The following is a 111,964-nucleotide window of genomic DNA, read 5'->3' as shown; positions in this document are numbered from 1 at the left end:
ACCGTTGATCACCGTAAGTTTGCGGCCATTGACCGTGAAGTGGCCGGTAATCAGCCTGCGTTGGGAGTCCTCTCCGTCCCACGGGTAGCCTTTCTGGACGCTGTCCGGCGCCTGGCGGGAAAGAAGAGCAACGCCGTAATGAGTCTTCTGGCCATGGAAGTGAACGTGGTAGCCGAGTTCGCGAATGGCGTCCTCCGGGAACTCCTCGTCGGTCACCTTGGTTTCCTGCAGGCCGATAAAATCCGGGTTCAGGCTATCAATCACGGCCTCAAGCTGGTGCAGCCGCGTGCGGATACTGTTGACGTTGAATGAGACAAACATCATCGGCGGAAACCTTCTGTTTTGCAGTTTTGGCGATTGTCAGGGTGTGTCAGGAAACCGCAAGTCTACCACAACAGGTCGGTGTGTCCGCCTTGGCTGCAAGGACGGATTCAGCGGGTCAGTTCACAATCCGGAGCGGTGTCCACGGCATAGCGGATATGGGCGGTGTAGTTTGAGTCCTTATCCTTGCGGATATTGGTCAACCCAAGGTAGTCCGTCAGCGCGCCGTTGTCGTTATAGCCCAAGAGGATCGGGTCAACCAGAAAGCTCAGGATTGTGCTCGAGGGCTCTATCAGCACCGTATGTGTGGCGTTGATGCGGTCGTCCTTCGCAGGCTCCAGTACAAAGCCATAGGCTTTGCCCCGTGTGGGCGCCAGAAAGTTGAATTCGATGCGGTCACCGGAAGTGACCTCGGGCCAGTGGTTGCGGACCAGATTGTCGAAGCCCGCATCTGCCACCAGTTTCCGGGTGACCTCCACCGTCGAGTTTTCCGTGTCGCCTTCCGGAGTCTGCCACTCGATTTCCAGCGTCGCGTCATCCCGGTTGCGGATCTCCATGACTTCATTGAAACCCGGCTGTCGGAAGGTCATCGCTGGACGCAACGTCGATTGTTCGTAAGACAGCGTCTTTTCAGCAAATGGCTCACCGTTACTGCGAAGGTAAGTCACCTTGTGGGAGGCGGGTCGGAAAAGGCCATCGGTGCACTTGCCTGTGACCACGTGCTGCTCTTCATAGATCAGGTTGTCGCCGTTCAACGGCATCGCCTGGCCGGTAAAGCGCATCTCGGCGGCCGCGGCCGACAGGGGCAGGGCGCAGGCGAGCAAAAGGGCGCTGGACCTCATCGTATCAGCTCCGGATAGAGGGCCTTGCGGAGATAGAGAAGGCTCGGGAATACAACCAGCCAGCCCAATGCCAGCGCAGCCAAAGAAAGTGTGAGATTCGGAAGTTGCACGGCGCCCAGCGCGCTGGCGGACCAGTAGGCAAAAGGCCCGGCGATGGGGGCACACACAAAGGGCAGCCAGGGTTTGCTGCCAATCCATGACAGGGAATGGCTCAGGGTGGTCATGAATATGGCCCAGATGCCGACCAGCCAGACCGGTGTGATCTGTACGCTGCCAGTGCCATCATCAAGGATGCCGGTCTGGAACCAGATGCCGTCCAGTACACCGCCCAGAACCGTGCCGGCGCCGATAAACTGCAGTTCGATGGAGCGGTGCTGGCTGACAAACAGCATGTGGAAAACCAATAGCAGGACCACGAATCCGGCAGCCATCAGGCCCGGATAGAGCACGCATACGAACCAGCCAGCCTGGAACAGGGCGAAGTTCACGACATTGCGCAGGGTATCATTGTGGATCATACGCTCAGGATGCTCTCACGCTTGTTACCTGGCTTGGCGAACAGGATCTGGGAAACTCCAATGGCTCGTTCACTGAAGCCGGCCTCGCAATAGGCGAAGTAGAAATGCCACAGGCGGCGGAAGGCCTTGTCGTAGCCAAGGCTGTCGAGCGTATCCCGGTTCGCCATGAAGCGATCGCACCAGTCCCGCAGCGTGCGGGCGTAATGGAAGCCGATATCTTCAGCGTGGGTCATTACCAGGTCCGAACCGGTGCGGACGGAGTCCAGCATCGCGCCAAAAGAGGGAATGAAACTGCCCGGAAAAATAAATCGTTGAATGAAATCGACGTTCTTCAGGGCGCGCTTGTAGCGCTGCTCGGGCATATTGATGGCCTGCACCAGGGCCAGGCCGTCCGGTTTCAGCAAGCGGCTGATTTGAGAAAAGTAGCTGTCCAGAAATTGCGGGCCCACGGCCTCAATCATTTCGATGGAAACCAGCTTGTCGAATTGGCCTTCCAGGTCGCGGTAGTCGTCAAACAGCAGGGTGACCTGCGCTTCCAGGCCCTCGTCGCTGACCTTTTTTCTCGCCAGTTCCAGCTGCTCGGCGGAAATCGTCGTGGTCGTCACATGACAGCCATAATGTTTGGCCGCATGCACGGCGAATCCACCCCAGCCGGTGCCGATTTCGATCACCCGGTCGCCCGGTTGCAGGTCCAGTTTTCGGCAGATGGTATCCAGTTTGTGAACCGCCGCTTGCTCCAGCGTCGCCTCTGGGCCTGGATAGATGGCGGAGGAATACATCATCGTGGGGTCAAGGAAGGTCTCGAACAGGTCGTTACCCAGGTCGTAGTGGGCGCTGATGTTCTTGCGGGAACCTTCCTTCGTATTGCGATTCAGCCAGTGCAGGCCCTTCAAGGCCGGTTTGGTGACCCAACTGAATCGGTCCTCGAAGGCGTTCATTCGATCAACGTTTCGGGTAAAGAACCGCAACAGGGCCACCAGGTCCGGCGTTGACCAGTCACCTGCGACATAGGCTTCAGCGGCACCCACGCTGCCGCCCGTTAGCAGATCCTTCCAGGTGCTGTGGTCGTGGATGACCAGCTCCGCCGGCGCGAATCGGCTGTCATTGTCTCCAAAGGTCAGAGTTTCCGCCCCGGCTTCACGAATCGTCAGTGTTCCCGCTTCAAGAAGCGAAAGCTGCTGGCACACAAGGGCTTTCGCCCACCGGCTGGTGAGCGGCGCCTGGCCAGTGCCAGTGGATTCAAGCGAGGTGTTCAGGTTCTCCATGAGCTTACCTTTCCGGTTGTCTTGTTCTGGGCTGTGGGTTCGGTGACATCCTGGCCTGAGTCTTCTGCGCCGCGCCGGTGCTCCGGGTCGTTTTCAGGCAGCTTGTTTGGATGGGTAAAGAACGGCACCCCTTTGAGCTTGAGCTTCAGGGCGTGCCAGTAAATACCGCCCACCACCTTCAGCGCTTCCAGTGGAAACTGCCTAAGGCTCCTGTGTAGTTCTTTACGATCCAGGGGGGTGCGTCGGACCACCAATGTGGCATCAAAATGCTTGCGTTCGTCCTGTTTCACACCCATGTGGATCCGAAGTTCAGGGCCGCGGAAACTGAACGTCCACTGGTAATGCTGATCCATGGGATTGAAGGGCGATACGTGAAAGCGTTTGCTGAAATCGAAGCGCTCAGTGCGCCAGCCGGCACTGGTTGGTTCCGCGCCTGTGGTTTCGAGGCAGTACACATGGCGATCTTTCCAGGGTGTATTGGTGATCTGAGCCATGATGACCCGGGGCACGGCTCCATGATCCGGGCGGTCGCCGGCGTGGTAGCAGAAGTAGAAACTGACCGGATTGAACACATACCCGAAATAACGGGGATGAGTAATGAGTTGCACCGCGCCGTCCGGGCGCCATCCCGTCGCCTGTTGTACCTGATCGCTCACGGCCTGCAGGAGGTTGGCGGTCTCGGGCCGGAAATAGTCACGGCGGTACAGGGACAACCAGTTGAAGCGTTCCAGGGAAAACAGGCGGCTGATATGGGTTATGGATGGCCACTCGCGCAGGTCCAGGGCCAGCATGCCGGTGCTGTAGCTGAATTCGTGGCGTACCGGTGTCTTGCGACGATGCCGAATCGTGCCCTCCAGCCATTGGCTGTGAAGCTGATTGGCGACCATGTTTTGCGGTAGGGCAGCGTTCATGGCTACAGCTCCACTCCCAAAGCCTGAGTAACGCGGAGCGCACTGCTCACACCGTCCTCATGAAAGCCATTGAACCAGTAGGCGCCACAGAAGTGGCTGCGGTTGTGGCCGCCGATTTCGTCATAGCGTTTCTGGGCCGCCACGGCCTCCAGGGTGAACACGGGGTGTGCGTAGTCGAAGCGTTTTATGATGCGCTCCGGATCAATGTCCTGGCTGCGGTTGAGGGTGACACAGAAGGTTTCCGGTGCCTCATCGAAATTCTGCAGTACGTTCATGTTATAGGTCACAGACACAGGCTCGGTGCTGTGTTGCGGTATGAAATAGTTCCACGCCGCCCACGCCCTGCGATTTGATGGCAGTACCGAACTGTCGGTGTGCAACACCACATCATTGCGTTGATAGGTAATGGCACCAAGAATATCCAGTTCTTCGGCGGAAGGATCGGCAATCATGCCGAGGGCCTGGTCGCTGTGGCAGGCAAACACCACCTGGTCAAAGTGGTGGTGCTCGTTATTGACGGTGACCACCACATGGTCCGGCTCACGGACGACGGAACTGACCGGGCTGTTCAAATGTATGCGTTCGCCCAGGCGTTCCATCATCGCATCGACATAGCGCGCGGAGCCGCCGGAAATGACCCGCCAGGTCGGACGATCGTCTACCGACAACATGCCGTGATTATTGAAAAACTGGAGAAAGAATCGGATCGGGAACTGCTCCAGGACAATCTCCGGCGCCGACCAGATCGCAGCCCCCATGGGGACGATGTAGTATTGGCGGAAGTAGCGCGAGTAGCCGTTGCGGTTCAGGTATTCGCCCAGGGTTTCGGTGTCTGCGATGTTGCCAGCGGCTAGGTCTGCCCGGGATTCCTTATTGAAGCGCAGGATCTCCTGGATCATACGAAGAAACGGTAGATTCAGCAGGTTTCTGCGTTGGGCGAACAGGGTGTTCAGGCTGGTGCCGTTGTACTGTAGCCCGGAGGAATGACAGTCAACACTGAAACTCATGTCGCTGACTTCCGACGCAACACCCAAGCGGTCCATCAGCTTCATGAAATTGGGGTACGTCCAGTCATTGAAGACGATAAAACCGGTGTTGACCGGCCACTCCCGACCACCGGCGGTAACCATCTCTGTGTTGGTGTGGCCTCCGGCATAGTCGCCGGCTTCAAACAGCTCCACATCGTACTTTTCGGATAAGAGCCAGGCTGTGGTAAGGCCGGAGACCCCAGCGCCAATGACTGCAATACGTTGACGTTCGTTACTCATCCACTGGTTTCCTGTTCATTCCTGCTTTTGCGGCTCATGCTGGCGGCCATGCGATCAATCAACCCCTGGGGCAGGGCGCCCAGGGCCTTCAGTGTCCAGGTGAATCGCTTCGGAAAAGCGATTTCGTTACGGCCTTTACGCAGTCCTTTGACGATACGGCCCGCGGCGTCTTCCGCTGAGACCAGGAACGGCATCGGAAAATCGTTTCTGTCGGTCAGCGGCGTTTTCACAAACCCCGGCGAAACCACCACCACGTCGATGCCTTCGGGCGCCAGATCCGCTCGTAGCGCGTGGGCAAAGTAGGTGAGCGCGGCTTTGGAGGACCCGTACCCCTCGGCACGGCCGAAGGGAAACCACCACGCCGATGAGCTGACAATCACCAGCGTCGCCGGATGGCCCTTCGCGACAGTGCGCCGCAGAGCCGGCAAGGCAATATCCAGACAGCGTGCGGTGCCCACCACGTTGGTGTTGATGTTGTTTTCAATCACAGCGCTGTCGTAGTCGGCGATTTCCAGGTATTCACAGGTGCCGGCGTTGAGGATGGCCATGTTGAGGTCGCCGTGGGTTTCCAGGGTGGAGGAAATACCCTGTAGGTCGTCCCGGCTCGTGGTGTCCGCCCGTGCTGCTACAACTCGCTCTGGCGCCAATGCGCTCAAGCCGTCCAATGCCTCCTGTCGTCGGCCGGTGATCACCAAACGGTGCCCCTGGTCTACCAGCGCGTGGGTAACGGCTTCGCCGATCCCTGAGCTGGCCCCGGTAATCCAGATGTTGGATGCTGTTCCAAGCCGTTTACTCATCCCGCCTGATTCCTTATCCAACGGATCACGCCACCCAGTAACGGAAGGTTTTCGTAGAGCAACTGGCCGATGTCGAAATAATCCCGATGGGAGAGAACGCGCCCCTCACGAATAACCAACTGACTAATGCCTTCCACCGCAACCGGGTTGCCCTTCCGAATACGCTTGTGCCTGAGCTGCATCACCCAGGGAATGCACACATCCTCGCCGTTGACCACGGGCTCGCCGAAGTCGAAACCGCAGGAAATCACGTTGGCATACGCGCTGGAGAAGTACTCCGTCAGTTCATCGATGCCATGCACGCTTGTAAACGGATCGGTAAACGTCACGTTTTCGCTGTACACGCTGGACAGCTCCGCCATGTTGCCGGCGCAGAGGTTGTTGAAGAGTTGCGTGAAGCGCCCAAGAGTTTCCTGGACGGATGAATTATGGTTGCCCATTCCGATGACAGAGGCGGTACTCATGAGTGTTTCCTCCTCATGGAATCCAGTTGGCGGGTTTCTTCCTGAATGTGTTCTGGAATAGGGTTCATGTCCCAGATGATGCCAAGACGCGCGAGTAGCCACAGTCCGTACCAGGTCATATCCACCTCGTACCACCGGAATCCCTGGCGCACGGATTGCGGCCAGCGATGGTGGTTATTGTGCCAGCCTTCGCCCATGGTGATGAGCGCTAGCCAGACGTTATTCCTGCTGTCGTCGGAAGTCTCGAAACGGCGTTTTCCCCAGACGTGGGACAGGGAATTGATGGACACCGTGGCATGGAACAGCAACACCGTCGATATAAAGAAGCCCCAGGTCAGCAGCTGCAAACCATTGGTGCCCAGGCCGGGCGCCCACGCCGCCAGAGCTTCACCCAAGGCATAAATACCGACCGCGGCTGCCGCCGGTACCAATGAGTCAAAGCGGTTGAGAAAGCGGAGTTCGGGAAATTTCATCCAGTCCTTCACCCGGCGCTCATCCATGGCAAAGCCCGCGTCACAGGTAAACCAGCCAACGTGGGACCACCAGAACCCGCCTTGGTGTGGTGAGTGCAGGTCCTTCTCGTCGTCCGAATGTTGATGGTGGTGCCGATGATGAGCGGCCCACCACAGCGGCCCACGTTGGGCTGCGCTGGCGCCCAGGACACCGAAGAAAAACTGTGCAACACGGCTGGTCTTGAAGGTTTTGTGGGCAAAGTAGCGATGGTAGAAGCCGGTGATGGCAAACATGCGCACGGCGAAAAAGCCGATTGCAAAGATGACAGCAAAGGTACTGGTGCCCGTGACGATGACCAGCAAACAGGCCAGATGAAGTGCTATAAAGGGAACCACCCTGAGAAAATTGAAAGCCCGCGAGCTTGTGTCGAGGTGATCCGAACCCGCAGCGGAGTCGAACCATCTCAGAATGTTTGTCAGCCAGTGTTGCACTCGGGTCATACCCTGATTGCCCTTTCGTTCGTGGTTTAACCTGTAAAGCCTGGGCGTTGAAGAATCTCAACCAGACGCTTGACGGGTTCTACGTTCCAACAACCGAATTTGGATGCACGTTATACGATGTTTAACCAAACCGATCAGATGCCTGTTATACGCCGGATTGCCATTGTTGGTTCAGGCATGGCCGGCCTGAGTGCAGCACTTCTGCTTCAGGAGCAGAACCATGAAGTGACGATCTTCGAGAAAAGCCGCGGCCCGGGCGGTCGCATGGCCGCAAAGCGTGTTGCGGGTGGCTCCGTGGACATCGGGGCGCAATACTTTACGATCAGGAATCCTGCGTTCTCCGCCTTCCTGAACCGTTATGCCGAAGGCAGTTTCAGGCCGTGGCCCGGGCGGTTTGGTTACCAGACCACCTCCGGGCAATGGGAGCCGTTCCCGCAAGAGACCCGCTACGTCGGCGCTCCCCGGATGACCGCCATCACCCGCGGGCTTTCCACCGCTGCAGACGTCCAGGCGCAAACGCGCATTGATAGCCTGGTTCGCCAGGGTCAACAGTGGTTGCTGAACGATACAGACGGCGAGTCTTATGGTCCCTTTGACGCGGTTATCGTCACGGCACCTCCGGCTCAGACCCGGGATCTGTTCAACAACAGTGCACTCACAGCGCTCTCGGACCAGATGCAGGGCCACGTTAGCCATATCCAGCCGTGCTGGGCAACCGCTGTCTATTTTCGGCAGGCGCTGGAACAGCCCTATGACGGGATGCGGTGCCAGAACCCGATACTCGACTGGATTGCGAATAACTCGAGCAAACCGGGCAGGGACGATTCCGGCCAGTGGTGGGTTCTCCATGCAACGCCTCAATGGTCTCGGGAGCACGAAAATACCTCGGCGGACAAGGTGTCGGCTGCCATGATTGAGGCGTTTAAGAAGGTAACCGGTGTTACTGTCTGCCCTGACGACTGGATTTCGCACCGGTGGCTTTATGCGAAATCCTCGCCCACGGAGCAACCCGGTTTTCGCTGGTATGGCGACCAGCGCATCGGGCTGGCCGGGGACTGGCTGAGCGGCGGCCGCGTGGAGGGCGCGTTCAACAGTGCCAGTGGCCTGGTCGCGCATATGCTGGCGGACTAAACCCAACTTACTTGCCGGTCAGTACGGTTGGCCGAACGTAGAAGTGGGTGATGGTACCGTCGCTGAACTTGCTGAAGAAGGCGCTGATATCGGTAATCTTGCGCAGGGAACGGGCACGGTTGATCGGATCACGCACCAGTACCTTGATGCCGTTGAAATTGTCCTGGATGTTCGAGAACCGTGCCCGCATGGAGCAGGTCACAACCTCGCCCGGGTCCAGGTCCAGCTCCCGGGCCAGCCAACGGCTGTGATCCTCGATGCCGGCGACAGTGAGATCTTCTCGGGTGTCCAGGTGGTTCAGTTTGGCCCGGTCCACAATGCAGCGTGAATAACTGCCAGACTTTTTCCGCGCCACTTTGCGAAAAGCCTCCCAGAAGAAGCTGTCTGTCAGTTCTGCGAAGTAACGCATGTCGCTCAGGCAGGTATCCACCCAATCAAATATTTCCGGGTCTTCAAGCACTTCGTTGATCGCTTCCCGCAACAGCCAGTCGAAACCCAGGGCCGTCTTGTGGGCGTAGACCTTGCGGTACATCTGGTGGCGGCTGTAGACGAAGTCCTCCAAGGCGCCAAGACCCTTCTGGGTAATGGCCAGGCCGAGCCAGGGCTCGCGCACGTCCCAGCCGAAGCGCAGGTTGCTCAGCAGGTGGTCAAGGTTGAAACCACCGATGGTGACTGAGGAGTGAAAGCCGTCCCGAAGCATGTAGTCGGCCCGGTCGGCGTCGATTTCACCGGAGACAATGGACGACATCAGGTCCATCACCAGCCGGGGGGTGTCGGCTTCACTCAGAATACCGGAGTCCGCGTCGTTACCGGCGATGAAATTCCAGAAGGTGCGTGCGTGGCGGCAGAACGCATCGCTGGGCCGCACATCCGTGGTCTCCATGATGCCGATCACGTCTCTTGGATCGAGGCCGGCGGTCTCAAGGTCAATGGACGACAGCACTTCGTGGGCAACCCTCACGGAATAGTGCTCGTGCTCCAGTTCTTCCGGGCGTTCACTGTGATACACGGAATAGTCGACACCGCTCCAAAGGTCATCAAACCGGTCGGGCCGCGACATAAGGTCGTGGATGCGCCGCGCCTGGGTGAACTGGTGGGAGAAGCTGGAATGTCCGCTGTCGTGCAGCAGGCAGCCCAGGCGGATGGTCTTGGCCAGGTAGTCAATGGCATCAAGCTGGCTGAGGCTAAGGTCTGTCTGGTCGCTGAGCTGGCGTTCCCGCAGGTAGGCGTCGATCATCGAGCGGAACATCCGCGTGCCCACGTGCATCACGCCAATACTGTGAAGGAAGCGTGAGTGGGTCGCCCCAGGGAAAACCAGGCTGAGGATGTCGTTCTGGCAAATGTTGCGCAGGCGCTGGAACAGGGGATGGTCGATAACCTTGATTTCATGCCGGTAAAGCGGAATTCCGCCATGGACCGGGTCCATGATCAGCTTGTCATAAGCCCCGAGCAGGTCATTGACGGCACTTCTCATAGATTACAACCTCCCAAAAACATCAAACATGTCTTGTTATATCACAGGGGCGTGCCAGAATAGGTATCAGAAACCCAATTTCCTGTTTACCGATGGTAGTTTAGGGCAATCGCCATGACATCGCGCACCGAGCGCATTCTTATTATCGATTCGGATGAACGTGCCCGCTCGGAACTGGGTCGATACCTTGAGGCCAGGGGATTCTACGTTACCGGTTATTCGGACCTGGCTTCCGCCCGTTCCCTGTTCGACGATAATATTCCGGACATCATTTTTGCCGACCTGTCGCCGGACGCCATTGGTGAGCTTGCCGGTCGACTGGAAGACGCGGAAACCTTCACCCCCATCGTTGCCTGCTATTCCACCGCAGATGCCTCCGAAATCGTCAATGCGCTGAGAGCGGGCGCGGCCGATATCGTACTTAAACCCTGTTCCGATGATCGTGGCGCCCTCGATGACGTTATTGGCAAGCTGTTTGATCGGGTGCGTGTGAACCGGCTCAACCAGCTTTACCGCCAGGAACTGGAAGAAGCGAACCGGGACTTGCGGGATGGCATTGCGGAATTACGCGCCGACCAGCGCGCCGGCCGTAAGGTCCAGCTCAGAATGTTGCCAGACCGGGAACAGGTGCTTTCCGGCTTTTCCGTCAATCACCTCATCAAGCCCTCGCTGTTTCTCAGCGGGGATTTCCTGGACTATTTCCGAATAACCGAAGACAAGGTGCTGGTGTATATCGCCGACGTGTCTGGCCACGGTGCCAGCTCGGCGTTCGTAACGGTGTTGCTGAAAAACCTGACCAACCGCCTCCAGCGCAATCTCAGGCGTGGCTCCAGTGATGACATCCTGTTTCCCGATCGTTTCCTTGAGCGGATTAATTCCGAACTGCTCGATACCGGGTTGGGCAAGCATGTAACGGTGTTCGTAGGCATCATATCAACGTCTGACAGGAGCCTTCGCTATTCGGTGGGCGCCCATTTCCCGATGCCGATCCTTTCCCTGGAGGGCGGCAGGACAGAGTTCCTCGAAGGCAGTGGCTTGCCGGTAGGGCTGTTCGAGACGCCGGAATGGGAGGTTTACGAAGTTCCACTGGACAAGCCGTTCCACCTGATTCTTTTCTCAGACGGTATACTGGAGGTCATCAAGGCCAAAAGCCTGGATGAAAAGGAAAAGACACTACTTGAACTCGTCTCGGGAGGTAGTCACACTATTGCTTCCCTGGGCGACGCTCTGAATCTCGACGAGATCACAGAGTTACCTGACGATATTGCTATCGTATCAGTAACGGATACCGATCCTGATACCAATGGCCCGACGTCGACATAGTGGCAGTGGATTCAATGGCTGGTTACAAGATCCTGCAAGCTGAAAAACAGGGCATCTATGTCCTTAAGTTTATTGGAGAAATCCGGCTGAACCTGTGTTCGACGCTGGACAATCTGGTTGAGTCCATTACCCAGGATCCTGACTTCAAGACGGTGGTTATTGATCTTACCGAAACCGAGATCATCGACAGCACCACCCTTGGGCTGCTGGCCAAGATTGCTATGGCTGCCCAGAAACGCAGTAATTTCCTGCCCACGATGATATCCACCAACCCTGATATAACCCGAATCATCACCTCCATGGGTTTCGACAAGATTTTCATCATTGTTCGCGAGCCTGCGTCCCGCATCGAAGAACTGGAAGAAATCCCCGTATTGCGCGCGAGCGAGCAGCAGGTCAGGGATAAGGTGTTGGAAGCCCACCGTGTGCTGATGGGCCTGAACAGCCGTAACCGGGAAGAATTCAAGAACCTGGTGCGTGCCCTGGAATGCGAGGAGTCCGGCTGAGCCCGGGGTCATCACTGCGTTCTCCATTCCTGCCGGCCGTTTACCGGGCTGAACCATAAAACATAACGGAACGACTATGCCTGAGAAAAATAACCGTGGGCCCACCGACGTTTCCCAGACCGGCCATGATGTAGCGGTTCTCGGTGGTGGCAGTTTCGGTTCTGCCATGGCCAAAGTGCTGGGGGAGAATGGCCATACCGTCCATTTCTGGATGAGGGACGAAGCCCAGGCGGATGAAATCCGCAACACCGGTATCAACAGCCGCTATATGCCGGATGTCACCCTAACTGGTGATATTCAACCGACTACCAGCCTGCCGGAAGCCGTCGGTAAGGCTGAAATTGTCTTTGTGGCCATTCCCAGCAAAGCCTTCCGCTCCGTCATTCGTGAAAACAGCTCTGAGTTCCGGGAAGGGCAGATCGTTGTCAGCCTGACCAAGGGCATCGAAGAGCATGGCTTCAAGCTGATGAGCGAAATCCTTCAGGAAGAAATTCCGCGTTCCCGCATTGGTGTGCTCAGCGGTCCCAATCTGGCTGGTGAAATCGTCAGTCAGGACCTCACGGCAACCGTTATCGCAGCCAAGGACCCTGACGTGCGCCGCACGGTTCAGGAACTGCTTGGCTGCGAATATCTGCGGGTCTACGCCAATGTGGATGTGTATGGCGTCGAGCTGGCCGGTGCACTGAAGAATATCTACGCCATCGTTGCCGGGCTGGCGTCAGCGCGGAATCTGGGAGAAAACGCCAAAGCGATGCTGATTACCCGCGGGCTGGCGGAAATGAGCCGGTTTGCGGTCAGCCTGGGGGCCAACCCCATGACGTTTATGGGCCTTGCGGGGGTAGGGGATCTTATCGTGACCTGTACGTCTCCGAAAAGCAGGAACTACCGTGTTGGTTACGCCGTAGGTAACGGCCAGGCGCTGGATGAGGCGGTCGCGGAGTTGGGCCAGGTGGCCGAGGGCATCTATACCCTGAAACTGGTCAAGGAGAAATCCGAGGCGATTGGTATCTACATGCCTTTGGTTCGAGGGCTCTATGAGATTCTTTACGATGGCGCCTCCATCAGTGCAGTGATCAACAGTCTGATGATGTCGGTCCAGAATTCAGATGTGGAATTCATTCTTCCACGAACCATCAGTCAGTAAGGTTCGGGTTAGCCGGAGGGAAAGCCAGTGCACTTGATCGTCATGCGCCATGGTGAGGCCGGTTGGCACACTCTCGACAGGGAGCGTGAGCTGACGGAGTTTGGTCGCCACGGGGTGGCGGACGTAGCCGCTCAGATTGCGGAGTCGCCCTGGCGCCCTGAGTTTATTTGGTGCAGCCCATTGGTCAGGGCCCGGCAAACCGCTGCGATTGCGTCTGAGATTCTGAATTGCCCGGTCACGGAAAAGGATTATATTACGCCGGATGATGATCCCGGCCGTTGTCTGGATGAGTTGATCGAATCCGCTCCCTCTCCGTTATTGCTGATTTCTCATATGCCCTTTGTTGGCAGCCTTTCGACACTCCTGGTGGATGGTCATCGTAAGGGCATCCCCTTTATGACCGCTCAGGCCGTGGTTCTCGAAATGCCTGTAGCAGGCCCAGGCTGCGCAGACTTGCGGGCACAATTCCTACCCTGAAATCTCTCATAAGACCTTTAAAATCGGTGCCCCAGCGCCCATAGTTTCTGTGAAACCACACAGGAATAACCTTTATGAGCCAGAAGCCCGAGACAATTGCGCAACAAGTGGAAAGTGCACAGGCTCCCGGAAAAGGCCTGCCACCGCTCGAAACATGGAACCCGGAGCTGTCCGGAGACATTGATATCGTGATTGCCCGTGACGGGCAGTGGCTGTATCAGGGCAAGCCCATCGGCCGGGACGCCATTGTTAAGCTGTTCTCGACGATTCTGCGGCAGGAAAGTGACGGGCACCATTATCTGGTGACGCCGGTTGAGAAGTGGCGGATCACTGTCGAAGATACGGCCATTCTTGCTCATTCTCTTGAAGTCTCTGGCAGTGGAAAGGATCAGGTTCTGTCAGTAACTACCAACACAGGAGAGACACTGTTAGTTGGGGACGAGCACCCTCTGCACATTGGGGTTTATGAAGGAACCAACGAGCCACGCCCGGTCATCGGTTTACGCCACGGTGTGGAGGCAAGGCTGGTAACGGCCGCTTATTACGATCTGGCCGACCGGGTGACTGAAGAAAGTTCCGGAGAAGATACCGTTATAGGTGTCTGGAGTAGCGGAAATTTCTATAAAATTGCCGATAACGGTTGAATTACCAGCCGCCGTCCCAACTAACTCACGGTAGAAAACGCAGTCTGACACTTGTTAAACTGTATTTTCGAACTTGTTACCGAGCCTGGCTCTCTAACGAGGCCCGGTGGTCGTAAGTCCCTCTGTGCAGTCTGGCTGTTCAAGATCACTTTCGATTGCCCAAATTTACATCAAACAGTCATTGCGACACGCAAGGAGATCACATGGCCCAACCTCGTGTTGTCACCATCCACTACACGCTCACCAACGACCAGGGAGAAGAGCTGGACTCCTCCCGTGTAGAAGGTCGCGAGCCTCTGTCCTATCTGGAAGGTGCTCAGAACATTATCGGCGGACTGGAAAATGCGCTGAACGAAAAGAACGCTGGCGATCAGGTTAAAGTATCTGTTGAGCCGGGTGAAGGTTACGGCGAAGTCAACGAAGAACTGGTCCAGCCGGTCCCACGTTCTGCGTTTGAAGGTGTCGACACCATCGAGCCGGGCATGCAGTTCCAGGCACAGACTCCGGGTGGCCCCCAGGTCGTTCGTGTCGTGGAAGTGGGCGACGAAACCGTCACCATCGATGCCAACCACCCGCTGGCAGGCCAGACCCTGCACTTCGACGTGGAAGTGGTTGAAGCGCGCGAAGCAACTGACGAAGAGCAAGAGCACGGTCACGCTCACTGATCTCGTCATAGTTGTTCATAAAAAAACGGCCCCTGTTGGGGCCGTTTTTTTTGCTATCCAGAACTATTTACATGTTCGGATAGTTCGGACCACCGCCACCTTCCGGCGTCACCCAGGTGATGTTCTGGGCCGGGTCCTTGATGTCGCAGGTTTTACAGTGAACGCAGTTCTGCGCGTTGATCTGGAACTTCTTGCCACTGCCGTCATCCGCTTCAACCACTTCGTACACGCCGGCCGGGCAGTAGCGCTGCGCAGGCTCGTTGTACTTCGGCAGGTTATCCTTAATTGGGATGTCCGGGTTGGACAGCTTCAGGTGAACCGGCTGATCTTCCTCATGGTTGGTGTTGGAGATAAACACCGAGGACAGCTTGTCGAAGGTCAGTTTGTTATCCGGCTTCGGATAATCGATCTTCTTGGCCTGGTCCGCAGGCTTTAGCGTGGCATAGTCGGGAGTCGTGTCGTGGAACGTAAACGGCAGACTGCTCCGAAGAATGTTCTGCTCGAAGTAGGCAATCGCGCCGCCCACGAAGTTACCGAACTTGTGCATGCCCGGGCTGAAGTTGCGCTCGGCATACAGCTCTTTATAGAGCCAGCTATCCTTGAAGCGCTCTTCGAAACTGGTGATTTCCTCACCGCTCTTGCCGTCCTTCAACGCTTCAAACACTGCCTCTGCGCCCAGCAGGCCGGATTTCATGGCGGTGTGGGAGCCCTTGATCTTGGAGCTGTTCAGGGTGCCGGCGTCACAGCCCAGCAGCAGGCCGCCCGGGAAGCTCATCTTCGGCAGGGAGTTGAAGCCACCTTTGGTGATGGCGCGGGCGCCATAGGCCACTCGCTTGCCGCCTTCCAGGTGTTTCTTGATCTCCGGATGCAGCTTCAGGCGCTGGAACTCGTCGAACGGGCTCATGTGCGGGTTGCTGTAGGACAGATCGCTGATCAGGCCAACGTATACCTGGCCGTTTTCCAGATGGTAAAGGAAGGAGCCACCGGTGGAGCCGGATTCGTTCAACGGCCAGCCAGTTGTGTGGATAACCAGGCCTGGCTCATGCTTGGCCGGATCGATGTCCCACAATTCCTTGATACCAATACCGTAGTGCTGAGGGTCTTTGCCTTCGTCAAGCTTGAAATCGTTGATCAGGCGCTTGCCCAGGTGACCACGGCAGCCTTCGGTAAACAGGGTGTACTTGGCACGTAGTTCCATGCCCGGCATGAAGCCGTCTTTTTCGGAGCCGTCACGGGCCACACCCATATCGCCGGTGATAATGCCCTTGACCTGGCCATCTTCTACGATGGTTTCGGAAGCGGCAAAACCGGGATACACCTCAACGCCCAGGCCTTCGGCCTGCTCGGCCAGCCAGCGGCACAGGTTGCCCAGGCTGATGATGTAGTTGCCGTGGTTGTGCATGTTCTTGGGCACAAAGGCGTTTGGAATCTTGGTGGCGCCTTCCTGGTTCTTCAGCAGGAAAATGTCATCACGGGTGACCGGCGTGTTCAGCGGTGCGCCTTTCTCTTTCCAGTCCGGGAACAGCTCGTTGAGGGCCGTGGGCTCAAACACTGTGCCAGCCATGATGTGGGCGCCGATCTCGGACCCCTTCTCAACGACGCAGACGGTCAGTTCCTGCTCGGCTTCCTGGGCCATCTGCATGACACGACAGGCTGCCGAGAGGCCAGCCGGCCCACCGCCGACGATCAGAACATCAAATTCCATCGATTCGCGTTCCACGTTGGTCTCCTCATCTGTTTTATAGTGATGCCAACAGGCAAATTCTTAGGGGCGTCATCATACCGGTAAAAGCTCGTATAGACGACTCCCTCAAAGCGAAAGCACCTGCCTTAATAGAGTAAAAGGATACCGCAATTGAATAATCAAACAAACGTTTGTTTGAAATTTGGGTCTACCTTTGGCATTGTTTGGTGGCACTGGGCCAAAACGTGTTTTTTGAATCGTTTTTTAGTATCGTCTCACGCTCAGGTGGAGTCAACAGGTGTTCATTGGCCATTGACGCGGCGGTGCAGCGTCTTTAGGGACTATTGACCCCGGTAGCCTTTGCCTGCAGTATTATGACGCCCTGACAGACAGCAGGTCCTGCAAGTATGTGCTGTTCTCAATTGTAAACTCATCGTAGAAGAACGAGGAATCTATGAAGGTTCTGGTCGCTGTAAAACGAGTAATCGACTACAACGTGAAGGTGCGCGTCAAGCCGGACAACACCGGCGTTGATCTCGCCAACGTCAAGATGGCAATGAACCCATTCTGCGAAATCGCTGTTGAAGAGGCGGTTCGTTTGAAGGAAAAGGGCGTTGCCAGTGAAATCGTGGTGGTATCCATCGGCCCGAAGGCCTGCCAGGAGCAAATCCGTACCGCTCTGGCACTGGGTGCTGACCGGGGTATCCACATCGAAACTGACGAAGAGGTTCAGTCTCTCGAAGCGGCCAAGCTGCTCAAGAGTGTGGTTGAGAAGGAAGAGCCCAAGCTCGTCATTCTTGGCAAACAGTCCATCGATTCCGACAACAACCAGACAGGCCAGATGCTGGCCGCGCTGACCGGTATGGGTCAGGGCACATTCGCGTCTGAAGTGGTTGTCGAAGGCGAGAAGGTCAACGTGACCCGCGAAGTCGACGGCGGCCTGATGACCGTGGCCCTGAACCTGCCGGCGGTTGTGACTACCGATCTTCGCTTGAACGAGCCGCGCTACGCGTCCCTGCCGAACATCATGAAGGCCAAGAAAAAGCCGCTGGATGCCATGAGCCCGGCCGATCTGGGTGTTGAGCTTGCTCCGCGTCTGTCCACCCTGAAGGTTGAGGCCCCGGCTTCCCGTCAGGCGGGTGTGAAGGTCGCTGACGTAGCTGAGCTGGTCGACAAACTGAAGAACGAAGCGAAGGTGATCTAAATGAGCATCCTTGTAATTGCTGAACATGATAACAGCAGCCTGAAGCAGGCTACCCTGAACGTAGTCGCAGCTGCCAAGGCTATTGGCGGCGACATCGACGTGCTGGTTGCCGGTGAGAACTGCGGCGCTGTAGGCGAAGCGGCTGCGAAGGCCGAAGGCGTTAACAAGGTACTGGTTGCCGACAACGCTGCGTACGGTCATTTCCTGGGCGAGAACCTGGGTGAGCTGGTTGCCGAAGTGGGCAAGGGCTACAGCCATATCCTGGCCGCTGCCGGCACCACGGGTAAAGACTTCATGCCGCGCGTTGCTGCGCTGCTGGACGTTGCCCAGGTATCTGACATCATGCGTGTGGAGTCCGAAGACACCTTCGTTCGCCCGATTTACGCTGGTAACGCCATTGCCACGGTGAAATCCGCTGACAGCATCAAGGTTATCACCGTACGCCCGACCGCCTTTGATCCGGTGGCTGGTGAAGGTGGCTCCGCCGCCGTTGAGCAGCTGGACGTGGTTAAAGACGCTGGCCTGTCCACCTTTGTCGGCGAAGAGCTGGCCAAGTCTGACCGTCCGGACCTGGGAAGCGCGGGTATCGTGGTTTCCGGTGGCCGTGGCATGCAGAACGGCGACAACTTCAAGATGCTGGAGCAGGTTGCCGATCTGATGGGCGCCGCTGTTGGTGCGTCCCGTGCGGCTGTTGACGCAGGCTTCGTGCCCAACGACATGCAGGTCGGCCAGACCGGTAAGATCGTTGCACCGCAGCTGTACATCGCGGTTGGTATCTCCGGTGCCATCCAGCACCTGGCCGGTATGTCTGACTCCAAGGTGATCGTTGCGATCAACAAGGACGAAGAAGCGCCGATCTTCCAGGTGGCGGATTACGGCCTGGTCGCGGATCTGTTTGAAGCGGTTCCGCAGCTTGAGGAAGAGTTGAAGAAAGTCCTGTAACTTTCTGACTCTACTAAAAAAGGCACCCTAGGGTGCCTTTTTTATTGCTCGTCTTTCGGCTTTTTTCGTGCCGTCAGCTGTTTTTCCTTCTTACCGAAAAACAGGGTGTCCGCCAGTATATGCAACGCCTTGTTGGTGGTGTGCACCGAGCGATAGATCTGGTCACTGGTCTGGTCGTGGGTTTCCCGCGCCCGATGGGCGTTTTCGCGGAACTCCTCATTGCTTGAAAAGCGGTCAATCAGGCTGAACGTTGTGGTGGTAATGGCCTTGTGAACCTTCTCTACCGCGCTGGTGCCATTCTTGACGGTTTCCTCCAGCAAGCGGGCCCGGTTTCGGGTTTCCATCAGATCCATCCGGGTTTTCTGGATATGGCTGTTGGCCGAAATCCGTTGGGAGTGAAGGATACGGAGAGTTCGGGTGTTGCGGCTGTGTTGCTGGAACGCAACCGCCATAAGCCCCGTTGAGATCACGATGGCGCTTAAACTGAGCAGTGATACGATGTCCATGGCGCCTCCTATCGGTATTCGAGCTTCATTTCCACGTCGATTTCCCGTTCGGCCAGTTCCAGTTCGAGCTCTTTCATGACTTCCTGATACACCAGCCGTTTCACCATCACCGGAAGACGGTCTGCCAACATGCGGGCTGACTTCGATTCGCGTTTTGCCAGGGCAATCGGATCTTTTACTCGCAGCGTAAGTATCAGCTCCGGTTCCCGTGTATTATCAGGGCCATAGCTCTCAGCCATCGCCTTGCCAATGGATCTTTGCTGGAGACGTACCTGCCAGAACAGCCAGGCGCTGAGAGTGGCAAGTATGAGGCTCAGTACCAGAAGCAGGGTGTTCAATGGGTTAACCTCCGGGATTCGGGTTCATTGAGTCTGACAGAGTGTGCAGTATCGGTACGATGATTCGATTGGCCGATGCGACGTTTTGTTGCAACCTCCAGGGAAATAAACGAAAGGATAGTGACATGATCTGGTTAAAAGCATTTGTCAGTGGCCTTCTTGCCACCCTGATCTTTCATCAGGGGCTGTTTGCCGTGTTTTATTTCGTGGGAATGGTGCCATCCGCACCCTTTAACATGGCTGCGGTTCCGCCGCTGGGTATTCCCGCTGTTTTCTCGCTGGCTTTCTTTGGCGGACTTTGGGGGATCGTGCTCTGGGCGATCCTTGGCCGCTTTGGCGGCTTTAAGTTCTGGTTGGGTAATGTAATAGTAGGCGCCATCGGGCCGACAGCCGTCGCCATGCTGGTGGTCTTCCCGCTGAAGGGCATCGCTGTCACCGCCCAGACCTGGGTTGGCGGGCTGATACTGAACGGCTTCTGGGGCCTGGGTGTAGCACTGTTCCTGGTATTGATGGGTGCAAAAGCGTCGCGGTCGACCGCCACCAATTCATAATTGATCCAAATGGATTAAGGACAACGAATGAGCACAAAGACTGACACCACCTACGACATCGTGGTATTCGGTGCCACCAGCTTCGTGGGGCAGATCCTTACCGGTTACCTGTTGGAGTCCTATGGTATCGGCAAAGACGTTCGCTGGGCCATCGCCGGACGCTCAGAAAGCAAGCTGGCCACCCTCAAACAAGGCCTGGGCCCGTCGGCGTCTGAGCTGCCCGTCATTGTGGCAGACGCCGCCGATGAAAGCGCCCTGAAAGCCATGTGTGACCAGACACGCGTGGTGATCTCAACCGTTGGTCCCTATGCCCTGTATGGCGAACCGCTGGTCAAAATCTGCGCTGAAACCGGTACGGACTATTGCGACCTTACCGGTGAAGTGCAGTGGATCCGCAAGATGGTGGACACCTACGAGGACAAAGCCAAGGCCTCCGGGGCCCGCATCGTCCATTGTTGTGGCTTTGACTCCATCCCATCAGACATGGGGGTATGGTTCCTGCAGGAAAAAGCTGCGGAAACCCTCGGCGCTCCGTGCCAGGACGTGCGGATGCGGGTCAAAATTGCCAAGGGCGAGTTCTCCGGCGGCACCGTGGCCAGCATGATGAACATCGCCAAGGAAGCGGCCGCCGACCCGAAACTGCGTAAGGAGCTGGCCAACCCGTTCTCGATCTGCCCGCCGGAGCACCGCTCCAAAACCCGTCAACCGAGCCTGAAAGGCGCAGAGTTCGATAACGACTTCGGTGTCTGGCTGGCGCCGTTCGTCATGGGGGCCATCAACACCCGGATCGTCCATCGCTCCAACGCTTTGCAGAACGCTCGTTATGGCAAGGAGTTCACCTACGATGAGGCCATGATGACTGGTCGTGGTGTGAAAGGTCGTCTCGCGGCTTACGGAATTACCGGCGCGCTTGGAGGTTTCTTCACCGCGTCTGCGTTCAAGCCAACTCGTTGGGTGGTGGAAAAGTTCGTGCCCAAGCCGGGCGAGGGCCCAAGCCCGGAAGCCCAGAAAAATGGCTTTTACGATCTGCGCTTTGTGGGCAAGACGACCGACGGCAAGATCATCAAGACCAAAGTCACGGGTGACCGCGACCCCGGTTACGGTTCAACCGGCAAGATGCTGGGCGAGGCAGGCATGAGCCTGGCGTTTGATGTACCGGCCGAAAAACAGGGCGGTTTCTGGACACCATCGTCGCTTCTTGATGGCAAGCTCTATGAGCGCCTGAGCAGCAAGGCTGGCCTGACCTTCGAAGTACTGGAAACCAGCTGAGGCCGCTAGGCCAGCCGGATGGTACGGTCGGAGGCGGGTAAGGCCTCCGGCGCGTGCCCCAGTGACACCACCGTTTTTCCTGCCAACCACTGCCTCATACCCATCGCAATGTTGTTCCGGGTTTCGGCGTCCACTCCGGTGAACGGTTCGTCCAGAATCAATAACGGCGCTTTGTTGAATAGCACCCGTGCCAGTGCAATACGCCGGGCTTCACCGCCAGATAACTGGCTACCCATGGAGCCCAGCCAAGTGTTCAGCTGTGCCGGTTCGTGGACAAACCGGTCTGCCATCGCCACCAGCTCCAAAACCCGCCAGAGCTCGGCATCCGTGGCGTCTGGGCGGCCGATCAGCAGATTGGCTTTCAGGGTGTCATCGAACAGTACGGTTTTCTGTGTCAGATAGGCCAGCGGTAACGCGTGAATACGCCCGACTGCCGGCGTCTCAAGGCCTGCGATGATATCCGCCAGTGAGGATTTTCCCGCGCCGGAGTGGCCAATGAGTCCCACCCATTCGCCCTTAGCGACCGCCATATCGAAATGACTGAGCACCGGCGCATGGTCGCTGAAACGGATCGTCACACGCTCGAGTTCCAGGGCACAGTCACTGCCATGTGGCTGTTGTTCGTGCGCACCTTGGGAGGGTTCTGGAGCGCAGTCCCGGTTGAGCGCCGCAGCAGATGCGAGCGTGCCCCCCAGGCGCGCGAATGCATCCGGAAGCATCGAATAGATTTCCTGTAAACCGAGGAGGGCGATTGGCAGCAGCACAACCATCGGGCCTGTCACGGCCCCCGCCTGGAACAGCTCTAGCCCCATCCACAGCGCGAGCACCACCGACAGGTTCACCATGACCTGGGATAGCCCCAGGTTCCAGCCGGTGCGTGTGTCAGTGCGGGCTTCGTTGCGGGTGATCTGGCCCGCCTGGCGCAGGCACAGGGCGGCATGTTTGCCAATGCGTCCTGCGGCGGTGAGTTCCCCGAAGCCCTCGATGTGCTCGATGACGTCTGTTCTTACCCGTTCGCGGGCCGCCGTCTGCTGGTAGACCAGATGCCGGGTTCGCAGGTAAACCAGCAGCGTTGCTACCAAAAATGCCGGTACCAGCACCAGAGCAAGGCCGACGGCCAGTTCCCCGCGATACATCAACCATGCGGCGATCAGCAGTATCGCCGTTACCAAGGCTGCGAGTGCCGTAGGTGCGATCAGGCGCAGGTACAGCGTGTCCAGGGCATCCACGTCATTGGTCAGGCGGGATAGCCATTGCGGGCCGCGTAAACGGGTTCTCCGGTCCCGGCCGGCGGTGGATAAACGCTCGAACAGGGCCACTCGGATATCCGTCAGCAGGCGCAGCACGGTATCGTGGTTGTACACCCGCTCGGCATACCGCGCGACCGTTCGCGCCACGGCAAAGAAGCGAATGCCACCACCAGGGACATACAGATTGATGGACGCCTGCACACCGGTTGCCAGCAGGATGCCGGAGAGCGCCGTGGCGGTAATAAACCAGCCCGACAATGCCAGCAGCCCCATACCCGCAAGCAGGGTGGCCAGTATGAGAATGCCGCCGGTCACCAGGCGACCGGGGCGACGGAAAATCAATGCCAACCAGGGGCCAAGCTCACGCATCTGCAACGCCTCCTTCCGTCACCAGCAAAGTACGGTTGGCCAGTGTCAGCAGTGCCTGGTGGTGAGTGGCGAAAACCAGGGTCTTACCGGCCAGCGCCAGCTTGTGCAGCGCTTCCAGCACGTATATTTCGCTGTCACTGTCCAGCCCCGCCGTGGGCTCATCCAGCAGTATCAGGTCGTAACTGGCCACAAATACCCGCGCCAGGCTCAAGCGGCGTGCCTGCCCGCCAGAGAGCCCCTGGCCGTCTTCGGTAATGGCGCTGTAGATTCCCCGTTCCCGACCCTTTATCAGGCTTTCCAGGCCAACGTGATGCAAGGCGGTTTCTATGGCGATGTCGGTCGCGTCCGGCGTGGTCAGGCGCAGGTTGTCGGCCCAGGTGCCATGCACCAGGAAGGGGGACTGACCCAGCCAGCCAAAGGCCTCGTCGCCGGCACGTTCTCCAAACACTGAAATACGCCCCCGGTCTGGTCGCATAAAACCGGCCAGCAGATGCAAGAGCGAGGTTTTACCGCCACCAGAAGGCCCGGTGAGGGCGATGACATCGCCTTTGTTGATCACCAGAGACACGCCGTCCAACACCGGTCTGGCGGCATCGTAGGCAAGAGCGACGTCACGAATGGCCACAATATCGGGAGATTCCGGCTGGTGACGGGGCTCTTCCTGCGGTTGTGGTTTCTCAACACCCTGCAACCGATTGACGATTTCAGAACTGGCACCCATCGCCGCAGCGCGATCATGATAATGCTGGGACAACAATCGCAGAGGCTGGAAGAACTCCGGGGCAAGCAGCAGGATCAACAACCCGGAGAACAGTGTCAGGTCGCTGGACGGTCCAAAGGTGATGTACCCCAGCAACCCGAAGCCGATGTAAATGGCCACGACGGCAATGGCCACGGAGGAGAAGAACTCCAAAACCGCTGAGGACAGGAACGCAATCTTCAGGGTTTTCATGGTGATGCGGCGGTATTCGTCAGATCGCTTGCGCAGGCTTTCTGCGGCAGGAGCGGTCTGGCCGAACAACTGCAGGGTGGTCAATCCCCGAACCTTATCCAGAAACTGGCCGGACAAACGACCGATGGTCTGGAAATGCTGCTGGTTGAGCTTTTCGGCACCCATCCCGACCAGTGCCATGAACAATGGTATCAATGGGGCGGACAGCAGGAGGAAGATCCCCGCGAGCCAGTCCAGTGAAAATACCACCACCAGGATCATCAGCGGCACCACCACCACGAGCATCATCTGGGGCAGGAAACGGGCGAAATATCCATGCAGGGCATCGGTGTGGTCAAGCCATTCCCGCGCCAGGGTGCCGGCGGAGGTCTGGCTCATCGAAACCGGCCCGCTGGCCTGCCAGCACCGGTTGATACTATGGCGAACCTCGCTACGCACCTCACGGCTGCAGCGGGCTGCGTAGCGGGCCTGTAACCCCTGAGCCACACCGCGGATCAATATCGCGATAATGGCACCGGTGAACAGCAGCGACAGTTCGGCCACCGGTATCTCATCGACAATACCCTGGTGAACAATGCCCGCCAGGAACGCCATTTGCGCGATGGTGGCAAGGGCCACCACAACGCCAGCCGATACCGTCGCCAGGATCAGCCGCCGGCTGTGGGCGGCAAGTGCCCCCAGCCAACGCTTTGACTCGGCTTGTTCAGCCACCTAGTGGTATCCCTCGCCAGCCCGTACCTTGCCCCGGAACACCCAATAGGTCCAGGCGGTGTAGACCAGCACAATGGGAATCACGAACAGCAGCCCCAGCAGCAGGAACAACTGTGAGCCGTACGCGGAGGAGGCGTCCCAGAGCGTGTATTCCGGCGGCACCACATAGGGCCAGCGGCTGACGATCAAGCCCAGGTAGGTAAAGATGAACAGCCCCACCGTGGCGACAAACGGCATGCCTTCAAACCGGTTCCGAACTGACCGGAAGATCTGAAAGGCACAGAGCAGGGCGAGCACGGGTAATATCCAGATAATGCTCAGATTGGAGAACCAGCGGTTTTTCACCGCTTCATCCACAAACGGCGTCCAGACGCTGATCATCGCGAACACGACCAACACACCGATCAGCAGCGGAATGGTGATCCGATACGCCCAGTCCTGCAGGCGGCCCTCGGTTTTCATGATCAGCCAGGTGGAGCCCAGCAACGCATAGCCGGCCATCAGACCGAAACCGGTCAGCACCGTGAAAGGGGTCAGCCAATCCAGCGCACCGCCGGTATAGACCCGGTTGGTAATCTCAAAGCCCTGGATATAGGCACCCACCACGGCGCCCTGGGCAAACGAAGCCACCGTGGAGCCACCGGCGAAGGCCCAGTTCCAGAGATAGCGCGAGGTTCTGGCCTTGAAGCGGAACTCAAACGCCACCCCGCGAAAGATCAGGCCGGCCAGCAGCAGGAATACACCAATGTACAGCGCCGGCAGAATGGTGGAGTAAACTAGTGGAAACGCCGCCAACAGGCCCGCCCCGCCAAGCACCAGCCAGGTTTCGTTGCCATCCCAGACCGGTGCCACCGTGTTCATCATGGTGTCCCGGTCTTCTTCTTTCGGCGCGAAGGGGAAGAGAATGCCAATGCCCAGGTCAAACCCGTCCATCAGCACATACATAATAATGCCGAAACCGATAATAAACGCCCAGATCAGGGCCAGATCGAACAGCTCCATAATCAGTGGCCTCCCTGGTTCAGTGGCTTTTGACGACCGTTATCATCAATCTCAAACGGCACATGGGTGGCCGAGAAGGGACGTTTCGGCCGTTCGGCTTCATGGCCTTCCTCTGCGTCTTCGTCTTCCATGCCCACGTACAGCACCCGCATCAGGTAATAGACACCGGAACTGAACACCAAAGCATAGACCACGATGTAGCCAATCAGTGAGAACAGCGCCATACCGCCGGTTAATGACGGCGTAACCGACTCGCTCTGGTTCATCAGCCCATACACCAGCCAGGGCGCGCGGCCAATTTCCGTGACAAACCAGCCGGCCAGTACCGCCACAAAGGGTGTCAGGCTCATAAAACGCAACCCTTGCAGGAACCAGGGGGTTTGCCAGTATCGGCCACCGGCCCGCAATACCAGGCCGGCCAGGCCAAAGAGGATCATCAGCATGCCCAGGCCAACCATCACCCGGAATGACCAGAACACGATTGCGACCGGCGGCTGCTCGTCCACCGTGACTTCGTTCAGCCCGGGCACTTCGCCGTCCCACTCATGGGTGAGGATCAGGCTGGCCAGGCTGGGAATGGCTACCTCGTACCGGTTGGTCTGGTTTTCCTGATCGGGAATCGCGAACAACAGCAGCGGCACATTACGCGAGGTTTCCCAGTTGCCTTCCATGGCGGCGACCTTCATGGGCTGGTGTTCCAGCGTGTTCAGGCCATGGAAATCCCCGATAACCGCCTGGGTGGGGGCAAGAACCAGAATCAGCCACAGGCTCATGGACAACGCGCGTCGGTTCGCCTCAACCTCACGTTTGCGAAGCAGATACCAGGCACTGACACCCGCTACCACGAACGAGCCAGTCAGGAACGAGGCCACCACCATGTGGGAAAAGCGATAAGGAAAGGATGGATTGAATATCGCCTCGCTCCAGGAGCTGACAAAGAACACCCCATCCCTGAATTCCGTACCGGCGGGGGTATGCATCCAGCTATTGGCTGACAGGATCCAGAACGATGATATAAAGGTGCCCGTGGCCACCATCACAGCCGCAAAAAGATGAACCCCGGCAGGTACCTTGTCGCGCCCGAACAGCAGCACACCCAGGAACGCCGCTTCGAGGAAAAAGGCGGTAACCACTTCATAACTCAGCATCGGCCCCAGGAAGTTGGCGGACGCTTGGGCAAAGTTGCTCCAGTTGGTGCCGAACTGGAAGGACATCACAATGCCCGACACCACGCCCATGCCAAACACCACCGCGAACACCTTGGTCCAAAAGGCAGAGAGTTTTGCCCAGGAAGGGTTGTTGGTTTTAAATGCCTGGCCCTCGAGCACTGCAATGTAGGACGCAAGCCCGATGGTAAACACCGGAAAGATAGCGTGGAAGGACACCACGAACGCAAACTGGATTCGCGACAGAAGGACGGGATCAAGTTCCATGCGGAACCTCCGGACACTACAGTGAACAGAATAAACGAGCTTGGCGCCCGCTTGGCCGCTGCCTTGGCTGGATTGTAGTGTTGTTTTACCGGCAGATAGTAGCCATGCTACCCGTAGCACAGGGAAAACCAAGGGACAGAATGTCGCACCCCTTGATTTAAAACAAGTATAGGAAGGCTCCATGGGTTTCTACGACGAGCGAGTACTGCCACACCTAATCGATTACTCCTGCTCAGTAGGGCAGGTAATGAAGCTGCGCAGCCAAGTGGTGCCGAAGGCAAACGGCACTGTGCTGGAAGTGGGTATGGGCTCGGGCATTAATCTGGAGTTCTACAACCCGGATACCGTTAGCCTCGTCTACGGCCTGGAGCCGTCCGAAGGCATGCGGCGAAAGGCACAGGCCAACCTGGCCAAATCCAGCGTTGCCGTGGAATGGCTGGACCTACCGGGCGAGCAAATTCCGCTACCAGACAACAGCGTCGACACGGTACTGCTTACGTTCACCCTATGCACCATCCCCGATTGGCGAGCCGCGCTGGATCAAATGAAGCGGGTACTCAAGCCCGACGGCGAATTGCTATTCCTGGAACACGGAGAATCGCCGGACGAGGGCGTGTGCAAATGGCAACACCGCATCACCCCAGGCTGGAAGAAAATCGCCGGAGGCTGCCACCTTAACCGACCGATTGCGGAACTGATCCGGGAAGCGGGGTTTGAGATCACCGAACTGGAAAACCTATACGTGCCCAAGGCCCCGAAATTCGCTGGCTATATCTACAAGGGCAGGGCGCGGAAGCCTCAGCAACCTAGCTAAAAACACCCCCACCGCAATCCCAATTGCGTTACCGGGCGCGGCCTTATACAATCCTGCCCCTCAAAAGCTCCTCACAACCCCCTCCGAATGCCCGGATGGTGGAATAGGTAGACACAAGAGACTTAAAATCTCTCGACCGTTAGGTCGTGCCGGTTCGATTCCGGCTCCGGGCACCAATTCAAAAGCAAGAAGCCGAATTGGCTTTATGCCGATCTGTTTATTGGGTGGAAAAGCGCCTTGCGAGCCACCAGCCGGCCACCATCGCCACCAGCATGGCAGCCAGGGGAGTGGTTAAACCCGCCATGGAGGCGAAGGCTGGCCCCGGACAATATCCTGATAATCCCCAGCCGATACCGAACAGCGCTGCACCGCCCATCAGTCGCCCGTCCAGATCACGGCGTGTGGGCAATTGAAATTTCTCCGTGAATAACGGATTCGATCGTTTAAAAGCCAGCTGATAACCAATAAAGGTGGTAACCACCGCACCGCCCAGGACGAATAGTAAGGTTGGATCCCAGGCGCCGGAAACATCGAGAAAATTCAGTACCCGAGCGGGGTCGGTCATGCCTCCAATCGCCAAACCAAGACCGAACAGTAGTCCGGCAAGGTAGCCTATGAGTACTTTCATACACCACCTCCTATCTGGTGACGAACCAAGTAAACCGTGGCCATGGCGACCAGAAGAAAGGTCAGGGTTGCGATCAGTGACCGGTGGGACAAGCGCGCCAAGCCGCAGACACCGTGGCCACTGGTGCAGCCACCACCGATTCCTGTGCCAATTCCGACCAGTAGCCCCGCCAGGAGCATCAACCCTACATCACCCGCAGGCGCACCAATTATCGCGTCGGGCTCGGCCGCGACATTGCCCAGATCAAGTTTCAGGATTACCAGGGCGAGCGGCCCGCTGACCAGGCCGAGCAAAAAGGCCAATCGCCAGGCGGAATCACCAGTAGGACGCTCCAACAATAAGCCAGAAACAATACCGCTTATCCCGGCGATGCGCCCGATGGTTGCCATCAGCAAAACGGCCGACAGACCGATTAATACACCGCCAGCCAATCCGGAGAGATTTGCCATCGTGTTCACATTTTGTCTCCTTTAAGGACTTCTTAGAAGCCAGTACATCACTGTTGAAAACGTCGCGCCCTTAGTGGGGTAGCCAATGCGTTATGGGGAGCAACGTTTAAGCAGCTTCATTACGTGGGCAGTTAGAACACTTGGGTACTCTGATGTTCATAAAATCTCCTGACGAGTGGTTCAGAAGCGATTAATGGGTATCTTTAGATAGGCTTGATCTTCATTCTCGGTGAAGAGCATCTGGCCAGCATTCATGTTCACCTGGATTGACGGAAGGAGCAGACGCGGCATTGCGAGTGTGGCGTCACGTTCGGTGCGCATCTTTACAAACTCATCCTCACTTATCCCTTCATGGACGTGGATGTTGTTAGCGGCCTGTTCTGCAACTGTGGTTTCGTGCTGATAGTATTCGCGGTCTGGTGCCTTGTAGTCGTGACACAGAAACAGGCGTGTCTTCGGCGGCAGAGCCAAGACTCTCTGAATCGAGCGATAAAGGGCACGTGCATTACCTCCCGGGAAGTCACACCGTGCGGTACCGTAATCCGGCATGAACAACGTATCGCCAACGAAGGCGGCATCGCCGATTACATAGGTTAGACATGCCGGGGTGTGTCCGGGGGTGTGCAGTACCCTTGCTTCAAGGCTGCCGATAGCAAAGGTATCGCCATCCTCGAACAACTGGTCGAACTGACTGCCGTCGCGAGCAAATTCAGTACCGGCGTTGAATACCTTCCCGAAAATGTGCTGCACCTTTTTGATGTTCGTGCCAATGCCGATGCGGCCCCCGAATTTTTCGTTGAGGTATGGTGCGGCGGACAAGTGATCGGCGTGAACGTGGGTTTCCAGAATCCACTCTACTGTTAGTTCTTCGTGCTGGACGAAATCTGCGATAGCGTTGGCCGAGTGCACACTTGTATGTCCTGCGGCATAGTCGAAGTCCTTGACTGAATCGATGATGGCGCAGGCTGTGCTTTCCGGATCCCTCACAACGTAACTGAACGTTTTGCTCGCCTCCTCAAAAAAGGCAGTAACCATCGGTCGACGCATCGGAATGCCTCCTGATTTTCTGGTGAGAAGTCATGCCGATATCGTAACTCACAAAAAGTTATAACAATATATCAATAATGAATTAGCGGGTGTCGGTCAATGATTTGTAAGAACAATAAAGCCAGCTTCATCTTGGTTGTCTTCAGCGATGAAAGGTCACTTCAAGTAATTTCACGAATGCAGGGGCGGTTTGTGGGGAGAGTTCACGGCGACCTGTAGCTGATCCACTGAGGCTGCAGGATTACTTTTCTGGGGTGAGCCATTGCCCGAAGGCTTCCATGCCTTCGGGGGTTCAAGCCTGTGAATATTATTCGGCTTATCTCAAACCGGCCTTCACGGCGCGGGCAGCATGCAACTTCTTATAGCTATCAACCAACCGCTGATGCTTCTCCAGACCTTCCAGCTGCATGCTTGTGGGTGTCAGGCCATGGAAGCGTACTTCGCCGCTGACTGAGCCAACCACGGCGGCCATGGTGTCTTCGCCGAACATGCGCTGCAGATTGGGCAGGTAGTCGGGCAGTTCCAGTTCGTCACTCAGGGTGATTTCCAGAACGGTGTTAACGGCACGGTAGAACAGGTTGCGCTCCACGGTGTTGTCGTTGAACTGCAGGAACATGTCGACAAATTCCTGGGCTTCTTCGTGCCATTGCAGGGCCAGGCAGATCAGCAGTTTCAGTTCCAGAATGGTGAGTTGGCCCCAAATTGTGTTCTCGTCGAACTCGATGCCAATCAGGCTGATGATGGTCATGTAGTTGTCGAGCTGGCTGGCTTCCAGGCGCTCGGCCAGGTCGGCCAGTTGATCATTGCTGAGGGCGTGGAGGTTGAGGATATCCTCGCGGTAGTCCAGCGCCATGTTGGTGTTGTCCCACACCAGATCTTCCACCGGGTAGACCTCGGAATAGCCGGGCACCAGGATGCGGCATACCGGCGCGCCCAGGTCTTCATGGGTGGCCACGTACACTTCTTTGCCAAGGTCTTCCAGAATGCCGAACAGGGTGCGGGCTTCTTCTTCGTTGGTGCCGGAGAAGTTCCACTCGCAGAATTCCAGGTCGGATTTGGCGTTGAAGAACCGCCAGGAAACGACGCCCGTGGAATCGATAAAGTGCTCGACAAAGTTGTTGGGTTCCGTCACCGCCTGGGTGCTAAAGGTGGGCGCCGGTACGTCGTTGAGGTTTTCAAAGCTGCGGCCCTGCAGCAGTTCGGTCAGGCTGCGTTCCAGCGCCACCTCGAAACTCGGATGCGCGCCGAAAGAGGCAAACACACCGCCGTTTCGCGGGTTCATCAGTGTCACGCACATAACCGGGAATTGGCCGCCCAGGGAGGCATCTTTCACCAGGATCGGGAAGCCCTGTGCTTCCAGAGCATTGATGCCCTCAACAATGTGCGGGTATTTATCCAGCACACTCTGCGGCACGTCCGGCAGCGCCATTTCCTCTTCAATGATCTGCTTCTTGACGGCGCGCTCGAAGATTTCAGACAGGCACTGTACCTGGGCTTCTGGCAGGGTGTTGCCCGCGCTCATGCCGTTGCTGAGGAACAGGTTCTCGATCAGGTTGGAGGGGAAATACACCGTTTCGCCGTCGGACTGGCGTGCGAACGGTAACGACACGATGCCCCGTTCGGTCTTGCCAGAATTGGTGTCTATCAGGTTGGACCCGCAGAGTTCGTCTTCCGGGTTGTAGATGGCCAGACAGTGGTCATCTAGGATGCCGTCGGGCAGCTCGTCGTCCGGCCCTGGCTTGAACCATTTTTCGTTGGGGTAGTGGACGAAATCGCTGTTGGCGATGTCTTCGCCGAAGAACTGGTCGTTGTAGAAGAAATTGCAGCTCAGGCGTTCGATGAATTCACCCAATGCCGAGCATAGAGCGCTTTCCTTGGTAGCACCCTTGCCGTTGGTGAAGCACATCGGGGAGGCGGCATCGCGAATGTGCAGCGACCACACGTGGGGCACGATGTTGCGCCAGGAGGCGATTTCGATCTTCATGCCCAAGTCCGCCAGTATGCCGCTCATGTTGGCGATGGTCTGTTCCAGCGGGAGGTCCTTGCCCTCGATGTAGGTGCTGGTGTCACCTTCCGGGGCCATCAGCAGGGCCTGGGCGTCTTCGTCGAGGTTTTCGACGGTTTCAATCTGGAACTCGGGGCCGGTCTGTACCACTTTTTTCACGGTGCAGCGGTCAATCGAGCGCAGGATGCCCTGGCGGTCCTTGTCGGAAATGTTTTCCGGCAGTTCCACCTCGATTCTGAAAATCTGGTTGTAGCGGTTTTCCGGGTCGACGATGTTGTTCTGCGACAGACGGATGTTTTCGGTGGGAATGTCCCGCGCCTTGCAGTAAACCCGCACAAAGTACGCCGCACAGAGCGCCGATGACGCCAGGAAATAATCGAACGGGCTGGGCGCCGAGCCGTCGCCTTTGTAGCGAATGGGCTGGTCCGTAACCACGGTGAAATCGTCAAACTTGGCCTCAAGCCTGAGGTTTTCGAGAAAATTAACTTTGATTTCCATGAACAGCGTACCGGGTTTGCAGAATTGAGCGGGCTTTCGAAAGCCGGAGGGCCATTATCCAGTTTTTGCCGCCCTGCGTCTTGGGTGGCTTACAAATCGGCGGGGAATGTCCGTACATCAACGGATGCGTCAGGCCGAACGGGTTTGCCGATACCGTTGTACCTCGATCCAGCCATGGATCATCAGTGCGGAGAAGACAATGGCGCCGCCGATCAGGCTCAGGGTGGTGGGAACCTCGCCGAGGAACAGCCACACCAGGAAAGAGCCCAGTATGGTTTCCAGTAACAGCATCAGGCTGACTTCTGCGGCCGGAATGTAACGCGGGCCAATCTGGATGAGCACGCAGGCCGCCGGCAGGAAGAACAGGCAGAGCAGGGCGATGAATACGGCATCCCTGGGTGAGAGCATCACTGCGCCGCCCGCCAGGGCTGCGACGCCGGCAACGAGCAGCGCGCCGAACATCAGTACAAGGCTCATATCGCTGTCCGGCTTTGAGCGTGCCACGTTGAGATTCAGCGCCAGAGCGGTCGCCGCAACGCCCGCCATGATCAGCCCTAACGGGTCACCACGGCCCCATTCGCCCAGGGCCATCAGGGTGGCGCCCGCCACGCAGACGAGGATGACCACCCAGGTTCGCCACGGCAGGGCTTCTTTCCAGACCAGCCAGGCGATGAGTGCGGCAATGACCGGTGAGGTGTTGAGGATGACCAGTACGTTGCCAGCGGCGGTGTTCTTCATGCCCATCACAAAACCCAGCTGGCTCAACCCGAAGGCGACCGCGCAGAACACCCCTTTCCAGCCGCATCGACGGATCTCAGCCCCCAGGCGGGCGCGATAGCGGACGGAGCTGATCACCAGAAAGCTGAGCGCCAGCAGCAGCCCGCGCCAGAACAGAAACACCACCGGCTCCACGGAGGTGATTTTCACCAGCAGGGCGTCCGGCACGATGAACAGCACACCCAGTGCGGCAATGGTCAGGCCTTTGAGTCGCGTCGTCTGCAAGCCGCTACTCCGCTGCGTTGTCGTTGGCGGCGCAGGCTTTCTCAAGCCGGGTGATGCAGTCGCTGAAGGTACGGCTGATGCGTGTCTGATCTCGAATCATGGCCATTCTCGGCCAGGTAGCCTGTTCTCCAAGCCGGATGAACATTTCCAGGTCTTCCTTGTTGGGGTTGGACAATATCTTGCGATACAGCAGCGGTTTGAACGGGAACTGTATGTTGATGTCCCCCAAATAGGTCTGCGTGGCCATGGCATGAGCCTGCTCCAGTAAAGGCCGCAGTACCGTTGATGACCAGTTGTTGCGGGTGAGCTGAAGCGTTGTCGCTACCTGGGCGTGCATCAGCGATGCGGCAGCCTGTTTGGCAGAGGCGCCCGGGCCGCGCTGGTGGTGATGGCTGATAAAGGGCAACACGTGGGGATTCGCCTGGCTGACAATGGTGCGATTAACGTTGTGCAGCCGCGCCATGCGCATCAGCGGGAGGTCGCCATGAACGCTGCCGTCGATCCAGCGCTCCGTGGGCATATAGGGCTTGCCCCCGTTGTCACCCCTATCCTTGTCCCTGGCCTGGAGCGTTACCGGCGGATAGATGCCAGGCACAGCACAGGATGCCAGGATGGCGGAATCCACCAGCACCTCCGGTGAAGCCAGATTGTTCAGCAGGCGGGGTTTCTGGCGAGTGCGGGTCGGCGATACGGAGATATTCAGGGTGCGGCCACTTCGTTCAGCCGCTTCCTGAAAGCTGGTACGGCCGATGTTGGTGCGAATGTGGTGGAGCAGCTGGAACTGGTCCATGGCATGATGCTTTCGCCAGATGCGTTTGGGTTCGAGCCAGCGAAAGGCATCCAGGTGGATCTCCCCGGGTTCGTTGAAAAAGCGTTCGAGCTCGCGATTGTTGCGGGTACAGATGGCGCCGGCGACAATCGCCCCCATGCTGGAGCCGGCAATCACGTCGGGAAGCAGGCCTTCCTGCCAAAGTGCGCGGGTGACACCAATATGATAGATACCGAAGGCGGCGCCACCACTCAACATAAGCGCCGGGCGGCCATACACTCGCTCGGCATCCCGGAACAGGCGCAGCTTTTGCTGGTCGGATACGCCCGGCATGGGGTTGTCGCAGAGGAAGTTCATGGAACGTTCCACTTCATCAAGGAACTCACTGACCAGAACTTTGGTACCGCTCCAGGCGATGGCGTAGAGGTCAGGGTTGCCAATCTCACCCAGGTGGCGATAAAGGCTTTCCTGCAGTACCCGCGTCAGCGCTCGGGTATCGCCTTTGTCGCGGCAGCGTTTCATGGCCGTGATGTGGTCGCGAATCAGGGCTTCGTGGAGCAGTTCGCAGCCATCCTCTTCCCGCCACGCCAGTGTTCCCTCCAGTTCATCCAGGTTTGTGGCGGTGGCGAGCCAGTGCTTGTAGGAGGAGGCTTCGGTGAGTTGCTTTTCCAGTTCCCGGCGTTGTTTCTTTGTATCTCTCATGGGATAAAGGATACATCAGGAAAACGAAGTAGGGGGCATGATGACCGAGCAAACCGAGGTGTTGGTAAAGAAATACTCCGAAAACGGAATCACCACACTGACGCTGAACCAGCCGGAGCGCCGAAACAGCCTGTCCATGGCCATGCTGGAAGCGCTTTCCGCCGAACTGGAATCTGTTGCGGATGACGTGGACACGCGGGTGGTGGTCATCGCGGCTGCAGGGCAGGTGTTCTGCGCCGGGCACGACCTGCGGGAAATCCGCGACCAGCTCGACAGCCATGAGTTCCAGCTGAAACTGTTCAGCCAGTGCAGCAAGGTGATGCAGCAGATTGTGAACCTGCCAAAACCGGTGATTGCCCGTGTGGCTGGCGTGGCGACCGCTGCCGGTTGCCAGCTGGTGGCCAGTTGCGATCTGGCGGTGGCAGCGGATACCGCGCGTTTTGCCACGCCGGGCGTGAACATTGGCCTGTTTTGCTCCACGCCCATGGTGGCGTTGTCCCGCAACGTATCCCGCAAGCAGGCCATGGAAATGCTGTTGACCGGCGAGATGGTCGGTGCACTGAAGGCTGAGCAGATCGGTCTGGTGAACCGTGTGGTGGATGAGCAGGTTCTTGACGAAACCGTCTACCGCCTGGCCGCGACCATTGCCGGCAAATCCGGCCATACCCTGAAGATTGGCAAGGAGGCGTTCTATCAACAACTGGAGATGGGGCTGGCCGAGGCCTACGACTTTACGTCGGAAGTGATGGCAAAGAACCTGCAGGCTGCAGATGCCCACGAAGGCATCTGTGCGTTTCTGGACAAGCGCAAACCGGAATGGAAAGACGAGTAGGGCGGCTAACGGCAGTCTGATGCATTCAGGGAGAGCCGATCTCCCACGCCAATCCCCTGGCTTTCGAAATAGCCCAGGTTCATTTCCAGGGCCCGATAAAACGGGACGCCGGCCTCATAGGTTGGACAGTCCCGGCCCTGGTCCGATGGGCAGGGCACCATAGGGCGAATGGCACCGATGGTGCCGTCACGGTCCAGATAGGCAATATCCAGTGGAATCAGCGTTCGGTACATCCAGAAGCCGTGGTCGGCACGGCGCTGGTTGTTATAGACGAACAGCATGCCGGCGTTTGGGGCCAGTCTCTCCCTGTCCATCAGCCCGCGGCTGCGTTCGGCCGGCGTGCGTGCCACTTCAACGGTAATGGGCACCGCCTGCCCGGCGGAGATCAGGCATGCCTTCTCCACCGGCAGGTCGTCATTGTCCGGGAGTGCTGCCAGGCAACCGGAGAACAGCAGCGCCAGGCAAACCAGCAGGGCTCTCACGAACGCAGCCGGTAGCCGGTCTTGAAGATCCACCACACCGCGACCATGCACGCCGTCAGGAACAGCAGTGTCATACCCACACTGATGCCCACATGCACGTCAGACACGCCGTAGAACGCCCAGCGGAAGCCGCTGATCAGGTACACCACAGGGTTGAAGAGGCTGATGGTCTGCCAGATCTCCGGCAGCATTTCGATGGAGTAGAACGTGCCCCCGAGAAACACCAGTGGTGTCACGATCATCAGCGGAACAATCTGCAGTTTTTCAAACCCGTCCGCCCAGATGCCGATGATGAAACCGAACAGGCTGAAGGTGATGGAGGTAAGCACCAGGAAGGCGAACATCCAGAAGGGGTGCAGCACGTCGTAGTCCACAAACAGTTTGGCGGTAAGCAATATGATGACGCCAAGTATGACCGACTTGGTGGCGGCGGCACCGACGTAGCCGAGAACGACCTCCAGATAGGAGACCGGTGCCGACAGGAGCTCGTAAATCGTGCCGGAGAACTTCGGCATGTAGATACCAAACGAGGCATTGGAAATGCTTTGCATCAGCAGCGACAGCATTACCAGGCCCGGAATGATGTAGGCACCGTAGCTGATGTTGTCGATGTCGCCCATGCGGCTGCCAATGGCGGAGCCAAACACCACGAAGTACAGAGAGGTGGAGATTACCGGCGAGGCGACACTCTGCATCAGGGTGCGGCGCATGCGGGCCATTTCAAAGTTGTAGATTGCTCGGACACCGTAAAGGTTCATTGCGTTACTCCCGCATACCGGTTGGTTTTATTCATGCACCAGGCCAACAAAAATCTCTTCCAGGGAGCTTTCCCTGGTCTGAAGATCCCGGTATTCGATGCCCAGGTCGCCCAGGGTTCGCAGCAGGCGCGCTACGCCAGCCTGCTCCTGTTGTGAGTCGAAGGTGTAGATCAGCTCGTAGCCATCATCGGAAAGGTCCACCGGTTCCAGCGTGAGTTCACCGGGGATTTTCTCCAGCGGGTTCTGCAGGTGCAGGCGAAGCTCTTTCTTGCCCAGTTTGCTCATCAGCCGGGACTTGTCTTCAACCAGGATGATCTCACCTTGGCGGATAACGCCGATGCGGTCGGCCATCTCCTCGGCTTCTTCGATGTAGTGGGTGGTGAGGATGATGGTGACGCCATTTTCCCGCAGCTTGCGCACCATTTCCCACATGTCCCGGCGCAGCTCCACGTCTACACCGGCGGTGGGCTCATCAAGGAAGAGGATGCGGGGTTCGTGGGACAACGCCTTGGCGATCATCACGCGACGCTTCATGCCGCCAGACAGGGACATGATGCGATTATTGCGTTTGTCCCACAGCGACAGATCTTTCAGGACTTTCTCAATATGGTCCGGTGCAGGCGCCTTGCCGAACAGGCCCCGGCTGAAGGAGACAGCGTCCCAAACGGTCTCGAAGGCGTCGGTGTTGAGCTCCTGGGGAACCAGGCCGATGCTCTCCCGGGCTTTGCGATAATCCTTCACGATGTCGTAGCCGGCGGCGTTCACTTCGCCATCGGAGAGGTTCACAATGCCACAGATAATGCTGATCAGTGTGGTCTTGCCGGCGCCGTTCGGGCCGAGCAGGGCGAAGATCTCTCCCCGTTCGATGTCGAGGTTGATGTCGTTGAGGGCCCTGAAACCATCCGCATAGACTTTGTTGAGGTGCTTGACGGAGATGTCCGGTTGCACTGGCTTGTCCTGTTGGTGGTGAATCAAAGCGCGGTATTTTCTCATGACCGGTGATGATTTAGAAAGCTTTGCCTTGTTAGCGATTATCCCCATAATGCCCGCTTAACCGTGGAGGAGTGGATGTGTTGAAAGCGCTTGTTGCTGTGCTTGCCATTGCTGGCGTCGTTGCGCTGGGCATTTTTGGCCCGCGTTGGTTGATGTCTGAAGATGTCGCCGAGGCCGATCAGGGCGCGGTTGAGTGCGATCTCCTCAATACTACGTGCCACTGGGCACAAAAGGGCAAGAGCTGGCATGCGCGGTTGCAAAAAAGCGGTGTTCAGGCCCAGGGCACGGAATACCATTTAACGGTAAAGACCAACGGGAATCAGCCCCGGATGCTGGCTGTGCTGCGGGGCGAGTCCATGTACCTGGGGGAGTATCCGGTTCCCATGACCAAGGCGGGGATGTCGCCCGATGGTGAGGGCCAGCTCTGGGAAGCGCGGTTTACCGCACCTTTCTGCACCACCGACCCTAGCATGACCTGGCGGATCGACCTTCAGGCCGGGATGGATCACGCCTTCGTGATGCCCGTAAAACTGACGTTTGTTGCCAGGGGCCGCGTCTGACGATGGGATGACAGTGTGTCAGGATTGTGTAAAATCAGCAGACCACCACACATCGCCCAGGGAAGAGTATATGGATTACGGTGATAGCGTACAGAAAGTTCTGCTAAGAAAGATCCAGAAAGCGGAACAGGATCTGCTTCAGCTCAAACTGGATTATTGCCGTTTCATCTTTGGGCTCAGCCATCGCACCAGGGTCATCAGCAATGGCATAAGCTACGTAGTACGTTCCGTGGATGTGGAGTCGATGGAGCGTCTGGACGACGGGTGCTTTTCCCGGCCAGAGGTGGCTGGCAGCCCGGCCGATAACCCGGATACCACAGACACCGTGAACCTCGGCGTTGACTGGACGCTGGAAGAGTCTGCTACCCGCCCCAAAGCCCGCGGTTAAGCGGGTCCTCCTGTAAACGTCAGATAAAGGCGTTCGACGTAACCGTTGAGTAGAGGCTGTGTTCCTGCGGAACATAGCGATGCCCGTTCCAGTGCTCTGCACCGCTTACACCACCTCTGAAAAAGGCCAACAAGGTCGAACTGCCGGTCATCGTTGATAGCGCCTGGACGGCTTCGGGTTGCCGTATGCCGATTTTTCGGCTGGCCAGCTTGCTGACCAGATCAAGTAGCGCATCTGAATGCCGTTGCGGTTTTTCACACAGGGCGCAGGCAGCGCCATACAACCAGACGACGGCGTATTCCCGAACCGCATGGGGCGCGGTTTCCAGAACCAGCCCATGTTCCCGGCAATCCCGTTCCTGGAGACTCAGCAGGATATGCATCTGGGTGATCAATCCACAGGTGTCTGAGGGAGCTGAGCGGGTTGGTTGCGGAGCGGCAACGGAGCGTTTCTGTTGAGCCTCTGGTAGTGGAGGCTGGGCCGAATGTTGGTGTCCAGCCACCATTGTCACCACGGACGCCGGCACGAACGGATCGTTCCGGACCAGCGTAAGCATTCGAAAGACCAGTAAAAGCAGCAGCGCGATCAGCCCGACTTCGAACAGCATAATAAAGCTGCTAATCATAGGTGTTCCCTCTTGCTCAAACCCTGTTCAAATCCTGGATGAGCGGTGTTCTGGTGGAGATTGTTACATCCGTTATCTGAAGTGTAACCAAATGTATTCTGAGCACGAAGGGAAGCCGGGCCAAAAGCGGCAGGAATCCATGGAACTGTGACGCGGTAGGCAGCTAGCAGGTAGGCATGGTCTGCAAGGCGAGTTTCCTGCGGATAAAGCGGCCTAATATATCGACACCAATGTTCAGGGATGCAGTGATCAGGATCAGCACCATCGCGCGATCAAACTGGATGTTCTGGATGGCGCTGTCGACGTAGAAACCCAGGGTGTAGATGCCCAGTATGCCGAGGATCGCAGTCTCCCGCATGATGATTTCCCAGCGGTAGAACAGGAACGCCAGGAATGAACGATAGACCCTGGGCACCAGTTCGTAGGTATACCGATTAAGACCAGTCGGCGCATCCGGGCGTAACCGGATGGTGCTGGATTGCCGGCCAATCAGATGGCCGATGATGCCCCCGTTATGCAATGCCAGCGCAACAACGGCGGGCAGCATGGACGGGCCCCATAGCTGCAAAAGGATATACGCCAGGATGTACTCCGGCGTGGAACGCATGATCACCAGGAAGACATGCCCCGAGGTACGGCGAACAGGCCCGCCGAAGTGAGTCGATATCAACGGGAAGGCCAGTAGTGCAATGATCCCGGTTGCAACCAGGGCCACCTGGGTGAGGATTACCGTGTTCCAGATGCCCGGCATGGCCTGATTGACAAACATGTCCCCCAGCCACGCGCCCATGCCGGCCCAGCCTTCTTCTCCGCGCAGTGGTGACGGCACGATGTCCTGGGTGAAAAACCGGCCGACGTTACTCCAGACAATCGGGAGACCTTCGCCAAGAAAAAACGGTGCGCCAACGATATAAACGGGCAACAGCTTCGGCTTTACCCAGAGCGGCATGGTGGCTATCAGCACGTAGAAAAGGATCAGCATGGCGCCGGCGTCGGAATAGTGGCCTTGAGAAAAGGCCGATTCCAGGTAGAAGCCGAGGGTTGGCAAGCCAACAAAGCCAAGGATGGCACTGGAGCGCAAGCCGCATTCCAGCCGGTACGCGGTGTAGGTTCGCAGCTGCACCCAGCAATCCGGTATTTTGGTGTACAGGAAGGCCGAAACAACGCCCGTACGGGGCGGTAACAGGCGACCGGGTTCCGGGTCGGCTTCTTCCAGGATCTCCGAATAGACCTTGGCGAAGATACCGGCGTAGGGGATAGCGATGGCTAGAACGCCTGTCAGCGGATGGAAGCCGAAAAATTGCAGGAAAATAAGCGCCCAGAACAGCTCATGTATCGCCCGCACAAACGCGCACAGAATCCGAACCGGCATCCAGCGATAAACAAGCGCCAGAAGAAAGCCGCTGATACTGCCGAGAGCGACGCCAACGAAGGCAAAGGCAACCGTCCGAAGCAGGGCGGTTGCCAGCCCTTCGGTACTGAAAAAATCCGGTGTTATCACGCCCAGGAAGAACCGGCCAAGATCTTTCCAGGGATTGGCTGCCGTGATAGCGATATCGGCAAACACCAGGCCTACCAGGGCGATGGCGATAAAGATCAGGCTGGTTTTGACGGTTGGCGAAGACAGCATAGGAGTGGAATCTGGGCCGGTTGAGTCAGTAGAGTGGCGCAATGTCGGCCGGTGTGAGCTTTTCGCTCGACTCGTCCAGCGCGATCTGCCCGTCCTGGATACCCACGATACGGGTGCAGTATTCCAGTGCGAGCTCGACATCATGGAGTGCGATAACGCTGGTCTTGAAGCGCTCTCTCAATAACGTCATAACCTGGTGGGCAAGCGGCCCATCCAGGGCAGAGACAGGCTCGTCCGCCAACAAAAGTCCTGACTGCCGGTAAAGGGCACGGGCGATGGCCACGCGCTGGCGCTGTCCGCCGGACAGCGATGCGGTGGGCATCCAGGCTTTCTCGGTCATCCCCAATTCCGACAATAGGCTTTTGACGTCACGGCTGTCCCGGGTGAAAGGCCGAACCAGGGTAACCATGTTGTACCAGTTGCCGTGGGCATCGAGGCGGCCCATGTACACGTTGTGGAATACCGGTAACGCGTTGACCAGTCCCAGGTCCTGGGGTACCAATGCTGCCAGGCGCTCCACCTGCTCATAGACAAGCCGGATCAGAGTGGATTTTCCGGCGCCGCTGCGGCCCACCAGGCCAACGCGCTCTCCTTCCCTGACACTGAGGGAGAGCGGGCCAATCACCCGCTCTCCACCAAAAGACGCCGTCAGGCCGGATAGATCGAATCCCGACATTAATCGATGATTCCGATCTGCTTTCCAACTACCCGGATCGGCTCGTAAGCGTCATTGGAGACTGGGATGAAACCACTACGGGGAAAGCTTTCAAGCAATTCAGGGTCGTCCATCGCAAGCAGGGCTTCCTGAAGCCGTTTCTGGAAACCTTCACCGAACTGTTCGTTGACGTCGCCGCGAACACTCCACTGATAGTTCGGGTACGACGGCGTTGTCCAGATGACCTTCACCGCGTCGGTATCAATGTTGCCGTTTTCCATTTCCTTGTCCCACACTGAGAAGTTGATCGCGCCAACATCGTAGGTGCCCGCCTCTACGAGACGAAGGGTGCGGGTGTGATTGCCACTGAAGCCTACACGGCTGAAGACGTTGTCGGGGCTGTCCTCAAAGGATTCGCGAATATAGTACTCCGGAATCAGGCGACCGGAGGTTGACCCCTTGGAACCGAAGGTAAAGGTCTTCCCCTGGAGTTCGTCGGACAGGGTTTCCATCTCGTCAAGTCCGGTACTTTTGTGGGCAATGAAATGAGTGTAGAACGCTTTGTCTTCCACGCCCTGGGCAATCGCTTCAGAGCCGGGAACCAATTCGCGGGCCTGCACGCCGGAAAGCCCGCCGAACCAGGCTAGCTGGACCTGGTTGTTGCGGAAGGCTGAAACCGCGGCGGCGTAGGATTTGACAGGGATATAGCGAACATCTACGTCCAACTCTCCTGCCAGGTAGTCGGCGATACCCGTGAAGCGTTCCACCAGTTTGGTTTCGTCTTCATCGGGAATGGCGGTGAAGACGAGTGTCTGGGCTGAAACGGTTGCTGAAGAGAGCAAGGTCAGTAAGCTGGCGACAGCGAATTTCCGTATCAATTTCAAAGCCATTTGAATTTCCTTGTGTCTGGAGCTGAATTTAGCGGGGTCACATGTCCGGACCGGAAGCCCGAAGCTATCCAGAATACCGTGATTTACTGCAACTCTGAACAGCTATACGATTCTATGAGCCAATCAGGTTAGGGGTATCCGGCAAAAAATGAAAATCTTGATGGAAACCGACACTCATGAAAATCATCCTGAATACCCCGGCGCTACCGGGCTCCAGGGCTGGTAATCGGGCCACGGCGGACCGATGGTGCCGGTTGCTTGAGCAGGCCGGACACCGGGTTTTCGTTGTGACCGAATACAACAACGAGCCCTGCGACCTGTACGTTGCCCTGCACGCCTGGAGGAGCCATGAGGCCGTTCTTCGCTTCCGTGACCGTAACCCGGAAACGCCGATAATCGTTGTGCTTACGGGTACGGACATATACGACCACCAGTACCGCTACCCGGAGCAAACCCTCCATTCCATGGCCCTCGCGGATTGCCTTGTGGGGCTCCACCATCGTGTTGGCCGGGATATTCCCGAGCGTTTCGTGCCAAAGCTGGTGACGGTGCTGCAGTCCGCCGATCGGCCCGGGGGTAATGCAGGCGTCGATACCAGGTATTTCGATGTCTGTGTTATCGGACACCTGCGCGAGGAGAAGGACCCTCTGAGGGCCGCAATCGCGGCGAGGACATTGCCGCCAGGTTCGACCATCCGGGTGCTGAATGCAGGCAAGGCTCACAGCCATGACTGGGCTCGGCGAGCCATAGCCGAACAGGAGGCCAATCCGAGTTTTCAGTGGCTCGGCGAAATTGACAGACCGTCCACCCATCAGCTTATGAACCGTTGCCGTGCCATGGTTATCAGCTCGGTGATGGAAGGAGGCGCTAATGTCGTATCCGAAGCCTGTCGTGCAGGGCTGCCGGTTATCGCGTCGGACATCTCCGGCAATATTGGCCTACTGGGTGAAGATTACCCGGGGTACTTCCGTGTAGGCGACGAGGCTGATCTTGCGAAGGTGTTACTGTGGGCGGAACAATCCCCCGAATATCTCGGGGAACTGACCGATCGCGTCACCGAACTCGCCTCTTGCTTTGTTCCTGAAGCTGAGCAAGCGGCCCTGCTCACTGCGATTGAGAAGGCCAGGGCCAAAGGCGACCGTCTCAATCCCTGAGTGTGATGGGCTCGATGGGGCCGCTCTCATCCTGCGGCAACACCCGCCCTATAATGGCAGTGTGGGGATAGCCCATTGCTTTCAGCTCACTGATACAGGCATCCGCCTGGTCAGCGGGCACGCTGGCCAGCAGTCCGCCGGCGGTCTGCGGGTCGAAGATCAATGGGTAGCGAGGATGGTTGACCCACTTTTCCTGGTCTCGAATACCACGCCGGAGACGAATGTTGGCCGGCTGCAAGGAGCTGAGGATACCTGCTGCTGCAGTTTCCTCAGCGCCAGGCAAAATCGGTATTGCCGTGAGATCGAGCTCCGCATCAACGCCAGAGGGGCGAGTCATCTCAACCAGATGGCCAAGCAAACCAAAACCCGTTACGTCGGTGCAGGCTCGTGAACCATATCGGCGCAGGCACTGGGCCGCGTCTTTGTTGGACTGCATCATTGAGGCCAGGGCAGAATCAATCCAGCGGCCTTTCGCGGCAAGTTTGGCGTGGGCAGCGAAGAGCGTCCCGGTACCGATAGGCTTGGTCAGCAGCAGAACGTCTCCGGCCCGCAGGCCGCCCTTGCTCATGACGTCATCCGGATCAATCAACCCGTTGACGGCAAAGCCCAGTGCCAGCTCACGGCCTTCACCCGTATGGCCGCCTACCAACGCGCAGCCAGCTTCATTCAGCACTTCCACGGCGCCGGACATCATCTGGTAAACCACGTCTTCCACCTTGGACTCTATGCCGTAGGGCACGGTCGCTACGGCGGTGGCACTCTGAGCTTCGGCGCCCATGGCAAACACGTCGCCCAGGGCGTGATTGGCGGCAACCCGGCCGAACACATAGGGGTCGTCAATAAAGGCGCGAAAGAAATCGACGGTGTGAACCACCGCCTTTCCGGGTGGGACGGTCAGTACGGCGGCGTCGTCTGGGGCGTGTAGACCAATCAGGATGTCATCCCGCTCTATTGGTCGCAGCTCGCCGAGGGCCCGTGACAGCACGGTACTGCCCACCTTGGCACCGCAGCCACCGCAACGCATGGCCACCGCGGAGATGGCCTGGGACGCTTCCTCGGGGTTTTGTGCGGCGCCGGTGTCGGGCAGGGCGGCGTTTTCTTCCATGGCGGGAAGATCATTGAATTTCGCCATGAAGCGTCTATCAATGCTGTTTTTCCAGCGCCAGACCCAAGAACCGGCCAACGACAGGTCACCCCGGGAGGCCACTGCGAATTTGTCGCCGGTACTGATCAGCGCCAGCCATTTTTTCTGCGGCCGGAATGGCTTCGCCGGCTTTCCGAGGGCATGGCGGCGGAGGTTGTCCGCCAGTGGCCGGCCCTGACGAACGGCAAATACGCCGGCTTTTTCCCGGGGGTGATTTACAACGTTGGCAATGTCACCCGCCGCGAAGATATCGTTGTCGGTTTCTGTCTGCAGGGTGTCCGTCACCCGGATAAAGCCACCGTCGTCCAGGGCCAGGCCGGTATCCCGCAGCCACTCGGGGCCGCCGGCACGGGTGACCCAGAGCACTTCGTCAACCGACAGGGTGTCGCCGGACTCCGTGGTCAAACGATTGGCCTCGACCTCTGAGACTGCGGATCCCAGGTGGACCTTCACCCCACGGCTTGCGAGTGTGTCAGCGAATACCGCACGCACCCTGGCGTTGTGGGTAGGCAGGATCTGCTGGTCTGCATCAAACAGATGAAAGTGCAACTGGTCCGGGTCGTGGCCACGCTTTTCGAGCTCATTTCGTAGCCGGAACTGCATGGCCAGTGTGAGTTCAACGCCACCTGCACCTGCGCCGACCACAGCAACGGTCATCGGGCCGTCATGGTTTTCCAGCCGCGACAATAATGACAGCCAGCGATTGTTGAATCCGTTGATAGGCTTGACGGGCACTGCATGTTCAGTTGCGCCGCTGACGTCCCCGACCTTGGGAGCGGACCCGATATTCACCGACAGAATGTCGTAAGGCACGTCCGGTCGGGAGCGGCAGACCACACGTTTTCGATGGCGGTCGATGCCAACAACTTCATCGCGGTAGAAGCGCGCGCCCGCGAACTCGGCGAGTTTGCTGAGGTCTATATGGACGTCGTCGTAGGAATAATGCCCAGCCACGTACCCGGGAAGCATTCCGGAGTAGGGTGTATGGGTATCCCTGCAGATGAGGGTAAGGCGGACACCAGGCACTGGGTTCATGGCAAAGCGCTTGAGAACGCCTACGTGGCTGTGTCCGCCGCCAATCAGGACAATGTCCCGTAAAACAGGCTGTTCGGATTGTTGCATTAAATAACTTTCTTGGCTTCGTCGCTGAAGGTGTTAAAGCCTTTCACGCTTGAAAATGCCTGAAGCTTTTCTTTGTCCGCGTCAGACGGATTGGCGATCTGATCAACCGAGGTGATACCGGCTTCCTTCATTTTGCGGGCGGTGGCCGGCCCAATACCTTTAACCTGGGTCAGGTCGCTCTTGTCCTTCGGCTTTGGAGCGCGTGTTGCTGCAGCCGGCTTTGCCGCTGGCTTCCGCGCGGCCGTGGCGGCTTTCTTGGGAGCGGCTTTAGTGGCTGCGGCCGGACTTTTGGCGGCGGTGCTCGCCTTGGGTTTGGCGGCTTTCTTTGCAGTTGCCGCTTTTGGTGTGGCGGGCTTCTTGGCGGCCGGTTTTTTGGCCGCTGTCTTACTGGCGGTGGATTTTTTCGGAGCTGACTTGCCTTTGGCAGCAGGGCCGGCCTTCTTGGCGGCCTGGCCTGCGACCTTCTTCGCCTCTTCGCTGGCTTCCTTGCTGGCAATACCAAGGCGGTCCAGGATATTGTTCTGCAAATCGTGGAATTCACCCAAGCGACGTTCAAATTCTTCGTTGAAACGTTTCATTTCACGATCACGAAGCTCATCCACTTCCTTCAACAGTTTGCGGACGGGTTCCTGAATCTGGTTCTGCAGGCTGTCGAACTGCTTGAGGGCGTCGTTGATCAACTTTTCGATCTGTGATGACGTTTTATCGAACTCTTTGTTCACTTTCTTGACGACTTTATCAACGCTTTGCTTGTTGGCTTTCTTCGCCATGAGGACTTTCTCCTTGAAGTGCAAGTTGATGTGGGGCGTTGGTGAGTTCAGGCCAGTTGCCGAATGCTGGAGGCGGGCCCTGAGGAACGTCTGGATTTTAGCGTCTGCTTCTTGAGCACCACCTCACGAATGCGCTTGAGTTTTTCGCTCAGGGCAGACGAGGAGTTGTCATTGAGTTCTACGAAATCAACGGAATAGAAGAAATTGCTACAGTGTTTCCTGCGTTCCGTTACCAGGCCGGTAATTCCATCCGCCCTGATGTCGTCAAACGGCATTTCCATCACGAGATCCAGAATAACCGTATCACCGGGGTTAAATATCTTGTCCGTCTTCATCACACATCCGAAGTGATCCAGCTCGAACAGCGCGGCCTGTACACGCTCCCGGCGAAAGAGGCCACGCTTGATGTGAAAATGTGCGACAAGATCCGGTAGTGCTTCGTTCATCTAAAAGTGATCTCTTTTGCACCCCGAGGGGGTCCGGACGACACCCCGAGGGCGTGTTCCTGAAAGTATATGGTTAAACAATAGCCACACTCTGTTGGTTTGGCAACGTGTTCAGTGTCATACGATAGAGCTCTCAGGCGGTTCATCAACTGTTTTTATCATTTTGGCCCGTTTGTAGCGTGTTGAGCTCGTAAATATCCGTGCGCCGGTCTTTCAGGTTGGTCACCGAGCCTTCATTGCGCACCAGCTTCAGCTTTTCCAGATCCATGTCTGAAAACATGATCATTTCCGTATTCGGTGTGGTTTCCGCCATCACCGCATCGTGGGGGAACGCAAAGTCCGACGGCGAGAATACGGAAGACTGGGCGTACTGCACGTCCAGGTTCTCAACCTTGGGAAGGTTACCCACACTACCGGTGATCACGACATAGCATTCGTTTTCAATCGCCCGTGCCTGCGCACAGTGCCGCACCCGAAGGTATCCGTTCTTGGTGTCCGTCCAGAAGGGCACCATAATAATATCCACCTCTTCGATGGCCGCCAGGCGCCCCAGTTCCGGGAACTCGATGTCGTAACAGATCATGATGGCCACGCGGCCGGCGTCGGTGTCGAACACCTGGAACTTCTCACCGCCTTCGATGACCCAGTCACGGCGTTCGTGGGGCGTGATATGGATCTTGCGCTGCTCGTCGACGCGGCCGTCGCGGTGGCACAGATACGACACGTTGTAGACCCGATCATTTTCGAGCAGGGGCATCGAGCCGGTAATGATGTTGATGTTGTAACTGACCGCCATTTCCGACATCTGATTGCGGAATTGCTCGGTAAAGCCTGCCAGAAAGCGAATGGCCCGTGTCTGGTCCACCTGGTCCGTCAGGCCCATCAGCGGTGCGTTGAAAAATTCTGGAAACAGGGCGAAATCGCTCTTGTAATCCGAGAGCGCATCCACGAAGTACTCCACCTGTTCCAGAACTTCCTCCACAGAGGTAAATTCACGCATCTGCCACTGAACGGCACCCAGGCGTACTTGAGTCTTCTTGACGTTAAGCACCGGCGACGGCGGTGTATAGAGGATGTTCCGCCATTCCAGCAGAGTGGCGTAGCCCAGGGATTTCTCGTCTTCCGGCAGGTACTTGTGCATCAGCCGGGTAACCTGGAAGTCGTTGGACAGCTGAAAGCTGAGGATCGGGTCGTAGATGTCCTTGCGATCCACACGCTGGATGTATTCTTCCGGAGAGTGCTGGTCTGAATACTTGTGATATCCGGGGATGCGGCCACCCGCCAGGATGGCGCGCAGGTTCATGGATCGGCAGAGTTCTTTGCGAGCTTCATAAAGCCGCCGGCCAAGGCGGTAGCCGCGATAATCCGGGTGGATAAACACATCGAGGCCGTAAAGCGAGTCGCCTTTGGCGTTGTGCCAGATCTTTTCATTGCGCAGGATCAGGTCGTCGTAGGTGTGCGGATTGCTGAATCGCTCATACTTGACGCACACCGTGAGGGCTACGGCCACCAGGTCACCGGACTCTTCGATACAGATCTGACCATCCGGAAACTGTTGCACCAGAGCTTCGATCGTGTCCTCTGGCCAGGCACCGCCAATATCGTCGTAGACCCTGTCCATCAGTCGCTGGAGCTGTGGGTAATCATCACTGGTCAGGTTACGAAGGTTGAGGTGCAGTTCTTCGTGGGCCATATACGGCAGCTCCCGTTGGGTGTGGAAATGACGGCAAGAATTGTCGATTGCTTCAGTATTTTATCAGAGAGCGCTAAAGACTTCTTATCACCTAAAGCTAAAGACTTCTTATCACATAAAGTTAAAGACTTTGCAGCACACGCCGAAAACCAGTTTATGAATGATAGACAGCCGATAGGCTGTTTGACTGACCCCCCGAATAGACTGTCTCGAAAAGGACCCGGAAAATGAACCTGAGTTTCGGCCAGAAGTTGCTCGTCGCCTTTGGTATTTTGCTTTTACTTGTTATGGGGGCGTTTACGCTCAGCGGCAACCTCCGGTTACAGGACACTACGGATACCTATGTTGATGCACTGATTGAAGACACCGTGGCCCAGAGTACGTCCAGCATTGCGGATTGGCTCAACACCCGTCTTGCCATGACCGAAGCAACGGCAAAAGCGTTGGAGTCGGTGGAAACCGATGCCGAGGCGAGGGTTATCCTGGCCGCTGCGACAACCGGTGGCGGGTTCATTGACGTCTATGTTGGCCGCGATGATGGCTATATGCTGATGAAGGACGATGCCTCAGAAGCCACGCTGCCTGCGGATTTCGACCCACGCACGCGGCCCTGGTTCAAACAGGCGAAACAAAAGGGCTCAGCGTCGTTCACCGAACCCTACGTGGACGCGGGCACTGGAGGCACCATCATTTCCACGCTGGCACCGGTCAAACGTGGGGCCTACCAGGGTGTTGTCGGTGGAGATATTGCCCTGAAGACCATAGAACAGACGCTCTCCACGATTACGCTGGCCAACACTGGCTATGCGGCCCTGATCAGCGACGACGGCACCGTGTTGTTTCACCCGGACCAGAAACTGGTTGGCAAGAAGATCAGCAGTCTTTTGGGAGAATCCCCTCGGCTCAGCGGTGAAATTCACGAATATGACACCGGAGATGCCAGTTGGACTGCCGGTTTCCATCGCATCAAAGGTGCCCGTGGTGTTGAGTGGTATCTCGGCACTTTTATCAACGAAGACAAAATCAATGCGCCGGTCCACGCCGCTCGCGTAACCGGGCTGATCATCGCAGTAATTGGCTTGTTGGTGTCCCTGGTGATCCTGCGTTTTGGTATCCGCGTGCTGATGGCTCCCGTTCGCAAGCTTAATGCCGCCATGGCATCAATCGCCAGTGGCGAGGCGGACCTCACCAAGCGCCTGGACGATAGCGCCAACGACGAGTTCGGCAAGCTCGCGGCGGAGTTCAACAGCTTTGTTGAGAATATCCAGAATGTGGTCCGGGACGTCCAGCAAGGCACCGCCGAGCTTGGCGAAAACGTGTCCTCCCTGCGGGATACCGCCAGCACCAGCCGAGACAGCGTTGAAAAACAGCAGGCCGAGATTGATATGGTGGCCACGGCCATCAATGAGATGTCTGCCGCTGCCGGGGAAATTGCACAGAATGCCCAACAGACCGCGGATGCCTCCAACACCGCCGATGCAGACAGCCGTGCTTCCCTTGAAACCGTTGCAGCTTCCCGGGATGCAGTACAGAAATTGTCAAAAGAGATTAACGCCGCTGCGGAAGTCATCGATAAACTCGGCAAGGACGTTACCGACATTACCTCGGTTCTCGAGGTAATTCAGGGGATTGCTGAACAGACCAACCTGCTGGCACTGAACGCGGCGATCGAGGCCGCAAGGGCAGGGGACGCGGGCCGTGGCTTTGCGGTTGTTGCTGACGAAGTGCGCAATCTGGCTCGCCGCACCCAGGACAGCACGGAGGAGATCAACAACATGATTGAGCGCCTGCAAAGCGGTGCAAACCAGGCGGTTGACGTCATGAAGGCATCAACAGCGGTCTCGAATGTGAGCATGGAGAAAGCTCAGGATGCCATGGAGTCCCTCAACCGTATTGCTGATGCGATAACGTCGATCAGCCAGATGACCTCCCAGATCGCAACGGCTTCTGAAGAGCAAACCTCGGTGACAGAGGAGCTGAACTCCTCCATCACCCGGATTGCCGACCAGGGCCAGGAAGCCGCCAAGGCTGCCAGCGAGAACGACGTCTACAGCGGTCAGATTGAATCGGTCGGCCACACGCTTAGTAAGAACGTGTCACGATTCAGGGTTTGAGTAAGACGTTTTCTGGGGCGCGGATAGTATCTGGATTCGCCGTCGGAGTTCGAGGAGGGTTCTGGTGCCGATGGCCCGGGACTCGTCCGTTAGATAGGGATTTTCCAGAACAAGGACGTTCCGGCTGTGCAGGTTTAGCTCGTCGATGGACTGGCCGTAGTATTGGTTGAGGTACGCGCCAAAGCTGCCATCGAAAATGGCCCTTTCCATGCCCAATTGAAGCCGATGTGCCGTTTCGTGGTCGTGCCGGTTGACGAAGAAGTAAGAGGGCATCGGATAGGCCAGCAGCAGGTCTGGCTCGATGGCGAAGTCTTTGTTGTTTTCAAGCTCCAGATCGAAAAGAACCTCGTTGACTCCCCGGGCGAAGCATTCAAAACGATGATTCTCCAGCATGCGGAAAAGAATTTCGTACCGCGAGTGAGTCACCACGCTGACTCCGCTGGCCTGCAGAATCGACGAATCCGGCCAGTGTGCGCCCTGGCCGATGCGGATACCGACTTCCTCAAGATTGCCAAGGCTTCGGATGCCTTTGAACCTGGGCAATGATTCTTTAAGCACCACGCACACCCGAAGCCCCAAAAGTCCGCCATCGATAGGTATGGGGATGGCCTGCAGGCTTTCTTCCCTCTGTTTTGATGTCGCGACATTCGCGAGATCGACCAATTTTGATTGCTGGCGCTCAAGTTCGCGGACAACCCGGCCTTGGGCCATCTCCGGGGTGCGACTGATTCGATACGAACCGTATTCCGGTGTCTTGTCGAAGGCGAGGGCAACCAGGGCACGTATGGGTGGGCTGTCGTAATTGCGGTACCACAGGCGATATTCCCTTGCCTGTGTTTCTCCAGACAGATATTCCGAAGACACACCGGTTCCCGGGCAAGCCAGAAACAATGCCAGGGCCGTCAGCCAGCCACGCGCACGCCTCACTTTCATTGAAGACTTACTCCCGCGTCCATTCGAGTTTCTTGTTATCGCCCGTTTTGATATCCAAGCAGTTTAGGTGAATTTTTCTTTCCGGAAAGGGATAACCGTAAAAAATCCCGAAAACAGTTGCGATACCTTTTAAACGGCTGCAATCATGGGCGTTAAATCACCAACAGGTAAGAAAACATGGCGTTCATCGACAATCTGATAGGTGCAACCGGCCATTGGGTGTCTGAATCGAATCCTGGGGCGCGAATCACGCAACCGCTGGCCTGGCTCCGTAAAACCAGTGGTTATGCGGCCGTCAACCGAATTATTGGCCTATCGATCCCGTTCGCACCACGAAATCGATTCAGTGTTGAGGAGATTCGCCCAGGGTTCGTTAAGGCAAGAATACGCCTGAAAGGCAATAAGAACCACTTTGGCAGCCTCTACGCCGGTGCCTATTTCCTGGTGGCGGAGATCCCCGGTGGTGTGTTGACGCTGTTTGATCTCGGCCCGGCTTACACGCCGATTCTCAAGGAAATGACGCTTCAGTTCCTGCAGCCGGCGAATTCCGATGTGTTTGTGGAGTTTTCACTGGACGCCGCCACGGTTGAAGCCATCAAGGCCGAGGCCGATGCTACGGGCAGGGCCGCGTTTGAGTTGGAAGGCGCACTGTACGACAGTGACGGCCATCATGTGGCCACTTCGATGGCCCACTATCGTGTTCGCAAGAAAGGCTTCCAGGCGCAGTGAACTGAGGTTGATTCAAGCGCCGTCCAACTCCCGTAGGGCGGCGAGGAAAGTTTCCCCGTATTTTTCGAGCTTTGCCGCACCCACGCCGTTTATCTCAGCCATTTCGGCAAGGCTGTTCGGTTTCTTGTCCAGGATTTCAAACAGCGTGGCATCGTGGAAAATCACGTAGGGCGGCACGCCCTTCTCATCCGCCAGCGATTTTCGGCAGGCCCGCAGCGCTTCCCAGCCGGGTTTGTCAGTGATCTGGTCTGCAATACTGCGGCGGCCGGACCCTGATGACCCACGGCCACTGGAGGGCTTCACCACGGGATCCTTGCGTAATTGGATAGCTACCTCGCCCTTAAGTAGTGGGCGGCATTGCTCCGTAAGCTGCAACGCTCCGTAGCCTTCCGGGTCAGCCCTGAGGTAACCGTTGGCCACCAGTTGACGGAACACGGACTTCCAGTCATTAGCCGATAACTCGGTACCAATGCCGTAGGTGGAAACCGTTTGATGGCCGGACTGCAGGATACGTTCGTTCTCAGAGCCGCGTAACACATCAATTAAATATGTGACCCCGAAACGTTGCCCGGTCCTGAACACGCAGGAGAGCGCCTTCTGAACGGCAACCTTGCCGTCCCAGGTTTCCGGTGGGGTCAGGCAGGTATCACAGTTCCCGCAGGGCTGTTCAAGGGTGTCGCCGAAATACCGCAGCAACACCTGTCGCCGACAGCTTGTCACTTCGCACAGGCCTAGCATGGCATCCAGTTTCTGGCGCTCAACCCGTTTGAAGTGGTCATTGCCCATGGAGCCTTCGAGCATCTGTCGCAGTTTGATCACGTCCTGCAGGCCGTAAACCATCCAGGCGGTCGAAGGCTTTCCATCACGACCGGCTCGGCCGGTTTCCTGATAGTAGGCTTCCAGGCTTTTTGGAAGGTCCAGGTGGGCGACAAATCGAACATCGGGTTTATCGATGCCCATGCCAAAAGCAATGGTGGCCACGATGATGACGCCGTCCTCGCGTAGGAAGCGCTCCTGATTCCGCGCGCGATCACCGGCATTGAGGCCCGCATGGTAGGGCAGAGCGGTGTAGCCTTTGTCACTGAGCAGCTTCGCGGTGCTGTCGACTTTGTTGCGGGACAGGCAATAAACGATGCCGCAGTCGCCATCATGTTCAGCTTTAATAAAATCCAGTAGTTGTTTGTTTGCATTGGTTTTCGGAGCAATTCTGTACTGAATATTCGGGCGATCAAAACCACTGATAAAGTGTCGGGCTTCGGTCAGGGACAGCCGTTCAGCGATCTCCTTGCGGGTGCGCTCGTCCGCGGTGGCGGTGAGGGCTATGCGGGGTACGCCCGGGAATTCATGGGCCAGCCGGCTTAGCTCCAGGTAGTCGGAGCGGAAATCGTGCCCCCACTGGGACACACAGTGGGCTTCGTCGATGGCAAACAGGGAAATAGAAGCATCATGTAACAGGTCCAGTGTGCGAGGCTGGATCAGCCGTTCCGGCGCGCAGTAGAGCAGATCCAGTTCGCCGGTCATAAGCGCGTTTTCAGTGTCCCGGGCCTGTTCGAAATCCATGGTGGAGTTCAGGAACGCGGCCTTGACGCCCAGTTCTTTCAGCGCTGCCACCTGGTCCTGCATCAGTGCAATCAGAGGTGATATGACGACAGCTGTTCCGGCGCGAACCAGGGCTGGCACCTGATAGCAGAGGGATTTACCACCACCGGTGGGCATCAGTACCAACGCATCGCCACCGTTAACCAGCTCGCGGATAATGTCGCCCTGCAAGGGCCGGAAGGTCTCGTAACCGAAAACACGATGAAGGACTTCTTCCGGGTCCTGGTCGGTAACACGGGGGCGCTCTGTGCTGAGTTGTGCAAAATCCATGACTTGGCCAGCGGTGTTGGTTGAGGGTAAAGGGTGCCGTTCTGGCAGGCAGGCCATGATACCAGAAAGCGGTCACGGAATCGGCGGAGACAAACAAACCTTATAAACGCTACAATGCGCCTTTTTTCTGCACCCAACAAACAGGAACTCCATGCAGGAATTTGACGCCATCCGACCTTACTCGGACGAGGAAACCGGAACCGCCATCAACAATCTGGTACGGGATCCGGAATTTCTGGATATGATTGGCCGCTTCAAATCGCCCACACTGGCCAAATGGGCGCCGGGAATGCTCCGGGTATGGGTCAAGCGCTGGCTGGCCAGGAACTTTGGCGGACTTACCCGTATCGACGACCTCCAGGCGCGATTGTCTGGCTACGTTGGTGAACTGGTTGATCACACAACGACCCGGGTTACCCACAGCGGGCTGGAAAATCTGGACAAGCAGAGCGCTCACCTGTTCATCTCCAACCACCGCGACATCGTGTTCGACCCGATGGTGGTCAATTACCTGCTGTTCGCGAACGGCTTCAATACCACACGTATTGCCATTGGCGACAACCTGCTGGCGAACCGCGTATTTGCTGAAATGATGCGGCTGAACAAGAGCTTTGTGGTGCGTCGCAGTATGACCAGCCCACGTGAAATGCGGGACGCCTACATCATGCTTTCGGCGTTTATCAATCATAGTATCGACAACAACGAGAGCATCTGGATTGCGCAGCGTGAAGGGCGCGCCAAAGACGGGCTGGATTTCACCGATCCCGCCATTATTAAAATGTTCTACATGAGCCAGAAGAAAAGTGGGTTGGATTTCGGCGAAGCCATGAACCGGCTGCACATCGTGCCGGTGTCCATTGCCTACGAGTATGATCCCTGCGATATGGACAAGGCCCGAGAGCTCGAAACCCGCTCCCGCACGGGCAAGTACATTAAGGCCGAAGGCGAGGATACTAACCAGATAATGCGCGGGCTCACGGGGTTCAAGGGCCACGTGCACGTGCATTTTGGGGCACCCATCGCGGATGCCGAAAACACGCCTAAGGAACTGGCTGCCCGGATCGATCGGGAGATGCATGCCAATTATCACTTGCACACGTCCAACCTGGTGGCCTACCAGCAAAGAGGCATTCATCCTGATTCACACGCCAGCAGAGACTCTGTAAGCGATGCGGTGGTGACGGCAGAGGCCTGGTCAGCGGCGGAAATAGAAGCCGCCGAGGCGGAGATGGAGCGTCGACTCGATGCCTGCGACCCGGCGATTCGGCCCTACCTGCTGGATATGTACGCCAACCCGGTGGTCACGGCGCTTGAAGCTCACAATGGCAACGGCTCGACGGATACACCAACGGAACACCCCTGATACCCGAGGTATTTTGTGCAAGAACTTCAATATATCGAATTGGAAACCAACCCCAATCCTACTGCCGCCGTTATCTGGCTGCATGGCCTTGGAGCCAGTGGCCATGATTTCGAGCCAGTAGTGCCGGAGTTGGGGTTGCCCGACAATGCAGCTGTTCGGTTCATTTTTCCTCACGCCCCCAACATGCCGGTCACCATTAACGGCGGAATGACGATGCCAGCCTGGTACGACATCAAGGCAATGGATATTGATCGAGTGGTGGACACCGATCAGTTGATGGCCTCGTCAGACGCGGTTGCAAAACTGGTGGACCGGGAAATTGAGCGTGGCGTGAAGAGCGAGAACATTGTGATTGCCGGATTTTCCCAGGGGGGCGCCGTGGCCTACGAGCTTGGGTTGAGCTATCCGAAGCGCCTGGCGGGCATTATTGCCCTGTCAACATACTTTGCCACTGCGAAGACTGTGAAGTGCTCAGAGGCGAATCGTGATATCCCGATTCGGATCTATCATGGCACCTTTGACCCCATGGTACCGGAGGCCCTGGGCCGGCAAAGCGTGGAAAAGCTGCAGGACATGGGGTTTGAACCCACGTATGAGACCTATCCGATGGAACACAGCGTGTGCATGGAAGAGATCGTGGATATCGGCAAGTTCCTTCGCGATAACGTACTGTAAAGCTCGCCTGACGTTCGATTGGCGAAGCCTAAGCAGGGCAGGTTGCCTCGCTTAGCTTCGCCAGAACGCTGGTGAAAGCACAATTACCACGCTCAGTATTTCCAGACGCCCCATCAGCATACCCACCGATAGAATCCATTTGGCAAGCTCCGGGAGCGGTGCAAAGGTGCCCGCTGGCCCAATTGTGTCGCCGAGCGCCGGGCCAACGTTGGTCAGCACGGTGAGTGCTCCGGACAGGCTGGTGATAAAGTCCAACTGCAGAGCTGCCAGCGCGACCGTTATGATCAGCAGGCACAACAGAAAGATAAAGGTGTAGGCAATCATCGAAGCGATAATTTCGTCGCTGACCGCGCGGCCATTGTAGTTGCGTGTGAATACGGCCCTGGGATGCAGCAGCCGCATCAGCTGCTCCCTCAGTACGATCAATGAGAGCTGGAAGCGGAACACTTTCATGCCCCCGGCTGTTGAGCCGGAGCACCCGCCGATAAACATCAGAAAGAAAAACAGCACAAACGCAAGTGGGCCCCACGCAGAGTAATCTTCCGAGGCATAGCCGGTTGTCGTGACCACAGACGTGACATTGAAGAGCGTCGACACGTAGCCGTTAACGAGGTCGAACTCCACTGGTGAGACGTACCAGCGGTAAAGAGTCAGTAAGGCAGGTACCACCAGCAGGATGGTCACGAACAGCCGCACCTGCTGATCCCTGAACAGCACGCCGTGCTGGCCATGCATTTCCCGGACAAAAAGAAAGAACGGCATGCTGCCGATCATCATGAACAGGGTGGCTTCCAACAGAATCAGGTTGGAGTCGAACTTGCCCATGGACAAGTCGGATGTAGAGAAGCCACCGGTCGCAATACTCGTCAGGCCATGGTTGAACGCGTCAAACAGGCTCATACCGGACAACCAATAGGTCGTTACCGCAAGCACCGAAAACGCCACGTAAACCAACAGCAAGCCACGACTGAGGGTTTTCATTCGCGGCAGGGCCTTGTCAGTCCATTCTGAAGATTCCGTTGCAAAAAGCCGCATGCCGCCCACGCGGAGGAAGGGCAATACGGCAACGAACATGCCGATGATCCCGATGCCGCCAATCCATTGCAGTACAGAGCGCCAGAGCAGTAGGTCCTGATCCATGGTGTCCAGGCCGGTAAGCACCGTGGCTCCGGTGGTGGTGATGCCGGATGTGCCTTCGAAAAAGGCCTCGCCGAGGGTAAGCCCCAGATCACTGAGATAGAACGGGAGCGAGGAGAGCAGGGCGATAATAAACCAGCTGGAGACGGTCAGCACGAACATGTAGCGGGGCTTCAGGTCTCGTGCCTGGCGGTAGGTCGCGAGAATGCCCAGCAGCCCCGTGCCAAAACAGATAGCCGCAGACTCCGCAAACGCCATGGCATTCGGCGATTCAGAATTTACGAGAAGAAGCACAGGTAAGGTCATGAAAATACTAAGAAGTATAAACATGACGCTCATGATAAAGATTACGGGGTTCAGGTTTCTCAAAGGACGCTCTAGCCGGCTGAACAGAGAGACGGCGTCAGAATACATGCGGCTTGGGGCTTTCGCAAGGTGGAACCCGCAGTGTGTCAGGGTCTTACAGGTACATTAAATCACTGTAAATTCCGCGTAAATAAGGATCCGAACGCTGGTGTTTGTCGTCAGCCTGATGCAACTTCGAATTGTGAGTTCGGTTTGAAACCGGAAGGAGAATTCAAATGAAAAAGTCGATTGCATTGATGCTTGGTCTTTCTGCAGCGCCGCTGATGGCGGTCTCCCAAAGCGCCTTCGCTGATGTCTACAAGTCAGGTGGTGGTAGCCTTTATGCGGGCCTGAACTACAGCTTTATCAATATCGAAAACGGCAGTGACGACGTTGACGTTGGTACGCTGTCCGCGAAGGTGGGTGGCCTGGTGTCGCCTTTCTTTGGGCTCGAAGCCCGTGCTGGGTTTGGCGTGGACGATGATCGCATTGGCGGCGTCGATTATTCGCTGGACAATTTCTTCGGCGGCTACGCCACGCTGAATCTGGCGAACGAATCACCCGCAACGCCTTACGTTATTTTCGGTGTAACCCGGGTTGAAGTGGAAGCGAAGTCGTTCCTGGGGACCACCACCGAGGATGAGTCGGACTTTTCCTACGGCGCTGGTGTGAATGTTGAGCTGGCACCGGAAGTGTCTGGCAACGTGGAATACATGCGTTACTATGACAAGGATGGCTCCACCGTTGACGGTCTGGGCCTGGGCGTCACCTTCAACTTCTGATCGGAGCGCTCTGCACAAAGAAACCTTGGCGGCGGAGGCCTGTTCGCCGCCGTTATTGGGAGCCAGTTTGAATCACCTTGCCCATCTTTTTCTCGCACCAGATTCCCCCAAGGTTCGTGTGGGCAGCCTGCTGGGGGACTTTGCGAGAGGCATTGTGCCGGACGAACTGCCCCGGGAAGTGAGGGTGGGGCTGCAGCATCACAGGGTGGTGGATGCGTTTACCGACCAGCATCCGCAAGTCATTGCCAGCAAGCGGTTGTTCTCCCCTCAGCGCCGACGTTTCTCGGGTGTGGCGCTGGATATCCTCTACGATCACTACCTGTTAAGAAACTGGCAACGCTTTAGTCATGTGAATTCCGATACCTTTATCGATCAGGTCTATCGGGAACTCGATGAAAACGCGTCGTTGATGCCTGAGAAAATGCAAAAGGTGACTCAGCAGATCGTTCTCCACGACTGGTTCCGCTCATACCAGGACATTGACAACATTGGGTATGCTCTGGACCGGGTCGCCAATCGCATACGGTTCAGGAATGCGTTCAGCGGAATCATCGAGGAGATCAAAGCCCACGACCAGGAACTCGAACACAGGTTCCTCAGCTTTTTCCCTGAACTCAACCACTTTGCCACAAAGGATTTTGAATGTTGACGGACTCCAAGAGATACGTTGTCGCGGCGCTTTTCGCGTTCCTGATCCCCTCCATCGCCATGGCTGAGAGCAGCAGTAATGAAAACGCTGTGCCCGAGCGACTTGGCTTTGTTGAATGGCTTGTGCTCGAGGGCACGGGCCTACGCATGAAGGCCCGGCTGGACACCGGGGCCAAAACCTCTTCACTGCATGCCGTCAATGTTGAGCCGTTCACGAAAGGTGATGAAGAATGGGTCAGTTTCCAGTTGCCGCTGGCTGACCACCAGGATGAGGACGACGCCGACGGCAAGAATCTGGAAGAGGTGATTCTGGAGTTCAGCCTGCCTGTTGAGCGTACGGTTAAGATCAAACGCAAGGGCGCACCCTCGCAGCGCCGGTTTGTGGTGGTTATGGACTTCTGCATTGCCGGTACCAGTCACAAGACTGAGTTCTCGCTCACCGACCGTGGGAAGTTTTCCTATCCGGCGTTGTTGGGTCGACGGTTCATGCGCGATGACAATATCCTGATTGATTCGGCGGACGCCTTCATCGCGAAGCAGGACTGCGAGTACAAAAATCTGGCCGATGTTGCTGAAGAGCACGCTGGGTGAGTTGTTTGTAAAGTCTTCTTATAGACAAAATGTAACTATAAGTCTACAATGATACCAAGTGTTAAGTGGGCGAAAGCCTGAAAAACAGTGGTGTCCGCTATGAGTAACGCGCAGAAACTCGCAACCGTCCAAAAGAACAACGTCTCCGGCGTTGGCCTTAAAACCGTGTTTAATATTCTGGACCGTTGGGGCTGTACTCCCGAGCAGGTACAGAAAATCCTTCAGATCTCCCGCCCGGCGTACTACAAGTATCGTAAAGCGCCGGAGCAGGCGAGCCTGACCCATGACCAGATTGAACGTCTCAGTTATCTGGTCAACATCCATGGCTGCCTGCGGATGATTTTCGAGAACCCGAAGAACGTTTACGGCTTTATGGCCCTGAAAAACGACAATCCGTACTTCAACGGCAAAAGTCCCCTTGAGATTATCAGTACGGGCCAGTTTGCTGCTTTGTATGAAACGTTCAGGCGTATCGATGTATTGCGCGGGGGGCTCTGGTGAGTCAGGAACAGCCGCCAACGATCACACCCGAGAGCATTACCGGGTTTCGCCTGATCAACTCGAGGTTTCCGCCCATCAGCCTGTTTGATGATGTGGCGGACGAAGATGAGTTTGATGCGCTCTACGAACTTCAAGCGCTCACCAACCCCCGTCTTCAGACCGAGTTGGGTAATCTCAACCTGATCCGCAAAGCGGAGATCCCGTTCGGAATCCCTGGCTGCTCCTACGCCACCGGCCCGTTTACCCATGTAAACCCCGAAGGCAGCCGCTTCAGCGATGGCCAGTACGGTGTTCTGTATATGGGGGAGAGCATCGATACAGCAATAGCGGAGGTGGCCTATCACCAGTCACGCTACTGGCAGGGCATTCACGGTTTGGACTACGACCGGCTGGTGTTCCGCGGGCTTAAGTGCAAGGTGGGGACGATGACCCTGCACGACGCCACGACCCTCTCCTTTGGGGACGCCATCTACGATGCTGACAGCTACGCGGTTTCACGGAGTTATGGTCGCAGGCTCTACAGGGCAGGCTCGGAAGGGCTTCGGTATCACTCTGTTCGAAAACCCGGCGATACCTGCTGGGGATTGTTCACTCCCAGGCACGTCCGCAGTGTTATCCAGACGGCGCATTTCGAGTTTATCTGGAACGGTGAGCAAATCAGCTCGGTTAACAAGTTCACCAAGGCGTGAGCATACCGTTACGGTTTCCATTCACTGACGATCAAATCGAACAGTGCCCGCAATTCTGAACGTTCATAGTTTCGCACGCCGCATATCAGATTGAGGTTGGTGATCATCTCCGGATCATCAAAAATACGCACCCCTCCGCGGCTCTGTGATTGTTCCGCGAACTCCCGCTCCACAAGCCCAAACCCCATGCCGGATTTGACCATAACCACCGTGGAATACTCGTCGTCGGAACTGGTGGCCGCGTCGGAGAGGCTTGCCTGAGGGCCAAGCAGGTCCTTCATGAAATCAAAAAACGGGCAGTCCCGGTTGGGCCAGACCCAGGGCAGGCGCCGACGTGACTCGAAGTCGGCTGGTAGGGTGTCGAGCTCCGTATCCGCAGGGCCAACAACGGAAATACGCACTGGCGTGAGTGGCACCACCTTCAACCTCGGGTCCTCGCAGTTGCCATAGACATACCCCAGATCCAGCTCTTCTGAAAGCACTTGCTCGACAATCTGGGTTGACGCCCGGGTTTTCATTTCCAGGTTGAGGTGAGGGAGAGCGTCCGTCTTCCGGCGAAGCACTTCGTCTACACGAAGGTATTCAGGCGGAGAGTTCAGTCCAAGGCGGAGTGTTGCGTGGGGCACCGAACGCAAGGAAAGCGCAGTGTTACGTACATCTTCCACGGCGGTAAACACCTGGCGAACGGGCATGAGCAAGCGCTCGCCAGCCGCGGTCAGGGACATTCCCTGTTTACTGCGCTCGAACAGCAGAACCTCGAACTCTTCCTCAAGCTGGCGAAGGTGCTCGCTCACCGCAGACGGTGTCGAATGACGACGAGCGGCCGCGCGAGTCAGATTGGCCTCTTCAGCCACCAGAAGAAAAGACTTGAGCCTGTCCAGCTTTATGTTCATATTTTTCGAACACCGGGTTCAAATAATGTCGATGGACGACCTGGTACGGCGGGTCGAGAATGGTTTCATTGTAGTCATCGTTCATATTTAAAGGAAGATGAAAATGAAAGCCATCCTCGTCAATCAAACACTCAGACAAGCACCATCGATTGCATGTGTTCCCTCAAAGAACGCTTTCATGAGGCGAGCCATCGCTGCTATCAAGCGCTATGCGGGACGTTGGAGTCGCCGGTACCAATTGCGGCAGTCGCTGTATGAAATGGACACCAGACTGGTCGAAAAAGACATAGGGTTGCCTCACGGCAGTCTGGTAGAGGAAGCGCACAAGCCATTCTGGCGGGAGTAGTCGTCACGCTGATCCCTTTCCCCAGGGCTCAGCGATGCGTCTTCCAGAACGGGCTGTGTGCCTCTCGTAGCAGCTGAGCTCTGGTTGTTCCGATGTCCCATGCCAAACGATCCAGCTCTCTCATCGGCATTCCCCGCAGGCGTCTTCTTAGGCGTGTGCGGGTTTTTTGGTTCTCAATATAGTGTTTGAGTGTGCGAAACAGGACTTTGTCGATGTTCATATTCCACCTCCGGTGCTTGTTAAAATTCTATTGGACCGGTGTTGGCGGAACAGACACAGAAGGGTGCTATTGGGGGAGTACAGTTTTAAGATACAGTTGACGCCAGCGAAACGGGTGCTAACCTTCCGTAGGTGCCGGGCTCCCATATAATTCATTTTTCAACATGACTACTTGTTTCGTGGCCGACTCGTGAGGGATCACCTGAAATATTCTATTCCCCTAGTTCTCAGCCTGTGTCTCAGCCTGGCGTCGGCGCATGCTTCCATACGCTCGGAATATGAAGTCAAAGCGGCGTTCCTCTACAACTTCACACGTTTTATTACCTGGTCAAATGGAGCAACCGCTTCCGATCCTCTTGATGTGTGCATCTACGGCGATGATCCCTTCGGCAACCTGCTTGACCCCATGCAAGGTCGTAAATCCCAGGGCAGGGCGCTTCAGCTTCGATACCCCAACGTTCCGGCCGATATCGCGGGATGCGACGTACTTTATATAGGGCAATCCCAGTCCAGAAATGTCGACGAACTGCTCGAAATGGCCGAGAGCCACGAAGGCATACTGACAGTGAGTGATTTGCCAGACTTCATTCGCAAGGGCGGGATTGTCGGTTACGTGAAGCAGGGTAATGTTATTCGCTTCGAAATCAGCCTGAAAGCCGCAATGGAAGCGGGCCTGACCATTAACTCCAGGCTTCTGGAACTGGCGGTGAGGGTCCTGAGATGATGGGGCGGTGGCGATACTGGCGACTGAAAACCAAACTGCTATTCCTTACGTTGTTCACCAGCGCACTTGGCATCACCCTGGTCTGCGCGAGCCTCATCTTTGTTGAGAACCAGAATTACCGGAAACAGCTTGAATCCGAGCTTCATGTCATCGCTGGCATCCTGGCGGAGCAGTCCGCTGCCGCCCTGGTGTTCGAGGACAACGAGCAGCTGAGCAGTATTATCACCAGCCTCAAGCGTATCGACACTATTCGGCAGGCCTGTGTCTACAACCAGCAAGGGGACGTGATGACGTCTCTTTCAGGCCGGCCACAGGGGCAATGCCCATCGGTTGGTTCGTCGTTGGAAGTAGGGTTCGTCGGAGACGTCTACCAGTTACTGATGCCGGTCACACTGGACAACGAAGTGGTCGGGCAGCTTTTCCTCTCATCACACCTTGAAGTTTTGCGGGGCCATATCCGGACCTTTGTATCCGTAGCCTCCGGTATCGGGGCGGTGATCCTCATCGCGCTGGTATTCCTGGCGCTCAGGTTACAGAGAATCGTATCCGAACCCATTCTCAAGCTTTCGGAGACGGCCGAGCGCATCGCCCAGGATCACGACTATTCCATTCGTGCGCCGGTTTCCGGCACCGACGAACTCGGGCGCCTGGGTAACACCTTCAACGAGATGATCAGCACCATCCAGCAACAGAACCGCCGCATCCTGGAAAGCCGTGACAGCCTGGAGCGCATCGTCGAGGCCAGGACCTCCGAGCTGAGCATGGCCAACCGTGAACTGGAGGCGTTCAGTTACTCGGTCTCCCATGACCTCAGGCAGCCCCTGAGAGCCGTTGAAGGGTTTGGGCAAGCCCTGGAAGAGGATTGTGGCGATCAGTTGAATGAGATCGGTAAGGATTACCTGAAGCGAATCCGCGCGGCCAGTGTACGGATGGCAGGGCTGATCGATGGGTTGCTTGTTCTGTCCCGCGTCAGCCGACAGTCTATGGAAAATCAGACAATAGACTTGAGCCAGATGTTGGAAGAAATTGCGGAAGAACTGCAAGACATCAGCGATGATGTGCCAACGGAAATTCTCATACAGCCGGGTATGTGGGTTGTAGGCGACAGCCGAATGCTGCGTGTTGCCTTCCAGAACCTGATGGCGAACGCTTGGAAATACAGCGCCAAAGAAGAAAAACGAATTGTCGAAGTGTTGTCTCGAAGAGAAGGGCGCTGGGTTGCTATTGAGGTTCGTGATAACGGTGTCGGCTTCGATATGAGGTATATCGACAAACTGTTTGTGGCATTCAATCGACTTCATACGCCGTCGGAGTTCGGCGGCACAGGTATTGGCCTGGCGACTGTATACCGCGTTGTTCGCCGGCACCATGGCGATATTTCCGCTACGTCGCAATTGGGCGAGGGGGCAAGTTTTGTTGTGAAGTTGCCTGTTTCGGGAGATCAGGACTAGACTGTAGTCAGATTCAACCTATTAATGCAATTCATTGAAAGGGCAAATAAAATCATGGATGGCCATTCAATCCTTGTGGTTGAAGACAACCCGGATGATCAGGTTCTGGCAGTGCGAGCCCTCAAGAGTGCGAGCGAAAACAGCCCTGTCATCGTAAAAGAAGACGGGCAGGAAGCCCTGGACTTCCTGTTTGGCAACGATGCCAGGCAGCCGTGTAAAGATCTGGATTCGCTCGGTCTTGTTTTGCTTGATGTGAAGCTTCCCAAGGTCAGTGGCCTGGAGGTCCTGAAAGGTATTCGGTCCTCGCCACTGACCAACTGGCTGCCAGTCGTTATGGTTACATCCTCTGATGAGCCGGCAGACCTGTTGAATGCATACCGTTTGGGTGCCAACAGCTTTATCACCAAGTCGATCAATTATCGGGAGTTTACGGAACAAATGAAGTTGCTTGCCCGCTATTGGCTTTTTGTCAATAAAGTGCCGAAGGCAGGTGCGGTTCGCTCGTTTTAAAAAGGTAAGGCCATTGACAGACACAGCCAGCCCTCTACGGATGTTGATCGTCGAAGATTCAGAAGACGATGCGCTGCTTCTACTGCGAGAGATGCGCAAAGGAGGCATAGCCCCCTATCATGAGTTGGTAGACAGCGAAGACCGTCTGTCCTATGCCCTTCGCCGGGGTAAGTGGGATATCGTCATTACCGACCACAACATGCCCGGCTTCTCTTCGTTCAGGGTATTGGAGCTGACCAAGAAGTACTGCAAGGACCTGCCAGTAATCATCGTATCCGGAACGATCGGCGAGGGCGTTGCCGTTACCGCCATGAAAGCCGGTGCGCAGGATTACATCATGAAGGACAACCTGTCCCGGTTGATTCCTGCCATTGATCGGGAAGTACGTGAAGGATTCATGCGCCAGGCCAAGCGTGTTGCCGAGAATGCCCTGGAGCATATGGCTTATCATGACAGCCTGACTGATCTTGTGAACCGCCGGGAATTCGAGCGGCGGCTGGTGCAGGCGCTCGAAGACACCCATAAAACCGGCCGTCATCATGTACTGCTCTATCTTGACCTTGACCAGTTCAAGATCATAAACGACACCTGTGGTCATGTGGCTGGGGATTACTTGCTTAAGCAGGTCGCCGCATTGCTGTCACTTCAAATTCGCTCTGATGATACCCTGGCTCGCCTCGGCGGCGACGAATTTGGAGTACTGCTGCGCGGTTGCGACGCGGTTCATGCACACAAGGTCGCAGAAAAGCTGTGTGAAGTGGTCCATGAGTTCCGCTTTGTTTGGCAGAACAAGCCGTTCTCGGTGTCGCTCAGCATCGGTATGGTTTTGATCAACGAAAACTACAATAGTGCCGGTGAGCTTCTGAGCCACGCCGACCTGGCCTGCTACGCCGCCAAGGATCGGGGACGCAATAACGTCCAGCTTTACGAAACCGATGACAGTGATATGCAGCAACGTCAGCGGGATATGAACTGGACCAGCCGAATTCAGCAGGCTCTGCAAAATAACAGTTTCTGCCTATGGCAGCAGGAAATGGTTGCCCTTCAGCCAGAAGCCAACGACGGTTATCGCACCGAATTTCTGGTCCGCCTGAACGAAGGGGATGACATCGTACCTCCAGGAGCCTTCATTCCTGCGGCGGAACGCTTCAACTTGATGACACGAGTTGATCGCAAGGTCATCGACCTGGCATTTGACTACCTTGATCGCACTGGGCTCGGGCGTGAGAGCACAGGAACGTTCTTTATTAATCTGTCTGGAAGCTCGTTTAACGAACCAGAACTGTTTCTGTACATCAGCCAGTTAGCGGAGCGGTACAAGCTGATTCCCGAGCGTATCTGCTTTGAAATTACTGAAACTTCCGCCATTGCCAATCTGAACGCGACTCAGAGGTTCATCAATTCCGCCAAAAGAAGAGGGTTCAAATTCGCGCTTGATGATTTCGGCGCGGGCATGAGTTCGTTCTCCTATCTGAAAGCCCTGCCAGTGGACTACCTGAAAATTGATGGTGGTTTCGTCCGCAACCTGCTGGACGACCCAATCGATTTGTCTATAGTCGATGCGTGCAACCGGATTGGCCACTCCGCAGGACTCAAGACGGTTGCCGAGTTCGTGGAGAACGACGAGGTGAGAGCCCGTCTGGTTGAACTGGGGCTCGACTTCGCCCAGGGATATGGAATTTCCATGCCTCGACCGCTGGAATAGATACCTCTCCGCCTTTGTTCACACTTCAATAATGGACGTAACCTCCAAAAGGATTATCAATGCTCGAAAATGGTGACTTGATATTACGCTACCTGGAGCGTTTGGGTGTCGAGTATGTGTTTGGCGTTCCTGGCGGGAGCATTGAACCATTTTATGATGCGTTGGCAAGAAGTGAACGCCGGGGAGGCATTCGGACCATTACTGCTCGTCATGAATCCGGAGCGGCCTTCATGGCAGAAGGGTATGCCCGCGAAACTGGAAAAATAGGCGTCTGTTGTTCAACTGCGGGTCCTGGTGCCACGAACCTGTTAACCGGTGTCGCATCAGCCTATGCGGACGGCATTCCCATTCTCGTCATAACGGCGCAAACAGGGCTGGACAAGTTTGGCCAGGGTTCATTGCAGGAAACATCTTGCACAGGAATTCATACAGTAGAGATGTTTGCCAAATGTACACGTTACAACACTCTGGTATCGCATCCTGCCCAACTCGAAACCAAACTGCTTCAGGCTGTAAGCCATGCTGTGAGTAATCAACCCGGGCCGGCACACCTTGCGATCCCCCTGGATGTAATGCGCCATCGGATTCCGGATAACGTAAAGGATCAGGCGCTAAATGCTTTTCTCAACCACGAAGTTGCTCCCAACCAGGCGTCCCTCCAGGCGCTGCTGGACGATTTAGAGTGCACCGATAAGGTCACGCTGGTGTTGGGTGAGGGCGCTACGGGGGCAAATGATATATTGGTAGCGTTGGCGGAATCACGTAATTGGCTACTCGTTACCACGCCGCGAGGAAAAGGGCTCGTAGATAGCTTTCATCCACTCTACAGGGGCGTATTCGGTTTCGCCGGCCACAATAGCGCGACCGACGCGTTAAAAGTGGAGAATGCGGATCGTGTCGTAGCCATCGGCACAGCCCTCGATGAAGTATCCACGTGTGGATGGGACCCGACCACCATACTGTCGGACCGCCTGATTCATATTTCCAGCAACCCTTCACATCTCAGCCGTTCAACAATGGCGAGGTTGGTAGTTCTGGGCTCCCCGAAACTCGTATTTGGAGCGATCGCGGATAAATTGATTGGTGACGCTACTGGAGAGTCCAGACAGCCAGTTACCAGCGATGCTCCCTTGCCGGAAAATACCCGTTTTGATGAACCTGAGGTTTGTCTTGAAAGATCGGGGCGCATTAAAGCCCAGGCACTGATGAATTTCATGAGTACGATATGCCCCCGGGATTCCCGAGTCCTTATGGATACCGGAAACAGCTTCCTGTGGGGGATTCATTACTGGAATGTTCGGCGCCCGAAAGGCATGCCAGCTGAAAGGAATCTGTTCAATATCGGGTTGGGGTTTGCTGCAATGGGCTGGGCGATCGGCAGTTCTATCGGGATGGCCACAGCCAACCGGGACAAGCCGGTTGTTTGTTTTACGGGAGACGGCAGCTATCTGATGTCAGGTCAGGAATTGACGATTGCGCTCCAGGAAAACCTGAATGTATTGATGCTCGTTCTGAACGATGCTTCATTAGGCATGGTCAATCATGGACAGAAATTGAGCGGAGGGGAACGGGTCGCCACGCAACTACCAAGTGTGGATTTTGCCATGATGGCCAAAGCATTGGGTGTTGAGTCTCACACAGTACAGACCATGGAGCAGTTGATAGACCTGGACATACCCGAAATTCTGTCACGTCCCGGCCCTTGCCTTCTGGATATCATCGTCGATGGTGATCAGGTACCTCCATTAGGATCGAGAATGAAGGTGTTAACCGGCTCGATACCCAACGACAATTAACTTAGGGGAAATCGCGTGCCCTCAGATTACGTCTATCACTCTGATTTCTGGTTTGAAGAGCCGGAAGAGTCCAACCCGTTTGCCGCTAAGGCCAGCTACTGTCATGGCTATGATGTGTATGGCCAGGTGATCGCCAAGGCTGGTTGGTTCGAGTATTTACTATTGATGTTCAAGGGTGAACGGCCCCGGCCGGATGAAGCTGTGCTACTTGAGAAGCTTGCCCTGGTTCTTGCCAACCAGGGCCCCAAGGAAGCAAGCATTCGTGCGGCTATGAACGGCGGCGTGGCTGCCACTAACCATAGCTCCGCACTTATGTCAGCACTTGCTGTTGGGTCCGGTCTGTATGGCGGTTCCCAGGAATTGGAGATCTGTATCCGCTTATGGGAAGAATGTGGTCAGGACGTGGATCGCTGGAAATCAAGGCTGCAGGCCCCAGAGGAAGATGAAAGAGCCGACATATGGCCCGCGATAGAACATCCTCCAGGGTTTGATCCTAACGGTGATCAGATTCCAACCACGCTCCTGCAGTCGCTGGAACTTTTGGTGCAGTTCGCGCCGAAAGACGGAGCGTTGCACTGGCTGCAAAACCAACGCGGGGCCTTGGAGGAGTTCTTCGGATGCCCGATATCCATAACATCTGTTGCGGCGGCGGCGTTCGTTGATCTTGGTCTGGATCGCGACCAGGGTAGCATGCTTTATCTCATGCTTAGGCTGCCCGGTGCAGCGGTCCATGCGTTGGAACAACGTAAAATGGGATGGAAGAAATTCCCATTTTATAGCTCCGCCATTGAACTGGAAGATGATCCAGGGCCGTTTAAACAGCGAGACGAGGAGGGCGGACGATGAACCATGAGCAGCTACTTGAAACAGAAAGTCACTGGCTGACCCGTATCGGAAAAGCCTTTCTGACAGAACGTGTGGTTATGCATGGTAAGGATCTCCACCATGAACTGGATCATCTGGAATGGCTGCATCTATACCTGTACTGCATTCTTGGGAAAGACCCAGGAGAAAATGTCGCTAAGATGCTCAACTCCTATTGGGTTGGCACCAGCTATCCGGATCCATCTATCTGGCCCAATCACGTTGCGGCTTTGGCAGGCTCCGTTCGAACAACACCGTCTTTGGGTCTCATGGCGGGATTAAGTATTTCGGAAGCCTCTATATACGGCCGTCGGCCAGAGGTTAGAGCCCTTGATTTCTTCTACAGAGCAGGTAGATGGTGCGATGAGGGAGGAATGTTAGAGGAATTCGTTGACCACGAAAAATCCTTAGGGCGAATTCTTTATGGTTATGGGCGTCCGCTCGCGACAACAGATGAACGCATTGCGTTCACATTGGATAAAGCAAAAGAGTACGGCTTCTCTGAGGGACGCTACCTCAAGATGGCGTTTTCGGTCTACGAACACTTGAACACGACGTACGGATACTCGATGAATGTGGCAGCTGTGCACGCGGCGTTAGCTGCTGACATGGGGTTTAGTTGCGAGGAGTACCAACTTATCCTAACCCCTTGCTTCGTAGCAGGAATGGCTCCGTGTTTCCGGGATACCAAAAGTCGCCGCGAAGGTAGCTTCTTCCCGATCCGCTGTGAAAGTATCGTTTACCATGGCAGGGAAAAAAGGCACTGGGAAGGTTAGGCAGTCAGTGCCCGGCTAAAAGCTATAGGAGAGTTCACCGACTACAGTGCGCCCCGGCATGGGGAAGTCATTTGGAATGGGTGGGGCAGGGTCAGCAAACGGGCTGGGGTCTCTCACGTCCTCGTCGAAAACGTTACGAACGGATAGTGAAAGATCCAGCCCTTGCCATAGCCCCCGGGTACGAAGGGTCATATCGACGGTGGTGTAGTCCGATACGGGCTCTCTTTGGTCGCCAGCGGCCCTTTTTTGCTTGCCCACCCAGTTTACCTGTGAGCTCAGCAACCATTGTGGTGATACCGTCCAGTCAACTCGGGTGTAAATCTGATGATTAGGGGCTTCGCCAACCGATTGCCCGGTGCCTTCGTCTTTTGCCGTTTGATAAGCGTAGTTCGCTTGCAATGACAGGTCTTCGTACACCTGATACGTCAACTCGAGTTCGCCACCGTGCCCGGTACGTTGGCCCGCATTTCTATATTGCGTGGCAATGAGCCCTGACATTGGGACCGCGTTAATAAGATCATCAATTTCATAGTAGAACAGGTTAACCCCGTAGAGCAGTTGGGCTGTAATCTGATGAGAAACGCCTATCTCGAACGTGTCGATGGTTTCTGCGTCAAGCTCGTCGTTACCCATGAACACCGGGTTATTGGCGACATATAGCTCGTTCAGTGATGGGGCCCGAAATGCCCGGCCATAGAGCAGCTTGGTCGTGATGTTATCGGTAGTTGCCCATATCAGGGCAGCTCTTGGGTTTAACGTGTTGCCGAAGTCAGAATAGTCGTCAAAACGAATGCCGCTGACCAATTGCCAGTTTTGTGCAAACTGCCATTCATCTTGAATGAACGCATAGTAGTTCGTGCGGTCTTCCTCAGGCATCCAGACTTCCGTTGGGTCATCAGACACATCCACTACACTGCCTTTGGGGCTGAAATCCGGGTTGAAGTTCTTGCGTTCAGTAACTTCATAAAGATCCGCCCACAAAGTACCAATCCCGGTGTGTATGCGGTGGTTTTCGAGGCCCCGATAAATAGCGTTCAGATCAAACCTAAACTGATTCTCTTTATAGCCGGGACTTCCAATCAGGCCCTCAGGGAAGTTTCCGTTAAACGCACCTGGTGGATAGAGAACGATGTCGTTCTCCGGATCCTGCGTTATATTGAAGTAAGAGACCCGTGCCTCGACATCAAGGCCTTCGGCCAGATCAGACCACCGATAACTGTAATCGGCATTCACACGTCGAGACGAGAACTGTCCTTCAGGATCCAACGCCTGCGCAACGCCTGGGCCGGTGCCGAGATTTCCTCTGTCCTGCAGGCCTGCCCGAAAAGTCCATTGCTGTCCGCTCAATTCGAATCGAGCATCTACTTGGTCGACACCTGTATTGACTGGGCCGGGGGCCAACGACGCTGACGTACCAAACGTTTCGTCGAAGTTGGTCTGCGCATCACGTTCTATGGATTCATCCCAACCATCCGTCGTTTGATATTCCAGTACTAGGCTGAGCCCCATATCGCCGATTTGGTGGCCCGACTCCAACCAGGCTCCCTGTGTATCAAAGCTGCCAACTCTGCCACCGACGGTTTGGTCGTTGATCGATTGATGGTTCTTTGTAGTGATATTAATGACACCGGAGTAGGCATCGGCCCCATAAAGAGCCGAGCCTGGGCCCCGAATGACTTCAATTCTCTCAATGGCCTTCACGGGCATACCGCCCCAGGCGTTGCCACGGTTCCCATACATCATGGTGGTTGTAGGAATGCCGTTGATAAGAAGAAGCGCTTGGGCGTTATTGCTGGAAGTAATGCCCCGAAACACGTATTTGGGCGAGAACGCCTGATCAGAGTGATTCACATGGAGCCCAGGCACTGTTTCAAGTACCTGGTCCAAGTCCGTGGCGCCCATGGCTGCAATATCGTCCGCATTAATGACCGAAGTGATTGCAGCGGCCTTATCGAGAGGTGTTTCGGTTCCAGAGGCGATTGAGACAACACGAATTTGACCAAGCTCTTCCAAGGGAATGTCCCAAAGGGAATCATCCGCGGCAACAACGATGGAAGAGGTTGAATAGCAAAGAACGGCGGCTACCACCCTCGAAACCACCTTGGGGCGTAAAGCTCTGCTTAGGGGCGATAGACGTTCCTGCATGCGCAATCTCAGCACTTTGCTCTTAGCATTATTTGAAACGATTCAGTCAACGATTGCACTCCGAGACCTGCTACTGACAAACCTGGCGGTCACACTGCCAAGGATGGCACATTTCTTAGCCAAACAGCGATGAAAAATGCAAGCTGAATAGGAGTTTAGCTGCATTCATCGTATAAGCAAGTCTTAAACGGCATGGAACCTAACGATACGATCAAACTCGCATTACTCGGCAGGAGGAGGGGAGCAGGGCGCCGCCGTGGCGTCCCAGTTGACCAGTTTATCTTCCAGTATCTGCGCAGTTACTGGTGTGCTGTTCTCGGCGACCGCTTTTTCAATAATGGCTTGGTACCTCCCGTTGTTGCGCAACGTCGCTAATCCATCATTGAACGCCTGCCTGAGGCCGGCTGACTCCGCGTTAAACAGCACGTGGTAAAACGCCTCCCGGAGTGGTTTGGGATGAAACGTCAGTTGATAAGCCTCGGAAGCAAACTGGTTTCTTATCATCGCTTCACCCACAACGGGGTCCATGGGAAACAAATCAATGCGACCAAGGAGCAGCTTCTTGAAATTAGCCGCGTCAGAAGTGGTGACGTCAGCGTCGACGAGACCACTCTCAATAACATCACTGAGTGTTTCGCCGTAACTGTAATCCTGTGTCAGACCAACTTTCTTTCCTTTCAACTCTACAAGGGCTTCCCAGTCAAAAGCCTCGGCAGCGCGGTGATAGAAAACGTATTGATAGGGCAGTAAAGGAGAAGAGAACAGGAAGTCACGGCTTCTTGATTCGGTGCAAGACCAGATCGCCGAGGCCTGATATTTTCCCGATTTGGTCATTGCCAGCGCCCGCGACCAGGGAAGAAATGCAAACTCTACGTCGACACCTTCGCTTTCAAAGGATTCACGAATAATCTGGGAGACAAAACCGCCACCAGGTAGATCTTCGCTCAGGTACGGCGGCCAGTGCCCGGTGCTGATTTTGATGGTGTTCGCTCCAAGCAACGTCGGACTAAACGACACAAATATCAGAATCATTAGGTGCTGTAGGTACTGAAAGTACCGGCATCTCTTTTGGCCTTTCATTTGTCCAAAATCCCGAAATTCCTGCGTTGGAGGATCCACATTTTATACCGTCATCAAACCTCGCAAACATGACAAAGCCATGTTTCTCGCAACATTATGTAAACGACAACCTGCGAAGAACCGTCACCAAGTGTTATAGAAACGTTATGTTTGGGGAGGAACCAAAGCCGGCACCTCTTGCTCTGATCCATTAATACAGATGGCTAATCCGATGAGAGGTTCCCATGACAAAATGGTTTATTGCGTTGCTTTTCTTACTGCCGTCGTTTGCCAGCGCCGCAGAGTGGACTAGTGGAACGAGTAAAACCGACGTTGTTGAGCTGTTTACCTCAGAGGGATGCAGCAGCTGTCCTCCCGCTGATCGTTGGCTGAGCTCCTTGAAGAGCAGCCCTGAGCTGTTCAAAGAATTCGTTCCAATGGCGTTCCACGTTGACTACTGGGATTACATCGGCTGGAAAGACCCGTTCGCAAAAGCTGCTTACAGCGAACGCCAGCGGAATTATGTGCGTGAAGGGCACGTTAGCCAGTCTTATACTCCGGGAATCGTTATCAACAACAAAGAATGGCGCCAATGGTTTCGAGGGCAACGAACCTGGACAGACGACACCAAACAGGTTGGGGTACTCAGGGCTAGCGTTAATGACAAACGCCGCTTTAAGGCGGAATTTGATGGCGAGAAGGCTGGCCAGTTGCATATAGCCATACTCGGTATGGGGTTAACAACATCCGTGAAAGCTGGAGAAAACCGCGGCCGGGAACTCACACACGATTTCGTGGTGTTGAAGTTAATAACAGTACCTGGAGAGAAAAACTGGACCGTTACACTTCCAGAGTTCCCCGAAAAAGGGCAGAAACGAAATGCCATCGCGGCCTGGGTAACACCCAACAATTCACAGACGATTCTGCAGGCAGTGGGTGGTTACGTCGATTAACGGCTAGCCGTAGTCGGTGTTTTATCTTTCAGCCTTGATGGCTCTCTTTATATAGCACACGAGCGAGATCTTCTGGCAAAGGCATCGGCGCAAACGGACTGACGTTCGCACGCCCGGTATTTCCAAGGGGAACCCATATGCGAGAAAACAACAATGCGGCGAACGTTCGAGTAAGCTGCCCAACGACTTCCCGCATGTCACGCGTACGCCAGCCGAGTTTGAGCATGCGAATGTGGGTCCTTGTGTGCGCCCAAGCATACTTCTGGCTCAGAATATGAGCTCGCTCAAGGTGGGCGAACGCCTTTGAAAAGTTACGCGACTCTTCAGCTTCGCACGCCGCGGTGAGTTCCACGTTATAAGCCTGTTTCAGTTCAGTTTTCATTTCAGAAATGCTCCCATTAAATCTGCGCCGTCAGTGGGTATCAAAAACCCTGTAGTAGATGCAGAGTCAATGGTTTGAAGAGGGTGGCTTATGGGAAGAGAGGGGAATTTGCCCGGGGCTGCTGTTCCTGCCTTTAAAGAGCTACGTACACCATTTAACATAATATACATTATGCGCAGTACTGTGCTTCAACCTTGGTAGAGATTTGACCACCGATGTTGTACTAAATCCGGCGCATGCCCGCCTCAGCAACGGAACTACCTCCTTGTCCAGATGATTAGGCTGGCATGTATCACGCCATTTTCACTACTGGATCCGGTACAGGAATCGTTCCTGGATCGAAAAGAGAAAGCCCGGAGACGTCATTGGCACTTTCGGAGCTTATGGCTTGTCGTACTCTGACGCAGAACTCCTTGAAGACTTTCGTGCGGTCGGTGCAGCGATCCTTGCAAACAAGCACTTTAGGGGTGCTTCGCGCAGATTCCGAGCCCTTCCTGAATCTCTGTCGCGCCCGCCCATTTCAGCCAATACCTGCCAGTTTTTCAACGATTCGTGGATTTATCCGTTATCGAGCGCGCTCTCATGTCTGAACCATTGCCTCTAGCGCCAGACTGATAACCACCCCCTGCCCGCCTCTGAAAAAACCTTTGCGATGACTTGTCATGAGGCTATGACGCTGAACACTGCGCTGGCTCTCGCTATGCGCTTTGAACCGACATGGAAATAGCAGTTGGCGAACGCGGTATTGCGCCCGACTTTTTGAACGTCCGTATGAACCTCAATCCAATCTCCTTTTTCTGCTTTGCCCACATAATCCACGGTCTGGCTCGTGGTAACGATTGGCGTCGGCGGCTCTGTAGAGAACGCTGCACTATACCCCATAGCAATATCAGCGAGAGTACCCAAAAGACCCCCGTGGACGATGCCCCGAGCGTTGCAATGTTTCTCCTCTGCGACCAGCCCAATAACCAGGCCAGCTGCGTCCACTTTCTGGTAAATAGGGCCGAGCAATTCAGTGAACGGGCTCGTGCGTGACAGCGGTTCAAATCCTTCTCGTACTGCATTCATGCTCGATTCCTTTTCTTTACTCTTAACGCAAAGCCTTGCGGCAATCTTGGAGCCGCGAAGCTTTGGAAAGTTGTCCGGCAATAGCGCCTTTTACGGCTTTTCTGTTTCTCAGACTACCTTGGACTGGCCGCTCAACGGAACGACTAGGCGGCCGAACCAGCCTGCTCATCTGACAGAATCTCTTGCGTAACGTTGTCGACGACGACAGGAGTTTCGAAGTACGTCACCAAAGGATCTGTGCCGTACTTCTCGCGCACAAAAGCGCGCCAACTTTCGGTATACATTGCCTCAGCTTCTTCCTGCGAGTTCCAGAGGTAGACACCACCGGCCGTGCCGCCATCTTGCGACAAGACGTAGCATTTACGATAAAGGCCAGCTACGTCCTGATACTTCGGAGCCGTGCTCAGAAAAATAATTCGTGCCTCTTCCTGCGTAATTGGCGTTGACAAACGAAACGTAGTAATAACGGTGATCATTGGAGTTGCTTCCTATATGGTAAATACCGTGAGTGACGCCCAAGTGCATGCAGTCAGCGTACGCTACCGCACAGATATTCTCGCTAGCCTATCTAGCACCCAAGTCCTCAGAAATGGTTTATCTGAATCACTTCGTCGCTAAGAAGTTTCGAGAGAATGGAGTTTCATCTTAAAATCTAATTGTTGAAAGGCTGGATTAGCTGGTTGATATTCTTTCCCACAATAAAAAATGAAGTAAATAATTGTTAGTTCTGTTAGAGAGTTGATTGTCGTATCAAGGTTTCCAAAAAGGCTTATAGGCTTCATTTACCAAAGTCCCTGGAGCGAGGCCGACATCTTTCTCAATCAGGGATATGTCCATGTTTCGAACTTTATTCCTTAACTGATGCCTGGTTCTGAATCTCGATCCCCACAACCTAACGGTAAGCCATATGAAATTCCCTTTTGAAGATATATAAGTAGTTAAAGCAGAGGCACTACTAAGTTGCAGATCGGAACCTTCAGCGTCAGATCTTTCCACGACTTTGTCCTTTTGTTTTTTATCTTATTTCCAAAATAAATGCATAGATCCGGCGGGTCCATCAATTGATTTTTCACGCATATTCAGTTTTTGTTGACGGGATTTCACTGGTTGTTTCTTTCGAGCTCGGTTATGGTAACGGTAAAGAAGCGGGTCTATGACTTAAGAGGCCGGCGGCTACTCGTCATCACCACCACACACTTTTGCCTCCGTGGTGTAGGTGCACTTTAGTCGTTGGGATCAGGTAGTACTAAGGCGTTAGTTTAGCTAGCCCTTTTCCCGACGTTCGCACTTTGCCAGAGAGGGGAATGTGATGAATATTCAGGTCGACAAACTTAGATCTTTTGTTCTGATCGCTGAAGAACGTAACCTGACGAAGGCTGCGGAACGCCGGTTTTCGACGCCAGCAGCGGTCAGCGCTCAGATTCGTCAACTCGAAGACGTCACCGGGTTAAGACTTTTTGAACGTACCTCGCAGGGCATGTTGCTAACGGAAGCTGGTCAAAGAATGCTGCCGCTGGCCTATCGAGTTATTGGTGACCTCGAAGAGTTTAAGTCCACGGCTAAGGCGGTGGCATCCAGCACAAGGAAGCGGCTGCTGCTAGGTCTGAATGCATTACCCGAATTGCTGAAAATGGACTCGATTTTGAAGGCTGTTTCAGCTTCGTTGCCTGATGTGTCTCCAGTCATCAAGACCAGTAATTCATTGGCTATTCAGGAAGATGTGTTCCGAAGACAATTGGACGCCGGATTTGTATACGGTGGCCGGGACCATCCCGAACTGTACCGGGAAGAACTCGGCCATATTGACGTAACCGTTATTGCGCCGGCCTCCAGCGACATCGAACAGCTTCCCGATCGGTTGGGAGAGCTGGCGAGCTTGCCCTGGGTGTTTCCGGCGGAACATTGCCCTTACCATCAAATGTTGAAGAAAATGCTCGGCGATGATAATGATCAAATACATGTTGTTGCCACTTCCGACGACGAATATTCTACATTGGCTATGGTTAGATCCGGTATGGGATTAGGCGTACTTGAACGCCAGCTTGCCACTGCGTCCGCCGCGCGCGGCGATATCCAGATTGTCGCCAGGGACAGAATGAAATTGCCAATTTACCTGGTGGCGAGAAAAGACCGTTACGAAAGTATTGAAGAGTTGGCGCTTTTTTTTAACCTGGTTCGTGAGCACTGGTCAATCAGAGGCTGCAACACTTGCCTCTCCCAGGAGAAGTTGGATGGTGTGCTGATTTAGTTAGCAGTGTCCGGAATCATTGAACCACTGCACAGCCAGTGGTATATCGGTTGCGGGCAGGAATTTTACCTCCGATCAATTCAGGGTAAGTCTATCCCCAATCTCTTCCAACAGAATTTTGATTCGCGTCACTCGCCTCAGATCTCGGTGCGTAAGCATCCACAATCGTGTTCTCGAAAGATAAGATCGGTTGAACCACCAGAACAAACGTAACGAACCCACCAATCAGCTGCATCAAACATTTGTTAATAGCAGTCGTATATTAATAGATGGATTCCGTACTGCTCCGATTCATATATTTGAAGTTCAAGCTTTCAAGGAGCAAATTATGAAGATCCTCGCCATGCTAGTGGTTGCATTAGGTATCGGAATCGCAGGCTGCGACCAATCGATTGAAATCAATACCGCTGGAACCGATCGCTCGGATACGAACTGGTACATTGCTGATGGAGAAATAGCAACACAACTCAACGGCTCAACTGAGTATGTTGATTTTACACTAATACAGAAACGTTCGAGTGGCTCTGTTGTTTCCGGTTTCGTTCTATACGATGTGCATCATCGCGGATACAACATGCTGATACATCGAAGAACAAAAACTGAGGCAGGTCTGATAGAAAGCTGGAGCTTCCACGAAATTCAAAATGGAAAATCAGAGGTTAGCTGTATGGAGTCACTCAACGACTACTTTACCCTTCCTGCCACCCTTAGAATGGTTGCCTGGACTCATGCCCCTTTCGACAACATTGTAGCTCCCAACGCCCACCCTACGATAAGCACTTGGACAAAAGGGGAAATACCCGTAGTAAACTCCAGTCTATTCAAACTAGAGCAGAAAATAGACCGGATAACCCGGATGCCGGAGAACTTCAGGCTGTGGTCATCAACCGGAAAAGTCGTTCAAATGGGAAAAGTTACGCAAATGGCCCTGATTGATCAGCTATACATGCCTGTGAGCATTAAGATCGTAACAAATGAACAGGAGGTCAGTGTCATGCTTCGAAATGGTGCCGTATTAAGTAACACAGAGAGCGCTAACGGTATCGAGGCTTATCGTCGATATATAGAATCACCAACCGCAACCTGTGTCTCCCCACATTTTTCAAATGACCAGTTGAAACAGCTCTAGATGAGTTATGCTGCTGGGCAAGCATCTAGTCACGATTCTCTGCGGTAAAGCGTCCTGAATAATAACCATCATAAAAAAACCCGGCCAAAGGCCGGGTCCCCTAACAAGGACACGCTATGACTCTTGAGATCTGGATAACCTTTGTATCTGTGGTCTTCATCTTTGCCATCATCCCCGGGCCAACTGTGATCTTGGTGCTTGGTCAGTCTATCAGTCACGGGAAAAAATCTGTTATTCCACTGGTTTCTGGCGTTTTAATTGGTGACTTGGTGGCAATGACGTTGTCCTTGATTGGTCTAGGTGCTGTTTTAGCGACTTCAGCGACGCTTTTCCTGATCCTAAAATGGTTTGGGGTTGGGTATCTGGTTTACCTTGGTATAAAAGTCTGGCGCGAAGTGCCTCAGCGTGATTTGCCGTCGTTATCAGCTCCAGGGATGTTATCAGCGAACCTGTTCAAGTCCTCTTTTCTCGTTACAGCACTGAACCCAAAGGATATTGTCTTTTTCGTTGCTTTTTTTCCTCAGTTTGTTAATCCCGAAGTACCGGCTGTTCCACAGCTACTCATATTAGTGGTGACGTTTTTGAGCGTCGTCTCGATATCCATTACATCATTTGCGCTCTTCGCCGGGGCAGTTCGCCATAAGATTCAAGGCCTCTCGGCCCGAAGACGGCTCAATAGACTGGGAGGCATGGCAATGTTTGGCGCTGCTGCGTTTACATCAACGATGCAGCGAAGTTAAGAAATTTCCGGCTGCGCGGAAACCCGTCACGACGAGCAGCTGTAATGCGAACAACCGCCAACCTCAAAGAGCTCCAGCGGCTTCAGCCTGTAGTATTTTTTCTCTATTGCCTCTGATTGCTCAGCGTACGGCTGCGTCATCACGTCCTGCAGTTCTCGCAGCAAAGCGTAATTACCCTCTGCCGCTTGCTGATAGGCGGGCACAACGAACCACTCTCTCAAGCTGTACTTCGGGTTAACGAGCTTCATCTGACTGGAAAGCTCCTCAGGCGTGCCAGGCTGAATCAGCGATTGCCAATTTGTGAGCCACGCTGACCAACGCTTGTCTAGCCCTTCGGGATCTGCAGCATAGGTCGAGCCTTTGTAGAAGCTTTTCTTAAGCGGCTCAATGTCATCTGGCAACGATGAGAGTTCCCGGAAGAACATGGTGTAATCAACAGGCGTCTGCATCATCAGTGTTGCCAGCTCGCGGAATAAAGCCGCGTCAAACGCGTCGAGTCCGAGTTTGGCCGCCCACATCGTCTCCATTTGCGCCTGCATCACCTTTGGGAAATCACTTTTAATGTCCTCCAGCTGCTGTAGACACTCTGGATGCCCTGCCAACAAAGGCCGAACCGCCGAACAGAACGAGTAGAAATTGCGTTCGGCTGCTACTGGTTGGTTGAGGAACGCGAAGTGATTTCCCCCGCCCGTCCATGGCTGGTACTGCGGATCAAACACATCGCAGAACCCGAAGGGTCCATAGTCGAGCGTGAAGCCGCCCGCGGCACAGTTGTCGCTGTTGAAGTTACCCTGGCAGTAGCCAACACGGATCCAGTTGGCGACAAGCGAGGTCAGTCGTCTGCGGAACTCATGTGCGAGCGACACCACTTTTTCAGCTGTGGTCCGCGACCGATCGATAACGTCATCGTACTCGCGATCAATCAGGTGCAATACGATCCTCTCGAGCTCCTCCATCGCCTGCGGGTGTTCCTGCTTGCGGGCACGACGACTAAAGAGCTCCAGCTGCCCTACCCGAATGAACGAAGGTGCAACACGTGTCGAGATGGCCACTGGCTCGGATACGAGAATATCGGGATCTACCGAGCGTGAACCCTCCGAATACCAGGGGCGCCTGACTTTCTCGGTTGTCGACACGTACAGACTCAGAGACCGTGACGTGGGCACGCCCAGCGCGTGCATATGCTCTTGGGCCAGGAACTCCCGCACACTGGAACGCAGAACTGCCCGGCCGTCTGCGCCGCGGCAGTAGGGCGTGCGTCCTGCCCCTTTTAACTGCATTTCCCAGCGCTGCTTGTTGATGACAGCCTCGAGCACGGAAATCGCGCGGCCGTCGCCGTAGCCATTGCCAGTCTGGAACGGGCATTGTTGGTAGAATTCGGTGCCGTAGATGGAAAGTGCGTAGCCACACGCCCACCCCACGTTGCGCAGAGGCTCCGGAACATGCGACAAGTCGCCGGAGAACATACGGATGAAGTCGCTGGACTGCGCCATGCTGTCGGCGAAACCCAGTTCGTGAAACAGGTTTTTCCCATGGGCGACGTATTCGGGGTTTTCGATGGGCGTGGGGCTAACCGGAACATAGTGGCCCGAGAAGACTTGTCTTGGCGCGTGATCAGCTCCGTTTGCTTTCCCCTCAGGGTCGCAGTTGAGCGTGTCCATGAGTGAATAGTCTGCCAGCGGTGCGAGATCGTCGAGGGTCGCGACCGTTGTAGGCATTTCCAAATGATGTCGCGTTAACATAATAGGGACTCCTCTTTATCTATCATACACTTCTAACTCACGGATACAGATTCAGGGACGACATTGAACCATGGGTAAACAGCGCTTTCGTTACTCTGCCAGCATTCTCAAACCCAGCCACCTGTTTGCAACAATCGGAGCCTTGCTGACGATTTTGCTTGGAAGTCTGCTGCTATTGGCACTGCCCAACCTCGGTGAACTGGACTTCAGCCAACTATACCTGGACGAACACGGTAACGTGCCTTTCGAACTGCACCTAATTGCGTTGTGTCTGCTGCTGGGTTGCGTCGTGGCGTTTGTTAATCGCCGGGTCTGGCTGGAACTGGACAGCGAGAATCTGACGATTCACATCCCGCGGTTGACCGGCCTCGGGCTAATGGGATTCACCACCGGAGACCACCGCATTCCGTTAAATACTATTCGGAAAGTTGAGCTGACCGCCGTTACGGGATTTCGGAATATGGCTCAGGCACTTCAGCAGTCAAAACTCAGTCTCGTTACCGACAGGCGGACCTATCGTCTGCAACCCTACCATTTTTTGAGAGAGGGCCACCCGGATCACCGTATCGGCATGGGCAGCGCCTTTGGAAAGCCCAAGGCGAGATTGGAATCCATCATTACCGAGGCCCCTCTTGTCAAAGCTCTGTCCGGAATCACCGGCAACGTGGAGTTTACGTCGACCCAAACTGATCGAACCGGGCCATTGGCTAACCATTTCAACTTATTGAAACACAAAGGCATGGTGCTACAGCTAATTCTGCTGGCTGTGCTCGGCACCTATGCTCTCGTTGACTACGTACTGCTCACCAACTATCTCGTGATTGGTGACTTGCCACTTTGGCCATTCATTTCAACCGGGCTGCTGCTCGGTGTTTTGGGGGTTCAACTGGGTAAAGGTGCTCCCCGAGCAGAGCGCTTCGGCCTTGCTGCCCTGCTCTGTGTCATCGCCCTCGCCGCCACCTATCCCGGTCTTCAGCGGTACGCGTTGGTGGTATCCCCCGAACCACTGACTGTTGCCTACGACAACACTGAAACCGGCTACTTTGAACATTCGCATTACCCTGCGATTGACCAACGGGAAAGCAGTATCCCTGAATATTGGCAGAGCCTTCCCTCAGAAGTGACTTACACCTTCTTCCTGCATGAATCGGAGCTGGGCTTTGTCCTGATTGATATGGCGGCCGTTTACGAGAAAAGCCGTGCTTTCTATCGGGAGGATGGCCGCTAACGACCTTGAAATCGAGTCTCAAACCATCACAGTCAAATAATGAGGTAGCCATTTCCTTAACGAAGGAGACACGCTATGAAGAGTATTAGCCGTGACGACCTCAAACAGATGAACGAAACCGAGCACGAAGATTTTGTGCTCATCAATGTCCTGCCGAGGGATGCCTTCAACCGAGAACATATCCGCACATCCATCAGTGTTCCTGTGGAGGAACCGTCCTTTTTGGAACAGGTCGAGGCAGTTACCGGCAGCAAAGATCGGAAAATTGTTGTCTACTGCGCGAACTTCGAATGTGATGCTTCTCCTAAGGCTGCCAAGAAGCTGGAAGATGCCGGCTTTACGGAAGTCTACGACTATGAAGGCGGCACCGAGGACTGGTTTAGCCGGAAACGTGCCGCTTGACTGGTTGCAGTAGTGAGGGATGAATCTCAAGGGCTGCTCAACAGGGGCAGCCTTTTTTATGACATACGCACATGCTTCGGCCTAATCCGACGGTGAGATTCGGATGTTGTCATACAGAAAATCCAGGAAAACCCGAACCCGGCCCGGCATCAAACGGCCCTGCCCCAGAAAAACCGCGTGGACTTCTTCTCGGTCTCCGGGGTTGTGCTCCTCCATAACCGGAACAAGTCTTCCCTGGCGGATGTCTTCATCAACCAGGAAACGGGTCAAACGTGCGAGGCCGACACCCTCCATGGCCATTTTGCGCATGGTTTCACCATCGCTGACTAGCAAACTCCCCTGTGGAGCGAGATCAGTTTGCTCTCCATCGAAAGTCAGGGGCCAGGTTGCTGTATGCCTGGAAAAATTGAAACCCAGACGATTGTGGGTCCGCAATTCTTCCAGAGTGACCGGAACACCACGCCGTTCAAGGTATTCCGGTGCTCCCACTATCACCATTCGGGTTTCACCCAGCTTACGGGCTACCAAGTTGGAATTACCGAGAGGACCATTTCGGATAGCCACATCAGTATGCTCAGCCAGCAGGTTGACCACCTGATCCGTCAACGATAGCTCCAGTGTAATACCGGGGTACCGTGCCAGAAACTTCGTCACTATCGGGATCAAGAAACCGTGGCCGACAGGGAAACTGGCGGTAATCCTCAAGTGCCCGGTAGGCTCTACCGAACTGCTTGCTCCCTGTTCCGCCTCCTCCAGGTCACTAAGAATGTGGCGGCAACGTTCGTAGAACCATCGGCCCTCCGCCGTCAACTGCATTTGCCGAGTGGAGCGATGAATCAGCTTGGTTCCCAGCCTTTTCTCCAGGCGCGTGATTGCTTTGCTGGCGGCCGAGGGAGTCAGTCGGCAGACCCGTGCGGCCTTCGAAAAACTGCCCTGTTCTACCACAGTGCTGAAGATTTCCATTGCGGCCAGGCGATTTGTGGAGGATTGAGGCATGGTGAATTCAATTCACAAATATTATGAAGATAGGATGTCTATATCATAAATATAAGTGCCTGTATCGTCGAGTTACTGATGAGATGAGAGGAGGATTTTATGGAATATCGGCAACTGGGCGCTTCTGGCTTGAAAGTGCCCGCATTGAGCTTTGGAGCAGGTACGTTTGGTGGACGGGGCCCTCTGTTTAGCGCCTGGGGCAAGATCGAGAGTAATGAGGCACGCCGCATGGTGGATATCTGCCTCGATGCTGGCGTCACCCTATTTGATACTGCGGATGTCTACTCAGACGGCGCCTCCGAAGAGGTGCTCGGGAAAGCTATACAGGGAAAACGACAGCAACTGATGATCTCCACCAAGACGACCTTACCCATGGGAGATGGGCCCCATGATGGCGGCTCGTCAAGAGAGCGTTTGATCCGTTCATGTGAAGCGTCGCTACGGCGTCTGAACACGGACCATATCGACCTGTATTATTTGCATGCATTCGACGCCCGTACCCCGGTGGAGGAAGTATTGAGCACGCTCGATATGCTGGTTAGGCAAGGGAAGATCCGCTATGTGGGCGTCTCCAATTTCTCCGGCTGGCAGGTTATGAAATCTTTGTCAGTGGCTGATCGATATGGTTACCCCCGTTACATTACGAACCAAACCTATTATTCCCTTGTAGGCCGGGATTACGAATGGGAACTCATGCCCCTGGGGCAGGATCAGGGGCTGGGCGCTGCTGTCTGGAGCCCATTGGCCTGGGGACGCCTGACCGGAAAGATCCGCAGGGGGCAGCCGTGGCCGGCGAACAGCCGCTTGCATGAGACGGCACAGTTTGCGCCCCCGGTAGATGATGAACACCTGTACCGGGTTGTCGAAGTGATGGAGGACATCGCGGCGGAAACCCAAAAGACTGTGCCACAGATCGCCATAAATTGGCTGTTGCAAAGACCCACCGTGGCCACTGTGGTCATGGGTGCACGCAATGAGTCTCAGCTTCGCCAGAATCTGGGAGCCGTTGGATGGAATCTGAGTCAGGAGCAGATGGCCCGGCTTGACCAAGTCAGTTCGGTGACGCCGCCTTATCCCTATTACCCTTATCGAACGCAGGAGGGGTTTGCCCGTGTGAATCCACCTTTGGTGTAGCCTCTGAATAGCCTGCTGCGAATGCGATAACCACGAAACCTTGATCGTTGGCTTACTGCACCTGTTTTCTCACGAAGCGGGGAATTCACCCCAGTAGGTGCATTTAACGACCCCGGAATACTTATTCGCACCTCGTCGGCCGACCAGGGCCCTACTGGCTTTGGTGGCTCTGAACCCATCATCGGGTGTGATGTTCTGTATATCGCGAGGCAATTTTTTCTGCAGCCAGGAAACGGAGAGAATTCCAATCAAGCCAATGAGGCGACGTTGTCTAATCTAATTCTCTTAGAAGGTGCAATATCACATGAACGCAATCAACAAGTTCTTTCTCGTTTTTTCTGTACTCGCTTTCTCTGCATTCGCGCAAGCCGAAGGTGTTAGCCAGGGCGATATCGAGCGCGGCAATAATCCTGCAGTTGAAACTGTCGAACTGGGCACTGGCAACTAAGCCGTCCAAAACGACAATGGGCGGTCCAGGTGGGGCCGCCCGTGCATTTTTGATACAAAGCCCTCCTTCTTCGATACAATTTCCGCATTTCCCGGCCCAGCCCTTGCAGTCAACCCTCTAGCGCTGTTATAGCCTTGATTACCCATTGACTCAATAAAGGCGTCCACCTCCGACTGCGTGCGTGTGGGCCATGTTGGGCTCCTGAGGTTTTCATGAATCTGTTTCCCCATTTACTACCAGTAACTATTTAGGCTCTAGTGTTACGTCTTGTCGTCACTATTCAATACTGAATAGAGGCCGCCTTTAGAGTTTTTGATTTCCTCAGCCTCGGAGCCTCTTGGGTTTTCATTCATGCCTGCAGTTAAAGAACCAACCACGATCAGAATGCTGGCTCCTACCACTGCAACAGTCGCCTCGCCGAACCCGGCCGCGATTAGCAGTACCACCGAAATCAAAGGCGCACTGTAGGCCAGGGTTCCGAGCAGTTGGATGTTTCCGTGTTTTACCCCGTAATCCCAGGTAAAGAACGCGATGCCCACCGGGCCAAGCCCCAGCCCTATCACGCCTACCCACTGGCTCCCGTTACTTGGCCAGACTGTGGGCTCCCACATCAGGTGGCAAACCCACGCCAACACCGCAGTCACCCCGCAGAACCAGCCAACGGCATCTGTGGGCACGGATTTAACCAGCCGACTCAGTACCGAATAGGAAGACCACATCAGCGCGCAGGCAAATGCGACCAGGTATCCGTCCAGGTTCTCCGCGCTGAAACCGCTGATGTTTCGGCCGATCAGCAACCAACACCCGACCAGGGCCATAACCGCGCCCGCAATGTGCTGTGGGCGCAGGGATTCGCCGGGTAACAGTGCAGAAAACAGCACTATGAACAGGGGCCAAAGATAGGCCAAAAGGCTCACTTCGACAGCCGGTGCCAGCGTCATCGCTTTAAAATAGGCAAAGTGATACCCGAATAGGCCAATCACGCCAATGCACCAGGCAAACGCCGACTGGCGTGCGAATCGGATTCCCGTGTGCCCTGCTCGCAACCAGCGCGCCAACATCAGGAGAAACGCGATGGTGAACGTCATTGCCATGAGCTGGAACTCCGGAATGTGGCCGCCAGTCAGTTTGGTCAGTAAAGCCAGCGTGCCCCACAGAAGTACCGATATTGAGCCAATCCAGGTGGCTGTTGCGGTTGTCATTGTTTCCTCTCCCAATCACGAATGAGTGAACTCAAAGAGAAGAAGCATAAGGGGCAGTACCCGGTGCCGACTTTCGGAATTCGGATGGGTTATTTCGAGAATCTGCGGAAATAACTGGGCGAGTGCCCAAAGTGCTGAGAAAAACGATCACTAAAGGCTGACAGCGAACTGTAGCCGACGGCATCGGCAATACTCTGGATGGACAGCTCACCCTGTTCGAGCAGTTGCCAGGATGACTGCATGCGGAGTTCCGTGAGGTAATGGTGAGGAGTGAGACCGACCTGCTCCCGGAACAGCTCGTTTAGCTGCCGCGGGCTAAGGTGTGAAATAGAGGCCAACTGGCTGACGGTGATTTTCCGGCCGTAGTTTTCATCAATAAACCGCTTGGCGGTTTCTACCCGCCGGTCCAGTCTCAGTTTGTCGCCAAAACGTTCCTGCAGCAACTGAATCAGCAACAACAGCATCTGGTGCTGGGTTCGAGAGGAATCCCCGCCCTGTTTCAACTGGGAATGCAAAAACGTAACGTACTGCTCGAGGCCAGCGTCCAAGTGCACAAAACAGGGCAATTTTTCCAACATCGGCGCCAGCGCCGCCGGGATATCCGCAACCACGAAGCGGTTGGCATCCGCAGCCGCAAAATCGTGATCGTGGCCGGCGGCGATGATCGCGGCTTTGCCACTGCTCACCTCCCCGGCTTTGCTGTCGACAGACAGCGATAGCGTCCCAACGAGCGGCAACACCAGTTGATGGTGATCATGGGCATGTTTCTGCCCATGGTCACTATAGCTCTTCAGCTTGAGGTTTGGTCTGGCGTTCGACATGTTATTCACGACCCACTCCCTAGAGCAGGCCATTATAACCAAAATACCGGTTACTCGAACCCTTCCAGCACTATCTTGCCCACGGCCGTACCGGACTCCAACTCCGAATGCGCCGCACGCAGGTTGTCAGCGTTGATTACCCCGAGATTTTTGCCTGCGGTGGTACGAATGTGGCCCTGATCCACAAGACTCGCTACAGTCTCAAGAAGTTCGTGCTGCACCTGCATGTCATCGGCGTTGTGCATGGACCGGGCGAACATGAATTCGATGTGTAGGGACAGGCTTTTCGGTTTGATTTTCATCACGTCCAGAGACGCGGGGTCGTCAATCATGGCAATCCTGCCGAACGGCCTCAGCGCTGCCACATAATCATCGAAGTACTGGTCGGTGGCGTTCAGGCTGGCCACGTGAGTGATCGGGGCAATTTTGCCATCGGACACCAGTTGTTCGATTTGCGGCAGCAGTGGCTCGCGGTGATTCACGACGAAATCCGCACCTAGCGATTCGACCCATTGCCGGGACTCGGGCCGGGATGCGGTGGCCACCACGGTGGCACCGGTCAGCGTTTTTGCCAACTGAATCAGGATCGAGCCGACACCGCCGGCTGCACCAACCACCAGTATCACGTCGTCGGTTGGACTGATTTCCTCTGGGGGCTGCTGTTCAAGACCCAGGTGGTCGAAGAGCATTTCCCAGGCGGTTATAGTGGTCAGAGGCAGTGCTGCCGCCTCTGCGTCGTTCAGGCTGGCGGGTTTGCGGCCCACAATGCGCTCGTCCACGATCTGATACTCGGCATTGCTACCCTGCCGTGTAACATCGCCAGCGTAGTAAACCTGGTCGCCTGGCTCGAACAATGATGCGGCCTCTCCCGTTGCAACGACTTCCCCTACGGCATCCCAGCCCAGTACCTTGGTCTCACCAGGCTCCGCTGCAGCCCGTTGACGTACTTTGAAATCAACAGGATTGACGCCGATGGCCCTGACACGGACCAAGAGGTCCCTTCCCTCGGCCGCCGGCTGAGGTAGTTCCACGTCTTGAAGGGATTTAGGGTCATCAATGGGTAAAGATTCAGTGTATCCAACCGCTTTCATGTTTCTCTCCAGTGTGAGTTGGTAGTGGCTAACAGTGTGATCCCTCTTTACACTAAGAAAAACAGCCTAATCCCATAAACATAATCAAATAATTTTTGAAAATGAACTTTGACGATCTGACCGTTGTGCTTAAAGTGGCCGAGTTCCGCAACATCACCGCGGCTGCCACCAGCCTGGATATGCGCGCTGCGACGGCGAGCGCCGCCGTAAAACGTGTGGAGCATGAGTTAGGGGTAGAGCTGTTTGTACGCTCTACCCGTCAGTTGCGGCTCTCGGCCGCCGGGGAGAAATACCTGCCCCAATGCCGGCAGGCGCTGACACTGATGGATGAGGCCAGACAGAATATTCGCTTTGGCACAGAAACAGTGGCGGGAGAAATTCGGCTATCGGTGTCATCCGATCTGGGTAGAAATCGCGTCGTGCCCTGGATCGACCAATTGATGACATCTCACCCCGGGCTGAGTTTGCGGGTACAGATCACCGACAGCAATGTGGACTTTTTTCGGGATTCGGTTGATATGGCCCTACGGTATGGCTCACCCAGTGACGCCAACCTGTATGGGTTCAAAATCTGTGATGTCCCCCGACTGCTCTGCGCAACACCCGATTACCTGAACCAACAGGGTACCCCCATTCATCCACACGACTTGGCGGGTCACAACGGGCTTTTCTATCAGTTGCAGGACATTCCCTACGACTTGTGGACCTTCAAACGGGATGGTGAGGAATACCGGGTGAAAATGAGAGGCAATCGGGCGTCCAACGACGGCGATCTCGTTCGGCGCTGGTGCATCGCCGGGCAAGGTATGGCGGTTAAATCCTGCCTCGATATATCCGATGATCTGCTGTCCGGCCGGGTGATGAACGTCATGCCCGACTACACGCCACCGGTATCAGAGCTGTGGCTGATTTGCCCGACTCGACAATCCATCACACCTGCCATGCGCCTGCTGCGGGACCACCTGAAACAGCAGTGTCAAAGCCTTATAAACGCCATGACTAAACGCGGCATACTGCCAAGCCACGATTAGACCGCCTTCAGGTGCCGGCCACAGGGCGAATTGGTCATGATGTCGTGCCAGCGAGCCTGGAGCAGTCTTTCGATATGATTCCTGATCCAGATAATCCCCGGTTCTCTATCATGGCGTGCGTGCCAGATGAGGTAGAGGCTGGTTGGGTCCACATCGAAAGGTAGCTCCCCCATCCATAACCCATCGACGAATCCGCAATCCTGGCTGATCAACTCAGGAACGGCCGCGATGAGATTGGACTCCCTTAACACTTGAGGAACGGACGCAAAATGGTTCATTGTTGCGGCGATACGCCTGCTCTGCCCTTTTTGATCAAGATAACTGTCAACAGAACCGTGTGCGTCGCCCGACATGGTAACCAACAGATGCCGGGCTTCCAGAAACTCTTCCATGGTGATTTGCCGGCCTGCCAGCGGGTGGTCTGCCCGCATTGCGAGAACAAATCCGCTATCAAGAAGCCAGGTACTCCGCAAACTGTAATCGTGCTGGTTAAGCACGCCAATCGCGAGGTCAACGTGAGCTGATCTCAGGTCGTCGTAGCTCCCTTCAGGTGTATAGGGAACGGCGTGTACGTCCACGCCCGGCGCCTCACGCTCAAGCAAGTCAATAAGCTGACGCCAGATCATCTCGACGATGACGTCGGTTACTGCAATGCGAAACGTCCGCCGGGCGGAGGCCGGGTCAAACTGCGTAGCGCTGACGGCGTTTGTCAGCGCGAACATAGGGTCACCCACCTGATCCCATAGACTGAGCGCATAGGAGGTGGGTTCGATGTTGCGGCCCTTTCGCACAAAGAGCGGATCATTCCAGATCTGGCGCATCCTGGAAATCGCATTTGATACCGCAGGCTGCGTCATGGCCAGGCGATCCGCCGCACGAGTCACTGAACGCTCCGTCATAATGGCATCGAAGATGTACAGCAACTGGAGCTCTTGAGTTTTCATAGTAAGTTCTCGGCGTAACTATAAGTGCCCTTTAACGAACGTTCTCAACTGGCTGAGGCTCCCTGCCCCGGCATGTTGGGCAATCACATCGCCATCCTGAAACAGGGCCAATGTCGGAATGCCACGGATACGCATTTTTGCAGTAATCTCCGGGCTATCATCCACGTTGACCTTGGCAACGGTCAGTTGCTCACTGAACTCATCGGCGATGTCCTCAAGCAGCGGGGCTACCGTCTTGCAAGGGCCACACCAGGGTGCCCAGAAGTCAACCAGAACTGTCCGGTCGCTCTGAACAACCGCTTCTTCAAAATTCGCATCGGTTACATGAACAATGGTCGTCATAATATCTGCTCCTGAATGGAATTGCTCACTTTCAATACTGGGTCCTTTAAGCTGATAGCACTAATTTCAGTGCCATATAGATCCCATTTCTCACAATGATGGGTTGGCATAGAGCGCCGTTAAAGGCGCTTACTGAATACCAGCCCACCCCACGCAAGCGTGCGGTTTCCGGTCCCGCTCTTAATTTCGGAGCTCTGGACCCGGAGCACGTAACTCAACTCGGTGCCAGCGACGAAACTGTGGGTATAGCCCGCCCAGATTTCCGCCAGGAGCACGTTAAGGTCGTTGGCACCCAGTTCGTGGTCGGAGTGCCTGAATTGGCCTTGAAGGAACGCATTGTAGGCCCGAGCTTTAACAGACACGCCGCCCCAGAAATAGTGCTCCCGGCCGCCAGGGGCCGCGACTCCCGGCGCTCGTTCGCCGTAGGCCATAAGCTCAGGGTTGAAACGATTGTCCGGGGAGGAAATGAGCCCATCCCGAAAAACAAGCGCGGCACCAAACTCAGTCAAATAACCCACCGACCCGAAGTACGTGACTTTGAATTGCTGGTCCGGCCGGCTTTTATCCAGATACTGATGATAGGCAGCGGAGTATCGGAATGTTGGTTCCCCGCCATTGGAGACCTGATGGTCCCAGCCGTTGGCACGGTCACTTCCTACCACCTTGTGAACCGCATTCTGACCCGATTTAAAAACATCCAGGCCCAGCACTCCGACGGTCATCGAGGTGGTCCACCCGGAATCGTCACTCAGGGTCCTGTAACTATGGCTTGACGATAAATAAACGAGGCTGCTGTAGGGACGATCATCCCGATCGATATCCCTCGCCTTGATTTCCTCAGGGGTGAATCCGTAGATGCCAAATTCCAGGGCTGCACTTTCGGGCTCGTTAATATCTGCGCCAATACCCGACAACACGAACCTGTCCAGGTTTTGGCTGATTCCGGAAACCGGATTTTCCAGGAAGTCCTCCGAGTTTGAGGAATAGGTTATGGCCACACCTGCGGTGTAATCCCGATCGGTTTGGGTGGGTGCAAAAAGATCATTGTCCGTAGAAAGCGCAATGACAGAATCAGAGTTCTCAGCATGAGCCATCGGAGACAAAACCAGAACAGTGAGAAAAAGTACAAGCAGACGATGAGACATGGCCAACTCCGAAAGACGATAGGTCGGAAACAAGTTGGCTGCTATTTTTCAACTGAACGCCTTGCGCGACTAATCAGGGCTCAATATTGAAAACATCATGTATTTTGATGAATAGGTGTTTGTACTGCGATGTTTACATCGTTGTCGGCGGGGCACGTTCTATAAAATGATTTAAGTTAGTCGTTTAACATATTGTATTTAATTTATTTCCATGCATTTCGATAAAATCAGTCAAGATAGGAGACATCGAAGTAAGTCGCCGAAAAGCTCTATTTATCAGTTTTGGTGATGTGACTCATGTGGCCTCCTGATTATTCGTGACCTCTCTTCAAGCTCATACTCCACTCCATCTGATCTCGCGCCGATTGGCGAAACGGAGATCAGCCTTCGCTTATCAAAACTGGAGAACATGTTATGCGTACAACTGTACTGGTTGCCCTTACATCACTCTTGGCCGCTGCTGCGCTGCCTGCACACGCGACCCTGGCTGATCGGAAGTCCGACGAGACTCATTTTGAAAACGCTCAACCGGCCCCGTACAGCGGCCAGCTCGTCATACGTGGTGAGATACAGGACCGTGATGCAGCAGGCCGTTCAGCAGAACCCGCCCCCTACAGCGGTCACATCGTTATCCGAGGTGAAGTGCGGCCTGAAAGCCACGGTTGAGCGAGAAGTCTTTCTTTGCGTCTTGGCACCAGGGACGGTGCGTTTTTTGTCAATCCGCTTCGGATGGCGTTACCGCCTCTCCCTCCAACCACGGTGGACGGTTACCAATCCGCTCCAACAGGAAATCAATAAAGACCCGTATCTTCGCCGTTAAAACATTAGATTTGGGATAAACCAGCCAGAGCGCCGGCTCTGCGTCCATCCGGAAGTCTCCAAGAACCTGTACCAGTGTGCCCTCCGAAAGTTCACGATGAACACTCCATAAAGCATGCATGGCAATGCCAGCGCCTGCCATGGTGGCGATCTTATAACTTAGCCCGTCATCAATGATCAGGCGGTTACCAGGCGCACGCGGGTTGAATTTACCCTGTTCACCATCTGGGCCAATCAGGTTGATGGTCGCCTGGGATTTAAACGCAATCAGTTGGTGGGAACAAAGGTCGTCGGGATGCTTCGGTGTGCCCCACTTCGCCAGGTACTCCGGGGAAGCGCACAACAATCGCCTGTCGTCTGCCAGTTTACGAGCCTTTAAATTACTGTCTGGAAGCACCGAGTCCCGCAATGCCAGGTCAAAACTTCCCTGGATAAGATCAAGCTCCATATCCGACAGTCGCAAATCCAGATTGATGCCTGGGTAAAGCTCCAGAAACTCCGGCATCAGCGGTAACACATACTGCTGGGCAAACGTGCTGGATGCAGTCAATCTCAATGTCCCAGCCACATGTTCATTGCCGGACCCCATCGCCGCCAGGGCTGCATTCTCCTGCGCCAGTATTTCTCTGGCGAAGGGTAAATGAGGTAACGGACCAACCCGGTAACGTCCCCGGCTAATGCGGCCTGCAATGGCGCCAAATCATTCGTCGCCCGGTAGCCTGAAATCCACTTCCTCAAGTGAGTCTGCCAGGAAGTCCAAAAATGCTCTTACCGCAGGAAGCAGCCCGCGGCGCGACGGGAAAACAGCGTGGAAAATCCCTCCGCGTGGTCGCCAGTCCGGTAAAATACTGACGAGATTGCCGTCAATCAGGTCCTGCCCACCGACGATGAGCGGCATTTTTACCACACCTAAACCACCCACAGCAGCTTTGAGCAACGTAAAGACATCATCGGTGACCAGGCGTGGCTGGTGATGGATTTTAACAGACGCACCAGCGGGCCCATCCAGGCACCAGACATGCTGTCCATCCCATTGCTCAAAATCGATACTGGGAAGTTTTGATAAATCATCGGGAGTTATTGGTTTCGGATACTGCGCAACCACCTCTGGCGCGGCCATCAAGCACTGAGGGCTTTTAGACAGCACTTTCATCGTTAAGTCACTGTCTTCGAGCGGCGGGTATCTCACTCGCAAGGCAACATCGAACCCCTCCCTGACAACGTCGATCCGTCGGCTCGTAGCCTCCATTTCGATTTTTACTTTCGGGTACTGCTGCATAAACCGGACAATCAACGGGGCCACCAGAAAGTAGATGATTCCCGGCGGGCAGCTCACCCGTATCGAACCCACTGGCTCGGAGCGGGAATGATCGATGACTTCCTGTGCCGCATCGGCCTCCACCAGCATTGCCACGCAGTGGCGATAATACTCTTTCCCCAACTCCGTAACAGTGAAGACACGCGGTGAGCGATTAATCAGTCGGGTATCAAGCCGACTCTCGAGCTCTGCCACGCGCCGGCTCAACTTGGATTTGGGTAATCCAAGTGCCCTGCCCGCTGGCGCAAATCCGCCGTGATCTACCACCTTCACGAAGTAAAAAAGATCGTTCAGATCCTGCATATACGATCGTCCTATATATAGAACTCTGAGTATAAGAATTAGTGCCTACTCAGGCCACCCTGGCTGAACTATCGTTAAATTTATTCCCTTTTCCAGTGCCAAAGGAGAGGGGGCCAACGACGACGGTGCACTGCGCCGTCTAAGCCCAGAAAGGAGAACGTCATGAGCAAACCCTATGTTCGACTCGATAAAAACGATGCTGCGGTACTGATGGTAGATCATCAGACTGGCCTGCTCTCCTTGGTCCGCGATATTGACCCGGACAAGTTCAAGAACAACGTATTGGCGATGGGTGACCTGGCTCAATACTTTGGGCTTCCGACCATTCTGACAACCAGTTTTGAGACTGGCCCTAACGGCCCATTGGTTCCGGAGCTGAAAGAACAGTTTCCCTCTGCCCCTTACATCGCCCGCCCAGGGCAGATTAACGCTTGGGACAATGAGGATTTTGTTAAGGCCGTTAAGGATACGGGAAAGAAACAACTGATCATCGCCGGCGTCGTGACAGAAGTGTGTGTTGCTTTTCCGGCGCTCTCTGCGCTGGCCGAAGGCTACGACGTATTCGTGGTGACGGACGCCTCCGGCACGTTCAACGAGCTGACCCGGCATTCGGCCTGGGACCGGATGTCGCAGGCCGGTGCCCAATTGATGACCTGGTTTGGGCTGGCGTGTGAGCTGCACCGTGACTGGCGCAACGATATTGAAGGCCTGGGAGCCCTGTTCTCAAACCACATTCCTGACTACCGAAACTTGATTACCAGTTACAACACTCTGCCTGAGAAGCAGTAGCGTAATGACGGGGTATTCGTGTCCTTCCAGCGAATACCTCCCCCAACCCATAGTATCTTTATACAGGGAATATCATCATGACTTCTCCCGCAAATTTTAATGGTCAGCGCCCGGTTATTGATCCAGACGACGCCGTATTGCTTCTGATTGATCACCAAAGCGGTCTGTTTCAGACCATCGGTGACATGCCCATGACCGAACTTCGAGCTCGTGCCACTGCACTGGCTAAGATTGCCACACTATCCAAGCTTCCCGTGATCACCACGGCATCTGTCCCCCAGGGCCCTAACGGCCCACTGATACCGGAGATACACGAAAATGCGCCCCATGCGCAATACGTGGCACGAAAAGGTGAAATAAATGCCTGGGATAACCCGGATTTCGTTGCGGCGGTAGAAGCAACCGGTCGCAAAACGCTAATCATTGCAGGGACAATCACTAGCGTGTGCATGGCCTTCCCTGCTATTAGCGCCGTAGCTGACGGCTATAAGGTATTCACGGTCGTCGATGCATCCGGCACCTACAGCAAAATGGCTCAAGAGATCACGATGGCTCGAGTTGTCCAGGCCGGTGTGGTTCCGATGGACACCGCTGCGGTCGCCTCAGAGCTGCAAAAAACCTGGCATCGTGATGATGCGCAGGCATGGGCGGAAGCCTATACCTATATCTTCCCTGCCTACCAATTGCTCATCGAAAGCTACGCCAGAGCGCAAGAGGTAGTCCAGAACAATGAGGCGCTGGACTCAATCCGATAATGATTGACTGATTCAGTCAAACGGCGTCGTCCGGTCAGGTTCTGTCGGGCGGCGAGCGTTCTAGGTATAGAACACTGAGTGCGAATATTGCTATCTATTCAGGGCCCGTACGCTGTTTTATCGTCACATTGATGCAGTAAAAACGTTGGGTCGATGGACCCGTTAGGAGGTCAAAGTGAAAAAGATTCTGACAACGTATGGTCCCCCTCGCGGTCATTGGGTGGGTGATGGCTTTCCGGTTCGTTCGCTCTTCTCCTACGATCGCATGGGCGCATCGAATATCTCGCCGTTTCTGCTACTGGATTACGCCGGGCCATCGGAATTTCCTCCGGCTCAACGTCCCCGGGGGGTTGGTCAACATCCACACCGAGGCTTTGAAACCGTGACAGTGGTCTACAGCGGTGAGCTGGAACACCGGGATACCTCGGGTGCAGGTGGGCTCATTGGCGAGGGAGACGTCCAATGGATGACCGCTGGCGCGGGAATCGTGCACGAGGAGTTCCATTCACAGCAATTCACTGAACAAGGTGGTTTGCTGAAAATGGTGCAGCTCTGGGTCAACTTACCAGCATCGGCAAAGGACACGCCGGCGGCTTACCAGACGTTGCTCAATAAGGATATCCCTCGTGTGTCCCTGGAAGATGATGGTGGAACGCTCCGAGTCATCGCCGGTGAGTATCTTGAGCATAAAGGACCTGCCAGAACGTTTACGCCAATCAATGTGTGGGATCTTAAGCTGGAGCCTGGTGCCCGTGTGAATTTGCCGGTGCCCAAAGGCCACACCACCTTGGTGGCAGTGCTGAACGGTTCAGTTCAGATCAATGACACTGATGTGTTGCGTGAGGCAGAGCTTGCGAACCTGGACAGAGAAGGTCAAGAGATTGTGCTGGAGTCCAATAATGACGCTCGGCTGCTTGTGTTGAGTGGAGAACCCATTGATGAGCCGGTCGTGGGCTATGGACCCTTTGTGATGAATACAGAGGGAGAAATCAAACAGGCCATGCTCGACTTTCAATCAGGAAAATTCGGCGCTCTCTAGCAAGGGTAAAGAGCATGAACTGCTTTTGAGGGGCTGACAGGACGTCGCCCCCAATCAATCAAAGATTGGGAAGCACGCTATGAACGAACAAGAGGCAGACGCCGCCCCAAGCATCCACTATGACTCTGGTCGATCCATCATAATCCGGCACACCGTGAAACCCGGACACCGTGACCACTATGAAACCTGGCTCAGGCAGATTATTGCCGCCGCAGCCCAGTTTTCCGGGCACCAAGGCGTTCATGTGGTACGACCGTCCGAAGGGCATGACACCTTTGAAATCGCGGTGCGCTTTTCCCATCCCGAAGAAGCCGACACTTGGCTGAACTCTGACGTTCGGCGGGAATTGGTATCCGACATCGTCCCGGCGCTGGCCTCTGAAGAACAGGTAGAGATTCAGACCGGCATCGATTACTGGTTCACCCCACCCACGTCGAAAGCCAAACAGCCTACTCGCTGGAAACAATGGCTCATTACAACAGCGGTTATTTGGCCACTCACGTTGATCGTACCAATGGTCTTTCAGCCCATATTCAATCAACTTCCAGTGCTTGCGTTATGGGGTGTGCGTCATGGCTTGGTCGCAGCCACTGTTGTCGCACTAGTGGTTTATTTGATCATGCCCCGAGTGGTTCGACTCGTTGCAAACTGGCTGTTTCGTTAGTCGACAGTGCTAGGGGCAGAGGTACAGATCGATTTTCTATGGCAGTTTTGCCGTACGACCGGCGGGAAGATATGGTAAAGACCTGCGGCCTTTCGCACTTGTTTGGACACTAGGGAACACAACACTGAGGGAAATTGCTATGACGCTGAAACTTCAAACAATCATCTGCAGCACGCGCCCTGGAAGGGTTGGCCCATCGATCGCTAAATGGTTCAACGAATTCGCCAATGCCGACGGACGATTTGAGTCGGAGCTTGTCGACTTGGCAGATTTTGAACTACCGGTCTACAACGAACCAAACCATCCGCGTTTACAGAAATACGAGCATGATCATACCAAGGCGTGGTCAAAAAGCGTCGATGCAGCTGACGCGTACGTTTACGTTATCCCCGAGTATAACTATTGCCCTCCCCCCTCCTTCACAAACGCGCTGGATTACGTGTACACCGAGTGGAACTACAAGCCGTGCGGGTTTGTGAGCTACGGTGGCGTATCCGGTGGTCTGCGCTCGGCGCAACTCGCGAAACAGCTGGTAACGACATTGAAAATGATGCCAATGATGGAGGGCGTGATGGTTCAGATGCCCTGGAACCTCCTCGATGAGAATAAGGTGTTCCAGGCGAGCGAGCATCACGAAGGTTCCGGGAAAGCGATGCTGGAGGAGTTGGAGAAATGGGCCAGTGCCTTGCAATCGATCCGTAAGGGATGAGAGCAGACGCTGAATCTGCACCTCCATGCGCCTATCACGGCATTCAGATTGCGGACGCTAATCAATAGGTGTGTGTTGGTGCTGAGGGCGGCCCAGGTTATCCAAACGCCCGCTTAACCCAGTCCATACGGTCCTGGCCGAAGAACATTTCGTCGTTGACGAAGAAGGTGGGGGCTCCGAACACGCCCCTCTTGGCAGCGGCATCCGTCGCCTCGATCAACGCTGTTTTTATCTGCGGCTGAGCCATTGCGTCCGCTACCTGTTCCGGATCAAAACCAGCGTTGGTTAGGATCGCCCTCAATGCCTCCGGGGATGAAAGGTCCTCCCCCTGGGCCCATGCGGCTGAAAACATTGCCTGGTTGTAGGATTCGATCTGTCCGTTCGATAGCGCCCAGAGCGCGCCTCTCATTGCATTGACGGTGCTGAAAATAAAGTGAGGATTTAACTGGAACGGAATGCCATAGTGATCGGCATGGCGTTGAAAGTCGGTTTTGATCCATTCCCATTTGGCTGGGACGGTCACCGGAGACGTATTGCCTGTGGCCTTGAGGATGCCCCCGAGAAGAATCGGCTTGTAATTGATATTGGCGCCCGTCCCCTCAGTGAGTTCCTTCAACCGCATCCATGCGAAATAGGACGCGGGGCTTATGAAATCATAGTAAAAGTCGATATTCGTACTCATCATCGTTACCTCTAGTTGGAAAGGGTTTACCAAGGCTCAGAAAATGGCCGCGCATCCTGCTCGAATGTCCAGGCTGACCGGGGCTGTGTATGGAGATGCCAGTAAATGTCGGCAAGATCATCGGGCTCGATGATGCCACCCTCCCCCTTACTGGCATAAAGATCAGGCAGAAACTCAGCGGTCGCCTCGTTTCGGATCAGTCCATCAACAATAACGTGACCTACGTGGATTCCTTTTGGTCCAAGCTCCCGCGCCATGCTTTGAGCCAGGGCCCGTAACGCGTGCTTGCCACCCGCAAAGGCTGAAAAACCGGCCCCACCTCTCAGGCTTGCCGATGCACCGGTGAACAGGATGGTACCCTCGTTACGGGTCAGCATCTTCGCCGCCACCTCCCGGCCCACCAGAAAGCCCGCCAGCGCACACATCTCCCAGACTTTCTGGTACACCCGGGCGGTTGTTTCGCAGAGATCGAATCGAACGTTTCCACCCACGTTGAAGATAGCAACCCGTATAGGGCCCAGCTCTGATTCCACCCGATTGATCAGCTCCGTTACTTGCGTCTCATCACGGGCGTCGGAATGAATTGCCGTTGCCGTGGACCCTATGTCGCTGATTTCACGACCGAGCTTTTCCAGATCTCCCCGGCGACGGGTTACCACGAGATGGAATCCTTCCCTGGCAAATCGGCGTGCGATCGCCGACCCTAAATGATCACCAGCCCCAACCACCAGCGCGATGGGTTTGTCGGTCGTGCCCATGTTCCTTCCCCTTATTCCGTTGTGATGCTGGTAAAAGCGTATCCCACCCAATAACATAATTAAAATCGATTATATGAATGCCAACCACAACCAATGGTTATGTTATGGAGTTGCAGCAATTACGCCTGTTTCTGGCGGCCGCAGAATCAGAGAGTTTCACTCGCGGGGCACGAAGAGCGTTCGTTTCACAACCCGCTCTATCGGCATCCATTGCGAAGCTGGAAGATGAACTTGGGGTTAAACTATTTACCCGGAACAAGCGCAACGTTGTATTGACGCCAGCGGGAAGGACCCTAATGAAGCGCGCAACTCGAATTGTTGAAGAATGCAATAAGGCTCGTGACGAGCTGAAACATCACGATCAACAACGCATGATCAGGCTTGGTGTTATAAACACCTTATCCATTGCGCACGTTGCCCGCTTGATCGAGCCTTACCGGCGAGAAAATCGCAGATTAAGATTGCAGGTGTTTGACGCGAACAAGGAAGAAATGGAGAAACTGGCAGAAAGCGGCCGAATCGATATGGCTTTAACTCTGCTCACGGAACGTCCTGGCAACGGTCGTCGTTTTACTCACTCGAAACCGCTCTTTTCAGAGTCCTATAGCGTCGCAATGGCCACTCACCATCATCTCAGCAAGTCACCGTTACTCACGCTTGCGGACCTGGAGAATGAACCGTTTGTCTCGCGGTCTCATTGTGAGTATCGACAAATGCTGCAACACCTGTTGAAGTCAACTGGCACGCGCCTGAACGTAGCGTACGTAACCAATCAGGATGACCGTGCACTGTCCCTGGTGGAACAAGGTGTTGGAATTGCGATCGTTCCGGAACACTACGATTCACCCAATATCGTCAAACGTCCACTTACTGAACTCTCAGCAAAACGGTCGATTGGTTTTGAGTGGGGAATTAGCGAGAATCAGGACGAAGTTGATCGGTTTGTTGACTTTGCCTTGACGGCCCGATGGCCTGACTAAGGAGTCCCATCATAATGAAACTTGTCTGGCTTCACGGCCCGCCGGCTGCAGGGAAACTGACGGTTGCCAAAGCGCTTGAGAAAGAACATGGCTTCAAGCTTTTTCATAACCACCTGGCCGTGGACCTCAGCCTGTCCATCTATGATGAATTCGGGGAGAAGGACTTCCACGATTTCACCAACTCGATCCGACGACAAGCGCTATCCAAGGCGAATGAACTGGGAGTGCAACGGATTGCGATGACCTTCATGACATGCGCAGAAGAGGACAGGGATGAAATAAAACGGTATCTCGATTTTTTTGAGTCGGAAAATATTCAGGTGTTCCCTGTCCACCTTTTGCCAAGGCATGACGTGCTAATCAACCGTTCCAGCAGTACTGAGCGCCAAAAGACCCACAAAATTTCATGCGAGAAACACCTTTCAGAGCTGCTGTCGCAGTGGAGGTTCCTCCCTATTCATCATATCAATACGCTGGAAATTGATAACTCGGAGAAACCCGCCAAAGACGTTGCACGCCAGATCATGCATCATCTGGAAACAAACTGAAGCGCCATCGGACGAACTCGCGTTTTTTGTCACCGATCTCTTAATTGTTGCTTCAGATATTCCATGGCATAGCGAGCGCGCGCAGACAGGGGCCATTCCGCCCGGGAAATCATCCAGAGCGAATCCACCACGTCCCTTTCAAGCGTCATAACCTTGATTTCGCTGTGTCGGGCAAAGGCCTGCCTCGCGTATTGCGGTAGTACGGTAAAGCCCATGCCCCTGGCTACGGGTTCGAGAATTAAGCCTACCTGATTAACAAAACCGCGCACCGGAATATTGCGGATTCCAGGCTCCCCCGGAAAGCAGCGGCTCAACAGGCGCGTTGCCATGGCCCGGCCATCAGGGTGGTCGATATAGCCTAATCGCTCCAAATCCGCCCAGCTCGATACCGATTGCCCTGCCGGCACAATCAGTTCCAGTGGCTCTCCGGCGAAGTGGGAGGACGTCAAGTGGGGATCGTCAGGCTTTGCCGTAACCAAGCCGATCTCATAGCGTTTACCCAAGACCGCATCCAATATTTCCGTATCCGGTGCAAATCGATGACGGACCACCAAATCAGGATGCTGCTCCTGCAGATCGAGCAACAGTGGGTATAGCAGCAAGCCGCAGCTCCCCGGCGTGATAAGACTGAGCTCACCTTTTGTTTTATCGCCTTCCGACATTCGCAGGCGTAAGCGCATATCGGCCTGTTCCATCTCATCACAATACGCCAGGAGTGCGTGGCCGGCCGGTGTTAACTCCATCCGTCGAGGTTGCCGTATCACCAGGGTCCCCAGCTGTTCTTCAAGATGTCTTACATGCTGACTGACGGCTGCCTGGGTCAGGCCGAGCTGGTCGGCTGTCCGGGTAAAACTGCCGACGTCTGCAAGTACAACGAACGAACGTAACCATTGGGGATTAAGCATAAGAAACTCTTATTAATTTGATAAACAATGACCTGTTTATATTATAGCAATTGCCGCTTACTCTGGTTCTACACTTTCCAGAGGAGAAGAACCATGAGCACCACTTACCCACGCAGTTTTTCCCATATCGGGATTTCGGTGACCGACCTTGATGCCGCTGTGAAGTTCTATACAGAAGTAATGGGCTGGTATCTGATCATGCCGCAAACCACTATCACGGAAGATGACAGCCCTATTGGGGTCATGTGTACCGATGTGTTTGGTGCAGGCTGGGGCTCTTTCCGGATTGCTCACCTTTCCACCGGCGACCGGATTGGTGTGGAAATCTTTGAATTCAACAACGCAGAAAAGCCGGAAGACAACTTCGAGTACTGGAAAACCGGCGTGTTTCACTTTTGTGTCCAGGACCCGGACGTGGAAGGCCTTGCAGAGAAAATCGTTGCGGCAGGCGGTAAACAGCGCATGCCAGTTCGTGAATACTTCCCCGGCGAAAAGCCCTACCGCATGGTTTACATGGAAGATCCGTTCGGAAACATTCTCGAGATCTACAGCCACAGTTACGAGCTGACCTACTCCGCAGGCGCTTACGAGTAATCCGGTATTCGGTGGGCAATGACCCACCGACCTTTCGTTAACCTAGGTGTGAGCAAGGGCGCTCACAATTCGACACGCGAACGCCCTCGCCTGACACGCACCATGTCCGCAACGATGGCCAGTGCAATTTCAGAAGGGGTTTTACTGCCGAGGTTGAGTCCGATGGGCATGTGGATCCGCTCAACGTCTTCCTTTGACAGGCCACCAGTCCGACGAAGTCGTTCGGATCGGGCCTGGGAAGTACGAACAGAGCCCATCACACCAATGTAGCTTGCCGAGGTTTTGACAGCAGCCATCATGGCCAGATCATCAATGCGGGGGTCATGGGTTGCGGCGACTATCGCTGTGGAGGGCGTGCAAGCACCAGGCGAAGCGATATACAGCGACGGCAGTTGGGGCACAAACTCAACACCCGGCGGCAGGCTCATGCCATTGGTGACTTCCTCCCGTGGGTCACACAGCACCACCTCATAACCAAGGCTTAAGGCGAACTGTGCACAGGCCTCTGATACCGTTGAATAGCCGGCAAGAATTAGCTTGGCGACGGGGCCAATACGAACCGTCACCGTCTCTTCGGTTTCATTTTGCAACACCCGCGGCCCCGTGGGTTCAGCATCGGACAGCCACCACACTGCATCCGTTAATCTGATATGTCGTGCGATTTCATTTTGGCCGGACAGGGCCTGCTGAATCCGCTCAAGGTGATCCCGGGTCTTTGCGGTGGCAACCATACGTTCCACCAGGACGTCGAGAATGCCCCCGCACGGCAAGCGAATACGGGGGCTCTCCGGGCTGTTGCTGCCCGGGTCGCCATAACGAACAATAACAGCAGGTTGTTCGTACTCTCCGGCGGCAACGCGCTCGAGGAAGTCTTCCTCGACGCAACCACCCGAGAGCGAGCCCACATGATGTCCATCCGAGGTGGCAACCATCAGTGAGCCCGGCTCCCTGGGCGATGATCCGAAGGTAGACAACACCGTGCACAACCAGATCGTCCGGCCACTCCCCAACCATTCGATCGCCTGCTCCACTACCCGAGCATCCAGACTTTGCATGGTCATGCACTCAACTGATCACCAACAGGAAGACGCCGGATGCGTTTCCCCGTGGCTGCATAGATGGCGTTGCACAGTGCCGGCGCGACCGGTGGCAACCCCGGCTCGCCCACACCGCCCATGGCGTCATCGGGATTATCAATCAGGTGCACCCGGACCACTTTCGGCGCGTTTGGCATTCGCGGCAACAGATATCTGTCGAAGTTACTTTGTTGAGCGACACCATCCTGGAACGTCACCTCATTTTGAAGGGCAATGCCGATTCCCATCACGCAGGAACCCTCCATCTGTGACCGGATTCGCTCCGGGTTGGCCTGCGGCCCGCAATCAAAGGCAATGTCGGCGCGGTGAATGGTCACTTGCCCGCCGTCATCCACTTCCACGTCAAAGACGACGGCGGTGTAGGAAACAAAGCTGTGGTGGAAGGCAAGCCCAAGGCCACGCCCCTTTGCTCTTTCCTTTCCCCAGCCCGCTTCTTCGGTGGCACGCTCAATAACCCGGCGCATACGGCCCACATCGATCGGGTACATCTCAGGATCTTCACCGTAGTTCCAGCCATCGCCCACCGTGAGATTGTGAACCTCACGCCCTGGCCCCAGCAGGTCCAGTACGTAATCGCGATGGTCCTTGCCGGCGGCTACCGCCATCTCGTGGGCAAAGCTCTGGATGGCCCACGCATGCGGCAGGTTGTACACCGAGCGGAACCACCCGATGCGGACATGAGCCGGTGCCGGCGGGTTCTCCAAACGGATAGCAGGGATGCTGAATGGCATGGTGTTAAACCCCATTCCCAGCTCAAAGCCCGCCTTGTGTTTGGGATCCGGCGCGAACAGCGATGCAATGCTGGGAGACAGAGTACGGTGGCGCCAACTGGTCGCTTTGCCATTACCGTCGAGCCCCGCTTCCAGGTGATCCACAGAAACCGCATGGAAGTAGGCATGCTGAATGTCGTCCTCACGGGACCACTGCAGTTTGATGGGCTGCCCTTCAAAGGCCTTGGCCACTTGAGCGGCCTCAATCACGAAGTCTGGCTTCGATTTACGGCCAAAACCGCCACCCAGCAGGGTTTGATGAACGGTCACGTTTTCCAGGTCGATCTCCAGAAGCCCGGCGATGCCTTCTCGCGTCGCCCTGGGGTTCTGCACTGGCGCCCAGGCCTCGGCTTTGCCCCCGCTTACGCGAACCACGGCGACGGGGGGCTCCATGGGAGCCTGAGCCATATGGGGCATGTAGTAGGTGGCTGACACCCGCTTATTGGCTTCTTTCAAAGCGGCCTCAACATCACCGGACTGGCGTATAACCTTGCCCGGCGATTGCGCCGCTTTTTCCAGAGATTCACGGTAAGTATCCGATGTGTAATCGGAGTTGTTACCGGCCGGAGTATTGTCCCACTCTATCTTCAAAGCTCTGCGGCCTTCCATGGCAGCCCAGGTGTTGGCGGCTACTACTGCAACACCCCCGAGCGGATTAAATGCCGCAGGCTGGCCCGTGCCATCAATGCGTACAGTTTTCTTAACACCTCTGATCTTCAGGGCCTCACTGTCATCGACGCTCTTCACCGTCGCACCATAAACCGGTGGTCTGGCCACCACTGCATAGAGGGTGTTTTCCAGATCCACATCGGCGCCAAAAATCGCCTTGCCGGTGACAATGTCTTCACCATCGATTGCTTTGGGGTGCGTGGACTTCAGCTCGCCATTGATCAGGCCGGATTCCTTGCCAATGAAACGCAGCTCACTATCAGATTTCAGAACCAACCCGTCCCGGCCAGGAACGTCCAGCTCCCGTGCGGCTTCTGCAAGCTGGCCAAAGCCGAGTTCACGTCCAGTGGCAGGATGAACAACCTTATGAATATCCGCCCTTACTTGGTCGACCGATACACCCCATTGATTGGCCGCGGCCTGCTCAAGCATCAGCCTGGCAGCAGCGGCCGCACGGCGCATGGGGTCGTACCAGTGACGCATGCTGCGGGAACCATCGGTATTCTGGTTGCCAAACTTATCCTGATCGCCGTCTGCCTGTTCCGCGCGAACCCGGTCCCAGTCTGCGCCCAGTTCATCCGCGGCCACCATAACCAGGCTGGTGCGAATACCCTGTCCCATTTCGGCACGGTTGTTGACGATGGTGACAAGGCCGTTGGCGTCGATATGGATAAACACATTCGGGTTGTCTACCCAGCCCCCCGGCATGGCCCCGGCCCCGAACTGAGCCTGTTCATTGGCCAGCCCAATATCCCATCGGGCTGCGAGCAGGAGCGCAGAGGCTCCGGCCAACCCTTTGAGAAGACCGCGGCGGCTGACATTCGCAAGCAGCAGTGTGTCGTCGGATTGGCTCATGAGCTCACCTCCTTGTCCGCAGCCCGCTCAATGGCCGCCAGAATGCGATTGTAGGTGCCACACCGGCAGAGGTTGCCCGCCATGGCATCGATGATTTCCTGGGTTTCCGGTTCCGGTGTTTTCTTCAGCAGAGCTGTGGCATTCATGATCTGGCCACCCTGGCAGTAGCCACACTGGGCCACACCCAGGTCCAGCCACGCCTGCTGGACTTTGCTGCCAACCGGGTCGTCGGCCATGGCCTCTATGGTCGTAATCTCTCCCTGCACTGCGGAGACCGGCGTTATGCATGATCGGGTGGCGACCCCATCGAGATGAACCGTACAAGCACCGCATTGGGCGATACCGCACCCGAACTTGGTGCCTTTCATGCCGACAACGTCCCGAATGGCCCAAAGTAATGGCATATTGTCGGGGACGTCCAGCTCATGCAGCTGTCCGTTTATGGTCAGGTTAATCATTGGTCTCTCCCTTCACTGTGTTCCACGCACTGTGTTGCACGATTTACGTTGCTGGGGAAGCTTGAGCTCACTGACCGGAGAAAAACGACTCGGCATAACCGGTATATTTCTTAAACAGCTCGTCTCTGAAAGCCTGCCCCCTTGATGCAAGGACTCGATCAATGTCATCGCGCAGACCGGCAAGTTCATTGCGATAACCGGCCACACTGACCGAAGAACCAAGCGCTGGTTCCAGAACGCGAAGCGCCAGATCGTGATCCTGGATCAGATTGGCGCTCCAGAAGTTGTCTTCAATGAATGCATCGGCCCGCCCGAATTCGAGCATGCGGAAAGGCACCATTCCCTCGCCATCAGCTGAATAGGTGATCTCGACAATATCCTGATGGGTCTCTGCCCAGCGCGTGATATTGTCCGGGTAAACATACCCGCTGATGATCAGCACGCTAAGGTCATCCAGCTTCTCAAGCGTCACCGGCCCCTCAATGGATAGGCTCTCAGGTACGATCGCAGCCAATGTCCAGTGAGCAAATATCGTTCGCGAGTGCAGAAGCTTGTCCCGCCCCTCTGTTATTGGTACGGCGATGTCTGAGGCGCCTGACTGAACCTCTGAAATACAGCGTTTAAACGGCAATTCCTCGTAGGCAGCGATCAGCCCCAGATCATTGAGCGCGGCATTCATCAATTCCACGGCAATGCCGCGCATCTCTCCCTGATGATCCTTAAAGATGTATGGGTCCCAGGGTTCATAACAGATCTTTATCGTCGAGGATGGTGCGGCTGCATGGCTGAGGGTTCCATAAAGCACCAGCAACACCGCGATAACCCCGTAATGTATGACAACTGATACTGCACGCTGCATGAGAGGCGCCCCACTGCGCTTTGGGTTCGAGAACGGCGGGCGTCACCGTTTCTATAGTCTGATAAGTATAGACAATTGTGACAGACACCGACCGAAAGGTAACGCTCGCTACCACGATGGATGCATGGCACCTGTCGGAGGGGATCTGTAGGAGAGTGTGCGCAGGTGGGTAGAGCTGGCTAGGGCTACGTCGGGCAGGCCCCTATCCGGGTAGGTAAGCCGAAACTTCCTCCAGGCCTGGCAAAGAGGTGAAGGCGCCTGCATGAGTCACCGCATGCGCACCACAGGCACTGGCAAAGGTCAGTATGTCTTCAAGTTGCTCGGGGTCTTCGCCCAACGCCTTAAGACTGGCAGCGGTTATATCCAGGTCCGACAACCGATAGAGCAACCCACCAACGAACGCATCGCCAGCGGCGGTGCTATCAACCATCTGCACGTTTCGTGGCTCGATGCAGCCGTAATGAGATGGGGTGAAGTAACGCAATGGCTTTCCGCCGTCTGTAACCAACACCAAAGAAGCGCCTGCCTTCAAGATTTTCTGCAACACCTCGGTTTCGTTCTGGTGTCTGCACAAGAAGGCCAGTTCTTCTGCGGATAGCTTCACAAGATCCGCTTGCTCCACACAGGCCCACACCGGAGCATATGGATCTGTGTCTTTGGGCCAGAGATTATTTCTGAGGTTCATATCAAAGCTCACCAGCCATCCGGCTGATCTGGCCTTTTCCAGTCCCGCCTGGGTTGCTTCCAGAATGTCCGGTTCAGTCAGTGTGTTGGAGCAGAAATGGAAAATGCCGCGGTCATCGAACCATTCTGGCTGGAATTCGTGTGGGGCGAATAACAGGTCAGCCGATGGTCCCCGGTAGAACTCGAAACTTCGCTCTCCGGTCTTATCCAGTGACACAAAGGCCAAGGCAGTTTTCGCTTCACTGGTTTGCAGCAGATAGTCTGTTCGCACATGCATGGCTTCCAGCGACTTGACGAGAAAATCACCGAACATGTCAGCGCCCACTTTGCCGGCGAAATAACTGTCTCCGCCGAGTTTACCGATCGCAGCGGCTACGTTGGCAGGTGCACCGCCTGGAAACTTCGTGAAGCGCTCGTTGACCGAATCAGAGTTTTCAGCCTGGTCTTCGCTCACCCTGCTTGAGAGCATGTCCACCAGGGCTTCACCGAATGAAATAACCTTGATCATCGACTGCTCCCCTCTTCCATCTTTTCCATCGCTGGGTCCGAATTGGCTGTACCCGTGTTCAGGTGCTGTTTGACGATGTCCATCAATCCCTGGGTTGACGGATCGTACTTGTCGCTCTGTTGTTCAATATCACGGCTGATATCGTTGGCCAGCCGCTTGCCCAACTGCACGCCCCACTGGTCAAAGGAGTTGATGTTCCAGATAGCACCCTGCACAAAGACCTTGTGTTCATACAGAGCAATCAAGGCGCCCAGATTTCGGGGCGTCAATTCGTCCATCAGCAGCACGTTGCTTGGGCGATTGCCTGGGCAACTGGCGTATTGGTCGTTCTGGGTGTCGCCATTCATAAAGGCGTTGGCCTGAGCCAGCATGTTAGTCAGCAAGGCAAAATGGTGGTCTTTGGTGTCGTCCTCGGGTTTCAGCGTCGCAATAAAGTCGATGGGTACGAAGCGTGAGCCCTGATGCAGCAACTGAAAGAACGCATGTTGACCGTTCGAGCCGGTTTGCCCCCACACAATGGGGCCGGTGGCGTGGCTGACCGGGTTGCCATCGATGTCCACTGACTTGCCGTTACTTTCCATATCCAGTTGCTGGAGGAACGCCGGTAATTGGTGCAGCGCCTGATCGTAAGGAATAATCGCCTGGGTTTCGGCGCCCAGAAAATTGATGTTCCAGATGCCGATAAGAGCCAGCACGACCGGCATATTGGCCTCAAAAGGTGCCTCCCGGAAGTGCTGGTCCATTATGAAAGCGCCCTCAAGCAACTCGATAAACGCATCGAACCCGATACTCAAGGCAATGGGCAAGCCAATGCTGGACCAGAGCGAATAGCGGCCACCTACCCAATCCCAGAATTCAAAGATGCTGTCCTCGCGGATGCCAAATTCCGTTGCTGCGTTGATGTTGGTGGACACCGCGACAAAGTGCTGGCCCATATCGGCTGTGGTGCTTTGCGTCTGCGCCTGGAACCAGCGCTTGGCACTGTTCGCATTCAACAGGGTTTCCTGGGTAGAGAAGGTCTTGGTCGACACAACGAACAACGTGGTTTCCGGATCCAGCCCTTTCAGCACTTTCTTGAGGTGACGGCCGTCGACGTTGGAAATGAAGTGGACGTTCATTTCCTGATGCTGGTAATCAAGCAAGGCGCGACACACCATGCTGGGCCCAAGGTCTGAACCGCCGATGCCGATATTTACAACGTCGCGAATTCGCTTGCCGGTATAGCCCAGCCATTGTCCGTTCCTGACCTGCTCGGTGAAGGCCCTGAGTTTTTCCAGGCTGGCCCGAACCTCTGGCATGACGTCCTGGCCATTCACGACAATCGGTGCATCACCCAGGTTGCGCAAGGCGGTATGCAGAACCGGACGCTGTTCGGTGACGTTAATGGTTTCCCCAGAGAACATCTGTTCCCGGCGCGACGCCAACGGCGACTGTTTGGCCATCTCGAACAGCGCATCCATCACCTGCGGCGATACCTTGTTCTTGGAATAGTCCAGAAACAGCTCGCCTAACCGGAGGCTCATCTTATCGAAACGGTCCGGATCCGCTTTGAAATAATCCGCGATCCGATCGTTCCGAGTCTCGTTGGCAAGTTGTTCCAGCATGCTCCAGGACTCGGATTTGCCCAGTGCATTCATATCTGTGCTCCCTAATGTTCGTCAGGTCAGCTCTCGCTGAGGGCTGCAAAAACCCCTTTTGTTTCCAGCTTGTCGAGTGCCCTATCGAAGGCCTCTTCAAAGTCGCTGGAGCTGGCGAGGGTGGTCCCGAAAAGGTCTGCCATCCCCAGAAACTCCGGGGTAAGGTTGGCTCTGTCTTCAACGGCCGCCTGCAGCCGGGGGGCCATGGGATCATTGATTTCGTGCGGTTGTCCCTTCTCATCTTTGCCACGGAGGTAGAGCGCCCAGCTGGCAATGATCATGGCAACACGAGACAGTGGTCGTCCTTCGTTCACCAGTGTCTGCACCGTCGGCACCAGGAACTTCGGTATCTTGCTGGAGCCGTCCATACACAGCCGGGCCAACTCGTCGCCCATTTGAGGGTTGGAGAAGCGTTCGACCAGGGTCTGCTTGTACGCGGGCACATCGATACCTGAAATTTCTCCCAGTATCGGTGTCACGTCTTCATCCATGAAGCTGCGAATAAAACGGCTGAACCGATCATCCGCCATGACCTCGTGGGTATATCGATAACCGGAAAGATACCCGAGGTAGGCCATAGCGGAATGGCTGGCATTCAACAGGCGGATTTTCATGCGCTCGTAAGGGGCGACGTCGTCCGTGAACTGAACACCCACCGCTTCCCATTCCGGTCGACCGTTACAG

The 111,964-nt window shown here is 55.4% G+C and carries 114 protein-coding genes and 1 tRNA gene (2 of these 115 cut by a window edge); 52 read left to right on the top strand and 63 right to left on the bottom strand.

What is annotated here, in order from left to right; genetic code table 11:
* The 9 genes from xthA to JJO78_RS08620 all read right to left on the bottom strand — a co-directional run.
* Positions 1 to 324, bottom strand: partial view of an exodeoxyribonuclease III gene (xthA, locus tag JJO78_RS08660; protein WP_126812573.1) — the beginning only. 489 nt of this gene lie to the left of the window's left edge; 324 of the gene's 813 nt are visible here — the first part of the coding sequence; it begins with the start codon at positions 322 to 324; the stop codon falls past the left edge of the window.
* Positions 325 to 431: 107 nt separating this feature from the next.
* On the bottom strand, positions 432 to 1,163 hold the full coding sequence (locus JJO78_RS08655) for a hypothetical protein (protein WP_273623363.1): 732 nt from the start codon (positions 1,161 to 1,163) through the stop codon (positions 432 to 434).
* Positions 1,160 to 1,681, bottom strand: coding sequence for a DUF2878 domain-containing protein (locus JJO78_RS08650; protein WP_136633407.1), 522 nt, complete (start codon positions 1,679 to 1,681; stop codon positions 1,160 to 1,162). The genes JJO78_RS08655 and JJO78_RS08650 overlap by 4 nt, the downstream gene beginning before the upstream one ends.
* Entirely contained in the window at positions 1,678 to 2,946 is a 1,269-nt protein-coding gene (locus JJO78_RS08645; protein ID WP_273623361.1) for an SAM-dependent methyltransferase, read from the bottom strand. Before JJO78_RS08645 ends, JJO78_RS08650 begins: the two co-directional genes overlap by 4 nt.
* A complete protein-coding gene (locus JJO78_RS08640) occupies positions 2,934 to 3,857 on the bottom strand; it encodes a DUF1365 domain-containing protein (protein ID WP_273623358.1) in 924 nt (307 codons plus the stop codon). Before JJO78_RS08640 ends, JJO78_RS08645 begins: the two co-directional genes overlap by 13 nt.
* 2 nt (positions 3,858 to 3,859) lie before the next feature.
* A complete protein-coding gene (locus tag JJO78_RS08635; protein ID WP_041333367.1) occupies positions 3,860 to 5,125 on the bottom strand; it encodes an NAD(P)/FAD-dependent oxidoreductase in 1,266 nt (421 codons plus the stop codon).
* The gene (locus JJO78_RS08630; RefSeq protein ID WP_136633404.1) at positions 5,122 to 5,922 is read right to left on the bottom strand and encodes an SDR family NAD(P)-dependent oxidoreductase; all 801 of its coding nucleotides are present in this window, start codon (positions 5,920 to 5,922) and stop codon (positions 5,122 to 5,124) included. Before JJO78_RS08630 ends, JJO78_RS08635 begins: the two co-directional genes overlap by 4 nt.
* Positions 5,919 to 6,386, bottom strand: a complete 468-nt coding sequence (locus tag JJO78_RS08625; protein ID WP_273623357.1) for a nuclear transport factor 2 family protein — start codon at positions 6,384 to 6,386, stop codon at positions 5,919 to 5,921. The genes JJO78_RS08630 and JJO78_RS08625 overlap by 4 nt, the downstream gene beginning before the upstream one ends.
* Positions 6,383 to 7,339: an acyl-CoA desaturase gene (locus JJO78_RS08620; RefSeq protein ID WP_075195778.1), complete on the bottom strand. Its 957-nt coding sequence runs from the start codon at positions 7,337 to 7,339 to the stop codon at positions 6,383 to 6,385. Before JJO78_RS08620 ends, JJO78_RS08625 begins: the two co-directional genes overlap by 4 nt.
* Before the next feature lie 117 nt (positions 7,340 to 7,456).
* Between JJO78_RS08620 and JJO78_RS08615 the strand changes: the two genes are divergently transcribed.
* Entirely contained in the window at positions 7,457 to 8,470 is a 1,014-nt protein-coding gene (locus JJO78_RS08615; protein WP_228209694.1) for an NAD(P)/FAD-dependent oxidoreductase, read from the top strand.
* 7 nt (positions 8,471 to 8,477) lie between these two features.
* Here JJO78_RS08615 and JJO78_RS08610 read toward each other — a convergent pair whose 3' ends face one another.
* A complete protein-coding gene (locus tag JJO78_RS08610) occupies positions 8,478 to 9,944 on the bottom strand; it encodes an HD domain-containing protein (protein ID WP_085680586.1) in 1,467 nt (488 codons plus the stop codon).
* A 114-nt stretch (positions 9,945 to 10,058) separates the two neighbouring features.
* On the opposite strand from JJO78_RS08610, the gene JJO78_RS08605 reads away from it, so the two are divergent.
* From JJO78_RS08605 to JJO78_RS08580, 6 genes are all read left to right on the top strand, one after another.
* On the top strand, positions 10,059 to 11,267 hold the full coding sequence (locus tag JJO78_RS08605; protein ID WP_085680588.1) for a PP2C family protein-serine/threonine phosphatase: 1,209 nt from the start codon (positions 10,059 to 10,061) through the stop codon (positions 11,265 to 11,267).
* A gap of 14 nt (positions 11,268 to 11,281) precedes the next feature.
* Entirely contained in the window at positions 11,282 to 11,773 is a 492-nt protein-coding gene (locus JJO78_RS08600) for an STAS domain-containing protein (RefSeq protein ID WP_036207409.1), read from the top strand.
* 76 nt (positions 11,774 to 11,849) lie between these two features.
* On the top strand, positions 11,850 to 12,917 hold the full coding sequence (locus JJO78_RS08595; protein ID WP_041333371.1) for an NAD(P)H-dependent glycerol-3-phosphate dehydrogenase: 1,068 nt from the start codon (positions 11,850 to 11,852) through the stop codon (positions 12,915 to 12,917).
* Positions 12,918 to 12,944: 27 nt separating this feature from the next.
* Positions 12,945 to 13,394, top strand: a complete 450-nt coding sequence (locus tag JJO78_RS08590; protein WP_036207403.1) for a SixA phosphatase family protein — start codon at positions 12,945 to 12,947, stop codon at positions 13,392 to 13,394.
* Between the two features lie 74 nt (positions 13,395 to 13,468).
* Entirely contained in the window at positions 13,469 to 14,038 is a 570-nt protein-coding gene (locus tag JJO78_RS08585) for a DUF1285 domain-containing protein (protein ID WP_041333372.1), read from the top strand.
* A 203-nt stretch (positions 14,039 to 14,241) separates the two neighbouring features.
* A complete protein-coding gene (locus JJO78_RS08580) occupies positions 14,242 to 14,703 on the top strand; it encodes an FKBP-type peptidyl-prolyl cis-trans isomerase (protein ID WP_007152117.1) in 462 nt (153 codons plus the stop codon).
* Positions 14,704 to 14,770: 67 nt separating this feature from the next.
* Here the strand turns inward: JJO78_RS08580 and JJO78_RS08575 are convergent, their stop codons facing one another.
* The gene (locus JJO78_RS08575; protein ID WP_036207395.1) at positions 14,771 to 16,423 is read right to left on the bottom strand and encodes an electron transfer flavoprotein-ubiquinone oxidoreductase; all 1,653 of its coding nucleotides are present in this window, start codon (positions 16,421 to 16,423) and stop codon (positions 14,771 to 14,773) included.
* 418 nt (positions 16,424 to 16,841) lie between these two features.
* Here JJO78_RS08575 and JJO78_RS08570 point away from each other — a divergent pair, with 418 nt between their 5' ends.
* Together JJO78_RS08570 and JJO78_RS08565 are read left to right on the top strand one after the other, a co-directional pair.
* Positions 16,842 to 17,591, top strand: coding sequence for an electron transfer flavoprotein subunit beta/FixA family protein (locus tag JJO78_RS08570; protein ID WP_036207392.1), 750 nt, complete (start codon positions 16,842 to 16,844; stop codon positions 17,589 to 17,591).
* Positions 17,592 to 18,533 carry an electron transfer flavoprotein subunit alpha/FixB family protein gene (locus tag JJO78_RS08565; RefSeq protein WP_036207389.1) on the top strand — a complete coding sequence of 314 codons (942 nt, stop codon included), beginning with the start codon at positions 17,592 to 17,594 and terminating at the stop codon, positions 18,531 to 18,533. It abuts the gene before it with no gap.
* Positions 18,534 to 18,574: 41 nt separating this feature from the next.
* Here the strand turns inward: JJO78_RS08565 and JJO78_RS08560 are convergent, their stop codons facing one another.
* Positions 18,575 to 19,039, bottom strand: a complete 465-nt coding sequence (locus JJO78_RS08560; protein ID WP_273623347.1) for a hypothetical protein — start codon at positions 19,037 to 19,039, stop codon at positions 18,575 to 18,577.
* 8 nt (positions 19,040 to 19,047) lie between these two features.
* Positions 19,048 to 19,377, bottom strand: a complete 330-nt coding sequence (locus tag JJO78_RS08555) for a hypothetical protein (protein WP_036207383.1) — start codon at positions 19,375 to 19,377, stop codon at positions 19,048 to 19,050.
* Positions 19,378 to 19,502: 125 nt separating this feature from the next.
* On the opposite strand from JJO78_RS08555, the gene JJO78_RS08550 reads away from it, so the two are divergent.
* Together JJO78_RS08550 and JJO78_RS08545 are read left to right on the top strand one after the other, a co-directional pair.
* The gene (locus tag JJO78_RS08550) at positions 19,503 to 19,928 is read left to right on the top strand and encodes a hypothetical protein (protein WP_041333373.1); all 426 of its coding nucleotides are present in this window, start codon (positions 19,503 to 19,505) and stop codon (positions 19,926 to 19,928) included.
* Between the two features lie 27 nt (positions 19,929 to 19,955).
* On the top strand, positions 19,956 to 21,197 hold the full coding sequence (locus tag JJO78_RS08545) for a saccharopine dehydrogenase family protein (protein WP_273623343.1): 1,242 nt from the start codon (positions 19,956 to 19,958) through the stop codon (positions 21,195 to 21,197).
* Positions 21,198 to 21,202: 5 nt separating this feature from the next.
* Here the strand turns inward: JJO78_RS08545 and cydC are convergent, their stop codons facing one another.
* The 4 genes from cydC to JJO78_RS08525 are packed head-to-tail and all read right to left on the bottom strand — an operon-like array spanning position 21,203 to position 26,914.
* Positions 21,203 to 22,816 carry a thiol reductant ABC exporter subunit CydC gene (gene cydC, locus JJO78_RS08540; RefSeq protein WP_273623342.1) on the bottom strand — a complete coding sequence of 538 codons (1,614 nt, stop codon included), beginning with the start codon at positions 22,814 to 22,816 and terminating at the stop codon, positions 21,203 to 21,205.
* Positions 22,809 to 24,479, bottom strand: a complete 1,671-nt coding sequence (gene cydD, locus JJO78_RS08535; RefSeq protein WP_273623341.1) for a thiol reductant ABC exporter subunit CydD — start codon at positions 24,477 to 24,479, stop codon at positions 22,809 to 22,811. The genes cydC and cydD overlap by 8 nt, the downstream gene beginning before the upstream one ends.
* A complete protein-coding gene (gene cydB, locus JJO78_RS08530) occupies positions 24,480 to 25,481 on the bottom strand; it encodes a cytochrome d ubiquinol oxidase subunit II (RefSeq protein WP_273623339.1) in 1,002 nt (333 codons plus the stop codon).
* A gap of 2 nt (positions 25,482 to 25,483) precedes the next feature.
* Positions 25,484 to 26,914 (bottom strand): cytochrome ubiquinol oxidase subunit I, encoded by a 1,431-nt coding sequence (locus JJO78_RS08525; RefSeq protein WP_273623338.1) that lies wholly within the window; start codon positions 26,912 to 26,914, stop codon positions 25,484 to 25,486.
* Positions 26,915 to 27,095: 181 nt separating this feature from the next.
* Here JJO78_RS08525 and JJO78_RS08520 point away from each other — a divergent pair, with 181 nt between their 5' ends.
* Both JJO78_RS08520 and JJO78_RS08515 read left to right on the top strand, forming a co-directional pair.
* Complete coding sequence (locus JJO78_RS08520; protein ID WP_273623337.1) at positions 27,096 to 27,728, top strand: class I SAM-dependent methyltransferase; 633 nt, start codon at positions 27,096 to 27,098, stop codon at positions 27,726 to 27,728.
* An 89-nt stretch (positions 27,729 to 27,817) separates the two neighbouring features.
* Positions 27,818 to 27,904, top strand: a tRNA-Leu gene (locus tag JJO78_RS08515).
* A gap of 41 nt (positions 27,905 to 27,945) precedes the next feature.
* Here the strand turns inward: JJO78_RS08515 and JJO78_RS08510 are convergent.
* The 6 genes from JJO78_RS08510 to JJO78_RS08485 form a co-directional block, all read right to left on the bottom strand.
* Entirely contained in the window at positions 27,946 to 28,356 is a 411-nt protein-coding gene (locus tag JJO78_RS08510; protein WP_126812642.1) for a DUF6691 family protein, read from the bottom strand.
* Entirely contained in the window at positions 28,353 to 28,805 is a 453-nt protein-coding gene (locus JJO78_RS08505) for a YeeE/YedE family protein (RefSeq protein ID WP_198324937.1), read from the bottom strand. Before JJO78_RS08505 ends, JJO78_RS08510 begins: the two co-directional genes overlap by 4 nt.
* A gap of 180 nt (positions 28,806 to 28,985) precedes the next feature.
* Positions 28,986 to 29,852 (bottom strand): MBL fold metallo-hydrolase, encoded by an 867-nt coding sequence (locus tag JJO78_RS08500; protein WP_085680613.1) that lies wholly within the window; start codon positions 29,850 to 29,852, stop codon positions 28,986 to 28,988.
* Positions 29,853 to 30,168: 316 nt separating this feature from the next.
* Positions 30,169 to 32,355 carry an OsmC domain/YcaO domain-containing protein gene (locus JJO78_RS08495; RefSeq protein ID WP_136633356.1) on the bottom strand — a complete coding sequence of 729 codons (2,187 nt, stop codon included), beginning with the start codon at positions 32,353 to 32,355 and terminating at the stop codon, positions 30,169 to 30,171.
* Between the two features lie 129 nt (positions 32,356 to 32,484).
* On the bottom strand, positions 32,485 to 33,357 hold the full coding sequence (locus JJO78_RS08490) for a DMT family transporter (RefSeq protein WP_085680615.1): 873 nt from the start codon (positions 33,355 to 33,357) through the stop codon (positions 32,485 to 32,487).
* Between the two features lie 4 nt (positions 33,358 to 33,361).
* Positions 33,362 to 34,828 (bottom strand): patatin-like phospholipase family protein, encoded by a 1,467-nt coding sequence (locus tag JJO78_RS08485; RefSeq protein ID WP_136633355.1) that lies wholly within the window; start codon positions 34,826 to 34,828, stop codon positions 33,362 to 33,364.
* A 40-nt stretch (positions 34,829 to 34,868) separates the two neighbouring features.
* On the opposite strand from JJO78_RS08485, the gene JJO78_RS08480 reads away from it, so the two are divergent.
* On the top strand, positions 34,869 to 35,660 hold the full coding sequence (locus tag JJO78_RS08480) for an enoyl-CoA hydratase (RefSeq protein ID WP_273623333.1): 792 nt from the start codon (positions 34,869 to 34,871) through the stop codon (positions 35,658 to 35,660).
* A 5-nt stretch (positions 35,661 to 35,665) separates the two neighbouring features.
* Here the strand turns inward: JJO78_RS08480 and JJO78_RS08475 are convergent, their stop codons facing one another.
* The 3 genes from JJO78_RS08475 to JJO78_RS08465 are packed head-to-tail and all read right to left on the bottom strand — an operon-like array spanning position 35,666 to position 37,848.
* A complete protein-coding gene (locus tag JJO78_RS08475; RefSeq protein WP_036207337.1) occupies positions 35,666 to 36,142 on the bottom strand; it encodes a DUF192 domain-containing protein in 477 nt (158 codons plus the stop codon).
* Positions 36,139 to 36,900 carry an ABC transporter permease gene (locus JJO78_RS08470; protein ID WP_036207335.1) on the bottom strand — a complete coding sequence of 254 codons (762 nt, stop codon included), beginning with the start codon at positions 36,898 to 36,900 and terminating at the stop codon, positions 36,139 to 36,141. Before JJO78_RS08470 ends, JJO78_RS08475 begins: the two co-directional genes overlap by 4 nt.
* A gap of 27 nt (positions 36,901 to 36,927) precedes the next feature.
* Positions 36,928 to 37,848, bottom strand: coding sequence for an ABC transporter ATP-binding protein (locus tag JJO78_RS08465; RefSeq protein ID WP_041333389.1), 921 nt, complete (start codon positions 37,846 to 37,848; stop codon positions 36,928 to 36,930).
* A gap of 122 nt (positions 37,849 to 37,970) precedes the next feature.
* On the opposite strand from JJO78_RS08465, the gene JJO78_RS08460 reads away from it, so the two are divergent.
* Together JJO78_RS08460 and JJO78_RS08455 are read left to right on the top strand one after the other, a co-directional pair.
* Complete coding sequence (locus JJO78_RS08460; protein ID WP_143743788.1) at positions 37,971 to 38,453, top strand: hypothetical protein; 483 nt, start codon at positions 37,971 to 37,973, stop codon at positions 38,451 to 38,453.
* A gap of 70 nt (positions 38,454 to 38,523) precedes the next feature.
* Positions 38,524 to 38,841 (top strand): hypothetical protein, encoded by a 318-nt coding sequence (locus JJO78_RS08455; protein ID WP_126812657.1) that lies wholly within the window; start codon positions 38,524 to 38,526, stop codon positions 38,839 to 38,841.
* A gap of 19 nt (positions 38,842 to 38,860) precedes the next feature.
* Here the strand turns inward: JJO78_RS08455 and JJO78_RS08450 are convergent, their stop codons facing one another.
* The 4 genes from JJO78_RS08450 to JJO78_RS08435 all read right to left on the bottom strand — a co-directional run bounded on the left by JJO78_RS08450 (position 38,861) and on the right by JJO78_RS08435 (position 42,641).
* Positions 38,861 to 39,466, bottom strand: a complete 606-nt coding sequence (locus JJO78_RS08450) for a hypothetical protein (protein ID WP_273623327.1) — start codon at positions 39,464 to 39,466, stop codon at positions 38,861 to 38,863.
* A 163-nt stretch (positions 39,467 to 39,629) separates the two neighbouring features.
* Positions 39,630 to 41,096, bottom strand: a complete 1,467-nt coding sequence (locus JJO78_RS08445) for a PhnE/PtxC family ABC transporter permease (protein ID WP_075194873.1) — start codon at positions 41,094 to 41,096, stop codon at positions 39,630 to 39,632.
* Positions 41,097 to 41,121: 25 nt separating this feature from the next.
* Positions 41,122 to 41,772: a phosphonate ABC transporter ATP-binding protein gene (locus JJO78_RS08440; protein ID WP_036207303.1), complete on the bottom strand. Its 651-nt coding sequence runs from the start codon at positions 41,770 to 41,772 to the stop codon at positions 41,122 to 41,124.
* Entirely contained in the window at positions 41,772 to 42,641 is an 870-nt protein-coding gene (locus JJO78_RS08435) for a putative selenate ABC transporter substrate-binding protein (protein ID WP_052479427.1), read from the bottom strand. Before JJO78_RS08435 ends, JJO78_RS08440 begins: the two co-directional genes overlap by 1 nt.
* A 176-nt stretch (positions 42,642 to 42,817) precedes the next feature.
* On the opposite strand from JJO78_RS08435, the gene senB reads away from it, so the two are divergent.
* Positions 42,818 to 43,795, top strand: a complete 978-nt coding sequence (gene senB, locus JJO78_RS08430) for a selenoneine biosynthesis selenosugar synthase SenB (protein WP_273623324.1) — start codon at positions 42,818 to 42,820, stop codon at positions 43,793 to 43,795.
* Here senB and selD read toward each other — a convergent pair.
* From selD to JJO78_RS08410, 4 genes are all read right to left on the bottom strand, one after another.
* Complete coding sequence (selD, locus tag JJO78_RS08425) at positions 43,785 to 46,061, bottom strand: selenide, water dikinase SelD (protein WP_091644278.1); 2,277 nt, start codon at positions 46,059 to 46,061, stop codon at positions 43,785 to 43,787. The two genes, senB and selD, sit on opposite strands and share 11 nt — an antisense overlap.
* A complete protein-coding gene (locus tag JJO78_RS08420; protein WP_085680631.1) occupies positions 46,061 to 46,831 on the bottom strand; it encodes a helix-hairpin-helix domain-containing protein in 771 nt (256 codons plus the stop codon). Before JJO78_RS08420 ends, selD begins: the two co-directional genes overlap by 1 nt.
* Before the next feature lie 47 nt (positions 46,832 to 46,878).
* Positions 46,879 to 47,277, bottom strand: coding sequence for a hypothetical protein (locus tag JJO78_RS08415; RefSeq protein WP_007152149.1), 399 nt, complete (start codon positions 47,275 to 47,277; stop codon positions 46,879 to 46,881).
* Between the two features lie 145 nt (positions 47,278 to 47,422).
* The gene (locus JJO78_RS08410; protein WP_036207289.1) at positions 47,423 to 48,970 is read right to left on the bottom strand and encodes a bifunctional GNAT family N-acetyltransferase/carbon-nitrogen hydrolase family protein; all 1,548 of its coding nucleotides are present in this window, start codon (positions 48,968 to 48,970) and stop codon (positions 47,423 to 47,425) included.
* Positions 48,971 to 49,197: 227 nt separating this feature from the next.
* Here JJO78_RS08410 and JJO78_RS08405 point away from each other — a divergent pair, with 227 nt between their 5' ends.
* A complete protein-coding gene (locus JJO78_RS08405) occupies positions 49,198 to 51,084 on the top strand; it encodes a methyl-accepting chemotaxis protein (protein WP_075194868.1) in 1,887 nt (628 codons plus the stop codon).
* Here JJO78_RS08405 and JJO78_RS08400 read toward each other — a convergent pair.
* The gene (locus JJO78_RS08400) at positions 51,067 to 52,017 is read right to left on the bottom strand and encodes a hypothetical protein (RefSeq protein ID WP_273623323.1); all 951 of its coding nucleotides are present in this window, start codon (positions 52,015 to 52,017) and stop codon (positions 51,067 to 51,069) included. The genes JJO78_RS08405 and JJO78_RS08400 overlap by 18 nt on opposite strands.
* A 177-nt stretch (positions 52,018 to 52,194) precedes the next feature.
* On the opposite strand from JJO78_RS08400, the gene JJO78_RS08395 reads away from it, so the two are divergent.
* Complete coding sequence (locus JJO78_RS08395; protein ID WP_273623322.1) at positions 52,195 to 52,746, top strand: PaaI family thioesterase; 552 nt, start codon at positions 52,195 to 52,197, stop codon at positions 52,744 to 52,746.
* Positions 52,747 to 52,758: 12 nt separating this feature from the next.
* Here the strand turns inward: JJO78_RS08395 and recQ are convergent, their stop codons facing one another.
* Positions 52,759 to 54,615 (bottom strand): DNA helicase RecQ, encoded by a 1,857-nt coding sequence (gene recQ / locus JJO78_RS08390; RefSeq protein WP_273623321.1) that lies wholly within the window; start codon positions 54,613 to 54,615, stop codon positions 52,759 to 52,761.
* A 151-nt stretch (positions 54,616 to 54,766) separates the two neighbouring features.
* Here recQ and JJO78_RS08385 point away from each other — a divergent pair, with 151 nt between their 5' ends.
* Positions 54,767 to 55,978 carry a 1-acyl-sn-glycerol-3-phosphate acyltransferase gene (locus JJO78_RS08385; protein ID WP_228209672.1) on the top strand — a complete coding sequence of 404 codons (1,212 nt, stop codon included), beginning with the start codon at positions 54,767 to 54,769 and terminating at the stop codon, positions 55,976 to 55,978.
* A gap of 15 nt (positions 55,979 to 55,993) precedes the next feature.
* The gene (locus JJO78_RS08380) at positions 55,994 to 56,653 is read left to right on the top strand and encodes an alpha/beta hydrolase (RefSeq protein ID WP_041333396.1); all 660 of its coding nucleotides are present in this window, start codon (positions 55,994 to 55,996) and stop codon (positions 56,651 to 56,653) included.
* A gap of 51 nt (positions 56,654 to 56,704) precedes the next feature.
* Here JJO78_RS08380 and JJO78_RS08375 read toward each other — a convergent pair whose 3' ends face one another.
* Positions 56,705 to 58,120: a TrkH family potassium uptake protein gene (locus tag JJO78_RS08375; protein ID WP_228209671.1), complete on the bottom strand. Its 1,416-nt coding sequence runs from the start codon at positions 58,118 to 58,120 to the stop codon at positions 56,705 to 56,707.
* Between the two features lie 251 nt (positions 58,121 to 58,371).
* Here JJO78_RS08375 and JJO78_RS08370 point away from each other — a divergent pair, with 251 nt between their 5' ends.
* From JJO78_RS08370 to JJO78_RS08350, 5 genes are all read left to right on the top strand, one after another.
* A complete protein-coding gene (locus JJO78_RS08370; protein WP_007152159.1) occupies positions 58,372 to 58,917 on the top strand; it encodes a porin family protein in 546 nt (181 codons plus the stop codon).
* Positions 58,918 to 58,984: 67 nt separating this feature from the next.
* On the top strand, positions 58,985 to 59,566 hold the full coding sequence (locus JJO78_RS08365) for an acyl carrier protein phosphodiesterase (RefSeq protein WP_273623320.1): 582 nt from the start codon (positions 58,985 to 58,987) through the stop codon (positions 59,564 to 59,566).
* On the top strand, positions 59,560 to 60,156 hold the full coding sequence (locus tag JJO78_RS08360; RefSeq protein ID WP_273623319.1) for an ATP-dependent zinc protease family protein: 597 nt from the start codon (positions 59,560 to 59,562) through the stop codon (positions 60,154 to 60,156). Before JJO78_RS08365 ends, JJO78_RS08360 begins: the two co-directional genes overlap by 7 nt.
* 99 nt (positions 60,157 to 60,255) lie before the next feature.
* Complete coding sequence (locus JJO78_RS08355; RefSeq protein WP_007152162.1) at positions 60,256 to 60,657, top strand: antitoxin Xre-like helix-turn-helix domain-containing protein; 402 nt, start codon at positions 60,256 to 60,258, stop codon at positions 60,655 to 60,657.
* Positions 60,654 to 61,346 carry an RES family NAD+ phosphorylase gene (locus JJO78_RS08350; RefSeq protein ID WP_273623318.1) on the top strand — a complete coding sequence of 231 codons (693 nt, stop codon included), beginning with the start codon at positions 60,654 to 60,656 and terminating at the stop codon, positions 61,344 to 61,346. The genes JJO78_RS08355 and JJO78_RS08350 overlap by 4 nt, the downstream gene beginning before the upstream one ends.
* 8 nt (positions 61,347 to 61,354) lie before the next feature.
* Here JJO78_RS08350 and JJO78_RS08345 read toward each other — a convergent pair whose 3' ends face one another.
* Positions 61,355 to 62,239, bottom strand: coding sequence for a LysR family transcriptional regulator (locus JJO78_RS08345; RefSeq protein ID WP_007152164.1), 885 nt, complete (start codon positions 62,237 to 62,239; stop codon positions 61,355 to 61,357).
* 178 nt (positions 62,240 to 62,417) lie between these two features.
* Here JJO78_RS08345 and JJO78_RS08340 point away from each other — a divergent pair, with 178 nt between their 5' ends.
* From JJO78_RS08340 to JJO78_RS08305, 8 genes are all read left to right on the top strand, one after another.
* On the top strand, positions 62,418 to 62,585 hold the full coding sequence (locus JJO78_RS08340) for a DUF1127 domain-containing protein (RefSeq protein WP_156105500.1): 168 nt from the start codon (positions 62,418 to 62,420) through the stop codon (positions 62,583 to 62,585).
* 409 nt (positions 62,586 to 62,994) lie between these two features.
* Entirely contained in the window at positions 62,995 to 63,528 is a 534-nt protein-coding gene (locus JJO78_RS08335) for a YfiR family protein (protein WP_157665604.1), read from the top strand.
* Positions 63,525 to 64,979 (top strand): ATP-binding protein, encoded by a 1,455-nt coding sequence (locus tag JJO78_RS08330; protein WP_091644296.1) that lies wholly within the window; start codon positions 63,525 to 63,527, stop codon positions 64,977 to 64,979. The genes JJO78_RS08335 and JJO78_RS08330 overlap by 4 nt, the downstream gene beginning before the upstream one ends.
* Before the next feature lie 54 nt (positions 64,980 to 65,033).
* Positions 65,034 to 65,489, top strand: a complete 456-nt coding sequence (locus JJO78_RS08325) for a response regulator (protein ID WP_040474253.1) — start codon at positions 65,034 to 65,036, stop codon at positions 65,487 to 65,489.
* Between the two features lie 13 nt (positions 65,490 to 65,502).
* Entirely contained in the window at positions 65,503 to 67,194 is a 1,692-nt protein-coding gene (locus JJO78_RS08320) for an EAL domain-containing protein (protein WP_226909918.1), read from the top strand.
* A gap of 59 nt (positions 67,195 to 67,253) precedes the next feature.
* Positions 67,254 to 68,990 carry a thiamine pyrophosphate-binding protein gene (locus tag JJO78_RS08315; RefSeq protein ID WP_273623317.1) on the top strand — a complete coding sequence of 579 codons (1,737 nt, stop codon included), beginning with the start codon at positions 67,254 to 67,256 and terminating at the stop codon, positions 68,988 to 68,990.
* Positions 68,991 to 69,005: 15 nt separating this feature from the next.
* A complete protein-coding gene (locus tag JJO78_RS08310; protein WP_273623316.1) occupies positions 69,006 to 69,836 on the top strand; it encodes a citryl-CoA lyase in 831 nt (276 codons plus the stop codon).
* Entirely contained in the window at positions 69,833 to 70,630 is a 798-nt protein-coding gene (locus JJO78_RS08305) for a citrate/2-methylcitrate synthase (RefSeq protein WP_199480890.1), read from the top strand. The genes JJO78_RS08310 and JJO78_RS08305 overlap by 4 nt, the downstream gene beginning before the upstream one ends.
* Before the next feature lie 15 nt (positions 70,631 to 70,645).
* Here the strand turns inward: JJO78_RS08305 and JJO78_RS08300 are convergent, their stop codons facing one another.
* A complete protein-coding gene (locus JJO78_RS08300) occupies positions 70,646 to 72,775 on the bottom strand; it encodes a TonB-dependent receptor plug domain-containing protein (RefSeq protein WP_265091764.1) in 2,130 nt (709 codons plus the stop codon).
* Between the two features lie 222 nt (positions 72,776 to 72,997).
* On the bottom strand, positions 72,998 to 73,807 hold the full coding sequence (locus JJO78_RS08295) for a substrate-binding periplasmic protein (RefSeq protein WP_273623315.1): 810 nt from the start codon (positions 73,805 to 73,807) through the stop codon (positions 72,998 to 73,000).
* 272 nt (positions 73,808 to 74,079) lie between these two features.
* Here JJO78_RS08295 and JJO78_RS08290 point away from each other — a divergent pair, with 272 nt between their 5' ends.
* Positions 74,080 to 74,787 (top strand): DUF1223 domain-containing protein, encoded by a 708-nt coding sequence (locus JJO78_RS08290; RefSeq protein ID WP_273623314.1) that lies wholly within the window; start codon positions 74,080 to 74,082, stop codon positions 74,785 to 74,787.
* Positions 74,788 to 74,815: 28 nt separating this feature from the next.
* On the opposite strand, the gene JJO78_RS08285 is transcribed toward JJO78_RS08290, so the two are convergent.
* The 3 genes from JJO78_RS08285 to JJO78_RS08275 form a co-directional block, all read right to left on the bottom strand.
* On the bottom strand, positions 74,816 to 75,169 hold the full coding sequence (locus tag JJO78_RS08285; RefSeq protein ID WP_273623313.1) for a DUF3703 domain-containing protein: 354 nt from the start codon (positions 75,167 to 75,169) through the stop codon (positions 74,816 to 74,818).
* A gap of 660 nt (positions 75,170 to 75,829) precedes the next feature.
* Positions 75,830 to 76,237: a PaaI family thioesterase gene (locus tag JJO78_RS08280; RefSeq protein ID WP_228209668.1), complete on the bottom strand. Its 408-nt coding sequence runs from the start codon at positions 76,235 to 76,237 to the stop codon at positions 75,830 to 75,832.
* Positions 76,238 to 76,380: 143 nt separating this feature from the next.
* Positions 76,381 to 76,713: a YdhR family protein gene (locus JJO78_RS08275; protein ID WP_228209667.1), complete on the bottom strand. Its 333-nt coding sequence runs from the start codon at positions 76,711 to 76,713 to the stop codon at positions 76,381 to 76,383.
* 833 nt (positions 76,714 to 77,546) lie between these two features.
* Here JJO78_RS08275 and JJO78_RS08270 point away from each other — a divergent pair.
* The 3 genes from JJO78_RS08270 (at position 77,547) to JJO78_RS08260 (ending at position 80,354) form a co-directional block, all read left to right on the top strand.
* Complete coding sequence (locus JJO78_RS08270) at positions 77,547 to 78,485, top strand: LysR family transcriptional regulator (RefSeq protein ID WP_151982197.1); 939 nt, start codon at positions 77,547 to 77,549, stop codon at positions 78,483 to 78,485.
* Between the two features lie 328 nt (positions 78,486 to 78,813).
* Positions 78,814 to 79,614, top strand: coding sequence for a hypothetical protein (locus tag JJO78_RS08265; RefSeq protein WP_228209666.1), 801 nt, complete (start codon positions 78,814 to 78,816; stop codon positions 79,612 to 79,614).
* A 116-nt stretch (positions 79,615 to 79,730) separates the two neighbouring features.
* Positions 79,731 to 80,354: a LysE family translocator gene (locus tag JJO78_RS08260; protein ID WP_228209665.1), complete on the top strand. Its 624-nt coding sequence runs from the start codon at positions 79,731 to 79,733 to the stop codon at positions 80,352 to 80,354.
* A 26-nt stretch (positions 80,355 to 80,380) separates the two neighbouring features.
* Here the strand turns inward: JJO78_RS08260 and JJO78_RS08255 are convergent, their stop codons facing one another.
* Positions 80,381 to 82,096: a protein adenylyltransferase SelO gene (locus tag JJO78_RS08255; RefSeq protein WP_273623312.1), complete on the bottom strand. Its 1,716-nt coding sequence runs from the start codon at positions 82,094 to 82,096 to the stop codon at positions 80,381 to 80,383.
* 70 nt (positions 82,097 to 82,166) lie between these two features.
* Between JJO78_RS08255 and JJO78_RS08250 the strand changes: the two genes are divergently transcribed.
* Complete coding sequence (locus JJO78_RS08250) at positions 82,167 to 83,324, top strand: hypothetical protein (protein WP_199480840.1); 1,158 nt, start codon at positions 82,167 to 82,169, stop codon at positions 83,322 to 83,324.
* A 75-nt stretch (positions 83,325 to 83,399) separates the two neighbouring features.
* Positions 83,400 to 83,726 carry a rhodanese-like domain-containing protein gene (locus JJO78_RS08245; RefSeq protein ID WP_036207216.1) on the top strand — a complete coding sequence of 109 codons (327 nt, stop codon included), beginning with the start codon at positions 83,400 to 83,402 and terminating at the stop codon, positions 83,724 to 83,726.
* Positions 83,727 to 83,807: 81 nt separating this feature from the next.
* On the opposite strand, the gene JJO78_RS08240 is transcribed toward JJO78_RS08245, so the two are convergent.
* Positions 83,808 to 84,722: a LysR family transcriptional regulator gene (locus tag JJO78_RS08240; protein WP_228209663.1), complete on the bottom strand. Its 915-nt coding sequence runs from the start codon at positions 84,720 to 84,722 to the stop codon at positions 83,808 to 83,810.
* 99 nt (positions 84,723 to 84,821) lie between these two features.
* Between JJO78_RS08240 and JJO78_RS08235 the strand changes: the two genes are divergently transcribed.
* Together JJO78_RS08235 and JJO78_RS08230 are read left to right on the top strand one after the other, a co-directional pair.
* Complete coding sequence (locus tag JJO78_RS08235) at positions 84,822 to 85,856, top strand: aldo/keto reductase (protein ID WP_151982187.1); 1,035 nt, start codon at positions 84,822 to 84,824, stop codon at positions 85,854 to 85,856.
* Positions 85,857 to 86,160: 304 nt separating this feature from the next.
* Entirely contained in the window at positions 86,161 to 86,304 is a 144-nt protein-coding gene (locus JJO78_RS08230; protein ID WP_164732124.1) for a hypothetical protein, read from the top strand.
* 260 nt (positions 86,305 to 86,564) lie between these two features.
* Here JJO78_RS08230 and yddG read toward each other — a convergent pair whose 3' ends face one another.
* From yddG to JJO78_RS08215, 3 genes are all read right to left on the bottom strand, one after another.
* A complete protein-coding gene (gene yddG / locus JJO78_RS08225; RefSeq protein WP_007152203.1) occupies positions 86,565 to 87,506 on the bottom strand; it encodes an aromatic amino acid exporter YddG in 942 nt (313 codons plus the stop codon).
* An 89-nt stretch (positions 87,507 to 87,595) separates the two neighbouring features.
* Entirely contained in the window at positions 87,596 to 88,327 is a 732-nt protein-coding gene (locus JJO78_RS08220; RefSeq protein ID WP_007152204.1) for a helix-turn-helix domain-containing protein, read from the bottom strand.
* 50 nt (positions 88,328 to 88,377) lie between these two features.
* On the bottom strand, positions 88,378 to 89,418 hold the full coding sequence (locus JJO78_RS08215; protein ID WP_228209662.1) for a zinc-binding alcohol dehydrogenase family protein: 1,041 nt from the start codon (positions 89,416 to 89,418) through the stop codon (positions 88,378 to 88,380).
* A gap of 101 nt (positions 89,419 to 89,519) precedes the next feature.
* On the opposite strand from JJO78_RS08215, the gene JJO78_RS08210 reads away from it, so the two are divergent.
* Entirely contained in the window at positions 89,520 to 90,449 is a 930-nt protein-coding gene (locus tag JJO78_RS08210) for a LysR family transcriptional regulator (protein WP_228209661.1), read from the top strand.
* Here JJO78_RS08210 and JJO78_RS08205 read toward each other — a convergent pair.
* The 3 genes from JJO78_RS08205 to JJO78_RS08195 form a co-directional block, all read right to left on the bottom strand.
* Positions 90,446 to 91,393: a LysR family transcriptional regulator gene (locus tag JJO78_RS08205; protein ID WP_007152207.1), complete on the bottom strand. Its 948-nt coding sequence runs from the start codon at positions 91,391 to 91,393 to the stop codon at positions 90,446 to 90,448. The two genes, JJO78_RS08210 and JJO78_RS08205, sit on opposite strands and share 4 nt — an antisense overlap.
* Positions 91,394 to 91,411: 18 nt before the next feature.
* Positions 91,412 to 91,735 carry a thioredoxin gene (trxA, locus tag JJO78_RS08200; protein ID WP_036207214.1) on the bottom strand — a complete coding sequence of 108 codons (324 nt, stop codon included), beginning with the start codon at positions 91,733 to 91,735 and terminating at the stop codon, positions 91,412 to 91,414.
* Between the two features lie 119 nt (positions 91,736 to 91,854).
* On the bottom strand, positions 91,855 to 92,880 hold the full coding sequence (locus JJO78_RS08195) for a lipid A deacylase LpxR family protein (protein ID WP_228209660.1): 1,026 nt from the start codon (positions 92,878 to 92,880) through the stop codon (positions 91,855 to 91,857).
* A 414-nt stretch (positions 92,881 to 93,294) separates the two neighbouring features.
* On the opposite strand from JJO78_RS08195, the gene JJO78_RS08190 reads away from it, so the two are divergent.
* Positions 93,295 to 93,546: a hypothetical protein gene (locus tag JJO78_RS08190; protein WP_036207210.1), complete on the top strand. Its 252-nt coding sequence runs from the start codon at positions 93,295 to 93,297 to the stop codon at positions 93,544 to 93,546.
* A gap of 49 nt (positions 93,547 to 93,595) precedes the next feature.
* Here JJO78_RS08190 and JJO78_RS08185 read toward each other — a convergent pair whose 3' ends face one another.
* Positions 93,596 to 94,288: a substrate binding domain-containing protein gene (locus JJO78_RS08185; protein WP_228209659.1), complete on the bottom strand. Its 693-nt coding sequence runs from the start codon at positions 94,286 to 94,288 to the stop codon at positions 93,596 to 93,598.
* Positions 94,289 to 94,399: 111 nt separating this feature from the next.
* The gene (locus JJO78_RS08180; protein WP_126812736.1) at positions 94,400 to 95,320 is read right to left on the bottom strand and encodes a LysR substrate-binding domain-containing protein; all 921 of its coding nucleotides are present in this window, start codon (positions 95,318 to 95,320) and stop codon (positions 94,400 to 94,402) included.
* A 162-nt stretch (positions 95,321 to 95,482) separates the two neighbouring features.
* On the opposite strand from JJO78_RS08180, the gene ycaC reads away from it, so the two are divergent.
* The 5 genes from ycaC (at position 95,483) to JJO78_RS08155 (ending at position 99,276) form a co-directional block, all read left to right on the top strand.
* Positions 95,483 to 96,109 carry an isochorismate family cysteine hydrolase YcaC gene (gene ycaC, locus JJO78_RS08175; protein WP_041334861.1) on the top strand — a complete coding sequence of 209 codons (627 nt, stop codon included), beginning with the start codon at positions 95,483 to 95,485 and terminating at the stop codon, positions 96,107 to 96,109.
* A gap of 77 nt (positions 96,110 to 96,186) precedes the next feature.
* Entirely contained in the window at positions 96,187 to 96,864 is a 678-nt protein-coding gene (locus tag JJO78_RS08170) for a hydrolase (RefSeq protein ID WP_199480765.1), read from the top strand.
* Between the two features lie 175 nt (positions 96,865 to 97,039).
* Positions 97,040 to 97,903 carry a pirin family protein gene (locus JJO78_RS08165; RefSeq protein WP_228209658.1) on the top strand — a complete coding sequence of 288 codons (864 nt, stop codon included), beginning with the start codon at positions 97,040 to 97,042 and terminating at the stop codon, positions 97,901 to 97,903.
* 79 nt (positions 97,904 to 97,982) lie between these two features.
* Positions 97,983 to 98,567: an antibiotic biosynthesis monooxygenase gene (locus JJO78_RS08160; protein ID WP_151982158.1), complete on the top strand. Its 585-nt coding sequence runs from the start codon at positions 97,983 to 97,985 to the stop codon at positions 98,565 to 98,567.
* Between the two features lie 139 nt (positions 98,568 to 98,706).
* A complete protein-coding gene (locus JJO78_RS08155) occupies positions 98,707 to 99,276 on the top strand; it encodes an NADPH-dependent FMN reductase (RefSeq protein WP_036207193.1) in 570 nt (189 codons plus the stop codon).
* 97 nt (positions 99,277 to 99,373) lie between these two features.
* Here JJO78_RS08155 and JJO78_RS08150 read toward each other — a convergent pair whose 3' ends face one another.
* A complete protein-coding gene (locus tag JJO78_RS08150; protein ID WP_151982156.1) occupies positions 99,374 to 99,958 on the bottom strand; it encodes a 2-hydroxychromene-2-carboxylate isomerase in 585 nt (194 codons plus the stop codon).
* A 26-nt stretch (positions 99,959 to 99,984) separates the two neighbouring features.
* On the bottom strand, positions 99,985 to 100,716 hold the full coding sequence (locus JJO78_RS08145) for an SDR family NAD(P)-dependent oxidoreductase (RefSeq protein ID WP_085680699.1): 732 nt from the start codon (positions 100,714 to 100,716) through the stop codon (positions 99,985 to 99,987).
* A 77-nt stretch (positions 100,717 to 100,793) separates the two neighbouring features.
* On the opposite strand from JJO78_RS08145, the gene JJO78_RS08140 reads away from it, so the two are divergent.
* Positions 100,794 to 101,696 (top strand): LysR family transcriptional regulator, encoded by a 903-nt coding sequence (locus JJO78_RS08140; RefSeq protein WP_226909917.1) that lies wholly within the window; start codon positions 100,794 to 100,796, stop codon positions 101,694 to 101,696.
* Between the two features lie 14 nt (positions 101,697 to 101,710).
* The gene (locus tag JJO78_RS08135; RefSeq protein WP_085680703.1) at positions 101,711 to 102,244 is read left to right on the top strand and encodes a hypothetical protein; all 534 of its coding nucleotides are present in this window, start codon (positions 101,711 to 101,713) and stop codon (positions 102,242 to 102,244) included.
* Positions 102,245 to 102,273: 29 nt separating this feature from the next.
* On the opposite strand, the gene JJO78_RS08130 is transcribed toward JJO78_RS08135, so the two are convergent.
* Complete coding sequence (locus tag JJO78_RS08130; RefSeq protein WP_085680705.1) at positions 102,274 to 103,149, bottom strand: LysR family transcriptional regulator; 876 nt, start codon at positions 103,147 to 103,149, stop codon at positions 102,274 to 102,276.
* 93 nt (positions 103,150 to 103,242) lie between these two features.
* Here JJO78_RS08130 and JJO78_RS08125 point away from each other — a divergent pair, with 93 nt between their 5' ends.
* On the top strand, positions 103,243 to 103,743 hold the full coding sequence (locus tag JJO78_RS08125) for a lactoylglutathione lyase family protein (protein WP_151982154.1): 501 nt from the start codon (positions 103,243 to 103,245) through the stop codon (positions 103,741 to 103,743).
* A gap of 62 nt (positions 103,744 to 103,805) precedes the next feature.
* On the opposite strand, the gene JJO78_RS08120 is transcribed toward JJO78_RS08125, so the two are convergent.
* The 7 genes from JJO78_RS08120 to JJO78_RS08090 form a co-directional block, all read right to left on the bottom strand.
* Entirely contained in the window at positions 103,806 to 104,798 is a 993-nt protein-coding gene (locus tag JJO78_RS08120; RefSeq protein ID WP_127402384.1) for an XdhC family protein, read from the bottom strand.
* A gap of 2 nt (positions 104,799 to 104,800) precedes the next feature.
* Positions 104,801 to 107,134, bottom strand: a complete 2,334-nt coding sequence (locus tag JJO78_RS08115) for a xanthine dehydrogenase family protein molybdopterin-binding subunit (RefSeq protein WP_228209657.1) — start codon at positions 107,132 to 107,134, stop codon at positions 104,801 to 104,803.
* Positions 107,131 to 107,592, bottom strand: a complete 462-nt coding sequence (locus JJO78_RS08110) for a (2Fe-2S)-binding protein (protein ID WP_151982151.1) — start codon at positions 107,590 to 107,592, stop codon at positions 107,131 to 107,133. The genes JJO78_RS08115 and JJO78_RS08110 overlap by 4 nt, the downstream gene beginning before the upstream one ends.
* 67 nt (positions 107,593 to 107,659) lie before the next feature.
* Positions 107,660 to 108,451 (bottom strand): substrate-binding periplasmic protein, encoded by a 792-nt coding sequence (locus tag JJO78_RS08105; RefSeq protein ID WP_085680708.1) that lies wholly within the window; start codon positions 108,449 to 108,451, stop codon positions 107,660 to 107,662.
* A gap of 202 nt (positions 108,452 to 108,653) precedes the next feature.
* Complete coding sequence (locus JJO78_RS08100; protein ID WP_151982149.1) at positions 108,654 to 109,643, bottom strand: carbohydrate kinase family protein; 990 nt, start codon at positions 109,641 to 109,643, stop codon at positions 108,654 to 108,656.
* Positions 109,640 to 111,280, bottom strand: a complete 1,641-nt coding sequence (gene pgi, locus JJO78_RS08095; RefSeq protein ID WP_136633809.1) for a glucose-6-phosphate isomerase — start codon at positions 111,278 to 111,280, stop codon at positions 109,640 to 109,642. The genes JJO78_RS08100 and pgi overlap by 4 nt, the downstream gene beginning before the upstream one ends.
* 26 nt (positions 111,281 to 111,306) lie before the next feature.
* Positions 111,307 to 111,964: the 3' portion of a mannitol dehydrogenase family protein gene (locus tag JJO78_RS08090; RefSeq protein WP_228209656.1), read on the bottom strand. The gene runs 809 nt beyond the window's last position; 658 of the gene's 1,467 nt are visible here — the last part of the coding sequence; its start codon lies off the right edge, out of view; it ends in the stop codon at positions 111,307 to 111,309.

The organism is Marinobacter sp. DS40M6 (assembly GCF_028581595.1).
Classification (GTDB): domain Bacteria; phylum Pseudomonadota; class Gammaproteobacteria; order Pseudomonadales; family Oleiphilaceae; genus Marinobacter; species Marinobacter salarius.
This window is presented reverse-complemented; position numbering and strand designations above follow the sequence as displayed.

What these genes read in the sequence shown, in the direction of transcription:
- JJO78_RS08655 (WP_273623363.1), bottom strand. Translation starts at nt 1,163, where the DNA reads ATGAGGTCCAGCGCCCTTTTGCTCGCCTGCGCCCTGCCCCTGTCGGCC.
- JJO78_RS08650 (WP_136633407.1), bottom strand. Translation starts at nt 1,681, where the DNA reads ATGATCCACAATGATACCCTGCGCAATGTCGTGAACTTCGCCCTGTTC.
- JJO78_RS08645 (WP_273623361.1), bottom strand. Translation starts at nt 2,946, where the DNA reads ATGGAGAACCTGAACACCTCGCTTGAATCCACTGGCACTGGCCAGGCG.
- JJO78_RS08640 (WP_273623358.1), bottom strand. Translation starts at nt 3,857, where the DNA reads ATGAACGCTGCCCTACCGCAAAACATGGTCGCCAATCAGCTTCACAGC.
- JJO78_RS08635 (WP_041333367.1), bottom strand. Translation starts at nt 5,125, where the DNA reads ATGAGTAACGAACGTCAACGTATTGCAGTCATTGGCGCTGGGGTCTCC.
- JJO78_RS08630 (WP_136633404.1), bottom strand. Translation starts at nt 5,922, where the DNA reads ATGAGTAAACGGCTTGGAACAGCATCCAACATCTGGATTACCGGGGCC.
- JJO78_RS08625 (WP_273623357.1), bottom strand. Translation starts at nt 6,386, where the DNA reads ATGAGTACCGCCTCTGTCATCGGAATGGGCAACCATAATTCATCCGTC.
- JJO78_RS08620 (WP_075195778.1), bottom strand. Translation starts at nt 7,339, where the DNA reads ATGACCCGAGTGCAACACTGGCTGACAAACATTCTGAGATGGTTCGAC.
- JJO78_RS08615 (WP_228209694.1), top strand. Translation starts at nt 7,457, where the DNA reads ATGTTTAACCAAACCGATCAGATGCCTGTTATACGCCGGATTGCCATT.
- JJO78_RS08610 (WP_085680586.1), bottom strand. Translation starts at nt 9,944, where the DNA reads ATGAGAAGTGCCGTCAATGACCTGCTCGGGGCTTATGACAAGCTGATC.
- JJO78_RS08605 (WP_085680588.1), top strand. Translation starts at nt 10,059, where the DNA reads ATGACATCGCGCACCGAGCGCATTCTTATTATCGATTCGGATGAACGT.
- JJO78_RS08600 (WP_036207409.1), top strand. Translation starts at nt 11,282, where the DNA reads ATGGCTGGTTACAAGATCCTGCAAGCTGAAAAACAGGGCATCTATGTC.
- JJO78_RS08595 (WP_041333371.1), top strand. Translation starts at nt 11,850, where the DNA reads ATGCCTGAGAAAAATAACCGTGGGCCCACCGACGTTTCCCAGACCGGC.
- JJO78_RS08585 (WP_041333372.1), top strand. Translation starts at nt 13,469, where the DNA reads ATGAGCCAGAAGCCCGAGACAATTGCGCAACAAGTGGAAAGTGCACAG.
- JJO78_RS08580 (WP_007152117.1), top strand. Translation starts at nt 14,242, where the DNA reads ATGGCCCAACCTCGTGTTGTCACCATCCACTACACGCTCACCAACGAC.
- JJO78_RS08570 (WP_036207392.1), top strand. Translation starts at nt 16,842, where the DNA reads ATGAAGGTTCTGGTCGCTGTAAAACGAGTAATCGACTACAACGTGAAG.
- JJO78_RS08565 (WP_036207389.1), top strand. Translation starts at nt 17,592, where the DNA reads ATGAGCATCCTTGTAATTGCTGAACATGATAACAGCAGCCTGAAGCAG.
- JJO78_RS08560 (WP_273623347.1), bottom strand. Translation starts at nt 19,039, where the DNA reads ATGGACATCGTATCACTGCTCAGTTTAAGCGCCATCGTGATCTCAACG.
- JJO78_RS08550 (WP_041333373.1), top strand. Translation starts at nt 19,503, where the DNA reads ATGATCTGGTTAAAAGCATTTGTCAGTGGCCTTCTTGCCACCCTGATC.
- JJO78_RS08545 (WP_273623343.1), top strand. Translation starts at nt 19,956, where the DNA reads ATGAGCACAAAGACTGACACCACCTACGACATCGTGGTATTCGGTGCC.
- cydC (WP_273623342.1), bottom strand. Translation starts at nt 22,816, where the DNA reads ATGCGTGAGCTTGGCCCCTGGTTGGCATTGATTTTCCGTCGCCCCGGT.
- cydB (WP_273623339.1), bottom strand. Translation starts at nt 25,481, where the DNA reads ATGGAGCTGTTCGATCTGGCCCTGATCTGGGCGTTTATTATCGGTTTC.
- JJO78_RS08525 (WP_273623338.1), bottom strand. Translation starts at nt 26,914, where the DNA reads ATGGAACTTGATCCCGTCCTTCTGTCGCGAATCCAGTTTGCGTTCGTG.
- JJO78_RS08520 (WP_273623337.1), top strand. Translation starts at nt 27,096, where the DNA reads ATGGGTTTCTACGACGAGCGAGTACTGCCACACCTAATCGATTACTCC.
- JJO78_RS08510 (WP_126812642.1), bottom strand. Translation starts at nt 28,356, where the DNA reads ATGAAAGTACTCATAGGCTACCTTGCCGGACTACTGTTCGGTCTTGGT.
- JJO78_RS08505 (WP_198324937.1), bottom strand. Translation starts at nt 28,805, where the DNA reads ATGGCAAATCTCTCCGGATTGGCTGGCGGTGTATTAATCGGTCTGTCG.
- JJO78_RS08500 (WP_085680613.1), bottom strand. Translation starts at nt 29,852, where the DNA reads ATGCGTCGACCGATGGTTACTGCCTTTTTTGAGGAGGCGAGCAAAACG.
- JJO78_RS08495 (WP_136633356.1), bottom strand. Translation starts at nt 32,355, where the DNA reads ATGGAAATCAAAGTTAATTTTCTCGAAAACCTCAGGCTTGAGGCCAAG.
- JJO78_RS08485 (WP_136633355.1), bottom strand. Translation starts at nt 34,828, where the DNA reads ATGAGAGATACAAAGAAACAACGCCGGGAACTGGAAAAGCAACTCACC.
- JJO78_RS08480 (WP_273623333.1), top strand. Translation starts at nt 34,869, where the DNA reads ATGACCGAGCAAACCGAGGTGTTGGTAAAGAAATACTCCGAAAACGGA.
- JJO78_RS08470 (WP_036207335.1), bottom strand. Translation starts at nt 36,900, where the DNA reads ATGAACCTTTACGGTGTCCGAGCAATCTACAACTTTGAAATGGCCCGC.
- JJO78_RS08455 (WP_126812657.1), top strand. Translation starts at nt 38,524, where the DNA reads ATGGATTACGGTGATAGCGTACAGAAAGTTCTGCTAAGAAAGATCCAG.
- JJO78_RS08450 (WP_273623327.1), bottom strand. Translation starts at nt 39,466, where the DNA reads ATGATTAGCAGCTTTATTATGCTGTTCGAAGTCGGGCTGATCGCGCTG.
- JJO78_RS08445 (WP_075194873.1), bottom strand. Translation starts at nt 41,096, where the DNA reads ATGCTGTCTTCGCCAACCGTCAAAACCAGCCTGATCTTTATCGCCATC.
- JJO78_RS08440 (WP_036207303.1), bottom strand. Translation starts at nt 41,772, where the DNA reads ATGTCGGGATTCGATCTATCCGGCCTGACGGCGTCTTTTGGTGGAGAG.
- JJO78_RS08435 (WP_052479427.1), bottom strand. Translation starts at nt 42,641, where the DNA reads ATGGCTTTGAAATTGATACGGAAATTCGCTGTCGCCAGCTTACTGACC.
- senB (WP_273623324.1), top strand. Translation starts at nt 42,818, where the DNA reads ATGAAAATCATCCTGAATACCCCGGCGCTACCGGGCTCCAGGGCTGGT.
- selD (WP_091644278.1), bottom strand. Translation starts at nt 46,061, where the DNA reads ATGCAACAATCCGAACAGCCTGTTTTACGGGACATTGTCCTGATTGGC.
- JJO78_RS08420 (WP_085680631.1), bottom strand. Translation starts at nt 46,831, where the DNA reads ATGGCGAAGAAAGCCAACAAGCAAAGCGTTGATAAAGTCGTCAAGAAA.
- JJO78_RS08415 (WP_007152149.1), bottom strand. Translation starts at nt 47,277, where the DNA reads ATGAACGAAGCACTACCGGATCTTGTCGCACATTTTCACATCAAGCGT.
- JJO78_RS08410 (WP_036207289.1), bottom strand. Translation starts at nt 48,970, where the DNA reads ATGGCCCACGAAGAACTGCACCTCAACCTTCGTAACCTGACCAGTGAT.
- JJO78_RS08405 (WP_075194868.1), top strand. Translation starts at nt 49,198, where the DNA reads ATGAACCTGAGTTTCGGCCAGAAGTTGCTCGTCGCCTTTGGTATTTTG.
- JJO78_RS08400 (WP_273623323.1), bottom strand. Translation starts at nt 52,017, where the DNA reads ATGAAAGTGAGGCGTGCGCGTGGCTGGCTGACGGCCCTGGCATTGTTT.
- JJO78_RS08395 (WP_273623322.1), top strand. Translation starts at nt 52,195, where the DNA reads ATGGCGTTCATCGACAATCTGATAGGTGCAACCGGCCATTGGGTGTCT.
- recQ (WP_273623321.1), bottom strand. Translation starts at nt 54,615, where the DNA reads ATGGATTTTGCACAACTCAGCACAGAGCGCCCCCGTGTTACCGACCAG.
- JJO78_RS08385 (WP_228209672.1), top strand. Translation starts at nt 54,767, where the DNA reads ATGCAGGAATTTGACGCCATCCGACCTTACTCGGACGAGGAAACCGGA.
- JJO78_RS08375 (WP_228209671.1), bottom strand. Translation starts at nt 58,120, where the DNA reads ATGTTTATACTTCTTAGTATTTTCATGACCTTACCTGTGCTTCTTCTC.
- JJO78_RS08370 (WP_007152159.1), top strand. Translation starts at nt 58,372, where the DNA reads ATGAAAAAGTCGATTGCATTGATGCTTGGTCTTTCTGCAGCGCCGCTG.
- JJO78_RS08360 (WP_273623319.1), top strand. Translation starts at nt 59,560, where the DNA reads ATGTTGACGGACTCCAAGAGATACGTTGTCGCGGCGCTTTTCGCGTTC.
- JJO78_RS08355 (WP_007152162.1), top strand. Translation starts at nt 60,256, where the DNA reads ATGAGTAACGCGCAGAAACTCGCAACCGTCCAAAAGAACAACGTCTCC.
- JJO78_RS08345 (WP_007152164.1), bottom strand. Translation starts at nt 62,239, where the DNA reads ATGAACATAAAGCTGGACAGGCTCAAGTCTTTTCTTCTGGTGGCTGAA.
- JJO78_RS08340 (WP_156105500.1), top strand. Translation starts at nt 62,418, where the DNA reads ATGAGGCGAGCCATCGCTGCTATCAAGCGCTATGCGGGACGTTGGAGT.
- JJO78_RS08330 (WP_091644296.1), top strand. Translation starts at nt 63,525, where the DNA reads ATGATGGGGCGGTGGCGATACTGGCGACTGAAAACCAAACTGCTATTC.
- JJO78_RS08325 (WP_040474253.1), top strand. Translation starts at nt 65,034, where the DNA reads ATGGATGGCCATTCAATCCTTGTGGTTGAAGACAACCCGGATGATCAG.
- JJO78_RS08315 (WP_273623317.1), top strand. Translation starts at nt 67,254, where the DNA reads ATGCTCGAAAATGGTGACTTGATATTACGCTACCTGGAGCGTTTGGGT.
- JJO78_RS08305 (WP_199480890.1), top strand. Translation starts at nt 69,833, where the DNA reads ATGAACCATGAGCAGCTACTTGAAACAGAAAGTCACTGGCTGACCCGT.
- JJO78_RS08300 (WP_265091764.1), bottom strand. Translation starts at nt 72,775, where the DNA reads ATGCAGGAACGTCTATCGCCCCTAAGCAGAGCTTTACGCCCCAAGGTG.
- JJO78_RS08295 (WP_273623315.1), bottom strand. Translation starts at nt 73,807, where the DNA reads ATGATTCTGATATTTGTGTCGTTTAGTCCGACGTTGCTTGGAGCGAAC.
- JJO78_RS08290 (WP_273623314.1), top strand. Translation starts at nt 74,080, where the DNA reads ATGACAAAATGGTTTATTGCGTTGCTTTTCTTACTGCCGTCGTTTGCC.
- JJO78_RS08285 (WP_273623313.1), bottom strand. Translation starts at nt 75,169, where the DNA reads ATGAAAACTGAACTGAAACAGGCTTATAACGTGGAACTCACCGCGGCG.
- JJO78_RS08280 (WP_228209668.1), bottom strand. Translation starts at nt 76,237, where the DNA reads ATGAATGCAGTACGAGAAGGATTTGAACCGCTGTCACGCACGAGCCCG.
- JJO78_RS08275 (WP_228209667.1), bottom strand. Translation starts at nt 76,713, where the DNA reads ATGATCACCGTTATTACTACGTTTCGTTTGTCAACGCCAATTACGCAG.
- JJO78_RS08270 (WP_151982197.1), top strand. Translation starts at nt 77,547, where the DNA reads ATGAATATTCAGGTCGACAAACTTAGATCTTTTGTTCTGATCGCTGAA.
- JJO78_RS08265 (WP_228209666.1), top strand. Translation starts at nt 78,814, where the DNA reads ATGAAGATCCTCGCCATGCTAGTGGTTGCATTAGGTATCGGAATCGCA.
- JJO78_RS08260 (WP_228209665.1), top strand. Translation starts at nt 79,731, where the DNA reads ATGACTCTTGAGATCTGGATAACCTTTGTATCTGTGGTCTTCATCTTT.
- JJO78_RS08255 (WP_273623312.1), bottom strand. Translation starts at nt 82,096, where the DNA reads ATGTTAACGCGACATCATTTGGAAATGCCTACAACGGTCGCGACCCTC.
- JJO78_RS08250 (WP_199480840.1), top strand. Translation starts at nt 82,167, where the DNA reads ATGGGTAAACAGCGCTTTCGTTACTCTGCCAGCATTCTCAAACCCAGC.
- JJO78_RS08245 (WP_036207216.1), top strand. Translation starts at nt 83,400, where the DNA reads ATGAAGAGTATTAGCCGTGACGACCTCAAACAGATGAACGAAACCGAG.
- JJO78_RS08240 (WP_228209663.1), bottom strand. Translation starts at nt 84,722, where the DNA reads ATGCCTCAATCCTCCACAAATCGCCTGGCCGCAATGGAAATCTTCAGC.
- JJO78_RS08235 (WP_151982187.1), top strand. Translation starts at nt 84,822, where the DNA reads ATGGAATATCGGCAACTGGGCGCTTCTGGCTTGAAAGTGCCCGCATTG.
- JJO78_RS08230 (WP_164732124.1), top strand. Translation starts at nt 86,161, where the DNA reads ATGAACGCAATCAACAAGTTCTTTCTCGTTTTTTCTGTACTCGCTTTC.
- yddG (WP_007152203.1), bottom strand. Translation starts at nt 87,506, where the DNA reads ATGACAACCGCAACAGCCACCTGGATTGGCTCAATATCGGTACTTCTG.
- JJO78_RS08220 (WP_007152204.1), bottom strand. Translation starts at nt 88,327, where the DNA reads ATGTCGAACGCCAGACCAAACCTCAAGCTGAAGAGCTATAGTGACCAT.
- JJO78_RS08215 (WP_228209662.1), bottom strand. Translation starts at nt 89,418, where the DNA reads ATGAAAGCGGTTGGATACACTGAATCTTTACCCATTGATGACCCTAAA.
- JJO78_RS08210 (WP_228209661.1), top strand. Translation starts at nt 89,520, where the DNA reads ATGAACTTTGACGATCTGACCGTTGTGCTTAAAGTGGCCGAGTTCCGC.
- JJO78_RS08205 (WP_007152207.1), bottom strand. Translation starts at nt 91,393, where the DNA reads ATGAAAACTCAAGAGCTCCAGTTGCTGTACATCTTCGATGCCATTATG.
- trxA (WP_036207214.1), bottom strand. Translation starts at nt 91,735, where the DNA reads ATGACGACCATTGTTCATGTAACCGATGCGAATTTTGAAGAAGCGGTT.
- JJO78_RS08195 (WP_228209660.1), bottom strand. Translation starts at nt 92,880, where the DNA reads ATGTCTCATCGTCTGCTTGTACTTTTTCTCACTGTTCTGGTTTTGTCT.
- JJO78_RS08190 (WP_036207210.1), top strand. Translation starts at nt 93,295, where the DNA reads ATGCGTACAACTGTACTGGTTGCCCTTACATCACTCTTGGCCGCTGCT.
- JJO78_RS08185 (WP_228209659.1), bottom strand. Translation starts at nt 94,288, where the DNA reads ATGGGGTCCGGCAATGAACATGTGGCTGGGACATTGAGATTGACTGCA.
- JJO78_RS08180 (WP_126812736.1), bottom strand. Translation starts at nt 95,320, where the DNA reads ATGCAGGATCTGAACGATCTTTTTTACTTCGTGAAGGTGGTAGATCAC.
- ycaC (WP_041334861.1), top strand. Translation starts at nt 95,483, where the DNA reads ATGAGCAAACCCTATGTTCGACTCGATAAAAACGATGCTGCGGTACTG.
- JJO78_RS08170 (WP_199480765.1), top strand. Translation starts at nt 96,187, where the DNA reads ATGACTTCTCCCGCAAATTTTAATGGTCAGCGCCCGGTTATTGATCCA.
- JJO78_RS08160 (WP_151982158.1), top strand. Translation starts at nt 97,983, where the DNA reads ATGAACGAACAAGAGGCAGACGCCGCCCCAAGCATCCACTATGACTCT.
- JJO78_RS08155 (WP_036207193.1), top strand. Translation starts at nt 98,707, where the DNA reads ATGACGCTGAAACTTCAAACAATCATCTGCAGCACGCGCCCTGGAAGG.
- JJO78_RS08150 (WP_151982156.1), bottom strand. Translation starts at nt 99,958, where the DNA reads ATGAGTACGAATATCGACTTTTACTATGATTTCATAAGCCCCGCGTCC.
- JJO78_RS08145 (WP_085680699.1), bottom strand. Translation starts at nt 100,716, where the DNA reads ATGGGCACGACCGACAAACCCATCGCGCTGGTGGTTGGGGCTGGTGAT.
- JJO78_RS08140 (WP_226909917.1), top strand. Translation starts at nt 100,794, where the DNA reads ATGCCAACCACAACCAATGGTTATGTTATGGAGTTGCAGCAATTACGC.
- JJO78_RS08135 (WP_085680703.1), top strand. Translation starts at nt 101,711, where the DNA reads ATGAAACTTGTCTGGCTTCACGGCCCGCCGGCTGCAGGGAAACTGACG.
- JJO78_RS08130 (WP_085680705.1), bottom strand. Translation starts at nt 103,149, where the DNA reads ATGCTTAATCCCCAATGGTTACGTTCGTTCGTTGTACTTGCAGACGTC.
- JJO78_RS08125 (WP_151982154.1), top strand. Translation starts at nt 103,243, where the DNA reads ATGAGCACCACTTACCCACGCAGTTTTTCCCATATCGGGATTTCGGTG.
- JJO78_RS08120 (WP_127402384.1), bottom strand. Translation starts at nt 104,798, where the DNA reads ATGCAAAGTCTGGATGCTCGGGTAGTGGAGCAGGCGATCGAATGGTTG.
- JJO78_RS08115 (WP_228209657.1), bottom strand. Translation starts at nt 107,134, where the DNA reads ATGAGCCAATCCGACGACACACTGCTGCTTGCGAATGTCAGCCGCCGC.
- JJO78_RS08110 (WP_151982151.1), bottom strand. Translation starts at nt 107,592, where the DNA reads ATGATTAACCTGACCATAAACGGACAGCTGCATGAGCTGGACGTCCCC.
- JJO78_RS08105 (WP_085680708.1), bottom strand. Translation starts at nt 108,451, where the DNA reads ATGCAGCGTGCAGTATCAGTTGTCATACATTACGGGGTTATCGCGGTG.
- JJO78_RS08100 (WP_151982149.1), bottom strand. Translation starts at nt 109,643, where the DNA reads ATGATCAAGGTTATTTCATTCGGTGAAGCCCTGGTGGACATGCTCTCA.
- pgi (WP_136633809.1), bottom strand. Translation starts at nt 111,280, where the DNA reads ATGAATGCACTGGGCAAATCCGAGTCCTGGAGCATGCTGGAACAACTT.